This is a genomic window from Streptomyces abyssomicinicus, from assembly GCF_008974245.1.
GTDB lineage: Bacteria > Actinomycetota > Actinomycetes > Streptomycetales > Streptomycetaceae > Streptomyces > Streptomyces abyssomicinicus.
On the sequence record NZ_BBZI01000011.1, the window covers coordinates 197570 to 312912 of the forward strand.

General features: G+C 73.9%; 99 protein-coding genes, 2 tRNA genes and 3 pseudogenes (1 of these 104 cut by a window edge). 49 read left to right on the forward strand and 55 right to left on the reverse strand.

Annotated elements, in window-relative coordinates; translation table 11 throughout:
* The 3 genes and pseudogenes from GBN72_RS34320 to purU form a co-directional block, all read left to right on the forward strand.
* A pseudogene (locus GBN72_RS34320) lies at positions 1-316 on the forward strand (hypothetical protein); the annotation flags it as partial.
* Between the two features lie 142 nt (positions 317-458).
* Positions 459-905, forward strand: coding sequence for an SCO4402 family protein (locus tag GBN72_RS26195; RefSeq protein ID WP_151774582.1), 447 nt, complete (start codon positions 459-461; stop codon positions 903-905).
* A gap of 82 nt (positions 906-987) precedes the next feature.
* The gene (gene purU / locus GBN72_RS26200; protein WP_151774378.1) at positions 988-1863 is read left to right on the forward strand and encodes a formyltetrahydrofolate deformylase; all 876 of its coding nucleotides are present in this window, start codon (positions 988-990) and stop codon (positions 1861-1863) included.
* 12 nt (positions 1864-1875) lie between these two features.
* Here the strand turns inward: purU and GBN72_RS26205 are convergent, their stop codons facing one another.
* On the reverse strand, positions 1876-3216 hold the full coding sequence (locus GBN72_RS26205) for a zf-HC2 domain-containing protein (protein WP_151774379.1): 1341 nt from the start codon (positions 3214-3216) through the stop codon (positions 1876-1878).
* Positions 3217-3332: 116 nt separating this feature from the next.
* Positions 3333-3941, reverse strand: a pseudogene (locus GBN72_RS26210) (sigma-70 family RNA polymerase sigma factor); the annotation flags it as partial.
* Positions 3942-4298: 357 nt separating this feature from the next.
* Between GBN72_RS26210 and GBN72_RS26215 the strand changes: the two are divergent.
* Positions 4299-4673, forward strand: coding sequence for an STAS domain-containing protein (locus GBN72_RS26215; RefSeq protein ID WP_151774381.1), 375 nt, complete (start codon positions 4299-4301; stop codon positions 4671-4673).
* 436 nt (positions 4674-5109) lie between these two features.
* Positions 5110-5601, forward strand: coding sequence for an ATP-binding protein (locus tag GBN72_RS26220; RefSeq protein ID WP_151774583.1), 492 nt, complete (start codon positions 5110-5112; stop codon positions 5599-5601).
* 403 nt (positions 5602-6004) lie between these two features.
* On the opposite strand, the gene GBN72_RS26225 is transcribed toward GBN72_RS26220, so the two are convergent.
* Positions 6005-7048, reverse strand: a complete 1044-nt coding sequence (locus GBN72_RS26225) for a GlxA family transcriptional regulator (protein ID WP_151774382.1) — start codon at positions 7046-7048, stop codon at positions 6005-6007.
* Between the two features lie 88 nt (positions 7049-7136).
* Here GBN72_RS26225 and GBN72_RS26230 point away from each other — a divergent pair, with 88 nt between their 5' ends.
* Positions 7137-8486, forward strand: coding sequence for an MFS transporter (locus GBN72_RS26230; protein WP_439959812.1), 1350 nt, complete (start codon positions 7137-7139; stop codon positions 8484-8486).
* Between the two features lie 18 nt (positions 8487-8504).
* Here the strand turns inward: GBN72_RS26230 and GBN72_RS26235 are convergent, their stop codons facing one another.
* Positions 8505-9683 (reverse strand): flavin-containing monooxygenase, encoded by a 1179-nt coding sequence (locus GBN72_RS26235; protein WP_151774384.1) that lies wholly within the window; start codon positions 9681-9683, stop codon positions 8505-8507.
* A 250-nt stretch (positions 9684-9933) separates the two neighbouring features.
* A complete protein-coding gene (locus tag GBN72_RS26240; protein WP_151774385.1) occupies positions 9934-10584 on the reverse strand; it encodes a TetR family transcriptional regulator in 651 nt (216 codons plus the stop codon).
* A 121-nt stretch (positions 10585-10705) separates the two neighbouring features.
* On the opposite strand from GBN72_RS26240, the gene kbpA reads away from it, so the two are divergent.
* Entirely contained in the window at positions 10706-11428 is a 723-nt protein-coding gene (gene kbpA, locus GBN72_RS26245) for an AfsK-binding protein KbpA (protein ID WP_439959813.1), read from the forward strand.
* 240 nt (positions 11429-11668) lie between these two features.
* Positions 11669-14062, forward strand: a complete 2394-nt coding sequence (afsK, locus tag GBN72_RS26250) for a protein serine/threonine kinase AfsK (protein WP_151774386.1) — start codon at positions 11669-11671, stop codon at positions 14060-14062.
* A 387-nt stretch (positions 14063-14449) separates the two neighbouring features.
* On the opposite strand, the gene GBN72_RS26260 is transcribed toward afsK, so the two are convergent.
* Positions 14450-15037: a L,D-transpeptidase family protein gene (locus GBN72_RS26260; protein WP_151774387.1), complete on the reverse strand. Its 588-nt coding sequence runs from the start codon at positions 15035-15037 to the stop codon at positions 14450-14452.
* Between the two features lie 292 nt (positions 15038-15329).
* Positions 15330-17918 carry a bifunctional FO biosynthesis protein CofGH gene (locus tag GBN72_RS26265; protein ID WP_151774388.1) on the reverse strand — a complete coding sequence of 863 codons (2589 nt, stop codon included), beginning with the start codon at positions 17916-17918 and terminating at the stop codon, positions 15330-15332.
* Between the two features lie 151 nt (positions 17919-18069).
* Between GBN72_RS26265 and GBN72_RS26270 the strand changes: the two genes are divergently transcribed.
* On the forward strand, positions 18070-20121 hold the full coding sequence (locus GBN72_RS26270) for a laminin G domain-containing protein (RefSeq protein WP_151774389.1): 2052 nt from the start codon (positions 18070-18072) through the stop codon (positions 20119-20121).
* A 648-nt stretch (positions 20122-20769) separates the two neighbouring features.
* The gene (locus tag GBN72_RS26275) at positions 20770-21882 is read left to right on the forward strand and encodes an ADP-ribosylglycohydrolase family protein (RefSeq protein WP_164540905.1); all 1113 of its coding nucleotides are present in this window, start codon (positions 20770-20772) and stop codon (positions 21880-21882) included.
* A 205-nt stretch (positions 21883-22087) separates the two neighbouring features.
* Here GBN72_RS26275 and GBN72_RS26280 read toward each other — a convergent pair whose 3' ends face one another.
* The 3 genes from GBN72_RS26280 to GBN72_RS26290 all read right to left on the reverse strand — a co-directional run bounded on the left by GBN72_RS26280 (position 22088) and on the right by GBN72_RS26290 (position 24599).
* A complete protein-coding gene (locus tag GBN72_RS26280; RefSeq protein ID WP_151774391.1) occupies positions 22088-22297 on the reverse strand; it encodes a DUF397 domain-containing protein in 210 nt (69 codons plus the stop codon).
* Positions 22298-22615: 318 nt separating this feature from the next.
* Positions 22616-23470, reverse strand: coding sequence for a helix-turn-helix domain-containing protein (locus tag GBN72_RS26285; protein ID WP_151774392.1), 855 nt, complete (start codon positions 23468-23470; stop codon positions 22616-22618).
* 364 nt (positions 23471-23834) lie between these two features.
* A complete protein-coding gene (locus GBN72_RS26290; protein WP_151774393.1) occupies positions 23835-24599 on the reverse strand; it encodes a GOLPH3/VPS74 family protein in 765 nt (254 codons plus the stop codon).
* 213 nt (positions 24600-24812) lie between these two features.
* Between GBN72_RS26290 and GBN72_RS26295 the strand changes: the two genes are divergently transcribed.
* Both GBN72_RS26295 and GBN72_RS26300 read left to right on the forward strand, forming a co-directional pair.
* Positions 24813-28058 (forward strand): serine hydrolase, encoded by a 3246-nt coding sequence (locus GBN72_RS26295; protein WP_151774394.1) that lies wholly within the window; start codon positions 24813-24815, stop codon positions 28056-28058.
* 161 nt (positions 28059-28219) lie between these two features.
* A complete protein-coding gene (locus GBN72_RS26300) occupies positions 28220-30145 on the forward strand; it encodes a DUF8823 domain-containing protein (protein ID WP_439959814.1) in 1926 nt (641 codons plus the stop codon).
* Between the two features lie 112 nt (positions 30146-30257).
* On the opposite strand, the gene GBN72_RS26305 is transcribed toward GBN72_RS26300, so the two are convergent.
* Positions 30258-31133 carry a MerR family transcriptional regulator gene (locus GBN72_RS26305; RefSeq protein ID WP_174887206.1) on the reverse strand — a complete coding sequence of 292 codons (876 nt, stop codon included), beginning with the start codon at positions 31131-31133 and terminating at the stop codon, positions 30258-30260.
* Positions 31134-31305: 172 nt separating this feature from the next.
* A complete protein-coding gene (locus GBN72_RS26310; RefSeq protein WP_151774396.1) occupies positions 31306-31827 on the reverse strand; it encodes a glutathione peroxidase in 522 nt (173 codons plus the stop codon).
* A 149-nt stretch (positions 31828-31976) separates the two neighbouring features.
* Between GBN72_RS26310 and GBN72_RS26315 the strand changes: the two genes are divergently transcribed.
* Positions 31977-32570 (forward strand): dihydrofolate reductase family protein, encoded by a 594-nt coding sequence (locus tag GBN72_RS26315; protein ID WP_151774397.1) that lies wholly within the window; start codon positions 31977-31979, stop codon positions 32568-32570.
* 51 nt (positions 32571-32621) lie between these two features.
* On the opposite strand, the gene GBN72_RS26320 is transcribed toward GBN72_RS26315, so the two are convergent.
* Entirely contained in the window at positions 32622-32918 is a 297-nt protein-coding gene (locus tag GBN72_RS26320) for a hypothetical protein (RefSeq protein ID WP_151774398.1), read from the reverse strand.
* 136 nt (positions 32919-33054) lie between these two features.
* Here GBN72_RS26320 and GBN72_RS35575 point away from each other — a divergent pair, with 136 nt between their 5' ends.
* Together GBN72_RS35575 and GBN72_RS26330 are read left to right on the forward strand one after the other, a co-directional pair.
* Positions 33055-33915, forward strand: a complete 861-nt coding sequence (locus tag GBN72_RS35575; protein ID WP_246212918.1) for a helix-turn-helix domain-containing protein — start codon at positions 33055-33057, stop codon at positions 33913-33915.
* Positions 33916-34010: 95 nt separating this feature from the next.
* Entirely contained in the window at positions 34011-34454 is a 444-nt protein-coding gene (locus GBN72_RS26330; RefSeq protein ID WP_151774399.1) for a hypothetical protein, read from the forward strand.
* Positions 34455-34527: 73 nt separating this feature from the next.
* Here the strand turns inward: GBN72_RS26330 and GBN72_RS26335 are convergent, their stop codons facing one another.
* From GBN72_RS26335 to GBN72_RS26350, 4 genes are all read right to left on the reverse strand, one after another.
* The gene (locus tag GBN72_RS26335) at positions 34528-34851 is read right to left on the reverse strand and encodes a hypothetical protein (RefSeq protein WP_151774400.1); all 324 of its coding nucleotides are present in this window, start codon (positions 34849-34851) and stop codon (positions 34528-34530) included.
* A 118-nt stretch (positions 34852-34969) separates the two neighbouring features.
* Positions 34970-35740, reverse strand: coding sequence for a DUF1206 domain-containing protein (locus GBN72_RS26340; protein ID WP_151774401.1), 771 nt, complete (start codon positions 35738-35740; stop codon positions 34970-34972).
* Positions 35741-35919: 179 nt separating this feature from the next.
* Positions 35920-37620, reverse strand: a complete 1701-nt coding sequence (locus GBN72_RS26345; protein WP_246212919.1) for a metallophosphoesterase family protein — start codon at positions 37618-37620, stop codon at positions 35920-35922.
* A gap of 184 nt (positions 37621-37804) precedes the next feature.
* Complete coding sequence (locus tag GBN72_RS26350; protein WP_151774402.1) at positions 37805-38191, reverse strand: cupin domain-containing protein; 387 nt, start codon at positions 38189-38191, stop codon at positions 37805-37807.
* A 209-nt stretch (positions 38192-38400) separates the two neighbouring features.
* On the opposite strand from GBN72_RS26350, the gene GBN72_RS26355 reads away from it, so the two are divergent.
* Positions 38401-39567 carry an MFS transporter gene (locus GBN72_RS26355; protein WP_246212920.1) on the forward strand — a complete coding sequence of 389 codons (1167 nt, stop codon included), beginning with the start codon at positions 38401-38403 and terminating at the stop codon, positions 39565-39567.
* 160 nt (positions 39568-39727) lie between these two features.
* Here the strand turns inward: GBN72_RS26355 and GBN72_RS26360 are convergent, their stop codons facing one another.
* Positions 39728-40669: a DMT family transporter gene (locus GBN72_RS26360; protein WP_439959815.1), complete on the reverse strand. Its 942-nt coding sequence runs from the start codon at positions 40667-40669 to the stop codon at positions 39728-39730.
* 237 nt (positions 40670-40906) lie between these two features.
* On the reverse strand, positions 40907-41518 hold the full coding sequence (locus GBN72_RS26365) for a TetR/AcrR family transcriptional regulator (protein ID WP_151774405.1): 612 nt from the start codon (positions 41516-41518) through the stop codon (positions 40907-40909).
* Positions 41519-41625: 107 nt separating this feature from the next.
* On the opposite strand from GBN72_RS26365, the gene GBN72_RS26370 reads away from it, so the two are divergent.
* Positions 41626-42621 carry a GNAT family N-acetyltransferase gene (locus tag GBN72_RS26370; protein WP_151774406.1) on the forward strand — a complete coding sequence of 332 codons (996 nt, stop codon included), beginning with the start codon at positions 41626-41628 and terminating at the stop codon, positions 42619-42621.
* Between the two features lie 53 nt (positions 42622-42674).
* On the opposite strand, the gene GBN72_RS26375 is transcribed toward GBN72_RS26370, so the two are convergent.
* Complete coding sequence (locus GBN72_RS26375) at positions 42675-43130, reverse strand: Lrp/AsnC family transcriptional regulator (RefSeq protein WP_246212921.1); 456 nt, start codon at positions 43128-43130, stop codon at positions 42675-42677.
* Positions 43131-43254: 124 nt separating this feature from the next.
* Between GBN72_RS26375 and GBN72_RS26380 the strand changes: the two genes are divergently transcribed.
* Both GBN72_RS26380 and GBN72_RS26385 read left to right on the forward strand, forming a co-directional pair.
* Positions 43255-44283 carry an alcohol dehydrogenase catalytic domain-containing protein gene (locus tag GBN72_RS26380; protein ID WP_151774408.1) on the forward strand — a complete coding sequence of 343 codons (1029 nt, stop codon included), beginning with the start codon at positions 43255-43257 and terminating at the stop codon, positions 44281-44283.
* Between the two features lie 267 nt (positions 44284-44550).
* Positions 44551-45111 (forward strand): GNAT family N-acetyltransferase, encoded by a 561-nt coding sequence (locus GBN72_RS26385; protein WP_151774409.1) that lies wholly within the window; start codon positions 44551-44553, stop codon positions 45109-45111.
* A gap of 360 nt (positions 45112-45471) precedes the next feature.
* Here the strand turns inward: GBN72_RS26385 and GBN72_RS26390 are convergent.
* Positions 45472-45663 (reverse strand): annotated as a pseudogene (locus GBN72_RS26390) (transposase); the annotation flags it as partial.
* Between the two features lie 91 nt (positions 45664-45754).
* Between GBN72_RS26390 and GBN72_RS26395 the strand changes: the two are divergent.
* Both GBN72_RS26395 and GBN72_RS26400 read left to right on the forward strand, forming a co-directional pair.
* The gene (locus GBN72_RS26395; RefSeq protein ID WP_246212946.1) at positions 45755-46105 is read left to right on the forward strand and encodes a type II toxin-antitoxin system RelE/ParE family toxin; all 351 of its coding nucleotides are present in this window, start codon (positions 45755-45757) and stop codon (positions 46103-46105) included.
* Positions 46105-46428, forward strand: coding sequence for a helix-turn-helix domain-containing protein (locus tag GBN72_RS26400; protein WP_151774410.1), 324 nt, complete (start codon positions 46105-46107; stop codon positions 46426-46428). Before GBN72_RS26395 ends, GBN72_RS26400 begins: the two co-directional genes overlap by 1 nt.
* 74 nt (positions 46429-46502) lie before the next feature.
* On the opposite strand, the gene GBN72_RS26405 is transcribed toward GBN72_RS26400, so the two are convergent.
* Positions 46503-46575, reverse strand: a tRNA-Arg gene (locus GBN72_RS26405).
* A 188-nt stretch (positions 46576-46763) separates the two neighbouring features.
* Here GBN72_RS26405 and GBN72_RS26410 point away from each other — a divergent pair.
* Entirely contained in the window at positions 46764-46991 is a 228-nt protein-coding gene (locus GBN72_RS26410) for a hypothetical protein (protein ID WP_174887208.1), read from the forward strand.
* 17 nt (positions 46992-47008) lie between these two features.
* Here the strand turns inward: GBN72_RS26410 and GBN72_RS26415 are convergent, their stop codons facing one another.
* The 7 genes from GBN72_RS26415 to GBN72_RS26445 all read right to left on the reverse strand — a co-directional run bounded on the left by GBN72_RS26415 (position 47009) and on the right by GBN72_RS26445 (position 55543).
* The gene (locus GBN72_RS26415) at positions 47009-47671 is read right to left on the reverse strand and encodes an ABC transporter ATP-binding protein (protein ID WP_151774589.1); all 663 of its coding nucleotides are present in this window, start codon (positions 47669-47671) and stop codon (positions 47009-47011) included.
* A gap of 70 nt (positions 47672-47741) precedes the next feature.
* Positions 47742-49172, reverse strand: a complete 1431-nt coding sequence (locus tag GBN72_RS26420) for an ABC transporter ATP-binding protein (protein ID WP_439959816.1) — start codon at positions 49170-49172, stop codon at positions 47742-47744.
* Positions 49124-49999 carry an ABC transporter permease gene (locus GBN72_RS26425; protein WP_164540909.1) on the reverse strand — a complete coding sequence of 292 codons (876 nt, stop codon included), beginning with the start codon at positions 49997-49999 and terminating at the stop codon, positions 49124-49126. The genes GBN72_RS26420 and GBN72_RS26425 overlap by 49 nt, the downstream gene beginning before the upstream one ends.
* A gap of 37 nt (positions 50000-50036) precedes the next feature.
* A complete protein-coding gene (locus GBN72_RS26430) occupies positions 50037-51005 on the reverse strand; it encodes an ABC transporter permease (RefSeq protein WP_151774590.1) in 969 nt (322 codons plus the stop codon).
* A gap of 71 nt (positions 51006-51076) precedes the next feature.
* Positions 51077-52678, reverse strand: coding sequence for an ABC transporter substrate-binding protein (locus tag GBN72_RS26435; protein ID WP_151774413.1), 1602 nt, complete (start codon positions 52676-52678; stop codon positions 51077-51079).
* Between the two features lie 217 nt (positions 52679-52895).
* Positions 52896-54209: a M6 family metalloprotease domain-containing protein gene (locus tag GBN72_RS26440; protein WP_151774414.1), complete on the reverse strand. Its 1314-nt coding sequence runs from the start codon at positions 54207-54209 to the stop codon at positions 52896-52898.
* A gap of 332 nt (positions 54210-54541) precedes the next feature.
* Entirely contained in the window at positions 54542-55543 is a 1002-nt protein-coding gene (locus GBN72_RS26445; protein ID WP_151774415.1) for a sigma-70 family RNA polymerase sigma factor, read from the reverse strand.
* 243 nt (positions 55544-55786) lie between these two features.
* Here GBN72_RS26445 and GBN72_RS26450 point away from each other — a divergent pair, with 243 nt between their 5' ends.
* On the forward strand, positions 55787-56296 hold the full coding sequence (locus GBN72_RS26450) for a GNAT family N-acetyltransferase (protein ID WP_246212924.1): 510 nt from the start codon (positions 55787-55789) through the stop codon (positions 56294-56296).
* Positions 56297-56397: 101 nt separating this feature from the next.
* Here GBN72_RS26450 and GBN72_RS26455 read toward each other — a convergent pair whose 3' ends face one another.
* Together GBN72_RS26455 and GBN72_RS26460 are read right to left on the reverse strand one after the other, a co-directional pair.
* Positions 56398-57159, reverse strand: coding sequence for a dioxygenase family protein (locus tag GBN72_RS26455; protein ID WP_151774592.1), 762 nt, complete (start codon positions 57157-57159; stop codon positions 56398-56400).
* Positions 57160-57287: 128 nt separating this feature from the next.
* Positions 57288-58010 (reverse strand): DUF6227 family protein, encoded by a 723-nt coding sequence (locus GBN72_RS26460; protein WP_151774416.1) that lies wholly within the window; start codon positions 58008-58010, stop codon positions 57288-57290.
* Between the two features lie 163 nt (positions 58011-58173).
* Here GBN72_RS26460 and GBN72_RS26465 point away from each other — a divergent pair, with 163 nt between their 5' ends.
* Positions 58174-58440 (forward strand): hypothetical protein, encoded by a 267-nt coding sequence (locus GBN72_RS26465; protein ID WP_151774417.1) that lies wholly within the window; start codon positions 58174-58176, stop codon positions 58438-58440.
* Between the two features lie 20 nt (positions 58441-58460).
* Here the strand turns inward: GBN72_RS26465 and GBN72_RS26470 are convergent, their stop codons facing one another.
* From GBN72_RS26470 to GBN72_RS26485, 4 genes are all read right to left on the reverse strand, one after another.
* The gene (locus GBN72_RS26470) at positions 58461-59165 is read right to left on the reverse strand and encodes a hypothetical protein (protein ID WP_246212926.1); all 705 of its coding nucleotides are present in this window, start codon (positions 59163-59165) and stop codon (positions 58461-58463) included.
* 119 nt (positions 59166-59284) lie between these two features.
* Positions 59285-60127, reverse strand: coding sequence for an S-methyl-5'-thioadenosine phosphorylase (locus GBN72_RS26475; RefSeq protein ID WP_151774418.1), 843 nt, complete (start codon positions 60125-60127; stop codon positions 59285-59287).
* A gap of 365 nt (positions 60128-60492) precedes the next feature.
* A complete protein-coding gene (locus GBN72_RS26480; RefSeq protein WP_151774419.1) occupies positions 60493-60837 on the reverse strand; it encodes an FmdB family zinc ribbon protein in 345 nt (114 codons plus the stop codon).
* A gap of 118 nt (positions 60838-60955) precedes the next feature.
* A complete protein-coding gene (locus GBN72_RS26485) occupies positions 60956-62455 on the reverse strand; it encodes a potassium/proton antiporter (RefSeq protein ID WP_246212947.1) in 1500 nt (499 codons plus the stop codon).
* A 436-nt stretch (positions 62456-62891) separates the two neighbouring features.
* On the opposite strand from GBN72_RS26485, the gene GBN72_RS26490 reads away from it, so the two are divergent.
* A complete protein-coding gene (locus GBN72_RS26490; RefSeq protein ID WP_151774421.1) occupies positions 62892-65651 on the forward strand; it encodes a penicillin acylase family protein in 2760 nt (919 codons plus the stop codon).
* A 150-nt stretch (positions 65652-65801) separates the two neighbouring features.
* On the opposite strand, the gene GBN72_RS26500 is transcribed toward GBN72_RS26490, so the two are convergent.
* Positions 65802-66344, reverse strand: a complete 543-nt coding sequence (locus tag GBN72_RS26500; RefSeq protein ID WP_439959817.1) for a 5-formyltetrahydrofolate cyclo-ligase — start codon at positions 66342-66344, stop codon at positions 65802-65804.
* A 182-nt stretch (positions 66345-66526) separates the two neighbouring features.
* On the opposite strand from GBN72_RS26500, the gene galU reads away from it, so the two are divergent.
* The 7 genes from galU to GBN72_RS26535 all read left to right on the forward strand — a co-directional run bounded on the left by galU (position 66527) and on the right by GBN72_RS26535 (position 72369).
* Entirely contained in the window at positions 66527-67429 is a 903-nt protein-coding gene (galU, locus tag GBN72_RS26505) for a UTP--glucose-1-phosphate uridylyltransferase GalU (RefSeq protein WP_151774424.1), read from the forward strand.
* A gap of 5 nt (positions 67430-67434) precedes the next feature.
* The gene (locus GBN72_RS26510) at positions 67435-68892 is read left to right on the forward strand and encodes a molybdopterin molybdotransferase MoeA (RefSeq protein ID WP_151774425.1); all 1458 of its coding nucleotides are present in this window, start codon (positions 67435-67437) and stop codon (positions 68890-68892) included.
* An 85-nt stretch (positions 68893-68977) separates the two neighbouring features.
* Positions 68978-69457, forward strand: a complete 480-nt coding sequence (gene moaC / locus GBN72_RS26515) for a cyclic pyranopterin monophosphate synthase MoaC (RefSeq protein ID WP_151774426.1) — start codon at positions 68978-68980, stop codon at positions 69455-69457.
* Positions 69454-70002 carry a MogA/MoaB family molybdenum cofactor biosynthesis protein gene (locus GBN72_RS26520; RefSeq protein WP_151774427.1) on the forward strand — a complete coding sequence of 183 codons (549 nt, stop codon included), beginning with the start codon at positions 69454-69456 and terminating at the stop codon, positions 70000-70002. Before moaC ends, GBN72_RS26520 begins: the two co-directional genes overlap by 4 nt.
* Positions 70003-70010: 8 nt before the next feature.
* On the forward strand, positions 70011-70619 hold the full coding sequence (locus GBN72_RS26525) for a GNAT family N-acetyltransferase (protein WP_151774594.1): 609 nt from the start codon (positions 70011-70013) through the stop codon (positions 70617-70619).
* 209 nt (positions 70620-70828) lie between these two features.
* Positions 70829-72214: a divisome protein SepX/GlpR gene (gene sepX, locus GBN72_RS26530; protein WP_151774428.1), complete on the forward strand. Its 1386-nt coding sequence runs from the start codon at positions 70829-70831 to the stop codon at positions 72212-72214.
* Between the two features lie 81 nt (positions 72215-72295).
* Positions 72296-72369: transfer RNA gene (locus GBN72_RS26535), tRNA-Ala, on the forward strand.
* Between the two features lie 158 nt (positions 72370-72527).
* Here GBN72_RS26535 and GBN72_RS26540 read toward each other — a convergent pair.
* The 3 genes from GBN72_RS26540 to GBN72_RS26550 all read right to left on the reverse strand — a co-directional run bounded on the left by GBN72_RS26540 (position 72528) and on the right by GBN72_RS26550 (position 76254).
* Positions 72528-74048, reverse strand: coding sequence for an FG-GAP-like repeat-containing protein (locus tag GBN72_RS26540; protein ID WP_151774429.1), 1521 nt, complete (start codon positions 74046-74048; stop codon positions 72528-72530).
* Between the two features lie 47 nt (positions 74049-74095).
* Entirely contained in the window at positions 74096-75532 is a 1437-nt protein-coding gene (locus GBN72_RS26545) for an FG-GAP-like repeat-containing protein (protein ID WP_151774430.1), read from the reverse strand.
* Between the two features lie 245 nt (positions 75533-75777).
* Positions 75778-76254, reverse strand: coding sequence for a GNAT family N-acetyltransferase (locus GBN72_RS26550; protein WP_151774431.1), 477 nt, complete (start codon positions 76252-76254; stop codon positions 75778-75780).
* A 75-nt stretch (positions 76255-76329) separates the two neighbouring features.
* On the opposite strand from GBN72_RS26550, the gene GBN72_RS26555 reads away from it, so the two are divergent.
* Complete coding sequence (locus GBN72_RS26555) at positions 76330-77133, forward strand: exodeoxyribonuclease III (RefSeq protein WP_164540888.1); 804 nt, start codon at positions 76330-76332, stop codon at positions 77131-77133.
* A 99-nt stretch (positions 77134-77232) separates the two neighbouring features.
* Here GBN72_RS26555 and GBN72_RS26560 read toward each other — a convergent pair whose 3' ends face one another.
* The 4 genes from GBN72_RS26560 to GBN72_RS26575 all read right to left on the reverse strand — a co-directional run bounded on the left by GBN72_RS26560 (position 77233) and on the right by GBN72_RS26575 (position 80933).
* Positions 77233-77424 carry a hypothetical protein gene (locus GBN72_RS26560; RefSeq protein ID WP_151774433.1) on the reverse strand — a complete coding sequence of 64 codons (192 nt, stop codon included), beginning with the start codon at positions 77422-77424 and terminating at the stop codon, positions 77233-77235.
* A 103-nt stretch (positions 77425-77527) separates the two neighbouring features.
* Entirely contained in the window at positions 77528-78415 is an 888-nt protein-coding gene (locus GBN72_RS26565; protein WP_151774434.1) for an SDR family oxidoreductase, read from the reverse strand.
* Positions 78412-79392 (reverse strand): alpha/beta fold hydrolase, encoded by a 981-nt coding sequence (locus GBN72_RS26570; protein ID WP_246212928.1) that lies wholly within the window; start codon positions 79390-79392, stop codon positions 78412-78414. Before GBN72_RS26570 ends, GBN72_RS26565 begins: the two co-directional genes overlap by 4 nt.
* On the reverse strand, positions 79389-80933 hold the full coding sequence (locus GBN72_RS26575) for a flavin-containing monooxygenase (RefSeq protein ID WP_151774435.1): 1545 nt from the start codon (positions 80931-80933) through the stop codon (positions 79389-79391). Before GBN72_RS26575 ends, GBN72_RS26570 begins: the two co-directional genes overlap by 4 nt.
* Positions 80934-81112: 179 nt before the next feature.
* Here GBN72_RS26575 and GBN72_RS26580 point away from each other — a divergent pair, with 179 nt between their 5' ends.
* Positions 81113-81772: a MerR family transcriptional regulator gene (locus GBN72_RS26580; protein WP_151774596.1), complete on the forward strand. Its 660-nt coding sequence runs from the start codon at positions 81113-81115 to the stop codon at positions 81770-81772.
* Positions 81773-82569: 797 nt separating this feature from the next.
* On the opposite strand, the gene GBN72_RS26585 is transcribed toward GBN72_RS26580, so the two are convergent.
* On the reverse strand, positions 82570-85917 hold the full coding sequence (locus tag GBN72_RS26585; protein WP_151774436.1) for a S41 family peptidase: 3348 nt from the start codon (positions 85915-85917) through the stop codon (positions 82570-82572).
* A gap of 200 nt (positions 85918-86117) precedes the next feature.
* On the opposite strand from GBN72_RS26585, the gene GBN72_RS26590 reads away from it, so the two are divergent.
* Both GBN72_RS26590 and GBN72_RS26595 read left to right on the forward strand, forming a co-directional pair.
* Positions 86118-86657, forward strand: a complete 540-nt coding sequence (locus tag GBN72_RS26590; RefSeq protein WP_151774437.1) for a YbaK/EbsC family protein — start codon at positions 86118-86120, stop codon at positions 86655-86657.
* A complete protein-coding gene (locus GBN72_RS26595; RefSeq protein ID WP_151774438.1) occupies positions 86654-87511 on the forward strand; it encodes an EamA family transporter in 858 nt (285 codons plus the stop codon). Before GBN72_RS26590 ends, GBN72_RS26595 begins: the two co-directional genes overlap by 4 nt.
* A gap of 122 nt (positions 87512-87633) precedes the next feature.
* Here the strand turns inward: GBN72_RS26595 and GBN72_RS26605 are convergent, their stop codons facing one another.
* On the reverse strand, positions 87634-88047 hold the full coding sequence (locus GBN72_RS26605) for an SsgA family sporulation/cell division regulator (protein WP_151774439.1): 414 nt from the start codon (positions 88045-88047) through the stop codon (positions 87634-87636).
* A gap of 90 nt (positions 88048-88137) precedes the next feature.
* Here GBN72_RS26605 and GBN72_RS26610 point away from each other — a divergent pair, with 90 nt between their 5' ends.
* The 4 genes from GBN72_RS26610 (at position 88138) to GBN72_RS26625 (ending at position 92098) form a co-directional block, all read left to right on the forward strand.
* On the forward strand, positions 88138-89262 hold the full coding sequence (locus GBN72_RS26610) for an energy-coupling factor ABC transporter permease (protein ID WP_151774440.1): 1125 nt from the start codon (positions 88138-88140) through the stop codon (positions 89260-89262).
* 5 nt (positions 89263-89267) lie between these two features.
* Positions 89268-90029, forward strand: coding sequence for a cobalt ECF transporter T component CbiQ (gene cbiQ / locus GBN72_RS26615; RefSeq protein WP_151774441.1), 762 nt, complete (start codon positions 89268-89270; stop codon positions 90027-90029).
* A gap of 40 nt (positions 90030-90069) precedes the next feature.
* A complete protein-coding gene (locus GBN72_RS26620; protein ID WP_151774597.1) occupies positions 90070-90801 on the forward strand; it encodes an energy-coupling factor ABC transporter ATP-binding protein in 732 nt (243 codons plus the stop codon).
* A 124-nt stretch (positions 90802-90925) separates the two neighbouring features.
* Positions 90926-92098, forward strand: a complete 1173-nt coding sequence (locus GBN72_RS26625; RefSeq protein ID WP_151774598.1) for a serine hydrolase domain-containing protein — start codon at positions 90926-90928, stop codon at positions 92096-92098.
* Positions 92099-92146: 48 nt separating this feature from the next.
* Here the strand turns inward: GBN72_RS26625 and GBN72_RS26630 are convergent, their stop codons facing one another.
* From GBN72_RS26630 to GBN72_RS26650, 5 genes are all read right to left on the reverse strand, one after another.
* Positions 92147-92647, reverse strand: a complete 501-nt coding sequence (locus tag GBN72_RS26630) for a GNAT family N-acetyltransferase (protein ID WP_151774442.1) — start codon at positions 92645-92647, stop codon at positions 92147-92149.
* 183 nt (positions 92648-92830) lie between these two features.
* Positions 92831-94567: a penicillin-binding transpeptidase domain-containing protein gene (locus GBN72_RS26635; protein WP_151774443.1), complete on the reverse strand. Its 1737-nt coding sequence runs from the start codon at positions 94565-94567 to the stop codon at positions 92831-92833.
* Positions 94568-94786: 219 nt separating this feature from the next.
* On the reverse strand, positions 94787-96406 hold the full coding sequence (locus GBN72_RS26640) for a penicillin-binding transpeptidase domain-containing protein (protein ID WP_151774444.1): 1620 nt from the start codon (positions 96404-96406) through the stop codon (positions 94787-94789).
* A gap of 262 nt (positions 96407-96668) precedes the next feature.
* The gene (locus tag GBN72_RS26645; RefSeq protein ID WP_151774445.1) at positions 96669-97553 is read right to left on the reverse strand and encodes a TatD family hydrolase; all 885 of its coding nucleotides are present in this window, start codon (positions 97551-97553) and stop codon (positions 96669-96671) included.
* Between the two features lie 51 nt (positions 97554-97604).
* Positions 97605-97913 carry a hypothetical protein gene (locus GBN72_RS26650; protein WP_151774446.1) on the reverse strand — a complete coding sequence of 103 codons (309 nt, stop codon included), beginning with the start codon at positions 97911-97913 and terminating at the stop codon, positions 97605-97607.
* Between the two features lie 172 nt (positions 97914-98085).
* Between GBN72_RS26650 and GBN72_RS26655 the strand changes: the two genes are divergently transcribed.
* Complete coding sequence (locus tag GBN72_RS26655) at positions 98086-98694, forward strand: Uma2 family endonuclease (protein ID WP_151774447.1); 609 nt, start codon at positions 98086-98088, stop codon at positions 98692-98694.
* Here the strand turns inward: GBN72_RS26655 and GBN72_RS26660 are convergent.
* The 3 genes from GBN72_RS26660 to GBN72_RS26670 form a co-directional block, all read right to left on the reverse strand.
* Positions 98691-99593 (reverse strand): 4-(cytidine 5'-diphospho)-2-C-methyl-D-erythritol kinase, encoded by a 903-nt coding sequence (locus tag GBN72_RS26660; protein ID WP_151774448.1) that lies wholly within the window; start codon positions 99591-99593, stop codon positions 98691-98693. The two genes, GBN72_RS26655 and GBN72_RS26660, sit on opposite strands and share 4 nt — an antisense overlap.
* Positions 99590-100495 (reverse strand): 16S rRNA (adenine(1518)-N(6)/adenine(1519)-N(6))-dimethyltransferase RsmA, encoded by a 906-nt coding sequence (rsmA, locus tag GBN72_RS26665; RefSeq protein WP_151774449.1) that lies wholly within the window; start codon positions 100493-100495, stop codon positions 99590-99592. Before rsmA ends, GBN72_RS26660 begins: the two co-directional genes overlap by 4 nt.
* A gap of 171 nt (positions 100496-100666) precedes the next feature.
* On the reverse strand, positions 100667-102373 hold the full coding sequence (locus GBN72_RS26670; RefSeq protein ID WP_151774450.1) for a dolichyl-phosphate-mannose--protein mannosyltransferase: 1707 nt from the start codon (positions 102371-102373) through the stop codon (positions 100667-100669).
* Between the two features lie 93 nt (positions 102374-102466).
* Between GBN72_RS26670 and rsmI the strand changes: the two genes are divergently transcribed.
* From rsmI to GBN72_RS26695, 5 genes are all read left to right on the forward strand, one after another.
* Complete coding sequence (rsmI, locus tag GBN72_RS26675; RefSeq protein ID WP_151774451.1) at positions 102467-103363, forward strand: 16S rRNA (cytidine(1402)-2'-O)-methyltransferase; 897 nt, start codon at positions 102467-102469, stop codon at positions 103361-103363.
* Between the two features lie 461 nt (positions 103364-103824).
* Positions 103825-105630 carry an ABC-F family ATP-binding cassette domain-containing protein gene (locus GBN72_RS26680; RefSeq protein ID WP_151774452.1) on the forward strand — a complete coding sequence of 602 codons (1806 nt, stop codon included), beginning with the start codon at positions 103825-103827 and terminating at the stop codon, positions 105628-105630.
* A 209-nt stretch (positions 105631-105839) separates the two neighbouring features.
* Positions 105840-107765 (forward strand): outer membrane protein assembly factor BamB family protein, encoded by a 1926-nt coding sequence (locus GBN72_RS26685; protein ID WP_151774453.1) that lies wholly within the window; start codon positions 105840-105842, stop codon positions 107763-107765.
* A gap of 132 nt (positions 107766-107897) precedes the next feature.
* Positions 107898-109652: an outer membrane protein assembly factor BamB family protein gene (locus tag GBN72_RS26690; RefSeq protein WP_151774454.1), complete on the forward strand. Its 1755-nt coding sequence runs from the start codon at positions 107898-107900 to the stop codon at positions 109650-109652.
* A gap of 212 nt (positions 109653-109864) precedes the next feature.
* Positions 109865-110524 carry a response regulator transcription factor gene (locus tag GBN72_RS26695; protein WP_151774455.1) on the forward strand — a complete coding sequence of 220 codons (660 nt, stop codon included), beginning with the start codon at positions 109865-109867 and terminating at the stop codon, positions 110522-110524.
* A gap of 76 nt (positions 110525-110600) precedes the next feature.
* Here GBN72_RS26695 and GBN72_RS26700 read toward each other — a convergent pair whose 3' ends face one another.
* Both GBN72_RS26700 and GBN72_RS26705 read right to left on the reverse strand, forming a co-directional pair.
* Complete coding sequence (locus GBN72_RS26700) at positions 110601-110921, reverse strand: hypothetical protein (protein ID WP_151774456.1); 321 nt, start codon at positions 110919-110921, stop codon at positions 110601-110603.
* Positions 110922-110948: 27 nt separating this feature from the next.
* Entirely contained in the window at positions 110949-112625 is a 1677-nt protein-coding gene (locus tag GBN72_RS26705) for a sodium:solute symporter family protein (RefSeq protein ID WP_151774457.1), read from the reverse strand.
* Between the two features lie 232 nt (positions 112626-112857).
* Here GBN72_RS26705 and galT point away from each other — a divergent pair, with 232 nt between their 5' ends.
* From galT to galK, 3 genes are all read left to right on the forward strand, one after another.
* Entirely contained in the window at positions 112858-113916 is a 1059-nt protein-coding gene (gene galT, locus GBN72_RS26710) for a galactose-1-phosphate uridylyltransferase (protein ID WP_151774458.1), read from the forward strand.
* Complete coding sequence (galE, locus tag GBN72_RS26715; RefSeq protein WP_151774459.1) at positions 113913-114872, forward strand: UDP-glucose 4-epimerase GalE; 960 nt, start codon at positions 113913-113915, stop codon at positions 114870-114872. Before galT ends, galE begins: the two co-directional genes overlap by 4 nt.
* Positions 114873-114969: 97 nt before the next feature.
* On the forward strand, positions 114970-115343 hold the 5' portion of the coding sequence (galK, locus tag GBN72_RS26720; protein ID WP_151774460.1) for a galactokinase. The gene runs 805 nt beyond the window's last position; the window shows 374 of its 1179 coding nt (coding positions 1-374); the start codon lies at positions 114970-114972; its stop codon lies beyond the right edge, outside the window.

Consider the following 115343-nt stretch of genomic DNA (forward strand, 5'->3'; position numbering starts at 1 on the left):
GCGTGCCGACCTGGTCACCCGTCTCAACGAGCTGGAGGTCGACCAGCTCCCGCAGCACGCCGAGCTGACGGACGCGCTCACCAAGGCCTGGCAGGCGTCCAAGTCCGCCGACGAGCACTACGCGGCCTGGGCCGACCAGGTCGCCGCCGACCGGGGCAAGCTCTGCAAGCGCGGCCAGGCCCGGCACACCGCGGAGACCCGCGCGGCCACCGAGCAGAGCGGGACCGCCACCACGGAGAAGCAGAAGGCGTCCGGGCTGTGGAACCCGATCGCCAAGGAGTGGAAGCTCACCGAGCGGCCGCCACTGCAGCTCTGACCTGCGGTTTCTCCTCCGAGCGGTCGGTGTCCGGGCCCCGCCCCCCGGTGCCCGGGGCGTCCGTCGCCGGCCGCGGAACGTACGATCGGGTGTCGTGCAAACTTCGGTGAACCCTTCCCGCCACGGGCGTCGCTCCTCCACCATGGGCGTCATGCCCCTCAACGACATGCCGTGGTGGCGCTGGCGCGGGAACGTCCGCTCGGCGCTGCACATGCTCTCCGACCCCGGCTTCCAGCAGAACGTCTGGCTGGCGGGTGTCGACGGGTACGGCGACGTCACGGACGCCGTGTACCGCCTGGTCGAGGACACCTGGCTGGACAACTGGTCGGCGGAGAAGTACGTCGGCACGATCTTCCGGGACTCGCAGGAGGCGGCGCTGGTCGACACGGCCGTGCTGCGGGTGCTGCGGATCATGCACCAGGTGGGGCCGGACGCGCCGGTGTCGGCGTACATGGCCCACGCCGGGTGGCCGGAGGCGGTCCGGGCGGCGCGGGACGCGCATGTGCGGATGGCCGTCGGTGACGGCGACGACCCCGACACCCCGCCGCAGTCCCTCGAAGTCCTCCGCATCCTCACCCGCGTGGCCTGACACCCCCTCGCGGGGGTGGCGGTGCCGTCCCGGATGCGGACACGCCCGCGACGGGGGTGGGGGATGTGCGACCCTGGCGGTCATGAGCGAACAGTCCACCGCCGCCCCCGTCGAGCAGTACGTCCTCACCCTCGCCTGCCCGGACAAGCAGGGCATCGTCCACGCCGTGTCGAGCTACCTCTTCATGACCGGCTGCAACATCGAGGACAGCCAGCAGTTCGGCGACCACGACACGGGACTGTTCTTCATGCGGGTCCACTTCTCGGCCCCCGCCCCGGTCAGCCTGGAGAAGCTGCGTGCCAGCTTCGCCGCGATCGGCGACTCGTTCCACATGGAATGGCAGATCGGCCTGGCCGGCGAGAAGATGCGCGTGCTGCTGATGGTGAGCCGCTTCGGCCACTGCCTCAACGACCTGCTCTTCCGCGCGTCCACCGGCGCGCTGCCGGTGGAGATCGTCGCCGTGGTGTCCAACCACACCGACTTCGCCGAGCTGGTGGGCTCGTACAACGTGCCGTTCCACCATGTGCCGGTGACCCGTGACACCAAGCAGGAGGCGGAGGCCCGGCTGCTGGAGATCGTCCGGGAGACGGGCGCGGAACTGGTCGTGCTCGCCCGCTACATGCAGGTCATCTCCGACGACCTGTGCAAGCAGCTCAGCGGGCGGATCATCAATATCCACCACTCCTTCCTGCCGAGCTTCAAGGGCGCCAAGCCGTACCACCAGGCCCACACCCGCGGCGTGAAGCTGATCGGCGCCACCGCGCACTACGTGACCGCGGACCTCGACGAGGGCCCGATCATCGAGCAGGAGGTCGAGCGCGTCGGCCACGAGCTGACCCCCGGGCAGCTGGTCGCGGTCGGCCGGGACGTCGAGTGCCAGGCGCTGGCCCGTGCGGTGAAGTGGCACGCCGAGCGGCGGGTCCTGCTGAACGGCCACCGCACGGTGGTCTTCTCCTGAACGCGGCCGCCGCTACAGCCGGCTGAGGGACGCGGCCGCGAAGAGGACGTCCGCGACGGCGGCGGCCTTGTCGCCGGTCTGGCCCGCCGCCGCGTCCCGGGGACGGATGTGCCCGGCCACCAGCTGCGCGAACTCCTCGTCGTCCAGCACCACCTGACCCACCACGTGGTTCTCGGAGGGCAGCGCGGCGGGGGAGTCCAGCGGGATCAGCCAGTCGCCGCCGCCCCGCCCCTCGATCTCCAGCAGCAGGCTGCGTCCGGGACGGCCCGCCGGGACCAGATGGCGTGCGCCCGGACCCGGTGCGGCGAGCCCCGCCCGGCGGCGGGCGGCGATCGCCTCGGGCAGCCGACGGGCGGCCAGGTCGATCATGGCGTGCAGATGGCGCGGCGCGGGCGGCCGGTACGGGTAGTTGACCGCGTCCGCGATGTCACCGCCGTGCACCCAGCAGGCGAAGGCCCGCTCCAGCATGGCGTCCCGCAGCGGGATCTCGCACGGCCCGTAGACGACCGGGAGTCCGCCCGTGGTGCCGGTGAACGAGGCGGTCCGGACCAGGCCGTGGCTCTGCTCCCGCCAGGGCGCGCGGACCTCGCGGGTGGGCGGACGGTTGAGTGCGGCCCAGTACGCGCGGGTGCGCGCGGTCGGCGTGCCGTGGCCCCTGATCGGTGCGGCGCCGCCGATGCCGGTGGGCAGGGACAGCGGGTCGGGGAGGCCCAGCGCGACCGCGACCAGGCCGTCCACCGCGAACAGGTGGGCGAGGACCTTGGCGACGGTGGCCCGGTGCTGGCGCTCCTCGTCCTCCTCGATCCAGCGGAGCCGGACCGGGGCGTGCCACTCGGCCTCGTCGATGTCCTGGAGCAGCGCGTCGAGCCGGGCGGTCTCCGCGTCGTAGGGCATGGCCCACTCCGGGACCGGGATGCGCGGCGGACGCCGGTCGAGGCAGCCGTCCAGCACCCGGGTGCGCAGCATCGGGTCGAGGTCCAGGCTCTCCGGCCGCTGGAGGAGGTGCACCGCCTCACGCAGCGAGCGGGCCTCGTCGGCGCAGCGGCGGCAGCCGGGCAGGTGGGCGTCGACCGCGGCCGCCTCGGCGGGCGTGCAGACGGAGAGGGCCCATGCCCCCAGCAGGGACTTCAGGGCGCGGTGCGTGGCGGGCGCGGACGGGGCGTCGTCCCCCGCGCCCGGCGTCCGGGTGTCCCGTGCCGACGCGGCGGGCTCCGGCCGGTCACCGGGCCCGGACCAGCGGCCGGCGTGGGACCGGTTGGGGCGGGCGTGGCCGGCGGGCCGGTGCCCGGGGCCGTCTCCCGGCCGGGCGTCCTCGGGGAAGTCCTCGGCGGGCGTCTGCGGGGGCCGGTTCACGCGGCGCCTCCCGGATCCGGCGGCGGGACCGGCGTGTACTCCGGCAGGTGAGGGGGCGCGGCCTCCGCCGCGGAGACCCGCCCGGAGCCCGGTGCGGCCTCCGGCGCGGACCTCGGCCCGGAGTCCGGTGGGGACGCGGGCGTGGTCAGGGGTGTGGAGACCGTGCGGGCGGTGGCGAGCAGCTGCAGCCCCAGGCGGATCCGGCGGCGGGCCTCCTCCTCGGTGACCCCGAGGTCGGCGGCGACGCGCCGGTAGTCCCGGCGGTGGTGGTAGGCCAGGTCGAGCGCGGCCCGCAGCGGGGCGGGCATGGAGGTCACGATGTAGTCGGCGCGGGCGGCGACGGCGGCCTCCCGGACCCTCGCCTCCAGTTCCTCGACGGCCTCGAGGGCCCCGGGATCCTCCGGGTCGGCGCCCCGGCGCCGCAGTTCCGCCGTCCCGGCCGCGTGCAGGCGTCGCACCGCGATGGTGCGGGTCAGCTCGGAGAGCCAGGTCCGCAGCGGGCCCTTCCGGTGGTCGTAGCCGGAGGGGTTCTCCCAGACGTGGCCGAAGACCTCGCGGGTCACCGCGTCGGCGGCCCGCTCGTCCTCCAGGACCCGGTTGGCCAGGCCGTGGACGAGTGAGGCGTACCGGTCGTAGAGCTCGCCGAGGGCCGCGGCCTCCCCGCGTTCCAGCCGCTGCTGCGTCTTCCGGTCCGCGCGGACCGGTCCGTCCGTGGCGACCGCCACAGTCCCTCCTCCTGCCGCCCCCGTGCCCCGTTCGGTCGCGTCCCGCTCGCCGCGGAACCCCTCCCCGCCGAATGTAGTCGGCACCCCGTGCCGCGCACGGCTCTTTACGGCAAACCCACGCCACGGGAGCGGTCCCACGTGGTAAGGGTCGCGCGGCCGGTGCTTCGGGGCGGGTGGTATCCGCCTTGTCCCCCGACAATGAACCCAACTGACCGATGTGTGAGAATTTTCGATCGAATGAGCCTGGATGTGGCCGGTCGATGTCTGGTTTTCCTTATCGGGCCCTGTGTTTCATGGAGGCGGGGTGGGGGCAGGGGCGCTGCCACGAGACCGCCTCCGGCGAGTTAGGGGCATGATGTGGCGTTCACGGTGACCGGCACCGGGCACGGCGAGTGGGTGGTGCTCCGGGTGTGCGGCGAGATGGACCTGATGACCTCGCCGGAACTGCGCCGACGGGTGCACGACGCGGTGGCGGCCGGTCATCGCAGCGTGGTCGTCGACCTCTCGGGCGTCTTCTTCTGCGATTCCAGCGGCGTGGGCGTGCTGATCGCCGCCCGGCGGCTGCTGCGGTCCTGCGGCGGCCGGCTGCGGCTGGTGCTCCCGGCCGCGGGCGCGGAGGACGGGTCGCACGTCAACCGGGTGCTGGGCGCGCTCGGGGTGCGGCGGCTCTTCGAGGTCTTCCCGGACGCCGAGGCGGCGCTGGACGACGACGTCCGCCCGATGTCGGCGTAGCGCGCGGCGGCGGCGGAGCGGCTGGGGTGCAACACGCCGGATGTGCGGAGCAGTTGACGGCCGCCCCGCGGTGGGTGTTCACCCTTGCGTGGTCACGAGGCGCACGTCACGCACCGTGGCCGTGCGGCGGTCACGGAGAGTTGACGCGAGGGCGCCGGTGACCGGATCCGCCGCCCGCCCGGAGCCCGGTCGCCCTCGGGTACCTTGGGTGAAATGCGAGAGATGCCAGGGCCCAACGGCCCTAGCGCGAGGACGCCTCGCACGGCGGGAGTCGTCGCACAGTATGCCGCACGGGTACTCCTTCGCGCTGGAATATGCCCGAAGCGCTTGTTGGGGTGACTCAGTGTCAACCATGCTGTGCAACAAGGGAGTCACAGTCCGTGACTCCGTGTCGTGTCCGCCGGTTCGGATGGTGTGAGCGGTGCAGGTGCTTCAAGTGCAGTTGGAGATCCGGCCCGACCCCGCGGAAGTGGGGAGGGCCCGGAGATGGGCCCGGTCGCGGCTCGCGGGGTCCGGGATGGACGCGGACGAGTCGCTGGCCGAGACGGTGATCCTGCTCGTGTCCGAGCTGGTGACCAACGCGGTGGTGCACACGGGCTGTCCCGCGGTGCTGCGGCTGGTGCTGCCGGCCGAGGACGCGGGCGGGGCCCCGGCGGGCGTGATGCCGCCGGTGAGGCTGGAGGTCGCCGACGCGGACTGCCGGGCGCCGGTGCCGCGGTGTTCGGACGAGGACGAGACGGGCGGCCGCGGTCTGGCCCTGGTGGACGGCCTCGCCGACCGGTGGGGCTGGACGCGGGAGGGCGCCGGCAAGCGGATCTGGTGCGAGCTGGACCGGGGGGCGCAGGTCGCCGGGGGCGGGGCGACGGCCGCCGTCGCGTACGGCACGGGGATCGCCGCGTGCGGGGGGCTGGCCTACGAGGCCGTCTGAGCTCCCCGCCGCCCTCGCCGCCACCCTCGTCGGCGCGTGACCCGGCCGCCCGGGGCCGCCGTGCGTGATGCCGTGCCTCCGGCGGTTCGCGCCGCCGCCCTCGCGCGTGGTCGCGCTGCCGTGTGACCGCGCTGCCCCCGGGCCGTCGCCCGCGGTGCCGTTCGCGCCGTGTGGTCGCGTGGCCGTCCGTGCCGCCGTGTATGCCGCCGTGCGCGCCGCCGAGTGTGATGACGTCGTCCGGTGCGGTGCGGTGCGGTGCGGTGCGGTGCGGTGCCGTTCGTGCCGTCGTGCGCGCCCCCGCGAAAGACGCCCTCCCCGTCGCCGCCCGCGCCAGGCCGTCCGCCGGGTGCCGCGGGGTCGGTCGCCGAAGTTGTCCACAGGGTGTGGATGAAGGTCGGCGGGGTCAGCGCGTCTCGTGGAAGGTGCGGCGGTAGACCGTGGGGGAGACGCCCAGGACGGCCCGTACATGCTGCCGCATGGACTGCACGCTGCCGAATCCCGCGTCGCGGGCGATCCGCTCCACCGACAGGCCGGTGGTCTCCAGCAGGTGCCGCGCCCGCTCCACCCGCTGCCGGGTGAGCCACTCCCCGGGGCTCAGGCCGGTCTCCTCGCGGAACCGCCGGGTGAAGGTCCGCACCGACAGCGCCTCCTGCCGCGCCAGTTCGCGCAGCAGGAGCGGTTCGTGGAGCCGCTCCAGCGCCCAGGCCCGGGCCCGCGCCGTGCCGGCCGCCCTCGGTTCCGGCACCGGCCGCCGCACGTACTGGGCCTGTCCGCCGTCCCGGTGCGGCGGCACCACGGTGACCCGTGCCACCTCCGCGGCCACGGCCGCCCCGTGGTCGCGCCGCACCAGGTGCAGGCAGAGGTCGAGCCCGGCCGCCACCCCCGCGGAGGTCAGCACGTCGCCGTCGTCGACGAAGAGCACGTCGGGGTCGACCCGCACCTTGGGGAAGAGCCGCTGGAAGTGCTCGGCGTGCGCCCAGTGGGTGGTGGCCGGACGTCCGTCGAGGACCCCCGCCGCGCCCAGCACGTAGCCGCCGGTGCAGATCGACACCAGCCGGGTCCCGGGCCGGATCACGGCGAACGCCGCCGCCAGTTCCTCCGTCAGCACGCCCTGCTCGTGGACCACGCCCCGCTCGTGCGCCGCCGGCACCACCACGGTGTCCGCCCGGGCCAGCGCCTCGGGGCCGTGCTCCACCCGGACCGCGAAGTCCGCGTCGGTCCGGACCTCGCCAGGCGGGCCCGCCGAGCAGGTCGTCACCTCGTAGAGGAACCGCCCGTCCGCGCCGCGCGCCCGGCCGAAGATCCGGTGCGGTATGCCCAGTTCGAAGGGGATCAGTCCGTCCATGACCAGCACCGCCACCTGGTGCGGCCGGTCGGTCCGGTCCGTCCGGTCCGTCCGCCGGTCCAGGTCCGCCTGTTCCGCCCCGCCCGCGCCCTCTGCCGTCATGCCCGGATCGTAGCCGTGGCCCGATCCTGTCGAACAGTGTCCCTCGGGCCACTCGTTCGCATCGTGCCGGAGGACGGATGCTGTGGCGGTGACACAGACGGACTCCGCCTCGCCCGCCCTCGCCCCCACCGCCCCGCCCGGGCCCGCGCCCGGGTCCGGCCATCGGCCCGGACCGCGCCCGCGGGGCACGTGGCGCATGCCGCACCGCGCCTGGCTGGTGGTGGCCGTCGCCTTCGTGACGATCATCGGCGCCGCGGCCTTCCGCACCCTGCCCGGCCTGGTGACCGACCCGCTGGGCGACGACTTCGGCTGGTCGCGCGGCACCATCGGCGCGGCCGTCTCCGTCAATCTGGTGCTGAACGGTCTGATCGCCCCGTTCTCCGCCGCGCTGATGGACCGTTTCGGCATCCGCCGGGTGGTGACCGGCGCCCTCACCCTGATCGCCGTGGGCGTCGGCGCCGCCGTCCTCATGCGCGAGGCGTGGCAGCTCCTGCTGCTGTGGGGCGTGTTCGTGGGCCTGGGCACCGGCGCGCTGGCCACCGGGTTCGCCGCCACCGTCACCAACCGGTGGTTCGCCGAGCGCCGCGGCCTGGTCTCCGGCGTCCTCACCGCCGCGGGCGCCTCGGGGCAGCTGGTCTTCCTGCCGCTGCTGTCGTGGCTGGTCGTCGCCCACGGCTGGCGTCCGGCCGCCGTCACGGTGGCGCTGGCCGCGCTCGCCGTGGTGCCGTTCGCGTGGCTGCTGATGCGCGACCACCCGTCCGACGTGGGCCTCCCCCTCTACGGAGCCAAGGAGGTGACCCCGCCGCCGGCCCCGATCCCGGGGGTGGCCCGGCGCGCGCTGACCGTGCTGGCCCGCGCGGTGCGCAGCGGCACGTTCTGGCTGCTGGCCGGCTCCTTCGCCATCTGCGGGGCCTCCACCAACGGACTGGTGCAGACCCACTTCGTGCCCGCCGCGCACGACCACCGCATGCCGGTCACCGTCGCCGCCTCGCTGCTCGCGGTCATCGGCGTCTTCGACGTGGTCGGCACGATCGCCTCCGGCTGGCTCACCGACCGCTTCGACTCCCGGCGGCTGCTCGCCGTGTACTACGCGCTGCGGGGCCTGTCGCTGCTCTTCCTGCCGATGCTGCTGGCGCCGGCGGTCCATCCCCCGATGCTCTTCTTCATCGTCTTCTACGGGCTGGACTGGGTGGCGACCGTGCCGCCGACGATCGCCCTGTGCCGGGAGCACTTCGGCGAGGACGGGCCGATCGTCTTCGGCTGGGTCCTCGCCTCCCACCAGGCGGGCGCGGCCGCCGTCGCCTTCCTGGGCGGCCTGGCCCGGGACGTCTTCGGCACCTACGACGTCGTCTGGTACGCCTCCGGTGCCCTGTGCGCGGGAGCGGCCCTGATGGTCCTGGTGATCCGCCGCCGCCCGACGCCGCTCGCGGTGGTCTAGGGAGCGCCGCGGGCGCTGTCAGCCCGCCGCGCGGGCGATCGCCTTCGCCAGCCGCTCGGCGTCCCGGGCCAGTTCGCGCAGGGTGCCGCTGATGGGGGTGGTGAAGCCGGTGAAGAAGAGGCCGGGGGCGTCCTGCGGCGCGCGTGGGCCGTGGACGGTGGGCAGGCCCCGGTCGTCGAGGACGCCGAGGTGGCCCACCAGGCCCTCCAGGCCGCGGACGTAGCCGGTGGCCGCGACGACCGCATCGGGGGTGATCCGGGAGCCGTCGGCCAGCAGGACCTCCGCGCCGTCGAAGCCGTCCACCGCGGCGACCACCTCCACCCGGCCCCGGCGCACCGCGTCGATCAGGCCGACGTCCTGCACCGGGATCGCGCCCTCGCGCACCCGCGAGTACAGACCGGTGTCCGGCCTCGGCAGCCCCTGCGCCGACAGGTCGGGCACGCTGATCCTGGCCATGGTGCGGGCCAGCCGGTCGACCAGCCGCACCGGCAGCCGGCGGACCAGGATCGCGGTGTTCTGCGCCGGCCACCCCGCGGTGGAGCGGCGCACGATGTGCGGCACCGTCCGCACCGCCAGCCGGACCCGCGCCGCTCCGCGCTCCACCAGGTCGACGGCGAGTTCCGCCCCGGTGTTGCCGACGCCGACGACCAGCACGTCACGTCCGGCGAAGGCGGTGCCGGAGCGGTAGGCGGAGGCGTGCAGGAACTCGCCCGTGAAGCCGTCGAGGCCGGGCCAGCCGGGCGTGCGCGGGGTGTGGTTGTAGCCGGTGGCCACCACGACGGCGCTGCCGGTGAGCCGCCGCCCTCCGGTCGCGTGCAGCACCCAGGCGCCGTCGGCCCCGTCACCGGCCCGCTCCAGCCGGGAGACCTCGACGCCGGTGACGACCTCCAGCCCGTGGTGCTCCGCGTACCTCTCCAGGTAGCGCACCATGTCGTCGCGGGCCGGCCACCGGCCGAAGGAACGCGGCATCGGCAGCCCGGGCAGCGAGGACCGCCTGCGGGTGGTGTGCAGGTGCAGCCGGTCGTAGTGGCGGCGCCAGGAGTCGCCCACCCGGGACGACTTCTCCAGCACGACGGCGCGGATCCCCCGCGCCCGCAGTGCCTGCGCCGCGGCCAGTCCTCCGGGCCCGCCGCCGACGACGTACACGGGGTGCCGGGCGTGGGACGGGGAGTCCTGAGGAATGTGCTTTTCGAGCATGATGCCGAGATTTTATTCGGGAAATCACTTGATGGGTCTCGGTCAAGACCGGAATTGATTCCGAATCGGTCACGCTCAGGGGTGAATTGTGGACGGGCGGAGTCTCACGCGAGGCGCGGGTGGTGGAAATCGGCCGGAACGCGGCACCGGCCGCGCGGCGGTCCGGATGACAGGACGCGGGCCCGCGGGGAAACCCGCCGTGATCCCGCGGGGAAACCCGGGGAAGCCCGGGGAAAGGGGTGCCGGCGGGTTACCTGGTCGGCCTCTTTCCGGTGACGCCGAGGTGGACGAGATGGGCCAGGCTCGGGCGCAGCTCGGCGGCCTTGTAGCCCCAGCCCGTGTGGCCGCCCTTCTGGTGCGAGGCGGCCGCGGAGAGCATGGCGACCAGCGAGGCGGCGGTGGCGGCCGGGCTCACGTCCTGGTCGACCTTGCCCTTGGAGCGCAGCCCGCCGATGGCCTCCGTCAACCCCTTGTGGACGGTGCCCAGGATGCGCAGCCGGAGCTTGGCGAACCGTTTGTCCCCTTCCGCGGCGGCCAGGTCGACGACCCGCAGGATCGCGTCGTTGGCCCGCCAGAAGTCCATGAACCCGTCGACCAGTTCCTGCGCCGTCTGCCATCCCGCCCGGCCCGTCCAGGACCGGCCCTCCAGCAGGCCGCCCAGCCCCGCGCCGCCCGCCGCCAGGTCCTCGGCGATCTCCAGGACGGCGCTCTCGACGTCCGGGAAGTACTGGTAGAAGGTCGCCGGGGATGTGCCGGCCCTACGGGCGACGTCGATCACCTTCACGTCGCGGTAAGGGGCGGAACCGAGCATTTCTCCGAGGCAGTCCAGCAGCTTCTGCCGCGTCGCCTGCCCTCGCCGACCAGCCACGCGGCCGTCGACCGTGCGTACGTGTCCTGTCATGTCGTCAGCTTATCGACGGGGGATTCGCGCGCTATTCGGCAGACTGCAAATGGGGTGCGGGTGCACTGCGTGACCGTTCCCGTGCCGCTAACTTGGCGCTATGGCCGAAAATGGGGCATCCGTGAATACGGAGGGCGGCGAAGCCGCCGAGGGCGTTCCCTGCTGGGTGGACGCCTCGCTTCCCGACGTGGAGGCGGGCAAGCGTTTCTACGGGGAACTGTTCGGGTGGAGTTTCGACGCGGTGGGGCCGCGAGGGGTGGCGGGGGGACCTCGCGGCGCGGCGTGGGCGCACCGCGAGGGCGACCCGGTGGCCGCCCTGCTGCCCAAACGGGACGGGCGGATGCCGACGGTGTGGACGGTGTACCTGGCCACCCGGGACGCGACGGTGCTGACCCGGCGGATCCCCGAGGAGGGCGGACAGGTGATCGCCGCGCCGACGCCGCTGGGCGGGCTCGGGCGGCAGGCGCTGGCGGTGGGGCCGGAGGGCGCGGTGTTCGGCCTGTGGGAGCCGGCCCTGCACGGCGGTTTCGGAGAGCGGCGCCCGGCCAGCGGCGGCTTCGCCCGTGCGGTCCTCCACACCCGGGACCCGGAGGCCGCCCGGCCGTTCTGGGACGGGCTGTTCGGCGGGCCCCGGATCGCGATCGCCCCCCTGGCGGGCGTTTTTCCGGAAGTCATGCCGTCGCACTTCCTGGTGCATTTCTCGGTTAGTGACCTGGAGAGCGCGCTCGGCGCCGTGTACCGCCTGGGCGGCCGGGTGCAGGCGCAGCCGTTCCAGACCGACCGGGGCCCGGTCGCGGTGGTGACGGACAACCAGAACGCGTCGTTCGCCCTGCTGGAGAGCTGACGGGCCGCCGCGGGGACGGGGCGGCCGGGGCGCGGAGCGGCCTGCCGGGGTCTGGACCCGGGCCGCCGCGCGCGGTACCCAGGGTGCGGGCGGCGTCCGGTTCGCCCCCGGGTTCGCGCGGCACCGCTCGGGCAGGGAAGAATCGGGGTGCGTGCCGCCACGGCGGTGCGGTGGTGAGACGCTGCACGGGGTCGCGTACACACGAAGGCGACGCGGCTCTCACGGGGAGGTGGCAGGCAAGTGGTGGATCAGCTGACACAGACCGATCCGCGCCGGATCGGTCCGTTCGAGGTGCTCGGACGGCTGGGAGCCGGAGGCATGGGCCTGGTCTATCTCGCGCGCTCGGCCTCCGGGCGGCGGCGGGTGGCGATCAAGACCGTGCGGACGGAGCTCGCCGAGGACCAGCTGTTCCGCGTCCGCTTCACGCGTGAGGTGGAGGCGGCCCGCGCCGTCTCCGGCTTCTACACGGCCGCCGTGGTCGACGCCGACCCGCGGGCCGCGGTGCCCTGGCTGGCGACCGCCTACGTGCCCGCGCCGTCGCTCGAGGAGATAGTGAACGAGTGCGGCCCGCTGCCCGTGCAGGCGGTCCGCTGGCTGGCCGCGGGCGTCGCCGAGGCGCTGCAGTCGATCCACGGCGCGGGCCTGGTGCACCGCGACCTCAAGCCGTCCAACGTCCTGGTGGTCGAGGACGGCCCGCGGGTGATCGACTTCGGCATCGCCTCCGGTGTCTCCTCGACCCGGCTGACCATGACCAACGTCGCGGTCGGCACGCCCGCCTACATGTCCCCGGAGCAGGCCAAGGACTCCCGCAGCGTCACCGGGGCCAGCGACGTCTTCTCACTGGGCTCCACCCTGGTCTTCGCGGCCACCGGGCACCCGCCGTTCCACGGCGCCAACCCGGTGGAGACGGTCTTCATGCTGCTGCGTGAGGAACCGGACCTGGAGGGGCTGCCGGACGAGCTGCGGCCGCTGATCGACGCCTGCATGAAGATGGACGCCTCGGCCCGCCCCAGCCCGGCGGATCTCCAGGCCCAGCTCGCCCCGCACCTGTTCGGCGCGGGCTCCGACGACAGCGGCACCGCCTCGGCGTGGCTGCCGGAGCGGGCCGTCCACCTCATCGAGCAGCGCCGCAACGGCGGCCGCACCATCATGGGCCCCGCCCCGGTGCCGCCGCGTCCGCCGCACGACCCGCCCCCGCCCCCACCCCCGCCTCCGGTGCCGCCGCAGCACGACCCCGGACCGGGCCACGGCGGGCTCGCCCCGCACCCCTCGCTGCCCTCCGCGCCGCCCGACCCCGCACCGGTGCTGCTGCCGGGCGCCCGGGTGCCGATCGGGCCCGGCCCGCGCGTCGCCGAGGTGCGCTCCGCGGCCGCCGCGCGCCCGCCGCTGGCGGAGTCGGGGCTCGCGGCCTCCTGGGCGCGGCCCCAGCACGGCGCCGCGCCGGTGCCGCAGCAGCAGGCCGGGCAGCCGGGGCCGGCCGGCGAGGAGCAGCCGGACGGCCGGGGCGGCTGGCGGCCGTGGCGCTTCCGGATGTCCAACGACGTCTGGGGAACTCCCGAGGTCGCCGACGACCTGGTCTACGTCACCTCCTTCGAGGTGCACGCGCTGGACGTGCAGACCGGCCGGCGCCGCTTCAAGACCCGTGACGTCGCCTGGTCGATGAAGGTCTCCGACCGGCGGATCCACGCGTCGGACGGACCCACCCTGTTCGCGCTCGACGCCCGCGACGGCTCCGACCTGTGGCGGCTGTCCGCCGACGCCTGGGTGTACTCGCTCCAGGCCGACCGCGGCCACGTGCTCACCGGCACGCGCGGCGGCGGGGTACAGGCGTGGGAGGCGTCCACCGGCCGTCGGCTGTGGCAACTGAGCGGCGCGCAGACCGATTTCGAGACCCCGGAGGCCGGACCGGCGCTTTACGACGGCACCGCGTTCGTCTGGCAGGACGCCCGGCTGCGGGCGCTGGACGTGCGCACGGGCGAGGAGCGGTGGTCGTACCCGATCGGCGACGCGGCCTCCTGCGGGGGCGTCCCGGTGCGGCTGAGCCACGCCTCCGACGGGTGCGTGTATGTGTCCGCCGGCACGCGCGTGCTGGCGATCAATGTGGCGAGCGGCCATGTGCACTGGCACTTCGAGGCGCCGGCGGTCTTCCTGAGCCCGCCCGCGTACGTGCCGGGGGCCGCCGTCACGGGCGGCGGCGTGTACCTCGCCGACTACCTCGGCACGGTGTACGCGCTCGACGCGGCGGACGGCCGGGACCGGTGGCGGATCGCCACGGAGGCGCGGTCCTCCGTCGAACCGGTGCTGGTCGCGGCGGGACACATCCACGTCGCCAGCGGCAAGGGGCTGTACACGCTGGACGCGGTCACCGGCACGCCCAAGTGGCGGTTCCAGGCGGGCGGCGACATCGTGGGCGCGCCGGCGGTGGCCGAGGGGCGGATCCACTTCGGCTCCACCGACCACCTGCTCTACACGCTCAAGGCCGACGACGGCCGGCTGCGGTGGAAGCTGGCCACGGGTGGGGAGATCACCGGGTCGCCGGTGGTGCGGGGCGGGGTGGTGTACGCGTGCAGCAAGGACCGCTGCGTGTACGCCCTCGACGCGGAGAAGGGCACCGGCACCGCCCGCCCCGCCTGAGCGGCCCACAGCCCCCGTGGGGCCCCGCCCACGGCCCCCGTGGGGCCGCCCGCCGCCGCGCGGTCGGCCCAGCGCTGCCGTTCCCGCGGGCGGCGGGGCCGGCCAGGGGCGATGGGGCTGGGCGGGCGTAGGACAGGCCCCCTGTGGCGCGCATCACGGCACCCTCGTGTCACGCACGGGCGCGCGCGGCTTCCACGATCGGGCGGCGCGACGACGTGCGGGTGACGCCGGTGGACGCGCAGGACCGGTTCGCCGGGCGGCCGCGGCCGCACATGACGGCGACCGGGCAGCAGCCCACCCGAGCCGGGCATCCCGGACCTTGTCACGCGGTGACGGCGCGGCCCGCCGCGGGGCCGGGGGCCCGGGAGCGGCCGGCCCGGGGTGGGGTCAGGGGACGACGACGACCGGGGTGCCGGTGGAGGCGAACTCCCACAGGGCCGTGCCGTCCTCGACCGGCATGCGGACGCCCGCCGTCTGCTTGCCGCCGGCCGGCGCGGGGGACGCCCCGTCCTCCGCGTGGGAGAAGGCGAAGTTCACCCCGCCGGAGAAGGCGAAGTACACGACGTGCTCGATCGCCACCCCGTCGGACCCGGTGGTCGCCGCGGTCCGGGTGCCCGCCTCGTACTCACCCGGCTCCGGGTCCATCGTGCCGGGCCACACCGTGAAGCTGCGCAGCGCCTTGTCGCCGGCGTCGACCAGCCACACCCGGTCCGCCTCCAGCGCGTACACGAGCCGCCGGCCCGTGCCGGAGTCCCGCGGCACCGATGCCGCCGAGGGAGCGTCCTCGCCCTCCGCCGGGAGGGACTTCCGCGGCCGCGGCGCGTCCGAGGCGGAGGCCGCCGGGCGGTCGTCCAGGGCGGCGGGCCTGGGCCCCGAGCCGGCCTGCACGGCCAGCCCGATGACCACCACGATCGCCGCGCTGGTCAGCCCGGTCACCCAGGCCCAGGTGGGAAGCCCTCGAGCAGCCACGTGCACGCATCTCCTCAGCGACAGGCCCTGCGGGTGCGGGCCGCGGCGGGAACAGAGTCGGATCATCCTACGGTGACCCGCCCGCCCCCTGACCAGGGGCCCGACCCGGCCGGCCCGTCCCCTGCCCCTTCCCCGCTCGACGGGCCCACCGCCCCGCGGCCGGGACGCGGTGGCGGGACCGTGCGGCCGGGGCCGCGTGGCCGGGACCGTGCGGCGGCACCGTGCGGCCGGGACCGTGTGGCCGCGGCCGCACCGCCGCGGCCGTACCGCCGCGCCCGCCGCTTCGCGGGGCCCCGGGTCAGTCGAGGACCGGCAGCAGTTCCGGCAGATGCCCGTCCGAGGCGGCCGCCGCCCGCTGCCGCTCCTCGGGGACCTCCCCGTAGAGCGTGTTGCGCGGCCGGGAGGGCCGCCCCGCCGCGTCGGCGATCGCCACCAGGTCCGCGACCGACCGGTAGGAGCCGTAGGAGGAGCCCGCCATCCGGGAGATGGTCTCCTCCATCAGCGTCCCGCCCAGGTCGTTGGCGCCCGACCGCAGCATCTCCGCCGCGCCCTCCGTGCCCAGCTTCACCCAGCTGGTCTGGATGTTGGGGATGTACGGGTGCAGGAGCAGCCGCGCCATCGCCGTCACCGCCCGGTTGTCCCGCACCGTCGGGCCCGGCCGCGCGATGCCCGCGAGGTACACCGGCGCGTTGGTGTGCACGAACGGCAGCGTCACGAACTCCGTGAACCCGCCGGTGCGCCGCTGGATGCCGGCCAGCGTCCGCAGGTGCCCCAGCCAGTGGCGCGGCTGGTCGACGTGGCCGTACATCATCGTGGACGACGACCGGATGCCCAGCTCGTGCGCCGTGCTGATCACCTCGACCCAGGTGGCCGTGGGCAGCTTGCCCTTGGTCAGCACCCACCGCACCTCGTCGTCGAGGATCTCGGCGGCCGTCCCGGGGATCGTGTCGAGGCCCGCCTCCTTGGCGGCGGTCAGCCACTCCCGGATCGACATCCCGGTCCGGGTCGCGCCGTTGACGACCTCCATCGGCGAGAAGGCGTGCACGTGCATGCCGGGCACCCGTTCCTTCACCGCCCGCGCGATGTCGAAGTAGGCGGTGCCCGGCAGGTCGGGGTGGATGCCGCCCTGCATGCAGACCTCCACCGCGCCGACGTCCCACGCCTGCTGGGCCCGGTCGGCGACCTGCTCCAGCGACAGCGTGTACGCGTCCGCGTCGGTGCGGCGCTGCGCGAACGCGCAGAAACGGCAGCCGGTGTAGCAGACGTTGGTGAAGTTGATGTTCCGCGTGACGATGTAGGTCACGTCGTCCCCGACCGCCGACCTGCGGACGTCGTCGGCGATCCGGCAGAGCGCGTCCAGCGCCGCGCCGTCGGCGTGGAAGAGGGCGAGCGCCTCCTCGTCCGTCAGCCGCGTGGGGTCGTCCGCCGCCGTGCGCAGCGCGGCCCGCACGTCACCGTCGATCCGCTCCGGGACCATGCCGGGCGCGGCGGCCTCCCGCAGCGACTCCCAGTCGCCGTAGACCTCGTCGAAGTCGTCCCGCCGGTCGCCCGTGCGGCCCTCGGAGTCGATGGTCCGGTGCAGGTCCGTCCGGCCCGACGGGGTGAACGCCTCGTCCGGCTCCTGCCAGGGACGCCCCTCGACCACCGCGTCCGGCACCGCCAGCCCGGTCTCCGGATCGGCCAGCGCCCGCACGTGCGGCACCACCCGCGGGTCCAGCCACGGCTCGCCACGGCGCACGAACTCCGGGTACACGCACAGCCGTTCACGCAGCTCGAAACCGGCCGCCGCGGACCGCCCGGCCAGCTCGTCGATCTGCGGCCAGGGGCGCTCGGGGTTGACGTGGTCGATGGTGACCGGCGAGACGCCGCCCCAGTCGTCGATGCCGGCCCGGATCAGCCGCTCGTACTCGGCGTCCACCAGGTTCGGCGGGGCCTGGACGCAGGCCGTCGGGCCCATGACCACCCGCGCCACCGCCACCGCCGCGACCAGCTCGTCCAGCTCCGCGTCCGGCATCCCCCGCATCGCCGTGTCCGGCTTGGCGCGGAAGTTCTGGATGATCAGCTCCTGCACCGAGTGGTACGCCCGCGCCACCTTCCGCAGCGCGAACAGCGACTCGGCGCGCTCCTCGTAGGTCTCGCCGATGCCGATCAGGATGCCGCTGGTGAACGGCACCGAGGAGCGGCCCGCGTCCTCCAGCACCCGCAGCCGCACGGCCGGTTCCTTGTCGGGGGAGCCGTGGTGCGGCCCGCCCGGCTCGGACCACAGCCGGGTCGCCGTCGTCTCCAGCATCATGCCCATCGACGGGGCGACCGGCTTGAGCCGCTGGAAGTCCGTCCAGCTCAGCACCCCCGGGTTGAGGTGCGGCAGCAGACCCGTCTCCTCCAGGATCCGGATCGAGATCGCCCGGACGTAGGCGATGGTGTCGTCGTACCCGTGCGCGTCCAGCCACTCCCGGGCCTCGGGCCAGCGGTCCTCCGGCTTGTCGCCGAGGGTGATCAGGGCCTCCTTACAGCCCATCGCCGCGCCGCGCCGGGCGACGTCCAGCACCTCGTCGGGCGACATGAACATCCCGTGGCCGGCCCTGCGCAGCTTGCCGGGCACGGTGACGAAGGTGCAGTAGTGGCACTTGTCCCGGCACAGCCGGGTGAGCGGGATGAACACGCTCCTGGAGTAGGTGATGACCCCGGGCCGTCCGGCCGCCTCCAGGCCCGCGTCCCGCACCCGGGAGGCGGTGGCGCACAGGTCGTCGAGGTCGGCCCCGCGCGCCTGCAGCAGCACCGCCGCCTCGGCGACGTCCAGCGTGACCCCGTCCCGGGCGCGCCTGAGGGCGCGGCGCATCGAGTTCTCGGTGGGGCGGCCCGTTCCGGAGCTGGCGGAAGTCGTCATCCCCCGAGCATACGAGCGGGACGAGCTGGGCAAACAAGGGCGTCCCACTCGGCGGTGGGGGCAGGCGGCGCGGAAATTCGCTCTCCGGCTGTCGGCGTCCCCTGCTAGGTTCGCGGCCACTTTGCTGAGTACACGTCAGAGGGGGCGGTTCGTGGACGGGAACGGTCGGCGCAGACGCGGAGTGGTCGCCTGGACGGCCGCCGCGCTGCTGGCGGTGACGCCGGGGGTGGCGGCCGCGGCGGAGAACACGCCGCCGGAGCGGCCGGGAGCGGCGGACCTGCTCACCGGTTCCGCGCCGTGCGCGGCCGGGGAGGACGCGCCGTACGTGAGGATGAGGCCCGGCCTCCAGCTGACCCTGCGCGACCCCGACCCGTACGACAGCGTGTCGGCGGAGATCGAGGTGTGGTGGACGGGGGAGGACGGGACCGGGGAACGTCACACCCTGACCACGACCGCGACGGCGACGGGCAGTCCGCTCACCCTGGCCCCGTCGTTCACCTACCCGTCGGCGACCCGCGTCTCCTGGCGGGCCCGCGCCACGGACCAGTACGGCGCCACCTCCCCGTGGAGCGACGAGAACGGCGGCCACGCCTGCGAGTTCGTCACGGACTTCGCCGAGCCGGAACCCGCGACGGTCGCCTCGGACGAGTACCCCGCGGTGGACCCCTCCGACCCCCAGGACGGCTGGCACGGCGGCGCCGGCCTCTACGGCGGCTTCACCTTCGGCTCGCCGTCCGAGGACGTCGTCCGGTACGCGTACTCCTTCACCGGCGGCCCGCAGCGGTGGGCCGAGCCCGAGGAGCCGGGCGGCCCCGTCGCAGTGCGGTACATGCCCGAGAAGGGCGGGGTGTTCACCCTGACCGTCCAGGCCTTCGACCGCGCGGGCAACGGGAGCCGGCCGACGCATCACCAGTTCCGCGTCGCGTCCGGCCGTGCGCCCGTCGCCCACTGGACGCTCGCCGGCTCCCCGGCGGCGCAGGCGGGGCCGGAGCTGCGCGCCGAGGACGGCGTCACCTTCCGGCCGCAGGCCCCGGCCGGTACCGGCCTCACCGGGAGCGCCCGGCTCAGCGGCTCCGGCAACGGCTACCTCACCCCCGACGGGCCGGTCGTGGACACGGAGAACACCTTCGCCGTCTCGCTCTGGGCCCGCCCCGAGGCCTCCGGCCGCGCGATGACCCTGGCGAGCCAGGACACCTCCGACGGCGCCTCCGCCTTCACGCTGGGCCTGCGCCCGGCCGCCGCGGGCGGGGACGGCGTCTGGTCGTTCACCTTCGGCGGCGCCACCGTCACCGGCGGGCGTGCGCGGAGCGGCGAGTGGTCGCATGTGCTGGGTCTCTTCGACACCGAGGACGACACGCTGCGTCTGTACGTCGACGGCGAGGAGGTCGGCGAGGAAGGCCGGGCGGTCCCGGTGGCCGCGCCCGGCGCGTTCCAGCTCGGCCGCTCCCGGGGGAACGGCGGGCAGCGCTGGCAGGGCGACCTCGCCGACGTCCGTGTCTGGGACCGCGTGGTGGCCCCGCCCGAAATCGCGGAACTCGCACGGCAGGACGCGCGGATCACCGGCGCCTGGCAGTTCGAGTCCGTCGAGGACGGAGTGAGCCCGGCGGTCCGGGGCGAGGTGCCCTTCGCCCTGGGCGGTGGCGCGGAGATCCGTGAGGACGCTGCCTGGGGGTCGCCGTACGGGCAGAACCTCCTGGCCCTGGACGGGGTGGACGGGTACGCGACCACCGCCGCCCCCGTGGTGGGGACCGGCGACAGCTTCACCGTCGCGGCCCTGGTCGACCTGACCGACTGGTCGGCCCTCGAGCGGCCCATGACCGCCTTCACGGTGGGCGGCGAGGAGGGCGAGACCCTGTCCGTCCGCCTCGAGCCCGCCACCGCCACCTGGCAGCTCGTGCGTGCCGGCGCCGACGGCGTCCGTGAGGTCCTCACCGAGCAGTACGCCTCCTCGTACTACGCGAACGAGCTGGTCCTCATCCACGACGCACGGGCGGACCGGATCCGGTTGTACGTGGACGGGCAGGCGGGGGAACCGGCCGAACTCGCCCCGCCGCGGGCGGTCGAGGGCACGCTGCACCTGGGGCGGGGCCGCACCGCCGGCGGATGGGGCGACCAGCTGGCCGGCACGGTGGACGAGGTCCGCGTGTGGCACGGCGTCCTGCCCGACGAAAAGATCCGGTCCTACCACTGGACAGCGCCCTGACCGAACCCCGGCCCCCGGCCCCCGGACACCGGAGGATGCCACCGGCGCCCGCCCCTCGCCCCGCGAGCGGCGGGCGCCGTGCTGTGCGCGTCGCGGGGGATCCCGTGGAAGCGCGGGCAGGACCCACCCCGGATCCCGGATCCCGGATGCCAGATCCGGGATCCCGGACCTCGGACCTCGGACCTCGGACCTCGGACCTCGGACCGTGGGCCTCGGGCCCCGGGACAGCGGAGGATGCCACCGGCGCCCGCCCTTCTCGCCCCGCGAGCGGCGGGCGCCGTCGGGTGCGTGCCGGGTGGGGCGGGTGCTGTGCGCGTCGCGGGGGATCCCGTGGAAGCGCGGGCAGGACCCACCCGGACCCCCGGAGCCCGGAGCCCGGACCTCGGACTCGGGCCGGGAGAGCGGAGGGTGCCGTCGGCGCCGGCCCCTCGTCCCGCGAGTGGCGGGTGCCGTCGGGTGCGTGCCGGGTGGGGCGGGTGCTGTGCGCGTCGCGGGGGGATCCCGTGGAAGCGCGGGCGCGCCGGGGACCGTACATACGCATCGGCCAGAATTGCCCGTTCCGCCCGGACCGCCGGACGACTAGCGTCGCCAGCGACCGGGCCCCGGGCCGACCGCGGGCGCGGGAGAACACAGGCGTGGGTGACGGCCGTGGGAGGTCGGGCGGTGGCTGGTGCGTGGGGCCGGGCCGAGTTGCAGGACTTCCGGAGCAGGGTGCGCGGCGTGGTGCTCGGGACCGCCGTGGGCGACGCGCTGGGCGCGCCGCTGGACGGGCAGACGGCCGAGGAGATCGCCGCCGCCCACGGCCCCGAGGGGCTGACCGCGCCGGTCCCCGCGTACGGGCGGCTCGGCGCCGTCACCGACGTGACCCAGCTGTCCCTGTTCACCGTGGACGGCCTGATCCGCGCCCAGGTGCGCCGCGACACCGGCGCCTGGCATCCCCCGAGCGACCTGCACCGCGCCTGGCGGCGCTGGACGGCCACCCAGCACGACTGGGGGCCCGACGAGCGCCGCAAGGACGACGGCTGGCTGGCCCGGGAGGAGTGGCTCTACGCCCGCCGCGCCCCGCACCGCCCCACGCTGCTGGCACTGCGCGGGACGACCATGGGCACGCCCGCCGACCCCCGGAACCCCGGGGAGCGCGGTCCGCACGCGGCGGCCCGCTCGGCGGCGTTCGGACTCCTGGTCGGCTGGGAGCCGCGGCTGGTGGCCCAACTGGCCGTGGAGTGCGCGACCCAGACCCACGGTCACCCCACCGCCTACCTGGCGGCCGGGGCGTACGCGGTCACCGTGCACGGCCTGGCCCGCGGGGAGGCGCTGCCACAGGCCGTGCGGACGGCGATCGGGGCGATCGCGCCCTGGCCGGGCCATCAGGAGGTCACCGGCGCCCTGGAGGCCGCCGAGGCCGCCGCGGAGCCCCCGGCCCCGCTGGAGGCCGACGCGGGCGCCGACGAGGTCCTGGCGGCGGCCGTGCGCTGCGCGCTGGGCGGCGAGGACACCCGGCACGCGCTCTGCCTCGCGGTGAACCTCGGCGGGCCGGCGAGCGTCACCGGGGCCCTGACCGGCGGGCTGCTGGGGGCGCTCCACGGGGAGACGGCCCTGCCGCCCGCGTGGCTGGCCGAACTCGAGGGCCGGCCCACCCTGGTGGTGCTGGCCGACGACTTCGCGGTCGAGATGACCCAGGGACCGGCCCTGCACGGCCCCTCCTACGCGTCCCCCGGCTGGCTGGCCCGCTACCCGCGCGGGCCCCGGGCCGAGGACTGAGAGCGCGGACTGAGAGCGGCGGCTGAGGGCGGCGGCTGAGGGCGCGGGCCACGGCCGGGAGACGCCGGGCGGGGCTGCCCGGCGGGACCCGGGCGCGGCCCGCCCGCACACGGGCGAGCCCCCTCGGCCAGGACGGCGAGCCGGACGAGAGGGCTGTACAGGTCGTGCCCTGGGCGCCGGTGGGAACCGGCCCCCGCGGCGGAGGTCAGACTCCGCCGAACTCCCCGCGGTTGACGCCGGAGACGAACGCGCTCCAGGAGTCGGCCGGGAAGGCGAGCGTCGGGCCGGCCGGCACCTTGGAGTCCCGCACGGCGAGCTCCTCGCGCACCGGCGACTTGACCTCCACGCACGCTCCGTTACCGGTCGAGTAGGACGACTTGGTCCACGCGGGGGTGGCGCCCTGACGAATAGCCATTTTTACTCCGAGTTAACTGAGAGTGACGATCGGGGTGATCCGAGCCAACCGCCTGTGACCGTTGGCGTGATCGACGCTACTCGCCGCCTCGTGCTTCGGAGGTATCCATTCACTCGTGAGGATGGGATGTCCCAATAGGCTCTACCGCAACAGGAGTTGTGCATGTACGGTTCGCCTTTTTGCCGGTGGCAAAGTCCAACGGCAACGGATCTAGGGGTACCGGGTCACTCAGCGTGACCGAATCGCGGGTGCGGCCGGGCGGTCACGCGACGGCGTTCCCGCGGTGGCCCCCACGCGACGACGTTCCCGCGACGGCGTTCACGCGTAGGACTTCGCGATGTCCTCGATGTATTGCCGGGACTGGTCCACGTTCAGGGCCTGGGCCCGCAGGTGCTCGTACATCACGCTGTACTTCTGCACGTCGTTCGGCTTCTCCAGGTACAGGTCGCTGGTGACGCCCTCGATGTAGACCACGCTGGAGTCCGACGCGTCGGGGAACTCCAGGATGGCGTACTGCCCGTTGAGCCCCGGGTGCGCGCCCAGGTCGAACGGGATCACCTGCACCGTCACGTGCGGCATCTGCGCCTGCTCGACCAGGTGCTCCAACTGCTCCCGCATCACGGCCCGGTTGCCCACGATCCGCTTCAGCGCGGCCTCGTCGAGCACCGTCCACAGGCGCAGCGGGTTCTCGGGGGCGTTGATCCGCTGCTGCCGGCGCAGCCGGACCTGCACCCGCTTCTCGATGTCGGCGGCCGCGGTCTCCGGCAGCGCGCCGGTGATGAGCGACTCCGCGTACTGCCGCGTCTGGAGCAGCCCCGGCACCACCTGCGGGTCGTAGACGCGCAGGCTGGCCGCGTCGGTCTCCAGGCCGATGTAGACGCTGTAGGGGATGTCGCCGAAGGAGTGCCACCAGCCCTGCTGGCGGGAGTCCTTGGCCATCTGCATCAGCGAATCGACGATCCGCTGGTCCTCCACCTCGTAGACTCCGCAGAGGTCGCGGACGTCGCGCTGGCTGATGGACCGGCGGCCGTTCTCCAGCCGGCTGATCTTCGACTGCGAGACCAGCAGCCGCTCCGCCACCTCCTCGGCGGTCATGCCCTTCTGCTCGCGGAGCCTGCGGAGCTCCTGACCCAGGCGGCGGCGCCTGACGGTGGGGTTGACACTGGACGCCACGGACGGCACCTCCGGCTGCGTACCTCAACTTTGCGTATCTGCTGTTCAGCAGACTGCCACCTGGGTGTGGGCCGCCGCTGGGAAACGGCGCACAATGCCCGCCCACGCGTGAGCCCCGGGTGCGCGGCGTCCGCCTCCGGGGGCGGACCGCGGGCGCGGCCTCACGCCTTCGGGTGGGACCTGCCTTCGCCCGTTGACGGTCTGCGCGTCCACGGTCCGCCGGAGGCCGTCGGGGCCCGCCAGGGCCGTCGGGCCCTCGGCGGCCCGGGAACGCGTCGAGCCCGGGCGGGACGACGGACCTCGTCGGTCCGTCGTCCCGCCCGGGCGGGTGACAGGGGCCCGGCTCAGGGCCGGGCGGCCCGGGTCAGCGTGCGACGGCCCGTGCCATGGGTCCCGGATGCGGCTGCGCCGCCACACCGTGGGTCGCCTGCTGCGGCGCCGTGGCCCGCCCGTGGGCCGGGACCGGGGTGCGGCCGCCTGGCGCCTGGGCCCGGCGTGGTTGCGCCGCCGCGCCGTTCTGGACGTCCATCACGGCGTGCGCCACGAGGCCGCCCATCGGGTCGTGTCTGATCAGGTCCCGCAGCCGGGAGCGGGCCGAGCGGCCCTCGTTCCCGGGGTACAGGTGCTTGCCGAGGCCGACCGCGTGGGCCAGCGCCGCGAGCGCGGCGGTCCTGGGGTCCGGTGGGACGCCCGTCTTGATCGCCGTGTCCAGCCGGGACCTGATCTCCCGGCTGATCGCCGTGTCCGTCGCCTGGTAGCGAGTCGTCGGCAGCACCCCGCACATCGGACCGGCGACGGCATGCACCATGCCGCACCGCTCCAGGTGAGCGAGGTACGTCTGGCGGAGCCCCAGCCGGGGTCCGCCGATCCAGTGGACCGCGCGTACCGGTGCGCCGCGTCTGCGCAGCAGCTCCAGTGCGTGGTCCAGAGTCGGATCTCCTGTCGGCCGTGGCATCACCACGGAGATACGATCCCCGTCCGGGGCTATCCGTCCGGCCATGGCCAGCTCGACGAGCTGTGCTCCGGCCAGACCCAGGTCGAGCGACTGAGGCTGTGCAGTGGTGCCCGTGGCCGGGTCCAATGCCAGCAGCAGAAGCTCCTCCGGAAGTGTTCTGCGGCTCTTGCCCATCCATGCCTCCCCGCGTGGATGTACGACAGGGTGACCCCTCTCACACTCATCTGTCGAGAGTGCGAGCCCGCTATCGGATGGAACCGGCAGGTATGTCGTTCTCGTCCCTGCGGGAGGGCCGGGAGCGGTGACGCGACACTTGAACGGTCCGGACGGTGGCCGCCGGCGTTGACGGTCGGCTGGTTGGGCAGGCGCACGGGGAGTGCGTGGCGTATGGAGGAGGCATTGGTGGCGGGCGAGTCCCCCGACAGGTCGAAGCAGCGAGAGTCCTCGGTGGATGTGACGCCGGGCACGGGGGATCCGGTTGCGGAGACCGCCGCGGTGTCGGCGGCCGCCGACCCGCGTGCCGCCTTCGCCCGCACCGCCGTGGCCGCGCCGCCGCGGGGTGCGGACGACGTGGATGCCGCGGACGGCGCGGACGGCGCCGATTCAGGGCCCGGTGTCCCGGAGCAGCCCGGTGAGGCCTCTGGCGCGGCCTCCACGGCCACGGAGGGCCCTTCGGGCACCGAGACCGCCCGAGAGGCCTTGGCGGACGCCGAGGGCGCCGGAGCGGCCTCCGAGGACGACGATGCCGAGCGTGACACCGTCGAGGACGCGGACGCCGCGGCCGGGGGTGCGCGCGCCGCCGGTGACCCGGACGACGACCCGTCGGCCGAGCGGAACGGCCCCGTCGCCGGCGAGCCGTCCGGTGACGCCGGGGACGGCTCCCGCCGCGCCGACAACGACGACGAGCCGGAGGCCGAGCGTGGGGTGCCCGCGTTCGGTGCGCCGGCGGGCGTGGACCCGGAGGGTCCGGCCGGAGGCGTGGAGGCCCGTGAGGGCGCCCCGGTGGGCGAGGGCGGCAGCGACGCCGCGCCGGACGCCGACGGGGACGCTCCGGCTGTGAGCCCGGGTGCCGAGGGCGACGGCGACGCCGACGGCGACGGCGACGAGTCGGTGGCCGAGCGGGGTGTGCCCGCGTACGGGGCGGCCGCGGGTGTGGACCCGGAAGGTCCCGCAGCGGACGTGGAGGCTGCCGGGGAGGCGTCGGACGTCCGTGAGGGCGCCCCGGTGGGCGAGGGCGGCAGCGACGCCGCGCCGGACGCCGACGGGGACGCTCCGGCCGACGACCTGCCCGTAGAGGGCGACCGTGACGACGAGGGCCGCGAGGCCGAGGGTCAGCCGCGGGCGGACGGCGACCGGGATGACGAGCCGGCCGGTGCCGACCGCGTGCCCGCGCCGGAGCCGTCCTCGGACGTGGACCAGGACGCTCCCGCGACCGCCGCGACCGCCACGGACGACCTGGACGCCGACGAGTCGACGGACGCCGCGCCCGCCACTGCCGCGCCCGCCGACGAGCCGGCCGATGCCGAGCCGGTCGATGCCGAACCGACGGACGTCGCGCCCGCTGACGCGTCGGCCGATGCGGTGTCCGCCGAGGAGTCGACCGACGCCGAGCCCGTCGACGCCACGCCCGCGGACGAGCCGGCCGATGCCGCGCCGGTCGACGAGCCGAGCGACGCCGTGCCCGCCGACGAGCCGACGGACATCGAGCCGTCCGACGCCGTGTCCGACGACGAGCCCAAGGGCGGCGCCCGGACGGACGGGCTCGAGGACGAGCCCAAGAACGCCGAGCTCGACGCCGAGCCCAAGGGCGGTGCACCCGAGGACGAGCGCGAGGGCGAGCCCAAGGGTGCCGAGCCCAAGGACGAGCCCAAGGGCGGTGCCCCCGACGCCGAGCGCAAGGGCGAGCCCAAGGACGTGCCCGAGGGCGGTGCACCCAAGGACGAGCCCAAGGGCGGCGCCCCCGAGGACGAGCCCGAGGTGGGCGAGCGCGGGGCCGGGGACGACGGGGCGAAGCGGCCGGGGTGGGCCGCGGGGCCGCTGCCGGCGGAGGAGCGGAGCGACACGACCCGCGTCCTCGGCAAGGTCGCGCCGCCGGCCGGCAAGCCCGTGGACCAGCCCACCACCGCGATCCGCCTCGGCGGCCGCCCCGGCGCCAAGCGCCCGGTGGACCAGCCGACCACGCAGCTGAAGGTCGGCTCCGCCCCGCAGCCGGCCACCCGGAAGCCGCCGGCGCCGCCCGCGCGTCCCGGAGGCCCCGCGGCGGGGGCCGCCCCCGCCGGGGCGTCGTCCACCGGAACCACCGCCATCCCCCAGGTGGGCCCCGAACGCACCACGCAGCAGCCGCTGCCGCCCAAGCCCCCGCTGGACCTGCTCGCCGAGCTGACCAACACCCCGCCGCCGCCGGACACCCTGCCGCGCCGGGTGGTGCGCCGCGTCAAGATCTGGACCCCGGTCGTGGTGCTGCTGGCGATCGTCCTCGCGATCGTCCAGATGGTCCGCCCGCTGCCCGAGCCGTCCCTGGTGCTGACCGCCACGGACACCCACCGCTTCGGCGGTGCCCCGGTCGCCCTCCCGTGGCCCGGTGAGGGCCAGGGCTGGATGGACGTCACCGGCATCGGCACCGTCGACCACTTCGGCGACCAGAAGCCCGTGCCGATCGCCTCGGTCACCAAGTCGATGACCGCGTACGTGATCATGAAGGAGAACCCGCTCAAGCCCGGTGAGGCGGGGCCCGACATCCCGGTCGACGCGCTCGCCGAGAAGGAGGGCGGCTACGACAAGACGGGTGACGAGTCGACGCTCAACAGCGTCAAGGAGGGCGACAAGCTCAGCCTCCGCGACGCGCTGTCCGCGGTGATGATCCCGTCCGCGAACAACATCGCGCGCCTGCTGGCCCGTTGGAACGCCGGCTCGGAGTCCGCGTTCGTCGAGAAGATGAACAGGACCGCCCAAGAGCTCGGCATGAAGAACACCACCTACACCGACCCCTCCGGCCTCAAGGCGTCGACCGTCTCCACGGCCGAGGACCAGGTGAAGCTGGGCGTCGAGATGATGAAGATGCCGGGCATGGTGGACATCACCGCGCAGGGCTCCTGGAAGGACCCGTACGGAAACCTGCACTACAACTACAACACCCTGGTCCCCTACGACGGCGCGATCGGCATCAAGACCGGCTCGACCACCAAGGCCGGCGGCAACCTGCTCTTCGCCGCCACCAAGGAGGTCGGCGGCGAGACGGTGACCCTGGTCGGCGCGGTCCTCGGCCAGCACAAGAGCCCCATCCTGGACACCGTGAACGCGGTCTCCAAGACGGCGATGCTGGCCACCCAGGAGGCACTGGCCGCGGACACCATCCTCAAGAAGGGCGACGTCGTCGGCCACGTCGACGACGGGCTCGGCGGACGGACCCCCGTGGTCGTCTCCGAGGACGTCACGGCGGTCGGGTGGGCCGGGCACGAGGTCAAGCTGACCTTCGAGCCCGCGGAGAACCTGCCGCACGTCGCCTCCGCCGGGACCGAGGTCGGAACGCTGACCGTCGGCGACGCCGCGGGCGGAGCCGTCAAGGTGCCGGTGCAGTTGCAGGGCGACCTGGCCGAGCCGGGCGTCGGAGCCAAGCTGACCCGCATCGTCTGAGCGGCGCGGGCCCGCCCCGCGGAGTCCGCTCCCCTCACGCGCCCTGCCGCGGACCGCCGACCAGGCGTTCCGCGGCAGGGCGCCGTGCTAGCGTCGCCGGTCGGTCCGGCGGCGGAACCGCCGACGGAGAACCGGCGGACGTGACAAGGGAGTTCGTCCAGGTGAGCACAGCGGAAAGGCCGCAGCCGGCGCGCACGCCACCGCGCACGCCACCGGGGGCGGCCCCGGCCGAGGCGCCCCGGGCCCGGGTGCCCGCCCCGGCCGGACGGCCCACCGCGGGCACCGCCGGCACCGCCGGCACCGCCGGCATCCCCGGTGACCTGCCGCGCCCCCGACGCCCTCTGTCGCCCCCCGGAACCGGGACGCCGTCCGCCGCCGCCCCCGGTCGTGCCGTCCGCGTCCTCCGCCACCCGGCGACCGCCGTCACCGCCCTCGCCGGAGCCCTGCACATACTCTGGTTCTTCGCGTTCGCGAACAGTGGTGGCGACCTCGCCGCCCAGGACGCCTGGGCCGAGTTCGTCGGCCGCAACCCCGGCTCGGCCTACAACATGGCCTGGTACGGCGGCATGCACCCGGTCTCCTACAGCGTGGTCTCGCCCTACCTGATGCACGTCCTCGGGGTACGGACCACGATGATGCTCTCCGGCACCCTCTCCGCCGGGCTGCTCACCCTGATCCTCTGTCACGCCCGCACCGGCCCCGCCCCGCGGCCCATGCCGGGTCTCCGCCACGTGTGGCCGGCCGCACTCGCCGGGGTGTTCGGACTGTTCTGCAACGCCGTCTCCGGCCGGGTCACCTTCGGCCTGGGTGTGCTCTTCGCGCTCGCGACGATCGCGGCCGTCTTCTGCATGCCGATCCCGTGGCACCGGCGGCGCTGGGTCAAGGCGTGGTGCGCCGCCCCGCTGGCCGCGCTCGCCACCATGGCGTCGCCGGTGGCCGGGCTGTTCCTCGGCCTGGTGGCCGTCGCGCTCTTCCTCCAGCACCGCCGCCCCGGCGCATGGGCGCTGGGTCTCGGACCGGCCCTGGTGGTGGCGGTGTCCGCCTGGCTGTTCCCGTTCTCCGGCACCCAGCCGATGGGCGTCACCACCACGCTCGGGCCACTGGCCGTGGCCCTCCTGATGTGGGCGGTGGCACCGCCCGGGTGGCGCACCGTGCGGTTCACCTGCGTCGTCTACGCCGTCGCCGTGCTGCTGGTGTGGGCGGTCAGCTCGCAGATCGGCTCCAACATCACCCGCCTGCCCATGCTGTTCGGCGGGGCCGCCCTGCTGGCCGTGCTGCCGTTCACCGAGCCGCGCTCACGGCGGTGGTACGCGGTGCTGCTCTCGTTCACCGTCTTCGCCGGCTGGGTCGGCGTCAGCACCGTCAACGACGTGGTGAGCATGAAGCCCGACGCGATCTGGGCCCGCAACCTCGCCCCGCTGGTCGACCGGCTGAAGGAACCCGACACCGGCCGGGGCCGCGTGGAGGTGGTCCCCGCCAGCTCGCACGCGGAGTCCTCGGCGCTGGTGCCGTACGTCAACCTGGCCCGCGGCTGGAACCGCCAGGCGGACCGGGAGCGCAACCCGCTCTTCTACGACGGCTCGCTCGACGCCGGCAGCTACCGCGAATGGCTGCGCCGCTGGGCCGTCCACCACGTCGTCCTGCCGCTCCACGGCTCACCCGACGGCGAGGGAGGCCGCCGGGAACGGGAACTGATCGAGGGCGGGCTGCCCTACCTGAAGGAGGTGTGGGCCGACGACAACTGGCGGATGTACGCCGTCGCCGACCCCGCCCCGCTGGCCGACCCGCCGGCGCGGGTCGTCCGGGCCGACGAGGAGGGCATCGTCCTCCACGTGCCGCGCCCCGGCCGGTACACCGTGCGCGTGGCCCACTCGCCGTGGCTGGGCCTCTTCGACGCCGACGGGGAGGCCGTCCCGCCGCCGGAGCCGGGCGGGCCGAACGTGCACGGCTGCGTGGCCGAGGGCGAGGAGGACGCCTGGGGCGTCGCCTGGACCGTCCTGGACGCCCCCGCCCCCGGCACCTACCGCCTCGCGGCCCACTACCGGATACCGCGCGGCACGCCCTGCCCCGAACCGGAAAGCCCCTGACCCCCGCCCGCCGAGGCCCCGGCACGGAGCCGTGGCCCGGGCGGGCCGGGACCTCGTCAGGAACTAAGGCCGGGACCTCATCGGGGACTCAGGCCGGGACCTCGTCGGGGACTCAGGCCGGGACCTCGTCGGGGACCTCGACCGGGTAGGCCACGTCGCAGACCGGATCCGTGGGCCCCGCCGACGACCAGTCCGCGAAGTACACCTCACGGCACGGAGCCGCGATCCGCAGCCCCTGGCCGGCGACCCACCGCTCCACCGCCTCGAAGGCGTTGAGGATCATCGGCTGGCTCACCTCCGCCTTGGTGATGCGGGTGAAGGCCAGCCGCCGTGCGGGTTCCTCCCGCACGGTCACGGCCCTGTTCTGCCGCGCCGCCCACTCCCGCGCCGCGTCGGCGTCCCGCACCGGCACGCACACCTCGGCGGGGCCGTCGCTCTCCTGCGACACCTCGGAGTGGTAGGCCACGAACGGCGCCGCGGCGACGCCGCCGCACTCCTCGGCCGCCACCGCGGTCAGTCGGTCCAGCGTGGTCCCGATCCAGGCCGGCAACTCGCCGACCAGGATGTGCCGCTGCAGGGTGAGCACCGTGCATCCGGGCACGTCCACCGTCTCCGTCGAGTACCGCTCGCTCATCAGGGAACTCCTTCCGTCAAGTCGCGCACGGAGGAAGTCCACGAGCGCCCGCTGCCCGGCGAGCCGCGCCTCGACGTCCGCCCAGTAGGCGGCCACCCGCTCGGCCGCGGCCGGGCCGTCGTGACCCATCAGCGCCACCACGTCCGCGACCTCCGCCAGCGGCATGTCGAGATGCCGCAGGTGCACGATGGTCCGGGCCCGCTCCACCTGCTCGCGCCGGTAGTAGCGGTACCCGGTCGCCGGGTCGACGTACGCCGGGGGCAGCAGCCCCAGCCGGCCGTACAGCCGCAACGCCTTCGCCGACAGCCGCACCCTCGCGGCGAACGCGCCGATGCTGATCAGCTCGTCGCTCATGTTCGTGGCCTCCTCCGTCACCGGACCTCCGGCCCGGTGACGTGGAGACTGCGGCTTGCCCCAAGGGCAAGGTCAACCATGCCCTCGAGGCCCATCGGCCCATGCCCTCGCGGCACATCGGCCCGCCGGCCCGTCAGTCGCCGGTTCGCCGGCTCTCACCGGCTTCACCGGCTCAGTGGCCGAGCACCTTCTCGATCGCGGCCACGACCTCGTCCGACTCCGGCTCCGTCTGCGGCGCGAACCGGGCCACCACGTGCCCGTCCCGGTCCACCAGGAACTTCTCGAAGTTCCACCGGACGTCCCCGGCGTGGCCCTCGGCGTCGGCGAAGCCCGTCAACCGCTGGTAGAGCGGGTGCCGGCCCTCCCCGTTCACCTCCACCTTCTCGGTCATCGGGAAGGTCACGCCGTACGTCGCCGAGCAGAACTCCGCGATCTCCTCGGCCGACCCGGGCTCCTGCCCCATGAACTGGTTGCACGGCACGCCCAGCACGCTGAACCCGCGCTCCGCGTACCGCTCCTGGAGCTTCTCCAGCCCGTTGTACTGCGGCGTCAGCCCGCACCGGGAGGCCACGTTCACGATCAGCAGGGCCGTCTTCCCGGCGTACTGCCCCAGCTCCGCGGAGCCGCCGCGCAGGGCCTCGATCTCGACGTCGAACACCGGACCCGCGTCCCTCGAACTCTCAGCATTGGTCATGCCCGGAGCCTAACCGGCCCGCCGTGCGTACCCGATCAGCGCCGAACCGATGACTTTCCGGCTCGTCACCGGTCTCCTGTCCGTGCGGTCCCGTACCGTGCGGCCCGTCGCACCGACGCGGAGAATCAAGGCCAGGGGAGCGAATCCACATGCGTGTCGTGATCACCGAGTTCATCAGCCTCGACGGCGTCACCCAGGCGCCCGGCGGTCCCGAGGAGGACACCGACGGCGGCTTCGCCCACGGCGGCTGGAGCGCCCCCCACTTCGACGACGAGGTGGTCGGCGGCGCCTTCGACGCGGCGCTCAACGGCGCCGACGCCCTCCTCTTCGGCCGCCGCACCTGGCAGGTCATGGCCGGTGCCTGGCCGGAGCGGGCGGGTGACCCGTTCGCCGACCGGATGAACGCCATCCGCAAGTTCGTCGTCACCGACAGCCTCGGCGACGCCGACCTGACCTGGCACAACACCGTCCGCCTGCCCGGCGCGGAGTTCCCCGCGCGGATCCGCGCGCTGCGCGAGGAGGAGGGCCGCGACATCGTCGTGATGGGCAGTGCCTCGGTCGCCCGCGCCCTGCTGAGCGCCGGGCTGGTCGACGAACTGCGGCTGACGCAGATGCCGGTGCTCCTCGGTGGGGGCAAGTCCGTCTTTCCCGCCGACGGAGGCCTCACCACCTTCCGGCTCGCCTCCGTCACCACCAGCCCCAAGGGCGTCAACGCCCTCGTCTACCAGCGGGCGGACGCCTGAACCGCCGTGCGGACTCCCCGGAACCGGCACCCCTCCGGCTGCGCACCGGGTCTAGAGCCCACGCAGCATCTGGTGCAGGGTCCCGGCGGACCAGCAGCACACACCGCCGTCGTCCTCGAAGTGGCCGGTGTACCAGTCCTCGCCGCCGACGCCCTTCACCACGGCAAGACCACCCAGCCGGATGACGACTTCGGGCGTGACCGGCCGGTCCTCACCGTCCGGCGGCCACGCCACCCGGGTCACCGCCCGGACGTTGTCGACCACGACGGCGTCCGGGACCCCGGACAGCTCCCGCACCCGCTCGATCGTCCACCCGGCCGGAAGCCGCCCCACACCCGCGCTCGTCATCCCGTCATGCTCGCAGCGGGACGGACGAACGGACGGCCGGGGTGGGCGGTGGCTACCCTGGGCCGCGCGTGCCGGTGGGACACAGGGTGGGGAGACCGGGTGACGACACCGGGTGGGGACACAAGGGGAGGCGCTCATGCCGGACACCGGGCAACCGATCGGACGGACGGCCGGCCGCCCCGGCAACGGGCCGGCCGAGGCGGGGGAGGCCCTGCGGGCCGCCGACCGGGCGTACCTGACCGCCCTCGACCGGCCCCCGCACCCCCGCTGGTGGATCCCGCTCGCCGCCACCACCCACGGCGCCGCCCTGACGCTGGCGACGAGCCCCCTGCTCCACACCACCGACAGCCATCTCACGCGCCGCGCGCTCCAGTTGGGCGTCGTGGCGTTGATCGCCGTCCTCCCCGCCCTCCACCTCGCCCGCGTTCTCCGCAGCCGGGTCCGCTCCCGGCCGCCCCACGCCACCACCGGTCGGCGGGTGCTCCGCGAGGGCGCTCCGGTGGCCGCGTACGTCCTGGGCGGCCTCTCGTTCGTCCCGCTCGGCCGGATCGGCGGCGCGATCACCCTGGGGGTGCTCGCCGGGGCCGCGGTCTGGTGGCGGGAGAGCCGCAGGGCCGCTCCGCCCGCCACCACGCCGTCACCCGGGCCGGCGGCACCGGGACGCACACCGGCGCCCCGCCGGGTGCCGGCTCCCGTTCCGGACGAGGTCCTCGCCGACCCGACCCGCCTGGCGACGGCGGCGTTCCTCACCGGCTGCTTCGACGCCGACCTGACGGCGGTCCGCGACCACTGCCGGGTCACCGACGAGGAGGCCGCCGCCGCCACGACCGCCCTGCGGGACGCCGGCCATCTCACCGTCCGCACCTCAGGGCCCCGCACCTGGCTCTCCCTGACCCCCGCCGGCCACAGCGCCCTGGTCGGCCACCTCACCGCCCTCCGGGCCATCGCCGACGGCGCGGCGCCGACGGGCCCGGTGAGCGACGGCCGGGCCGTCTGACGTCCGGGGACCGCGCCGCCGCGTCCGACGTACTCAGCCCGATCTGAGTACGCGCGCTCTGCGGCCGGACCAGGGCGGTTCGTGACGATGAGGCCATGAATTCGACGCCTCCGACGCCTCCGACGATCCCTGCCCCGCGACCTCGCAGGAGCGTCCTCCCCCACCTGCTGTCCGTCCTCGTCCTCTCCGCGGTGGCCGCGGCCGCCTGGGCCGGGTGGCTGGGCTGGGACCAGGAGCGCGACGTCCAGCCCGACGGCTCCACGACCGGCCCGTACGAGGCGTGGCAGGTGATCGGCCTGGTCCTGACCCTCCTCGCCGCCGTCGTCCTGACCGCGCTGCGCCGCTACTACGTCGGCGCGGTCCTCGGCACGGCCATCGGCCTGGCCGGCGCCGCCTGGTACGACTGGTCGGACGACGCCAGCGGTCTGTTCGCCGTCGGCGTCTTCATGATCACGGTCACCACCCTCGGCGCCACCGCCCTGGTCTGCTTCGCCACGGACGCCTGGAGGCGCAGGAACGCCCGCCGCACCGGGGCATGACCGGGCCGCGGGACCCGGAAGCCCCGCCGCGTTCAGCCGGTGGGCGGCTCCGGGGCCCCGGACGGTGTCACGGTCACGCCCCGGTCCGCCGCGGCCGACGCGCCGCCCGGGACGCCTGCCGGGCCAGGGTCCCGGCCCGCCCCGCCCGCTCCCTGCACCACACCGTCGTCGCGCGGTACGTGGCGGCGGCCTGCCCGGGAGGGCTGTGGTGGGGCAGCAGCCGCTGCGGGTCCACCGCCACCGCGCGGGCCGCGAGCTGCTCCCACAGCCGCGCCGCGGTGGACACGGGCAGGGGCCCGAACCGCGTGAGCAGGACGGCGCTCACACCGATGCCGAGCCCCAGACCCACATAACGTCGCACGGGGCGGCCGTGCCGCTGATCGAGGTTTGTCGCCATGACCGCAAGCTACGGCCGGGCGGCGGCACCGGACATGAGTCCTCGTACTCAACCGCCGTGAGCAGCCGCTCCGTCGCGGGCGGCGGCCAGGGGGCCACCCGGCGGGCGGCCCGCGAGGTCACGTCCTGCGGTAGCGCGCGCTGGCGAACGAGAAGCCGCTGAAGGCCACCAGCCCCACGGCGATCACCACCAGCAGCCACGGACCGGCCGCGGTCTGGGTGAAGGCGCGCAGCGTGTCGTCCATCCCCTTCGCCTCGTCCGGGTCGAACCGGACCGCGGCGACCAGGGCGAACACGCCCACCGCGCCGAACAGGACACCGCGCGCGACGCCGCCGAAGACGCCGAGGACGTCGACCACCTGGCGGACACGTCGGCTCATCCGGCCCATCTTGAGGTGCTTGTGGAACGTCCGCCGCACCGCGCGGACCAGGATCCACCCACCCGCGACGACCACACCGACCGCCGCGGCGCCGACCAGCCAGCGACCGCCCGGCATCTCCAGCGCCCGCGCGGTGAAGTCCTTGGACTGCTCGTCGGAGGAACCGCCGCCGCCCGAGCCGGCGGCGAAGGCCAGCACGGAGTAGGCGACGAAGCCGTAGAAGACGGCACGGCAGCCGGAGAACAGCCGCTTGTGCGTCTTGTGCCCGTCCGGCCCCGAGGCGCCGAACGCCGCCTCCGACAGCCGCCACACCGCCATGCCGGCGGTGGCGATGCCCAGCGCCCACAGCAGCACCGAGCCGAACGGCTTCTCGGCTATCTCCGCGAGCGCGCCGGAGCGGTCCGCCTGCTCACCGTCGCCCGGGTGGAAGGCCACCCGCAGCGCGATGACCCCGATGAGCAGGTAGAGCACCCCGCGCGCCGCGAAGCCGGCCCGGGCCGCACGGTCCATCGCGGAACTGTTGGCGGCGCGCCGCGCGGTGGTCCGGGGGAGCCACGTCGTCGATTGACCTGTCATGCGGCCCGGTTGCCCGCTGCCCGGTCACGGAAACGGAGGGTGAATCGGCCACCCCGGCGCTCACCGCACCGCGCGGCCGTCCTGCCCGGGGGCCCGCGGGGGCGCGGGGGCGCTCAGTGACAGCTGAACGACTTGGCGGTGAGGCTCGTACTCAGCGTGCAGACCTGACCGCGCACCGCACCGTCCGTCCTGTGGAAGGTCAGGTCCCAGGTCCCGTTGTCGTGCCGCAACTGCCCGTACCCGGCGACCCCGTCGAGTCCCGCCGGAGGGTTCGAGGGGTTCTCCACCTGGGTGACCGACCGGTGGACCGGCTGCGGCGGGGTGCCGACGGGCTGCCCCGTGACGTTGTCGTCGACCGGCCCCCGGTCCAGCGGCGAGCCCGAGGAGCCCACCGTCAGCTGGGGCGGACGGACGGTGGCGAAATCGAGCATCTGGTAGAGGTGGACGTGCCCCGACAGCACCAGGCGCACGTTGTCCGCCAGCCGCTGCTGGGCGGTGCCCGCGACCGCCGCGTCGAGGACATGCGTCAGCCAGGTCACCGCGCCGGGGGCCTGCCCGGCGGACTTCGCCATCCACACCGGCTTGTGGGTGAGCACGAAGAAGTCCTCGGACGGACGCTGCCCCGCGGCCCGGTTCACGGCCTGGAACTGCGGGACGAAGGTGTTCACCTGCGCCGTGCTCCCGGTGTCGCCCGGATCGGCGGACGAGGAGTCCACGGAGACGAGGTTCAGCAGGCCGGCCCGGATCGTGGCGGGCGGCGGGAAACGGCTGCACGTTCCGTTGCCCCGCAGTTCGTCGGCGAGGTAGCGGAACCACGCGTCACCGGCGCCGCCGGCCTGTCCAGTGCAGTCCTCGTGGTTGCCCCGGGCCAGCACGACGGGCGCCGCGGCCAGCAGCGCCTCCGCGGGCCTGAAGAAGTCGGCAACCACACAGGCCCAGCTCGCCGCCTGGGCGCGCAGCGTGCACCCGGGGTTCCTGGCCTTGTCGTCCGCCCTGCCCGGGTCGTTGCGGTAGAGGTAGTCCCCGGTGTGGATCACGAGGTCGGGCGCGCCACGGGCGATGCTGTTCGCGATCGGGGTGAAGGGCCAGGCGGTCGCGCAGGACTGCGCCGCCTCCGCCGGGTTCACCGGCAGCTCGCAGCCGGTGTCGCCGATGACGTTGACCGTGCGGGGACGGGTGGTCGCGGTCCACCTCGGCAGCGGCAGGTGACCGCCCGCGGGGTGGAGCGTCGCCGCCCGCACCGTCGTCGGGACGAGCTGCGCGCCGGTCGCCCCGAGCGGCACCGGCGTCTGTGCCCCCGACTCGCAGACCGTGGTGGGGAAGTGCCCGCCCGTGGGGGTGCTCACCCGCTGGAGAGGGACGGTCACCTGTGTCCCCAGGGTGTAGCGCACGGTGGGACAGGTCAGGCTCGCGTCGGTGGACACGTAACGGATCTGTGTGCCGTGGCTGGTCAGCTGGGTCCACGCCCACGCCTCGCCACCGGTGCCCGCTCCGGGGGGCGGGGCCGTCGGACCCGGCGTGTGCGGTGGCGTGTGGGGCGGCCGCGGGTGCTGCGGCGGCTTGTGGTGGTGGGGCGGCTTGTGGTGGTGCGGCGGTTCGTTGTGGTGCGGTGGCTTGTGGTGGTGGGGTGGTTCGTGGCGCTGCGGCGGCTTGTGGTGCTGCGGTGGCCGGGGATGGGGCGCGTGCCCGGGTGGCGCGGTCGGCCTGGGGGGCGGCGTCCCCACGCCGGCGGGCACCCGGGCGGGGGTCGCCGTGGCCGAGACGGCCGCGGCCAGGACACCCGCCACGGCGAAGGCGACGATCCGGTGCATCATGTGCCGGCTCCTCGTTCAGGAATGCCCTGGGAAGCGACATCCCGTCGCCGAGGGCCACACCGGGAATCGTCACCGACGCCTTCGGCGCGCGCACCAGCACGAGGACGAACGGGCTAGGCCGGCGGCGGCCGAGGGACGACGCGGTGCCGGCCGCGGATGTCATGTGCGCACGTCGGCGCTCACGTCAGCGGACGCGACCTCCGGACGCTCCTTCCTTCTCCTTCGCGTAGTCCTTCGCCATCTCACCGGCGAAGTCGTACACCACACACGGTTCGTCGCCGACGGTCCACGCGTCGTGCCCGGGGGAGCACACGAAGACCTCCCCGGCGCCGACCTCGGTCTCGCTTCCGTCGTCCATGCGGATGTGCATGCGCCCCTGCGTCACCACCCCGTTGTGGTGGAACTGGCAGCTCTCGGTACCGGCGGTCGGCGCGATGTCCTGGGACCACCGCCAGCCGGGCTCGAAGGTCGCCGTCGCGAAGTCCAGCCCCGTGAGGTGGACCGATTCGAGGTGACCGTGCGGGAAATCGCGCTGTTCATCGGGCTTACTGGGAGTCCTGACCTCCAGCATGGTGATGCCTCCTTACTGAGCCACACTTCCATTGTGTAACCCCTCACACGCTGGGCGAGGCCCACGGCCGTCCCCGGCGGCTCCCGGGAGGCTAGGGTCGGCTTTCGGCCATGGCGAGGAAGGCCGAAGGAGCGAGGCCGCGGTGCGAAGGCGGCGCGGTGCGAGGGGTATCTGTGAACGTCGGTGTGCAACGCGGTGCGATCGCCGCCGTGCAGGTACTCGGCCTCGCCGTGTGGTTCTCCATGTCGGCGGTGGTCCCCAGCCTGCGGAACGACTGGGGGCTCACGGCCGGCGGCGCGGTGTGGCTGACGGCGTCCGTGCAGATCGGTTTCGTCGCCGGGGCCGTGATCTCGACCTCCCTCAACCTTCCGGATCGCGTCGCGCCCCATCGTCTGCTCGCCGCCGGCGCAGCGGCGGCCGCCGTCTGCACCGTCGCGCTGGCCCTCTTCGCCGACCGGTCGGCCGTCGCCGTCCCGCTGCGCTTCCTGACCGGCATGTTCCTGGCCGCCGTCTATCCCACCGGCATGAAGCTCATGGCCTCCTGGTCCGGCAGCGCCGGGCGGGGCCGGACCATGGGCGTCCTCATCGCCGCCCTCACCCTCGGCTCCACGCTCCCCCACCTCATCGCCGGGCTGGGATCACTGCCCTGGCGCGGCGTCCTGCTCACGGCGGCGGCGTCCGGACTCGTGGGCTCCGCCATAGCCCTGGCGCTCGTGCGGCCCGGCCCCCACGCGGCGTCGGCCCCACCCGCCCGCAATCCCCGGTACGCGCTGACCATGTTCACCGAACGCGGGCCGCGCCTGGCCAATCTCGGCTATTTCGGGCACATGTGGGAGCTCTACGCCCTGTGGACCTGGATCCCGACGTTCCTGCTGGCGGCCCCCGCCGCGCGCGACCTCCCGGGTTCGGTGGAGATCACGGTGTTCCTCTCCATGGGGATCGGCGGGGCGGTCGGCTGCCTGCTCGGCGGGTGGGGCGCGGACCGCTACGGCCGCTCTCCCGCCGCCGTGACCGCGCTGCTCCTCAGCGGCCTGTGCTGCCTGCTCTCCCCGCTGCTCCTCGACGCCCCACCGGCGGTCCTGTTCGTCTTCTGCACGATCTGGGGCGCCGCCGTGATCGCGGACTCCGGGGTGTTCTCCACCTCGCTGAGCGAGGTCGCCGACCAGCGCTACATGGGCACGGCGCTCACCGGTCAGACCGCGATCGGCTTCGCCCTCACCGTGGTGACCATCCAGTTCACGCCCCTGCTCGCCGAGGCCGTCGGCTGGCGCTACGCCTTCCTCCTCCTCGCCCCCGGCCCGCTGGCCGGCGCCCTCGCCATGCGCGCCTTCGGCCGAGGGGCCGCGTCCGCCCCCGCCGCGCGGGGCTCTGCCTGAGCGCCGCCGGCCGCAGCGGGAACCACCGATCCGGCCACCGCCGCTTCCCGTCTCCGTCGTCAGGGCACGGAGATGATCCGTCGGATCCGGGGCGGAACGCGCACGTTCCTGCTCCTCCGGGACCGGCGCATCTCGATCCGGAACTCCGTACGCGGCGGCGTCAGTCCTTGGCTCGCACGGCCGGACGCGACGTGCGCGGACCCCGGTCAGCGCCTCCTGTGCCGGCCGTCCGTCGTGCGGCCGCCCGGCCGGCCCCCTCGGCGGCGGCGAGGAACACCACGGCGAACAGCAGCAGAGCCGTGCCGGTGAGGACGATCGCGTTGAGCCGCTCGCCGAGGACGAGCACGCCGATGACCGCCGCGGTGAGCGGCTCCACCAGGGCCACGACGGAAGCTGTGGTCGCCTTGACGGCGCCGAGGCCGGTGAAGAACAACGTGTACGCCAGCGCCGTCGGCACCGCCCCCAGGTAGAGGACCAGGCCCAGCGTCCACGCCGTACGCTCCGCGTCGGGCAGCAGGCCCTCCATCAGAGCGGCCGGCAGGAGACAGACCATGCCGACCGCGAAGCCGGTCACCGTGGACCCGAACGCGCCACCGGCGTTCTCCCGGCCGGAGAGGCGGCCCAGCAGCGTCACCCCCGCGTAGCCGGCGGCGGAGAGCAGCGCGTATCCGATGCCCAGCAAGGGAGCGGGGCCGGTGCTCCCGTCCGCACCGCCCGTCAGCAGCACCAGGCCGGCGACGCCGCTCGCCACCGCGGCGGTTCCGGCGGCGCCGGTGCGCTCGCCCAGAGTGAGCCTGGCGCCCACGGCGACCAGCGCCGGCCCCGCACCCAGGGTCACCACCGTGGCCACGGTCAGCCCGGCCTGCTGCACCGAGGCGAAGTAGGCCGTCTGGTACACCGCCAGTCCGAAGCCCGTGATCAGGGCCCGCCGGGGGTTGGCCGCGAACGCCGCGCGCAGCGACAGCGCCGTCTCCGGCCGCCGGGATCGCCAGGTGCGTCGGCCCAGGTGAGCCGCCAGGAGCAGGCCGAGTCCCACCAGGAACCGCCAGAACGACACCGCGACGGGGCCGATCCCGCCGGCGTCGTACAGTTCGGCGGCCACGGCACCGCCCGTGCCCCATGCCGCGGCCGCGATAGCGACGTGGAGAACACCCTGCCGAACGGGCAGGGCGGAAGGGGACTGCACCTGAGGTCTCCTTGATCGATTGCCATCACGTCGTGTTCGTGTCCGTGGGCAATCCGCGCGGCCACCCCCGTGTCCCAGGGGTGGCTCGGCACGACCGCCCCCTCTGGGCGGCGGGTGGCGGGGGCGTCAGGAGCAGCCGCATGGCATCAACCCCTATCCAGCGACGGGCTCGGACCCGGCGAGCCTGGCAACGAAGTCGTCGACCATGGCGATCTGCACGTCCTCGGCGAAACGTCCGGGGTCGAAGAGGGCTTGGACGACGAGTCCGTGGACGAAGGCGACGGCGGAGGCGGCCAGTTGGCCTGTGTCGGCGCTCGCGGGGATCTCCTTGAGGTCGCATGCCGTCTCGAAATGACGACGGAAGGTGTCGCGCAACCTCGTGTAGCGATCGCCTTGTTGGGAGGACAGGGTCTCGTCGGCTAGGGACAGGTCCCAGGAGCTGACCCAGATGCGGTTACGGGCGGTGTCGGCCGGAGTGAGCGGCAGGATGTCGATCAGCGCGGCCCGTACGGCGGACAGGCCACCGGCGGGAGGAGTCCGGCGCGGGCGTCCCGCCGTGTCATGTTCCAGCAGGTCCAGCGCGTGCGTGACAAGAGCGCGCTTGCTCGGGAAGTAGTGCGTCAACATGCCCGTGGAGACACCCATCTCGGCGGCGACCGCGCGCAGTGTCAGGCCCCCGAAACCCTTGGCGGCGAGAACGCGCCACACCGCCTCGGACACGTCCTTGCGGCGGGCTTCGTGATCTCCGGGTGCGGGTGGCGGCATCCGGCTACCCTACATACCAAACGCTTGTTACGCACGCTCCACGCCTCATGCCCGCCGGCAGTTACCTGTCGGCGTTTCCGCCCGGCCCGACCCGGAAGGCAATGCCCATGTTCACCATCGCGCTCGACGACCACGCGCGACTTCGTCCTCTGGAGCCCTGGCAGGCGCCGGAGTTCCTGGCGCACATCGACCGGGCCCGCCCCCTGGTCGACCCGTGGATCCCCTGGGCGTCGCTCACCACCGACTTGGCCTCGGCCAGGTCGACCCTCCAGCGCTACGCCGACCTCTCGTCCTCCGACAGCGGCCGGATATACGGAATCTGGCTGGACGGCGTGCTCGTGGGCGGCGTCATGTTCACCCGCTTCGACGCCTCCTCGGGAGTGTGCGAGATCGGCTGCTGGCTGGAGGAGGCCGGGCAGGGACGAGGACTGGTGACCCGCGCCTGCCGGACACTGATCGACTGGGCCTTCACCGAGCGCGGGATGAGCAGGGTCGAGTGGTGGGTCGCCTCCGGCAACACCCGCAGCATCGCGGCCGCGCGCCGCCTGGGGATGACCCGGGACGGCGTGCTCCGGCAGCGCTATCCGCACCGCGGGGTGCGGCACGACAGCGAGGTGTGGTCGGTCCTGGCGCAGGAGTGGCCGCCGGCAGAGGCTCGGTCCGCGTCCGAGCCCACACACGCGTCCGGCGACCAGGCGGAAATCGACCGGCTGATGGGCCTGTTCATGGACTCCTTCACCAACACCGGCGGAAGGCGCCCCGATCTGGAGATCATCCGCGAACTCTTCGTCCCGGAGGGGCGGATCATCTCGAACACCGGGGACGACCCCGTGATCATGGACCTGGACGCGTTCGTCGAGCCGCGCCAGAAGATGCTCACCGACGGAACGCTGACGGAGTTCTCCGAGTGGGAGGTCCACCGGCGGACCGAGATCTTCGGCTCGGTCGCCCACCGGTTCACCGAGTACCGCAAGTCCGGTGTCCGGGACGGAGCGCACTTCGAGGGACACGGCCACAAGACCACCCAGTTCCTTCGGACCCCGGCAGGCTGGAGGATGTCCTCCATGGCCTGGGAGGACGAACCGGACCGACTCCCGGAGTGACGGGCGCCCGGATCCGCCGCTCACGGCCACGTCCTGCCGAGCGCCCCGTTCTGTCAGTCCTCACACAGGAGCCATGCGGCGATGTCCACGTCACGCGGATGCACGGGCTCCGACAGCACCACGCCGGTGGTGGTGTCGCCCATCTCCGAGAGTTGCTCGATGACCTGCTCGAGGTGCTGTGCGTCCCGGACCGCGATCGTCAGCTCGTAGCAGTTCTCGCCGGTGACGTGGACGCACGACAGGACGTGGCCCATGGCGAGCAGCCGGTCGCGCAGGATCTGTGGCTTCCGGGCGGATCGCAGCCGCGGGCTCAGCGAGACGTGAGCCCTCAGGCCCAGCCCCAGCCGGTCGAGATCCAGGTGGACGCCGTAGCCCTTGATCACACCGGAGTCCTCCAGGCGCCGCACCCGCTCGGCGACGGCGGGCCGACTGAGGGACACCCTGCGGCCCAACTCGGCAAGGCTGATGCGGGCGTTGCGGGAGAGCTCACGGATGATCGCGAGATCCACTGCATCTGTTCCCGACGTTTGGGAAACGGACAAGCCGAAACACCTTCTGTTCGACGGAAAGAGCGCGGGCACCGCGTCGGAACGCCATGGCCGGACGGGCGGCGGCAGCCTACCGTGTTCGCCCATGAGAGCCACCGTGCTGGAAGGGGTCGGACAGGTCCGTCTCGTCGACGTTCCCGACCCGGTGATCGAGCAACCGAGTGACGCGCTGGTGAGGGTTTCCCTCGCCGCCGTGTGCGGATCCGACCTGTGGCCGTTCCGAGGCCAGGAGTCGTTCACGCCAGGCGACCGCATGGGCCACGAGTGGATCGGAGTCGTCGAGGAGGTCGGCGCGGGTGTCACCCGTCTCCGGGCGGGCGACCTCGTCCTCGCTCCCTTCGCGTTCGCGGACGGCACCTGCCGACCGTGCCGCGACGGGTTGTTCACCTCCTGTCCCAACGGCGGCTTCTGGGGCGGCCGCCATGACGGCGGCCAGGCCGAGGCCGTACGTGTGCCGTTCGCCGAGAGCACGCTCGTCCCGGTGCGCGCGGAAGCGGATGCCGAGCTCCTGCGTCGCCTGCTTCCGCTGACGGACGTCATGGCGACCGGAGCCCACGCCGTCGTCCTGGCCGGTGTCCGGCCGGGTTCCACCGTGGTCGTCCTGGGGGACGGTGCCGTCGGGCTGTGCGCGGTGCTCGCCGCCCGCCGCGCCCGGGCCGGACGGATCATCCTCGTCGGCCGCCACCCCGACCGCCGGGACCTGGCCAAGCGCATGGGGGCAACCGACGTCCTGGCTGCGGACGACTCCGCGACCGTCGCCCTGGTCCGGGACGAGACGGAAGGCGGTGCCGGCGGCGTCGCCGAGTGCGCGGGCACCCAGTCCGCCCTCGACCTCGCGATCGACCTGGTCCGGCCCGGCGGCACCATCGGTTCCGTCGGGGTCCCCAACGGCGTGGACAGCGTCGACCTCTACCGTCTGTTCCGCCACAACATCGCCCTGCGGGCCGGGGTGACTCCCGCCCGCCGCTACCTGGAACCCCTGCTCGCGGAGGTCCTCGCGGGTCAGCTCGACCCCTCACCGGTACTGTCGACCGAGCTGCCCCTGGACGACGTCGCAGCCGCCTACCAGGCCATGAACGCGCGCCAAGCCACCAAGATCGCCATCCGGCCGTGAACGCACCGGGCACAACCCGGCGGGTGGGTATCCGTCGTCTCGTGGCCGATGGGCGACCGGCACCGTGGAGGCCGAGGTCCTTCCGCGACACGGCGACGAGCAGCCTGGCCGCCCAGGCGGAGCAGGCCGTCGCGGGTCCCTGCGATCCCACCTCCGCGAACCGGGCCCGGCGCATACCGCCCTCGCGGTCCGGGACCTGCTCGAGGAGATCGAAGCCTTGGCTGTGGCAGGCTGCCCCGCGCTGCCTCACGGATAGAGTCCGGTGCCATGTACCCGATGGACCGCACGGGCTCGCGCCTCGCGTTGCGTGAGCTCACCATCGACGACACGGACGCCGTGTACGCCATCTACGGCAGCCCCAAGGCCACGGAGCACCTGTCGTTCGAGCCGCGCAGCCGCGCGCAGGTCGCCGAGATCGTCGCGAGGTCCGTCGCCTCCGCCGAGGCGGCCCCGCGAACGGAGTACTCGCTCGCGGTTGTGGAACGCGACACCGGCCGGTTGACCGGGTTCGGCCGCCTCGCCCTGGACCCGCACCAACAGCGCGGAGCAACCTTCGGCTTCGCCCTCAACCCCGACGCCTGGGGTGTCGGCCACGGCCTCGAAACCGTGCGACTCCTCCTCGGCCTCGGCTTCGAGGACCTCGGCCTCCACCGCATCTGGGGTGGACGTTCGCCTCTCAACGAGGCGTCGGCCAGAACGATGGCGGCCGCGGGCATGGTCGAGGAAGGCGTCATCCGCGAGCACATCCACAAGGCCGGCCGATGGCGAGACTCCGTCGTCCACGCCATCCTCGACCGTGAGTGGGCGGCCCTCGTCAGCGGCTCCTAGAGCGCACGAGGAACAGCAGGATGGAGACGGTCACTGGGCCGGGGGGCGGCTCGTCTCTGAACCGAGGAGTCGGTCGGTGGCCTGCTGGCCCTGTTGCACGGCTTGGCCGACCGCGCTGATCACGTCAGCGACTTCGGCAGGGCTGCCGCCCGGGTTCACGGCGCGGGCGACTTGGGCGAGGTTGTTGCGGTGTGCCGCAAGCGCGGAAGCCCTCCCGTCCGGTGGACGGAAGGGCTCCTGACCTGGTGTTTCTCTGTGCCCCGGCAGGATTCGAACCTGCGACACCCGCTTCAGGAGTTTCCCTCGGTCTCGTCCCGTAAATGATCTCGGGTATGGCGGGTTGCCTGCCGTACCGCTCGGTCAGCCGGCAAGGACGAGGTTGTGGAGGCGGGCGATGCCGAGCATGGCGTGCCGCACGCCGTCGCCTTTGAGACGGCAGTCGCGGAGGATCTTCCAAGTCTTCATGCGGGCGAAAGCGTGCTCAATGCGGGCGCGGACTTTCCGGTGGGAAGCGTTATGTTTTTCCTTCCAGTCCGGCAGTTGAGTCTGGCCGGTGGGCGAGGTGTTGGCCGCGTTGTCCGTGGCGACTTGCCCCATGCATTTCGAGGTATATACCGTTGAGTGCATGACGGAGCGGTAGGAGATCGAGATCGAACCCGAGGTCCGGGATTGGCTGGAGCTGCTTCCGTTCCGCCTGTACCGGAGGGTCGAGGACAAGACCGACCGTTTGCTGGATGAGCCGACGACACTCGGTGAGCCCTACTCCCGGTACCTGGGCGGCAAGCTTCGTGAGCTGCGCTTCGAACTCGACGGTGAGGCCGTGCGCATCCCGTACTGGCTCGCTCCTGGGCAGCGGATCGTTCTGCTGACGGTCTTCCGCAAGACGAGGATGCGTGAGGTGGCGGAAGTCGAGCGGGCACACCAGGCCCAGAAGGTCTGTGAGGCCGAGCACGGGCATGCCCAGCACGCCTACGAGCGCCGAAAGGAGAGCTGATGAACCACAGCACATGGAGAACGCGCCGGGCCCGGCAGCTTGCGGGTGAGGCGGTGGAGTACGACCTGGAGTACGTCGACGCGCGGCTGGCCGGCGATCTCGGGCAGGCGGTCTACGACCGGCGGATCGAACTCGGTTTTTCCCAGACCGAGTTGGCTGAGCGAGCCGGGATGACTCAGCCCCAGGTCTCCCGGATGGAGGGTGGCGACACCGTCCCGACCCTCCCACTGCTGAGGCGCTTGGCCAAGGCCCTGGACGGCACGCTGAACCTGGCCATAAACGAAGGCGACTCCAGCGTCACCTTCACACCGCACGCCGCCTGAGTGTCTCTGGCCTGGTTGGTGGCCATGAATGCCGAAAGGGCGCCCACAAAGATTTGTGGGCGCCCTTCTTGTTGTGCCCCCGGCAGGATTCGAACCTGCGACACCCGCTTTAGGAGAGCGGTGCTCTATCCCCTGAGCTACGAAGGCGGGAGGCCTGGCCGGACGGCTTGGCCACCGCGGTCAGTGTAGCGGGTGAGGGCTGATCCGTAACCGGAGTAGTGGCGGGGTCGCGAAGCGCCGCGACCGCGCTGGTCTGCGGCGGGGCGCGGACGGGGTGCTGCGGGGAGGGAAGCGGCCGGCCGGGGGCCGGTGGGGGCGGCGTTAGGCTCCGCGCCATGGATGACAGCGTGGAGTGCGGGCAGTGCGGCGCGGTGGGGCTGGAGCCGGGGTTCGTGGAGGACTCGGGCGAGGGCTCACGGGGGTTCGCGCGGTGGATCGCCGGGCCGTTGGAGCGGGGGGTCTTCGGGGGCGCCAAGCGACTGGGGAGGACCCGGTGGGAGATCGAGGCCTACCGGTGCCCCCAGTGCGGGCATCTGGAGTTGTTCGCCAGGCGGGAGATGTAGGGCCGCGTCGAGCGGGATCACGCCGCCGCGGTCACCGCCTGCCAGGGGAGGACGCGGTCGCACCAGCGGTCGAGCAGGACCGCGTCGTGGCCGACCGCGAGGAGGGCGGCTCCGGTCTCGGCACGGTAGGACTCGACGGCGGCGACCAGGGCCGCGGTGGTGGAGGCGTCGAGCATGGCGGTCATCTCGTCGCAGACCAGGACGCGGGGACGCAGGCACAGGGCGCGGGCCAGGCAGGCGCGCTGGAGTTGGCCGTCGCTGACCTCGTGGGGGCGACGGGTGAGGAGGTCGGGGGTGAGGCCGACCAGGGGGGTGAGTTCGGCGAGGCGGGCGGGGGCCTCGGGGCGGCGGCCGGTGGCGCGCAGCGGTTCGGTGATCAGGGCGGCGAGGGTCAGACGGGGGTCGGCGGCCAGGCGGGGCTGCTGGAGGACGACGCCGAAGGCGGTGCGCTGCGCGCGGGGGGCGCGGTGACGCCAGCGCGTCACCGGGGTGCCGTCGAGGAGGAGCCGGCCGGCCGACGGGCGGTGGAGCAGGGCGGCGACGCGAGCCAGGGTGGACTTGCCGCAGCCGCTGGGGCCGAGCAGCCCGACGGCCTCGCCCGCGGCGAGGGTGAGGGAGGCGTCGCGGACGACGGGACGGTGCCGTTCGTATCCCGCGGTGATGCCACGGAGTTCCAGCACGGTGGCGGTGGCCGGGTCCGTCTCGTGGGCCTCTGCGGAGGCGGAGGCGGAGGCGGTGGGGGCGGGGGAGTTATGCATGGGTCGGCTCCGCGGGCTTGGAGGGCTCCGGGCGGGCGGGGACGCCGGGGTCGGGACCGGGGCCGGTCTGAGGAGTGTCGTGGCCTTCGTCGCCTTGGCTGCCTTCGCCGCCTCCCTCGCCTTCGCCTTCGCCCCCGCCTTCGTCGGCGGCCCGGTCGGTTCGGGCGGCCGGGGCTGCCGACTCCTCGGGCTGCTCCACGGGATGGTGGCAGGCCACGAGGGTGGGATCGGCGGGCGGCTCCGGACGCGTGGTCGCCTTCGGCGGGACGGCCATCACCGCGGGAACGGTCCCGCAGGCATCCGTGGCACGTCCGCAGCGAGGAGCGAACGCGCACCCGGGCGGCAGGTCGCTGAGTTCCGGCGGGAGGCCGGGGATGGGGGTGAAGGCGCGGTCGGGGAGGGCGTCGAGGAGGCCACGGCTGTAGGGGTGGCGGGGGCCACGGGCGCCGAAGAAGTCGGCGGCGTCGCAGATCTCGACGATGCGGCCCGCGTACATCACGGCGACCCGGTCGGCGACGCGTGACGCCGCCGCGAGGTCGTGGGTGATCATCAGCATGCCGCGCCGCCCCGAGCCGTCGGCCGGTTCGGCGTCGACGTGGCGGCGGAGTTCGTCCACGGTGCGGTCGACGAGGTCGCGGTCGAGGCCGGTGGTGGGCTCGTCGGCGAGCAGCAGGGGGGCGTCCCCGGCCAGGGCGAGCGCGGTGGCGGCGCGCTGGGCGAGGCCGCCGGAGAGTTCGTGCGGGTAGCGGTCCAGGTGGGAGGCGGGGAAGGCGGCCCGCTCGGCGGCGTCGGCGGCGGCCGAGCGCAGGGCCGCGCGTCCGCGCCGCAGGCCCCGTGCCTCCTGGGACCTCTGGGACCCCTGGGACCCCTGGGGTCCCTGGGGAAGGTGCCGACGACGCGGTCCCCGCAGCTCGGCGACGGTCTCCTCCAGTTGGGAGCGGACCGTGCGCACCGGGGTGAGGTGCGCGGCGGGACTCTGCGGCACGAGTCCGACCAGGCGGCCCCGGACCCGGCGGGCCAGGGTGCGTTCGTCGGCGGCGAGCAGGTCGAGGCCGGGGAGGTCGTGGGCGGGAGAGCCGTGGCCGGGGAGGGCATGGCCGGGAGAGCCGTGGCCGGGGAGGGCATGGCCGGGAGTGCCGAGGCCCGGGGCCCCCGCGCCGTCGAGGACCGCGCTGCCCGCGGTCTGCGCGTTGCCCGGCAGGAGCCCGAGCAGGGCGGAGGCCAGCACCGACTTGCCGCAGCCGCTCTCGCCCACCAGGACGAGGCATTCCCCGGCCCGGACGTAGAACGAGGCGTCGGTGACGGCGGAGACGATCCGGCCGCGCGGCAGCAGGAACCGCACGTGGAGTCCCCGGACGGAGAGGAGGACGTCGCTCACAGCATCAGCTCCGATCGGCGGCGCGGGTCGATCCGGTCCCGCCAAGCGCCGGCCAGGCCGGCCACGGCGAGGGTGGGGACGATCAGGAACAGGCCCGGGAAGAGCGTCGGCCACCACTGCCCGGCGAGCAGCGAGCCGCGGGCGCCCTCGATGAGGTTGCCGAGGCTCGCCATGTGGGCGGGCAGGCCGAGGCCCAGGAAGGAGAGGGCGGACTCGTGCCACATGGCGTGCGGCACGGAGAGCACGGCGGCCAGACCTGCCTGCGGGAGCACGGCGGGCACCAGGTGCCGGACCGCGATCCGCCACCGGGAGGCACCGCCGGAGATCGCCGCGTCGACGAACGGGCGGCCGCGCAGCGACAGCACCTCGGCACGCACGATGCGGGCCGTGGACAGCCAGTGGGTGGCGGCCACGGACAGCAGCACGGGCCACACGCCGGGCCGGAAGAGGGCGACGACGAAGACGCCGAGCAGCAGGTGCGGCACCGAGGCCAGGGCGTCGACGACCCGCATGGCGACCCGGTCCACCCAGCCGCCGAGCGCACCCGCCAGCGCACCCACGGCGGTGCCCACGACGGCGGCGACCAGCGCGGCGGCCACGCCGACGAAGAGCGAGACCCGCAGCCCGTAGACGCACCGCAGCAGCAGGTCGCGGCCCACGTCGTCGGTGCCGAACGGGTGCGACCACGAGGGCTGCCGCAGCTTGGCCGCCAGGTCCACGGCCTGCTGGTCGAGCTGGACCAGCGGCGGGACCAGCAGCACGGCGAGGACGACGGCGGCGGTCAGGACGGCGGAGGTACGCACCCGCAGGGTCCGCCACGACCGCTGCCGGGGGCCGTGCGACCGCCAGGCGACCGGCAGCGGCGCGAGCACGTCCGGACGCCCCCCGGTCGCGGACGTCTCCGGGCGCTCACATGTCACGGAAGTCCACCCTTGGATCGAACAGGCCGTACAGCAGGTCGGCGAGGAGGTTGCCGAGGAGGACGGCGACGGTGGCGAAGGCGGTCAGCGCGGCCAGCAGCTGGAAGTCCACGGCGGTGGCGGCGCGCACGGTGGCGTCGGCGATGCCCGGCCAGCTGAAGACGGTCTCCACCAGCAGCGCCCCGGTGATCAGTTCGGGCACCCGGGAGCCGATCAGGGTGAGCACCGGCAGCAGCCCGGACCGCAGGGCGTGCCGCACCAGGACGGTCCGCTCGGCGAGGCCGCGGGCGCGGGCGCCGCGCACCGGGTCCTCGGCGAGCGCGTCGACGACGCCCTGCCGGACGTAGAGCACGAACCAGGGCAGCTGGGAGACGGCCAGCACCCCGGCGGGCAGCACCAGATGCTCGGCCACATCGCCGAAGGAGACGTACGACGACCCGCTGTCGGTGAGCCCGCCCGCCGGCAGCACGTCGAGGCGCAGGGCGAAGAACCACACGGCGAGCAGCGCCAGCCAGAAGACCGGGGCGGCGGAGAGGGTGTACGCCGTCCCGGTGACCGTCCGGTCGAGCAGGCCGCCGGGGCGGCGTGCGGCGAGCACGCCGAGCAGCGTGCCCACCGCCACCGCCACCGCGAACGCCACCGCGCACAGCAGGGCCGACCAGACGGCGCGCTCGGCGATCACCTCGAGGACCGGCTGCCGCAGCACCGTGGAGTCGCCGAGGTCGCCGCGGAGGGCGGCGGTCAGCCAGTCCCACCAGCGCACCGCGAACGGCTCGCCCACGCCGAGGTTGGCGGCGAGCCGGTCCAGGGTCTCCTGGTCGGCGGTGAGCGCCGCGTCGCCCGCGTAGCCGCGCACCGGGTCGAACGGTGAGGCGGCGGCCAGCGCGAAGACGCCGAGGGTGACGGTCAGCAGCAGTGGCACGCCGGTGAGGATGCGGCGGACCGTCAGCCGGGCCATGCCGCCCCAGGGCAGGCGCCGCCGGGCGGTCGCCGCACCGGCGTCCACCGCCGCGGTGCTCGCCGCCGCGCTCATCGCCGCGGCTGCCAGTCCTCGAGGTTCCACCACGGGCCGGCCGCGAAGCCGTGCTCGTGCGGCTCGACCTGGGTGGTCAGGCCGTCGGAACCGGCGGTCTTCCAGCGGTCGGCGAGGACGTACAGGTGGTCCAGGTGGGTGAGGAAGGTGTAGCCGGGGTTCTCGGCGAGTTCCTGCTGGAGCGTGTCGTACGCGGCCCGGCGCTCCGCCGCGTCACGGGTGCGGCGGGCGTCGTCCAGGGCCTTGTCGACGGCCGGGTTGTCGTAGTGCGGCATGTTGTTGAAGCCGTCGCCGGCCTCGGAGGAGTGCAGCAGCGGGTAGAGGCCGAAATCGGGGTCGCCGACGTCGCCGAATCCGGCGAGCACGGCGTCCTTCGCCATCCGCGGCTCGATGACGTCCCAGGTGCCGGACTCGACCTTCACCTCGACGCCGATCTTCTTGGCGTCACCGGCGTAGGCCAGGGCCAGGTCCTGGCGGACCTTGTCGCCGGCCGGGTAGTAGAGGGTGAACGCGGCGCGGCGGCCGTCCTTGGTGAGGACGCCGTCGGCGCCCTTCTCCCATCCGGCCCGGTCGAGGATCCGGCGCGCGGCCGCGGGGTCGTGGGCGCGTTCGGTGCCCTTGGCGAACCAGTCGTCGTCGACCGGCAGCGGGCCGTAGGCGGGGCGGCCGGCGCCGTCGAGGACCTTCTCCACCATCGTGTCGCGGTCCACCGCCAGGTCCAGGGCGCGGCGGACGTCGACGTCGCCGGTCACCGGGTCGCCGGTGGGCAGGCTGACGGCGCGGTAGTCGTACGAGGTGGCCCGGTAGGTCGTCAGGTCCGCCTCGTCCTCGAAGGTGGCGGCCAGGTTGGGCGGCAGGATCGCGCCGTCCAGGTCGCCGGAGCGCAGCCGGGTGGCGCGCACGTCGTCGTCGGGGACGATCGCCATGGTCACGTTCTTCACGGCCGGTTCGCCGCCCCAGTAGTGGGGGTTGGCCTTGAAGACCAGCTTCTCGCCCTTCCGCCAGTCGGCCAGCACGTAGGGGCCGGTGCCGACCGGGGAGGTGTTGAACGCGCCGGTGTTGGGGTCCTGCTCGCCGGCGACGTGCTGCGGGACGATCGGCAGCACGGTGCGGGCGGCGAAGGGGGCGAAGGGGTAGGCGAGGGTGAAGACCACCTGGTCGCTCCCCTCGGCGCGCACCCGCTCGACGGCGGCGAGTTCGCTGCGGTTGGGGTTGTTGGTCTTCTCGTCGAGGACGGTCTCGTAGGTGAAGACCACGTCGGCCGGGGTGAGCGGCTCGCCGTCGCTGAAGGTGACGCCGTCGCGGAGGGTGAAGGTGTAGGTGAGGCCGTCCTTCGACACCTCGGGCAGGTCCTCGGCGAGGGCGGGTTCGAGGTTCAGGTCCGCGTCGCGGGTGAGGAGGCCGTCGAAGAGCTTGGAGTTGCCGTCCTTGCCGTAGCCGAGGAGCGGGCTGAGGGTGTCCGGCTCGGTGGCCACGCCCAGCACGACGGAGTCGGCCGGCGCGGCGCCCCGGGTGTCGTCCGCGCCGGGGGCGGAGCACGCGGTCGCGGTGAGGGCCGCCGCGGTGAGGGCGACGGTCTGACGTATGGCCCGGGGCATGGGAGGAGTGCCTTCCGTGGGTAACCCTTGATCCTTGATCCTTGCGAGGATCATGCTATTGCATGCTGGTCGCAATAAGGAGAGCGCCTCCGCGCCTTCAGGCCTCCCGGCGGGTGGCGAGGCCTCCGGGTGGCGAGGCCACGGACGGCGAGGCCCCCGGGCGGCGAGGTCTCCGGGTGGGGGCGGGGAACGCGCGGGCGGCGGAAAGCTTCGTGCCTCAGTCGCGGGTGACGCGGAGGCGGTAGGTCTCGCCGGGGCCCTTGCCGAGGACGCGGACCTGGATGCCGTGCTCACGGTCGGCGAAGGTGTCGCCCGGGGTCAGGGTGGCGTCGGAGAGTTCGGCGTGGACGTTGGGGGAGTGGGTGCAGCCGCCGCTGTCGCGCCGGTGGTCGTGGACGGTGACGGGGCCCTGTCCGGTCTCGACGCCCGCCTCCACCCGGTAGACCAGGACGCCCGGGCGGCACACCAGCTCGTCGTTGCCCTCCTGGGTGCGGACCTCGACGGCGTAGGAGGTGTCCTCGTCCAGCGGCACCACCACCAGCTTGGGGCCGCCCGGGCGGGCCAGCGGCGTCAGCACGTGGTCGCTGGCGGAGCCGGCCCGCGCGGCGCAGGCGATCTGGCCGGAATCGAGCCAGCCCAGCTTCCACTTGTGCCAGCCGAGGAGATCGTTGTTGACCCCCCAGTCCTCGCTCATGATGTCCCAGTGGCCGGCCGCCCCGCCGCCGTCCTGGGTGTAGAGGTCGGGCAGCCCGAAGACGTGCGCGTTCTCGTGGGGCAGGACCCGGTAGCCGGTCCGGTCGTAGGTGCCGGAGCCGTCGTCCTGGCGCGAGTAGACGAACGAGGTGTGCGAGACGGGCACCCCGTCGGCGACCGGGGCGTCGGAGTTGGCGGCGAAGGTCACGGACAGCACGGTGTCCAGTGCGGACGGGCCGGCGTTCGGGGTGATCAGGACGTTCAGCAGGTCGTACTGACGGAAGTCGACCTCCGGGTCGGCCTCCTCGACGATGTCCTCGACCAGCCCCCGGTACGCCGGGTCGAACGGCGCGCCGCGTTCTATCCCGTACTCCGCGAATTCCTTCGGCATCCGCAGCCACCGCTTCACCGGGGCGTCGGCCCGGTAGTCGAGCCGGCCGTAGGAGCTGGTGCGGAACCAGTCCTGGGTCTGGGGGAAGAACTCCCCGTACCGGTCCATCGGGTCGCCCTCGCCGCGGGCGTCGGGAAAGTCGACCATCAGGGTCAGGGCCCGGACGGCGCCGGTGGCGGCGGAGTAGCCGGAGGGGGTGGGCACGCCCTCCGACATCTGGGCGTCCAGCCCGCCACTGATCATGCACGGGGCCAGCCCCACGGCGGCCCTGGCCGGGGGGACGGGACCCGCCGCGGTGGGATCCTCCGCCTGCTCGTTCACGGCGGACGTGCACACGGCCAGACTCAGCGCGCACAGGGCGGTCAGCGAGGCGATACGCCGGGACCGGGTCAGGCCTCCTGCCCGGTCCCCCGGTATGGAGCGGCGGTACGCACTGCGGTGCAGCATGCTCGGCCTCCCACTCCACACGGCCGGTCCGGCGACCGGCCGCACCCTTCCGATCACCCTGGGCCTCGGTGGGGGCCGTCGCCCGCTGGGGGAGGCCGGCCGGGGGATTTCACGGAGAAGAGGTTTGGGGAGGCGAGGAGGCGCCGCGCGCACGAAAAAGGGCCGGGCCCGGACGTCCAGGGGGGAGAGGACGCCGGGGCCCGGCTGGCGGGACCCGATGCCGGGGGGAGTGCATCGGGGCCCGGTTCTGGAGGGCGGCCCGAAGGGCCGGCCCAGTTGTTGTGCCCGGCCTGCGGCGGGCTACGCCGCCCGGCAGGGGGCGTTTTCCGCCGTTACGCCGCGGCGTCGAAGCCGGTGTCGCGCGCCAGCTTCTTCAGCTCCAGCAGAGCGTGCTTCTCGATCTGCCGGATCCGCTCGCGGGTCAGGCCGTGTTCCTTGCCCACCTCCGTCAGCGTACGCTCCCGGCCGTCCTCGATGCCGTAACGCATCTTGATGATCGAGGCGGTGCGCTGGTCAAGGTGGTTGATCAGCTCGTCGAGCTCCTCACTGCGCAGCAGGGTGAGCACCGACTGCTCCGGCGACACCGCGGAGGTGTCCTCGAGGAGGTCGCCGAACTGGGTCTCCCCCTCGTCGTCCACCGACATGTTCAGCGAGACCGGGTCACGGGCCCAGTCCAGCACGTCGACGATACGCTCCGGGGTCGCGCCCAGCTCCTGCGCTATCTCCGCGGGCTCCGGGTCGCGGCCGTTCTCGCGGTTGAACTCGCGCTGCACACGGCGGATCCGGCCCAGCTCCTCCACCAGGTGGACGGGGAGCCGGATGGTGCGCGACTGGTCGGCTATCGAGCGGGTGATGGCCTGACGGATCCACCACGTGGCGTACGTGGAGAACTTGAAGCCCTTGCGGTAGTCGAACTTCTCCACCGCGCGGACCAAGCCGGCGTTCCCCTCCTGGATCAGGTCGAGCAGCGGCAGACCGCTGCGCGGATAGCGGCGGGCGACCGCCACCACCAGACGCAGGTTGGACCTGATGAAGACGTCCTTGGCCCGCTCACCCGCTTCGATCAGGGCCTCGAACTCCTCGCGGGTGGCGTCCGCCTTGGTCTCCGCCTCGCCGTCGAGGATCTGCTGGGCGTAGACGCCCGCCTCGATCGTCTCGGACAGCTCGACCTCCTTCGCGGCGTCGAGCAGCGGCGTACGCGCGATCTCGTCCAGGTACATGCCGACCAGGTCGCGGTCCGCGATCTCGCCGCCATGGGCGCGAACGCTGCGTGCCGCGTCGGACGTCCCGCCGGAGGTGGCGGACTTGCGACGGGCGACGGCACGGGTTGCCATGCGTGTGCTCCCTAACGATCGTGGGCGGGCGGTTTCGTACTCGGACGCCGGCCTCCCGGGCGGCCGTGGGCCACCCCCGGCGGGCTCGGCGTGACACTGAAGCGTGTTGGCCTCACTGTCACCGGGTGCCCGGCATCCGTGGGATACAACGACCGGAATCGGGACAGAATTCCCGCCGCACCCGTCCCGTTCGCTCCGGATGCGTTACCCTGCCCGCCCACACGGGGGACACGGAGGAGCACAGTGGGTCAGGAAGTGCAGGTCAGGCCCGGTACCGAGGAGGACCTCACGGGTCTCACGGACATCTACAACCACTACGTGTGTGAGACGCCTTACACCTTCGACACGTTGCCTTTCCCCCCGGGGGAAAGACGCGCCTGGCTCGCCGGGTATTCCGCGCGGGGCCCGCACCGGTTGCTGGTGGCCGAGGATGCCGGCACGGGAACCCTGCTGGGATACGCCACCTCCGGCCGGTTCCGGCCCAAGCCCGCCTACCTCAGTTCGGTGGAGTGCACCGTGTACCTCGCGCCGGGCGCCACGGGGCGCGGAGTGGGCGGGCGGCTGTACCGGGCGCTGTTCGACGCGCTGGCGGACGAGGACGTCCACCGGGCCTACGCGGCGATCGTCCCGCCCAACGAGCCCTCCGAGCGGCTGCACCGGCGGTTCGGCTTCGAGCAGGTCGGGCTGTTCCGCGAGGTCGGGTGGAAGTTCGGCCGGTACTGGGACGTGGCCTGGTTCGAGAAGAGGCTCTGACGGGCCTCGCTCGTGCCCCACGCCTCGCAGGACCCCTGCTGTACGGGCGGCATGGGCGGCTCGGGCGGCACGGGCGCGCGAAAGCCACGCCAAGGACCGGCTCAGCCGAACTGCACGGAGCGCTTGGCCAGGCCCATCCAGAAGCCCTCGATGGCGGAACGCTGGGCGTCCAGGTCGCCGGTGGCCTCGGCGGCGCCCATGGTGACGAAGAGCGGGGCGAAGTGCTCCGTGCGCGGATGGGCGAGCTGCCCGGCGGGAGCCGCGTGGGCGAAGTCCAGCAGCGCGTCGACGTCACCGGCGTCCAGGGCGCGGCGGCCCCAGTCGTCGAACTCGGTGGACCAGGCCGGGACGCCCGTGTGGCGCAGCGCGGCCAGGTTGTGGGTGAAGAACCCGGAGCCGAGGATCAGCACGCCCTCGTCCCGCAGCGGGGCCAGGCGCCGGCCGATCTCCATCAGCCGCTGCGGATCCAGGGTGGGCATGGAGACCTGGAGCACCGGTATGTCCGCCTCCGGGTACATCTCGGCCAGCGGCACGTACGCTCCGTGGTCCAGGCCCCGGTCGGGTACGTCCTGCACCGGGGTGCCGGGGGCGCGGAGCAGCTTGCGCACCGACTCGGCCAGCTCGGGGGCGCCGGGCGCTTCGTAGCGGACCTGGTAGTAGTGCTCGGGGAAGCCCCAGAAGTCGTACACCAGCGGCACGGTGGTGGTCGCGGCGAGCGCCAGCGGGGCCTCCTCCCAGTGGGCGGAGACGACCAGGACGGCCTTCGGCCGGGGCAGAGAGGCCGACCAGGCGGCCAGCTCGCCGGGCCAGACCGGGTCGTCGGCCAGCGGCGGCGCGCCGTGGCTCAGGTAGAGCGCGGGCATCCGGCCGCCGGTGCGGTCGTCGGCTGTGGTGGTCATGGCGGCGGCTCCTCATCGCTTGAAAGCGCAACCGCAAACCTAACCCGGCTTTGTTAAGGATTCAATCAATGTCCCTCGAGCGGCCGGCGGCCCTACGCGCGCCGTTCCATCGCCGCCCGGGCCGCCGCCTCCGTGACGTAGACCTCGCACATGTGGCGCCCGTCCGGTGTCGCCGTGTGCTCGACCTCCCACAGGGAGGCCCGGCGCCCGTGCGGCAGCAGGAAGACGTGCTCGTAGAGCGAGAGGCACAGCCCGGTGCCGGTCCGGCACGGAGGGCCGAACGCCTGGGTGATCTCGTGCGCGTAGGCGGTCCGCAGCACCGCCGTGTCCTGAGGCCCCGGCCGGTCGAGGTTCTCCGCCCGGCGCAGCAGGCGCCGGAGGTGGTCCGCCGAGTCGGCCGGCGCGTACGGCGGGCCGGCGGTCACCATCGGGGGCAGCCGGACCGGAGGCAGCCGCAGGGTGTCCACCGGCTCCAGGCCGGGCTCGTCCGCCGGGAGGGGCAGCCGGGCCGTGGCCGCGGAAAGCTCCGCCTCGTCGGCGTAGACCTCGTGCCGCGCCAGGCCGCCCGGTGCCGTGTTGTGGACCAGCTCCCACAGCGTCAGCACGGAGCCGTCGGTGAGCAGCCAGGTGTGCCGGTAGGTCTCCCGGTGGCGGCCGGCGCTGTGATGCGCGGAATGCAGCGAGCCGTCGTACGCCAGCGCGGAGTCCAGCCGGGTCAGGACCTCGTCGGGCAGTTCGAAGGAGTTCAGGGCGCGGCCGAGGAGCCGGTCCAGGTGCTCCTCCGGATGCGCCGCCGTCTCGTACGGAACGCTCAAGGGTGCTCCCAGCGTCGCTGCTTGTCACCTTGTGGGTGCATACCGTAGCCCCTCGGTCGGACATCATGTCCGGGAACCGAGAAAACGTACGGTTGTTGAGACGCCTATGTGGTGTCGAGGGTTGCCTGCCGACGGGGGCGTACGCCGGTCGTAGGCTTGACGGATGTCCTCCTCCCACGACGACGCCGCCCGCGACGACCGAGACGACCGCGACGGCACCCCCTCTTCCTCCGCCTCCCCCGCGGCCCCTTCGGCGGGTGCCGCCGGGCCCGGGCCGCGTGTTCCCAAGGCCGCGCTGGTCTTCGACGACCCGCTGGACCAGCAGTCCTCGGACGACACCGACCGCGGCTGGGGCGACGGGCCGCGCGGCGGGGACGCCGCCGCCGACCTCCGCCGCTTCCTCGACGAGAAGCCGCCGCACCACCTCTGACCCGCTCACGGCTGACCCGCTCACGGCCGGCTCCGGAACGCCACCGCGAGCCGTTCCTCCGGCGCCGTGCCCAGCAGCCGGACGGCGGTCCGGCGCGGTACGGCGAGCACGACGAGCGCGCCACGCGCCGCGTCCTCGCCCGGCCCGGCCGCCGTCCGGGCGACACGGGCCTCCCGCGCCACCACCCGCGCGCGGCCTCCGGGCCCGGCGGCGACCACATCGACCAGGTCGCCCGCCCGCAGCAGCCCGGCGACGGCCGGATCCGCCAGCCGCACCGGCGCCTGCACGCGTGGTTCCGGCGGCGGTGGAACACCACCCGGCCGCCCCGCCGGCGCGCCGCCGCCGGATCCGGCCGGCGCGCCCCGAGCCACCGCCGACGCCGCCCGGGACGACGGAGCCGACGGCCCCGGCGCCAGCGCGGCCACCGCCGCCGCGGCCAGCACCGCGGCGAGCGCCCGGGGCCAGGCCCGGCCGGCCGGCCGCCCGGCGCGCAGGCGCCCGCCGGAGACCCGCAGCGGCGCGAACGCCGGCACCGCGCCCGGCGCGGGCACACCGCCGGGCCCGAGCCGCCGCAGGGAGGCCGGGGGCGGCAGGGCGGTGGACACCGTGGGAAAGGCGGGGGGAGGGACGGTGGAGGAGAGGGAGCGACGGGCGGCGGAAGGACGGACAGCGGCGGGCGCCTCGTTCACCGCGAGGGCCTCCACGAGGCCGAAGTTCGTGTTCATGGACCTACCTTGCGCCTCCCCGCCGATCCCCGCCGGAGCCTGTGGACGACCGGCGGACGGTCCTCGGACGGCCCGTGGACAACCCGACCGCACCGTTGTCCACAGGTCACCCGTGAGAGTTACGGCAGCGCGAAGCCCGGGTCCTGGCCGCCCAGCGCGTGGGCGCAGGCGCAGGTCCGCCGGTCGGCAGCAGGCAGCGCCGCCACCGCGTCGAAGAGGACGTCCCGCAGCCGGTCCACGTTGGCGCCGAAGACCCGGAGCACCTCCTCGTGGGAGACCCCCTCGCCGGTCTCCGCGCCCGCGTCGAGGTCGGTGACCAGGTTCAGCGACGTGTAGCAGAGCTCCAGTTCACGGGCGAGCGCCGCCTCCGGGTGCCCGGTCATGCCGACCACCGCCCAGCCCTGGGCGGCGTGCCAGCGGGACTCGGCGCGGGTGGAGAAGCGGGGCCCCTCGATCACGACCAGCGTGCCGCCGTCCACCGCCTCCCAGTCCCGGCCGCGCGCTGCCTTGAGGGCCACCGCCCGCCCGGCGGGGCAGTACGGGTCGGCCAGCGAGACGTGGACCACGTTGGCGACGGTGCCGTCGGGCAGGGGCAGGCCGTCGAAGTAGCTGTTGTGCCGCGCCTTGGTGCGGTCCACCAGCTGGTCGGGGACGAGCAGGGTGCCGGGACCGTGCTCGGGCCGCAGGCCGCCGACCGCGCAGGGTCCGAGGACCTGCCGGACGCCCACCGACCGCAGTGCCCAGAGGTTGGCCCGGTAGTTGATCCGGTGCGGTGGCAGATGGTGTCCGCGCCCGTGCCGTGGCAGGAACGCGACCCGGCGGCCCGCGACGTGGCCCACGAACAAGGAGTCGCTGGGCGGGCCGTAGGGGGTCTCGACGGGGACCTCGGTCACGTCGTCGAGGAACGAGTAGAAGCCTGACCCGCCGATCACGCCGATCTCGGCGCTCACCGTGTTGACCATGCCGGAACCATAGGGCCTCCGGCACGGCCCCGGACATGGCGCGGACCCGGCGACGCGGAGACGGCACCGCGGACCCCATGCGGATCCCGCGCCGTGGACCTCATGCGGACCCGGCTGCGCGGCTCTCAGCCGGACCCGGCTGCGCGCGGACCTCAGCCGGACCCGGGCGCGTGCGGACCTCAGCCGGACCCGGCTGCGTGGGGCTCTCAAGCAGACCCGGCTGCGCTGCTCTCAGCCGGACCCCGCTGCGCGCGGACCTCGCGCGGCCACGGGCGCGTGCGGGGCGCGGAGCCGCCGTGGCACGCCGAAGGCCCCGCCGTGCCCTCCGTGGACGGAGGACGCGCGGGGCCTGCGAAGCGGGTGGGTCAGGCGGCCGAGCTGCTGCTCGACGAGGCCGCCGACGTCGAGGCGGCCGGCGCCGCGGTCGCCGAGGAGGACGAACCGGAGCCCGACGACGACGAGCCCGAGGACGGCGCGGACGACGAGGACGTCGACGAACCGGACTTCGCCGCGGGCGTGCTGCTCGACGACGAGCCGCGGCTGTCGTTGCGGTAGAAGCCGGAGCCCTTGAAGACGATGCCGACGGCCGAGAACACCTTCTTCAGGCGGCCCTGGCAGTTGGGGCACTCGGTCAGGGCGTCGTCGGTGAACTTCTGCACCGCCTCGAGGCCCTCGCCGCACGCGGTGCACTGGTACTGGTAGGTCGGCACTGTCTTCCTCCTGGCACTCTGACTCGATGAGTGCTAACGACGATCCATCTTGACGCATTCCTGGCCGACAGTCCACTGCCGTACCCCCTCCGGTGACCCATGCCACTGGCACCGGACGTCAGCGGGCCGCCCCGGAGGTGCCCAGCCAGCCGGCCAGCTTGCCGCCCCGGGCCACCGCACGAAGCCGGCGCTCGGTGGCGTCCTGCACCTGGTCGGTGGCGACCACCAGCAGCTCGTCGCCCCGCTGGAGCACGGTCGACGGCGCCGGCACGAACGAGGCGTCGTTCCTGACCACCAGGGTCACCGAGGAGCCCTCCGGCAGCCGCAGCTCGCCCACCTCGACGCCGTGCATCCGGGAGTCCCTGTCCACGGTCAGCGACAGCAGGTGCCCGCGCAGCCGCTCCAGTGGCGCCGACTCGATGCCCAGGTCAGCCGCCTCGTTGTCGTCGCCCAGGCGCAGCTTCCGGGCCAGCCAGGGCAGCGTCGGCCCCTGGATCAGCGTGTAGACCACGACCAGCACGAAGACGATGTTGAAGATGCGGCGGCTGCCCTCCACCCCGCTCACCATCGGAATGGTCGCCAGGATGATCGGCACCGCGCCGCGCAGACCGGCCCACGACATCAGGGTCTGCTGCCGCCAGGGCGTCCGGAACGGTGTCAGGCAGGCGAAGACGCTCAGCGGCCGCGCCACCATCGTCAGGACCAGGCCGATCACCAGCGCGGGAAGGATGTCGTCGCCCAGCTCACGCGGGTTGACCAGCAGGCCGAGCAGCACGAACATGCCGATCTGCGCGATCCAGCCGAGCCCGTCCGCGAACCCGCGGGTGGCCGGATGGTGCGGCAGCCGGGCGTTGCCCAGCACCATGGAGGCCAGGTAGACGGCGAGGAAGCCGCTGCCGTGCGCGATCGCGCCGGCCGCGTAGGCCGTCACCGCCATCGCCATCACGGCGATCGGGTAGAGGCCGGAGGCGGGCAGCGCCACCCGGCGCAGACCCCAGGCGCCCAGCCAGCCGACCGCGAGGCCCACCGCCGCGCCGATCGCCAGCTCCATCGCCATCTCGGCGAGCAGCAGGTACCAGTGCTCGACCGGGCCGGCCGTGGAGAAGGAGACGACCAGGATGACCACCGGGGCGTCGTTGAAGCCCGACTCGGCCTCCAGCGTGCCGGTGATGCGTGACGGCAGGGGGATCCGGCGCAGCACCGAGAAGACCGCCGCCGCGTCGGTGGAGGAGACCACCGCGCCCACGATCAGCGCCTGCCGCCACTCCAGCCCGGCCAGGTAGTGCGCGCCGGCGGCGGTCACCGCGACGCTCACCGCGACACCGGCCGAGGCCAGCACGGAGGCGGACGGCAGCACCGGCTTGATCTGGCTCCACTTGGTGCCGAGTCCGCCCTCGGCGAGGATCACGACCAGGGCGGCGTAGCCGATGACCTGGGTCAGCGCGGCGTTGTCGAACTCGATGCCCGCGATCCCGTCGGAGCCCAGCGCGATGCCGATCCCGAGATAGATCAGGAGGCTGGGCAGTCCGCTGCGCGAGGACACCCGCACGGCGGCCACCGCCACCAGGAGGACGAGCGAGGCGCCGAGCAGAAGCTGGTTGAGGTGGTCGACAGTCAGTGGCGGCCTTCCCTTCCTCCGAAGTGCTGCGGACGAGGTGCTGCGGACGAGGTGCTGCGGACAAGCTCCTGCGGACAAGCTGCTGGGAACGAGATGCTGCGGACGAAGTGCCGCGAACGGGTCCCGCGAACGCATCGCTGAGAACGAGGTGCCGCGAACGGGCGAGTCTTCGTCAAGTCTTTCGTTACCTTACCTAACTCTTGACGCTTTCTTGACGCGGTTCTTGTACTTCGGAACGCTCCGGCGGTTCCGGCCGGGCGCCGCACCGGGACGAAGCGGACACCTGCTCGCCTGATGCCACGGCTTCACAGACGCCGCGTCAAGCCGCCGCGCCCCGTACGCCTATCGTTGCTCCAGCGCGACGACGGGCTACGCCGCCGCGCCAGAACTGACCACCGCCCGCCCCGCCGCTCGCGTGAGGACAGCAAGGACAGCGATGCCCCCCAACACCACCGCCTCTTCCGGTCAGCAGCCCGGCAAGTCCGGCAGGAAGAAGGGGCGCAAAGCCCGACTCCTGGTCCTCCTCGTCGTCCTGGCGCTCATAGGCGGCCTGGTCTACGGCGGGTTCTGGACGGTCAGCACCGTCCGTGCCTCGTTTCCGCAGACCAGTGGGTCGCTGACCCTCAAGGGCCTGTCCGGCCCGGTGGAGGTCCGGCGCGACGGCCAGGGCGTGCCCCACGTCTACGCCGACTCCGAGGAAGACCTGTTCATGGCGCAGGGCTTCGTCCAGGCGCAGGACCGGTTCTACGAGATGGACGTCCGCCGCCACCTGACCGCGGGCCGGCTCTCGGAGATGTTCGGCGAGAGCCAGGTCTCGACCGACGAGTTCCTGCGCACCCTCGGCTGGCGCCGGGTCGCGCAGCAGGAGTACGACAAGAAGCTGTCGGACTCGACCAAGAAGTACCTCCAGGCGTACACCAAGGGCGTCAACGCCTACCTGGACGGCAAGGAGGCCGACGAGCTCTCCCTCGAGTACGCGGCGCTGGCGCTCACCGGCGACTACGAGCCCGAGGCGTGGACCCCGGTGGACTCGGTGGCCTGGCTGAAGGCGATGGCCTGGGACCTGCGCGGCAACATGCAGGACGAGATCGACCGCTCGCTGATGACCAGCCGGCTGGACGCCGACCAGATCGCCGACCTGTACCCCGGCTACCCGTTCGCGCGGAACAAGCCGATCGTCCAGGAGGGCGCCTACTCCGAGCTCACCGGCACCTGGGACCAGAAGGCGACGGCGGCCCCGCAGGGGCAGGGCGGCACCGCCGCCGGCCTGGCGGGCGTCCCGGCCGGGGACGCGGCGGGGCTGCAGAGCCAGCTCGCCGGGCTCTACGGCGCGCTCGACGACCTGCCCACCGCGGTCGGCGTCAACGGCAACGGCATCGGCTCCAACTCCTGGGTGATCGCCGGCACGCACACGGTGAGCGGCGCCCCGCTGCTGGCCAACGACCCGCACCTGTCGCCCGCGCTGCCCTCGGTCTGGTACCAGATGGGCCTGCACTGCCGCACCGTCTCCGACACGTGCCGCTACGACGTCTCCGGCTACACCTTCTCCGGCATGCCCGGCGTGGTCATCGGCCACAACCAGACCATCGCCTGGGGCTTCACCAACTCGGGTGTGGACGTCGTCGACCTCTACCTGCAGAAGGTCACCCCGGAGGGTTACCAGTACGACGGGAAGACGGTCCCCTTCGCCACCCGCGAGGAGACCATCAAGGTCGCCGGCGGGCAGAGCAAGAAGATCGTCGTACGGGAGACCAACAACGGCCCGCTGCTCTCCGACCGCGACGGCGAGCTGGTCCAGGTCGGCAAGAAGGCGGGCGTCGACGCCGCGGCCCCGGACCGGGGCGACGGCTACGGCGTCTCGCTGCGCTGGACCGCGCTCGACCCCGGCACCAGCATGGACGCCGTCTTCGCGATGAACACGGCGCAGAACTGGAAGGAGTTCCGGGCGGCCGCCGAGCTGTTCGAGGTGCCCTCCCAGAACCTCGTCTACGCCGACAAGAAGAACATCGGCTACCAGCTGCCGGGCCGCATCCCCATCCGCGCCGAGGGCCACGACGGCTCGCTGCCGGCGCCCGGCTGGGACTCCGCCTCCCGCTGGACCGGCTGGATCGACCAGGACGAGCTGCCCTACGAGTACAACCCGAAGCGCGGCTACATCGTCACCGCCAACCAGGCCGTCGTCGACGAGAAGGAGTACCCCTACCTGCTCACCGGCGACTGGTCCTACGGCGCGCGCAGCCAGCGGATCAACGACCTGGTCAAGGCGAAGATCGACGGCGGCGGGAAGATCTCGACCGAGGACATGCGCGAGATGCAGACGGACAGCAGCAGCGAGATCGCCAAGCTGCTGGTGCCCGAGCTGCTGAAGATCGACCCCGAGGACGAGGACGTCCGCGACGCGCAGGAGCTGCTGGAGCACTGGGACCGCACCCAGACCCCGGACTCCGCGGCGGCCGCCTACTTCAACGCGGTGTGGCGCAACCTGCTGAGGCTGGCGTTCGGCAACAAGCTGCCGAAGGAGCTGAGGGTCGAGGGCCAGTGCCTGTGGGTCGAACCGGTGAACACCACCGGGCCGGCCGACGAGGCCGACAAGGTCCGCGAGTGCGGTCAGCGCAGCGCCACGCAGGCGCAGCCGGACGGCGGCGACCGGTGGTTCGAGGTCGTGCGCAAGCTGATGGAGGAGCCGGACAGCGAGTGGTGGACCACCGGCGAGACGGCCAGCGGCCGGCCGGAGGCCACCAACCGGGACGAGCTGCTCCGGCGCGCGATGATCGACGCGCGCTGGGAGCTGACGGCGAAGCTCGGCAAGAACATGGACACCTGGAGCTGGGGCCGGCTGCACACGCTGTACCTGAAGAACCAGACCATGGGCACGGCCGGTCCGGGCTTCCTCCAGCACATGCTCAACCGCGGGCCCTGGGAGCTGGGCGGCGGCGAGTCCACGGTCAACGCGACCGGGTGGAACGCGGCCGGTGGGTACGGGGTGGTCTGGGTGCCGTCCATGCGGATGGTCGTGAACCTGGGCGACCTCGACAAGTCGAAGTGGATCAACCTCACGGGCGCCTCCGGGCACGCGTACAGCTCGCACTACGTGGACCAGACGGACGCGTGGGCGAAGGGTGAGCTGTACGAGTGGCCGTCCTCCGCGGCCGCCGTGAAGAAGGCCACGCAGGAGACGCTCACGCTGAACCCGTAGCGGTCCGCGAGCCCGTAGCGGTCCGCGAGCCCGTAGCGGTCCGCGAGCCCGTAACGGTCCGCGAACCGAAGCGGTCCGCGCACATCGCCCCCGCGGGGCGGGTCCCTCCTCACCAGGGGGGACCCGCCCCGTCGCCGTTTCCGGGCGGGGTCAGCCGAAGGGGTGGATGCCCGAAGGGGTCGCCGCCGCGGTGACCGGGCGGTCGTGGGGCTCGGTGGGGACCGTGTCGCGCAGTTCGGCGTCGTACAGCAGGACGACCAGCGCCGGCGCCGCGCCCGCCGCGGCGAGGCGGGCGAGGACCCGGTCGTAGGACCCGCCGCCCCGCCCCAGCCGCATCCCGCGCCGGTCCACCGCGAGCCCGGGGAGGAGGACGACGTCGGCGGCGAGGACCGCGTCGACCCCCGCCCGCGCGCCCCCCGGCTCCAGCAGCGTCATCCGCCCCGCCCCCAGCGGGACCTCCACCAGCGAGTGGGCGCCCTCGTAGACGCCCCAGTCGAGGTCGTCGTCCTCCCGCAGCACCGGCAGCAGGACCCGCACCCCCCGGGCGCGCAGCGCGTCCAGCAGCGCCCGGGTGCCCGGCTCGGACCCCACCGAGACGTACGCCGCGACGACCTTCGCGTCCGCCATCCGCGGCAGCTCCAGCGCCCGCGCGGCGAGGGCCCGTTCCGACGCCCGCCGCTCGTCGTCCGTCAACCTTCTCCTCGCCCGGAGGATCTCCGCGCGCAACGTTCGCTTGGCAAGGTCGTCAGCCACTGTTTCTTCCCACCGCTCCTCGGCCGCACGAACGGTCCGGTTTTCCGCCCGAATGCAGCCATATGACGTGGAATCGAATGGAACTACCGATTCCGTACAACCCAATGGATATGGTTGCGAACATGATGAAGGCACATCCTCGGATCAGTAAGGCTGTCATCCCGGCGGCCGGTCTCGGCACGCGGTTCCTTCCCGCCACCAAGGCGACCCCCAAGGAGATGCTCCCGGTCGTGGACAAGCCGGCGATCCAGTACGTCGTCGAGGAGGCCGTCCAGGCCTGCCTGCGGGACGTGCTGATGGTCACCGGCCGCAACAAGCGCCCCCTCGAGGACCACTTCGACCGCAACTACGAGCTGGAGAACGCCCTCGAGCGCAAGGGCGACAACGACCGACTGGCCCGCGTCCAGGAGCCCACCGACCTCGCCACCATCCACTACGTCCGACAGGGCGACCCCAGAGGCCTCGGACACGCCGTGCTCTGCGCCGCCCCGCACGTCGGTGACGAGCCCTTCGCCGTCCTGCTCGGCGACGACCTCATCGATCCGCGCGACCCGCTGCTCGCCCGCATGATCGACGTGCAGGCCGAATACGGCGGCAGCGTCGTCGCGCTGATGGAGGTGGACCCCGCCCAGATCCACCTCTACGGCTGTGCCGCCGTCGACGTCACCAAGGACGCCGACGTGGTCCGGGTGACCGGCCTGGTGGAGAAGCCGGAGCCCTCCGACGCGCCGTCCGCCTACGCCGTCATCGGCCGCTACGTGCTCGACCCCGGCATCTTCGAGGTGCTGCGGCACACCCCGCCCGGGCGCGGCGGCGAGATCCAGCTGACCGACGCGCTCCAGCGCCTGGCGGCCGACGAGAACACCGCCGGCCCGGTTCACGGCGTCGTCTTCAAGGGGCGCCGCTACGACACCGGGGACCGAGGTGACTATCTGCGTGCGATTGTCCGACTGGCATGCGAACGTGAGGACCTGGGACCGGACTTCCGGTCGTGGCTCCGCCGATTCGTAGCCGAGGAGATGTAACGGACTTGAGCACCACCGCGCCCCGCAGCACCGCGAGCCAGGAGGACCACGCGCCGGAGGACCGCGCGCACGAGGACCGCGCGCCGGAGGACCGTCTGTGGACGGTGGAGGAGCACCTCGAGGACATCCTCTCCACCGTCCGCCCCCTCGAGCCGATCGAGCTGCAGCTGCTCGACGCCCAGGGCTGCGTCCTGGTCGAGGACGTGACGGTCCCGGTCTCCCTGCCGCCCTTCGACAACAGCTCGATGGACGGCTACGCGGTACGTGTCGCGGACGTCACCGGCGCGAGCGAGCAGTACCCCGCCGTCCTCGACGTGGTCGGGGACGTGGCGGCCGGCCAGGAGCCCGGCCTGAGGGTGGGGCCCGGGCAGGCCGCCCGCATCATGACCGGCGCGCCGCTGCCGCCCGGCGCCGAGACCGTCGTCCCCGTCGAGTGGACCGACGGGGGTCTCGGGGCCGGGCCGGCCACCGGCATGCGGGCCCGCAGCCAGGCCCCCGAGGGAGCCTCCGGACAGGTCCGCGTCTTCCGGCCCGCCGAGGCCGGCGCGCACGTCCGCCGGGCCGGCAGCGACATGAAGGCCGGCGACCGCGCCCTCACCGCGGGGACCGTCCTCGGCCCCGCCCAGCTCTCGCTGCTCGCCTCGGTGGGCCGGGCGACCGCCCGGGTGCGGCCGCGCCCCCGGGTGGTGGTCCTCTCCACCGGCAGCGAACTCGTGCCGCCGGGGGAGCCGTTGAAGCCCGGGCAGATCCACGACTCCAACAGCTTCGCGCTCACCGCCGCCGCCCGCGACGCCGGTGCCATCGCCTACCGGGTGGGCGCCGTCGCCGACGACGCGGAGACCCTGCGCACCAGCGTCGACGACCAACTGGTCCGCGCCGACCTGCTGGTGACCAGCGGGGGCGTCAGCGTGGGCGCGTACGACGTGGTCAAGGAGGCGCTGAGCAGCCCCGCGCCGGTGGGCCCCGTCACGGGCGACGACGGCCGGGACGAGAACGGCGCCGACGGCGACGGCGGCAGCAGCAGCGGCGACGGAGAGGGGGCGGTCGCCGCCGGGGTCGATTTCCGCCGGGTCGCCATGCAGCCCGGCAAACCGCAGGGCTTCGGGCTGATCGGCCCGGACCACACGCCGGTGCTGACGCTGCCGGGCAACCCGGTCTCGTCGTTCGTCTCCTTCGAGATCTTCGTCCGCCCGGTGATCCGCGCCCTCATGGGGCTGCCCGAGGACCGGCTGCACCGGCCGCGCGCCCGCGCGGTGCTGACGGCGGACCAGGCGCTCGCCTCGCCCCCGGGCCGCCGCCAGTTCCTGCGGGGCCGGGCCGAGGACGGGCGGGTCACCCCGGTGGGCGGCCCCGGTTCCCACCTGATCGGCGCGCTGGCGCAGGCGAACGCGCTGATCGTGGTCCCCGAGGACGTCACCTCCGTGGAGCCCGGCACCGATGTCGAGGTGGTCCTGCTCGGCTGACGGGCGGATCCTGGCGGTACCGTGTCGCGCATCGCCGTCCACGGAGCACGGCGTGACAGCCTGAACGACTAAGGACGCCTTCCGCATGGGTACGCAGGATCGACTGACCCACATCGACGAGGCGGGCGCCGCCCGCATGGTCGACGTCTCCGGGAAGGACGTGACCGCCCGCACCGCCAGGGCGAGCGGCCGTGTCCTGGTCCACCCGCGCGTGGTGGAACTGCTGCGTGGCGAGGGCGTGCCCAAGGGCGACGCCCTCGCCACGGCACGGATCGCCGGGATCATGGGCGCGAAGAAGACGCCCGAACTGATCCCGCTCTGCCATCCGCTGGCCCTCTCCGGGGTGAAGCTCGACCTCGCCGTCGCCGACGACGCCGTGGAGATCACCGCCACCGTGCGGACCACGGACCGCACCGGGGTGGAGATGGAGGCGCTCACCGCGGTGACCGTCGCCGCGCTCACCGTGGTCGACATGGTGAAGGCGGTCGACAAGGGTGCCGTCATCACCGACGTCCGGGTGGAGGAGAAGACCGGGGGCAAGTCCGGCGACTGGAGCCGGGCGTGAGCGGCGGCCGGCCCTACCGGGGGCTGGTAGTCACCGCCTCCAACCGTGCCGCGGCCGGGGTCTACGAGGACCGCGGCGGCCCGCTGCTGGCGGCGGGACTGGAGCGGCTGGGCTTCACCGTGGACGGACCCGTGGTGGTCCCCGACGGCGACCCGGTGGAGGCCGCGCTGCGGGACGCCGTGGCGGCCGGCTACGACGTGGTCCTCACCACCGGCGGTACCGGAATCTCGCCCACCGACCGCACCCCGGAGGCCACCCGCAAAGTCGTCGGCCACGAGGTCCCCGGCATCCCCGAGGCGATCCGCGCCCACGGACGCGGGAAGGTGCCCACCGCGGCGCTCTCCCGGGGCATCGCGGGCGTCGCCGGGTCCACGCTGATCGTCAACCTCCCCGGCTCCACCGGAGGGGTGAAGGACGGTCTCGCCGTCCTGGAGACCCTGCTGACGCACGCCGTGGACCAGCTCCGCGGCGGCGACCACGCGACGCCGGGAGATCCGTCCGGAGGGCCGTCGTCCCCGGCGCCGTCGTCCGGGGGTGCGAGCTGAACGGCCTGATCTGGCCGGTGGAACTGGCGCACGGGGACGTCCGGCTGCGGCCGATGCGGATGCGCGACCAGGCGGCCTGGCGCGAGGTGAACCGGCGCAACCGCGACTGGCTGCGCCGGTGGGAGGCCACCATCCCGCCCCCGCTGCCGGGCGGCCCCGTCACCCACCGGCCCACCTACCGCCAGATGGTCCGTCACCTGCGGTCCGAGGCGCGGGCCGGGCGGATGATGCCCTGGGTCGTCGAGTACCGGGGGCGGCTGGCCGGGCAGATCACGGTCGGCAGCATCACCTGGGGCTCCATGTGCTCCGGCAACATCGGTTACTGGGTGGACGAGGCGGTGGCCGGCCGCGGGGTGATGCCGACGGCGGTCGCGCTCGCCGTGGAGCACAGCTTCCGGGCCGTGGGACTTCACCGCCTGGAGGTCTGCATTCGCCCGGAGAACGGGCCGAGCCGGCGCGTGGTGGAGAAACTCGGATTCCGCGAGGAAGGGATGCGGCCCCGCTATCTCCACATCGACGGCGACTGGCGCGACCACCTGGTCTACGCGCTGACCGCGGAAGAGGTCCCGGAAGGGATGATGACCCGTCTGTCCAGGCTGAGCGGCCGGAGGTCGTGAGCACGCCGCCCGAGGTGACGCTTTCCCCAGTAATTGAATAAGTGTTCGAATTCCCTGTCCGTGCTGATCACGTTTGGGTGCAGGAATTCACGCTTCCGGCGGGCTGTGATCACATCGGTCGCGTAAAAGGCTCGAAATATCAGCCAGATCGTGCGACACACCGCGCGAATAGGCAGATGGCCTCACCCAAACCGCTCTACCGTGTGACTGTGAGCAGCAGCGGCCTCATCTACGCAGTCATTGTCGGGGCCTGGGCCGCCTACTTGGTGCCGATGTGGCTCCGTAGGCAGGACGAGCTGAACGAGGCCCGTCCGACGGAACGCTTCAGCACCGCCATCCGGCTGCTGTCCGGAAGGGCGGGGATGGAGCGCCGTTACGCCAAGGACCTCGCGCGCTCCGCCGACGAGGCGGAGCCCGCGGCCGACAGGGTGGACCCGGACGCCGTGACCGACTCGGTCGACGTCCGGGCCTTCGCCGTACCCCCGGACGATCCGCGCCCGGCCCCGCCGGAACGCCGTCGCGGTGAGGGGCCCGGGCCCCGGCGCGGGGCGGAGGGGCCGCCCGCGCGGCGTCCCGCTCCCGCCGGAGCGGCCGGAGGGTCCCCGGCCGGCGCCCCGGGGGAGCAGCCGCACCCCGGCCGCGCGGAGCGGCTGGCCCGGGCGGCCGCGGAACGGGACGCGGAGGCGGCGCGGGCGAAGGTCGCGCGGACCAAGGTGCTCGCGCGCAGACGCCGCACCACCACCCTGCTCTTCCTGGTCTTCACCGTCGGCGCGGTCGCCGCGGCGGTCGGCGGCGTCGCGTTCCTCTGGGCGCCGGCGCTGCCGGCCGTGCTGCTCAGCGTCTACATCGCCTACCTGCGGACCCAGGAACGCCGCCGCTTCGCCTACCGCATGGACCGCGGCCAGGCCGAGGAGGCGGCGCGCCGGGTGCGGGAGCGGGGCCGCGAGCGGGAGCGGGACCGGGGCCGGGAGCGCGGCGGCCGGCGCCGTCCCCGCCCCTCGGCGGATCCGGTCACCGACGGCCGGACGGAGCGGCTCGGGCGCGGGCCCGAGGCGGGCGTCGAGCGGCCCGCCGGGCGTCCGCGCGAGGCGTCGCCGGCCCTCGAGGAGCACGACCCGGGTCCGGCCACCCTCTCCTCCCTCGCCGCCGACCGGCTGGCGCTGATCGAGCAGACCGACCACGCCGAGTGGGTCGACCAGCAGCGTGAGCCGGAGCGCGGCGCGGGCCAGGCCGACGGCTGGGAACCGGTGCCGGTGCCGCTGCCGACCTACGTCACCGCCCCGGTGGCCCCCCGCGCCACCTCCGACCTCGACCTCACCGACGACGCGTGGAGCTCCGCCCGCGCCGCCGTCGCCCCGGACGCCCACGAGCGGTCCGACGCGGCCGCCCGGACCGACGGGTCCGCGGGGGCGGCGGGGTCGGCAGGGGCCGCGGGGGCCGACGCGTCCGGGGCTGCCGAGGAGCCGCCGGCCCGTCCGGAAGGCCGTCGCCAGGCCCCGCCGGGCGCACGCCGCGGCCGGGGCCGCGGGCGGACGCCGCTCTTCGACCAGTACGCGGAGGCGGACCGCGACCGGCCGAGGGCGGCCAACGAGTAGACCGGCGTCCGGCCTGCGGGGATCGCACGGAACGGATTTCCAAGCACCCGGATGGGGATGCTAGAGTTTCTCTCGTTGCAAGGGCCTGTGGCGCAGTCCGGTAGCGCACCTCGTTCGCATCGAGGGGGCCAGGGGTTCGAATCCCCTCAGGTCCACTGCACAAGGAAGATCCCGCCGATCTCACGATCGGCGGGATCTTCGTCGTTTCCGGTGTCTGTCCGGCTGCGCCTGGTATCGCTGTACCGGCGCAGCCGGAGCCGGGCGGCCCGCGGGGGGCCCGGGTGCCGCCCGGCTCCGTGGCCTACGTGGCGCGTCAGATGGTGGAGCGGGCGCCGGGCAGGTACTCGCCGAACCGGAACTCGGTGTACCGGCGGGTGAGGCCGACCCCGTTGCCGCTGATCGTCGACGAGCCGACGGCGAGAGGGCCGGACGCCGAGCCCTTCGCGGTCCACACCACGCCGTACGCGTTCTCGGCGGGGGCGCCCACGACCGTCTCCGCCCGGCCGTCCTTGTTCAGGTCGGTCAGGTGGACGGACTGTCCGAACATGTCGCCCGCCTCGCCGGTGCCGGGCACGCCGCTCGTGTCCTGGGTGAAGGACTTCGCCCCGGTCGCGGTCAGTCCGGTCGCCGACCCGCGCAGCAGGGTGGTGGAGCCCGCGTAGGAGAGGGAGCCGAGGGCCTCGCCCGGGGTGCCGACCAGGACGTCGGCGTACGTGTCGCCGTCGACGTCGCCGACGCCGATCGAGGAGCCGAACAGGTCGCCGTCCTCGGCGGCGCCCGGGACCCCGGCGGTGTCCTGGTGGAAGACCTGGGGCTTCTGGTCGGGGGCGATGCCCTGCGGACCGCCGTAGAGGACCTGGATCTCGCCGCCGCGGTGGGCGGGGGTGTCCCCGAGGGTCAGCGAGGCGTCGTAGGGGATGCCGGTGACCAGGTCGCCGTACCCGTCGCCGTTCACGTCGCCGATCCGGCCGGAGAGGCCGTCGGCGAAGGGCAGTTCGGTGTAGGAGCCGTGGCGGTTCTCCAGGTGGACGGGTCCGCTCACGTCTCCGTCGGTCGGGCCCGGCAGCCAGAAGCGTTCGGCCTTCCCGTCGCCGTTCACGTCGCCCATGACGACGCCCCGGTTGGTCCCGAGGTGGTTCACGAACGCCCGGGACGCCGGGGTCCCGGAGCGGGTGAAGGGGCCGGTGTAGGTGGTGGCGCCGCAGTGGCCGGTGACGCCGAGGTCGGGGGCGCCGTCACCGGTGACGTCTCCCACCGCGAGGCCGGCGGCGAAGTAGCAGCCCTCGTCCAGACCGGTCGGGGTCGGGACGGTCGCGCCGCCCTTGAGGCCCGAGGACCCGCCCCAGACGATGGTGAGCGATCCGGTGCCCCACATGGTGCCTGCCGACTCGCTCGGGGTGCCGACGAGCAGGTCGGCGTAGCCGTCGCGGTCGAGGTCGGCGGAGGTGACGGCCGAGCCGAAGTAGTCCCACTGCTCCGGCGTGCCCGGTATGCCGGTCGTGGCCTGCGTGATGACGACGCGCCGGGACGCGGAGACGCCGCTCGCGGAGCCGTAGAACACCACGACCGCGCCCGCCGCGTCGACGGTGCCGCTGGCGGCGCCGGGCGCGCCGACGGCCAGGTCGCGGTAGCCGTCGCCGTTGAAGTCGTCCTGCACGGCGGCGGTGTTGGCCCCGCGGTAGGGGGAGGCGGCCGCGGCCGGCGAGGCGGGGAGGACGACGGCCGGTGTGAGGGCCGCGCAGAGCGCGGCCGCGGCGGCGACGGCCGTGCGCGACGTCCGGCCGGTCCTTCGGCCGGGGGCGGGCGAGGGGTGGACGGGGCGGTGGGCCTGCATGGCTGCTCCTGGGGCGGGGGACGTCGGGGCGGGACGGCGCAGGAGGGTCACCGGCCGGTCACCACGTTCGCGAAGCGGGCGGCGCCGGCCTGACCGAGCCCCACCGCCCCGGGAGTGAGGGAGAGGGCGCCGGTCGCGGTGACCGAGGCGGCCGAGCCGCGCAGCACCCACAGGCCGCCCGTCCGGCCGTTCTCGCCCGGCGCTCCGACCAGCAGGTCCGCGTGGCCGTCCTTGTCGATGTCGCTGAGCTGGACGGCCGTGCCGAAGGCGTCGCCCTGTTCGGCGCTGCCCGGCACGCCGGCGGTGCTCTGGAGCCAGCTGCGGGCGTGGGCGGTGTCCAGGCCGTCGGCGCTCCCGCGGACGACGGTGACGGCGCCGGCCGCGGCGTTCTCTCCGGGCGTGCCGATCACCAGGTCCGCGCGGCCGTCCTTGTCGGTGTCGCCGACGGCGACCGAGGCGCCGAAGCGGTCGCCCTGCTCGCCCGCGCCCGGCATGCCGGCGGTGTCCTGGGTGAGGGTCAGGACGGAGCTGGGTGTGCCGTCGTACCCGGCGTCGAAGTAGACGGTGACCTGGCCGCCGAGCGCGGTCCCGGGGCTCTGCGAGGGGTCCTCGGGGTTGCCGACGACGAGGTCGGGGGAGCCGTTGCCGTTCAGGTCGCCGACGGCGGAGCTGGTGCCCGCGGGCAGGGTGGCGTGCAGCGACCCGCCGGGGGAGACGAGCCGGGTGCGGGGGTCGTCGCCGTACCCGTCGTGGCCCCAGCCGCCGTCCCCGTCGCCGCGGCCGTGGACGAGGAGACGGTCGTCGCCGGTGCCGGGCAGGTCCACGGAGGTGAGGGCGGCGATGCCGTGGCCGGGATTGAAGTCGAGGCCGGTGCCGCTGGTGCCGGACGACTCGGACAGGTCGGCCGGTGCGAACAGGACCTGCGCGTCGTTGGCGCCGACCGCGATCGACAGCTTGCCGCCGTTGACGGGGTTGAGGGAGTCGTAGGTGCCCACCGCCACGGTCCGGCCGAACGCGTCGTGCTCGGACCGCCAGGGGTCCTTGACCGTCTTGCCCTTCACCGGGCCGGACGCCGAGCCCCAGACGACGGTGACCGACCCGCCGCCCACGTCCCCGGCGACCTCCTCGTCGGGGGAGCCGACGACCAGGTCGCCGTACCCGTCGGCGTTCAGGTCGTGGACGGCCACGGCGGCGCCGAAGCGGTCCCCGGCCTCGGCGGCGCCGGGGATGCCGGGGGAGTCCTGCGTCAGCACGGTGCGCCGCTTCGCGTCGACGCCCTGGGCGCCCCCGTACAGGATGACCACCGCACCGGCCTTGGCGCGGCCCGAGACGGTGGCGTCCGGCGCGGAGACGACCAGGTCCCGGTAACCGTCCTTGTCGATGTCGCCCGGGACGCCGGCGGCCGCCTGGGCGCCTGTCGCGGCGAGCGGGGTGAGGCCACAGGCCAGCACCGTGGCGGACATCAGCAAGAGGCGTTTGCGCATGAGGACTCCTCCAGGAGCACGCGTCGTGCGGGTGTGCCGGGTGAAGGGCGGCCCGTCGGTTCGTGTTCGCCGGGACGCTGATTCGCCGGGAGTTGCTTCTGTGCGCCTTCACCAAGCGGTGCCACAGAAGACACCCGAGGTGACTGGAGGGTTGTACGGACGCGGGAACACGCGGCGGCCTTCGCCCGGGGCTCCGGCCCGCCGCCGGGGTCAGGGCCGGAGCGGGACCGGCGCCGGCGGAGAGGTCACAGCGGCTTGGCCATGCAGATGCTGGAGTCGTAGGTGCGGTAGTAACCGAACTTCTCGCAGCGCTCGTACCCGGAGGAGCCGTAGAGGGTGACCGCCTCCGGCTGCTGGTCACCGGTCTCCAGGACCATCCGGACCCGCCCGGCCGCCCGCGCGTCCTCCTCCAGCATGCCGAGGATGCGCCGCGCCAGCCCCAGCCCGCGGCACTGCTCGACGACGAACATCCGCTTCAGCTCGGCGTCACCGTCCCGGTTGCCCTCGCCGTTCTCGTCCTGGGTGCGCCAGCCCCCGGTGGCGACGGGGCGGTCGTGCTCGTCGTAGGCGATCAGGAACAGCCCGTGCGGCGGGCGGAAGTCGTCGGGGTGCAGGACGGTGGCGTCACCGCCGTCTCCGTAACGGCGCTGGTACTCGGCCTGGACCTCGTCGTTCAGCTTCACTGCGTCGGGGTGGTCGAAGGGGACGGTGCGGATGTTCATGGCGGGGATCGTACGTCTCCACGAAGAAGGGAACAGACGGGCGGGTCCCGTCCAGTGTGCCGGTATTGTTCTCCGGTGCTCACCGTGACCTCCGTCAATGTCAATGGACTCCGTGCCGCCGCGAAGAAGGGCTTCGTCGAGTGGCTGGCGGAGACCTCCGCCGACGTGCTGTGCCTCCAGGAGGTGCGGGCCGAGCCCGGGCAGCTGCCGCGGGCCGCCGGGGCGCCGGAGGGGTGGCACGTCACCCACGCGCCCGCCGCCGCCAAGGGCAGGGCCGGGGTCTCGCTGTACACCCGCCGGCAGCCGGACGCGGTGCGGACCGGCTTCGGGTCGCAGGAGTTCGACGGCAGCGGGCGGTACCTGGAGGCCGACCTGCCGGGCGTCACCGTCGCCAGCCTCTACCTGCCCTCCGGGGAGGTGGGGACCGAGCGGCAGGACGAGAAGTACCGGTTCATGGACGAGTTCCTGCCGTACCTCACGTCCCTGCGTGAGCGGGCCGCCGCCGACGGCCGTGAGGTGCTGGTCTGCGGGGACTGGAACATCGCCCACGCGGAGGCGGACCTCAGGAACTGGCGGGCCAACCGCAAGAACTCCGGCTTCCTCCCGGAGGAGCGCGCGTGGCTGTCCCGCGTCCTGTCCCCGGGCGACGGCGGCTACGTGGACGTGGTCCGCGCCCTGCACCCGGACACGGAGGGGCCCTACTCCTGGTGGTCCTACCGGGGCCGGGCCTTCGACAACGACTCCGGATGGCGCATCGACCTCCACGCGGCGACCGAGGGCCTCGCGGACCGGGCGGTCAAGGGCTTCGTCGAGCGGGCCGCCACCCATACCGAGCGGTGGTCCGACCACGCGCCGGTGACCGTGGTCTACGACCTGTAGGCGGCTGTCGGCGGCTGCCGGCGGGCATGCGAAGGGCGCCCCCCGAAGGGGGCGCCCCGGTGCAGGATCAGGCCGCGCGCGTGTGCCGGAGGACCTGCGTCAGATCGTGTCGTCGTCGTAGATGTCGTCCTGCGACGACGGCGAGCGACGCGAGCGGTCGTCCTCGTGCTGCGGCGAGCGGTCACGGGACGGGGGGCGCTCGCCCGCGTCGTCCCTGCGCTGACCGGCGCGCTGGTTCGCCTCCTGCTGGAGACGCTCGGCCTTGTCCTGGAACTGGTCCTTGATGCCCATGCTGTTCACTCCCAAGAGTGGTGAGGGGTTCGGGGCTCGACCAGCGTGACACGGGCGCGCACGCTACGCATTTCGATCATCACGGACCGTCGCCACGCCCTCGTCACGCGCTGTGCCGGGACGTCCGTTCCTGCTCGTCGGCGGCGCCTCCGGCGCCCACCAGACCGGGCCGCACCTCGCCCAGGCGGTCGTCGAAGCGACGCACCTCCCGCGGGCCGATCGTGCCGATCAGCATCGGCAGTGCGCCGCGCACCGACTGCATGCCGCGCAGCCACCACTGGCCGTAGATGTGCGCGGAGCGCCGCTCGATGCCGTCCACCAGCCGGTCCACGGCGGGGCCGAGCGGATAGGTCTTGTTGGTCGGCCAGGGCAGCCGCTTGCGCAGTTCCCGCATCACGTCGTCCTGGTCGGCGCCGCGCACCATGTCGGTGTCGGTCCACGACAGGTAGCCGACGCCCACGTCGACGCCCCGGTGGCCGACCTCGCCGCGCAGGCAGTGCGCGTACGCCTCGACGCCGGACTTGGAGGCGCAGTAGGCCGACATCATCGGGGCGGGGGTGAGCGCGGCCAGCGAGGCGATCTGCAGCAGGTAGCCGCGGGTCTCCAGCAGCGCGGGCAGGAACGCCCGCCCGGTGACCGCCGAGCCGATCAGGTTGACCTCGATGACCCGGCGCCAGGCGTCCGCGTCGGAACCGGCCACCGGGCCGCCGGTGGCGACGCCCGCGTTGGCGATCACGATGTCGATCCGCCCGAACCGCTCCTTGACCTCGGCGGCCACCTGGTCCATGGCGTTCTGGTCGGTGACGTCCGCGTGCCACCAGTCGCTCTCGGCGTACAGGCGGGACGAGACCTCCTTGAGCCGCTCCGGCTCCAGACCCACCAGCGCGATCTTCACGCCGCGCACCGACAGCTTGCGGGCCAGCAGTTCGCCGACGCCCCGCGCGGCACCGGTGACGACGGCGACCCGCCCTTCCAGGTTGACCTTGCTCATGCGGCGTTCTCCTTGGTCATGCCGGGCTCGCCGGGCTTCTCGTTCTTCCCGCCGGCCGTGGTGCCGGGGGTGAGGTGGGCGGCGGCGAGGGACGTGATGCGGTCGGTGACCACGTCCGGCGCCTCCACGGGGGTCATGTGGCCGATGCCGGGCAGTTCGGTCAGGCCCAGGCAGTCGGGCAGTTCCCCGGCGAGGTTACGGGCGTGCACCGGCGGCGTCAGCCGGTCCGCGGTGCCCACGATCACCTCGGTGGGGACGTCCAACCGCCGCACGCCCTCGCTCAGTTCGAGCGACGAGAGGACGTGGGACCAGGCCCGGCGCGTCCTGGTGGGGCAGGCGTGGATCACCCGCGCGCAGGCCTCCACCATCTGCGGTGTCGAACCCGGGCCCATGGTGCCGTACTTGACGGCCTTGCGGCTGATCCCGCTCGGGCGGCCGCCGATCGGCAGCGGGGAGCTGAGGATCTGCCCGGTGATCCAGGTGCGGACCGCGCCGCGCCCGATCGGCAGCACCGTGGACTCCGGCACCAGGGTGTGGGCGCCGGTGGAGCAGAGCAGGGCGGCCGCGGCGTGCTCGCGGAAGCCGGGGCGGCCGGCCGCCGCCATGATCGTCATGCCGCCCATGGAGTGGCCGGCGATCACCGCCTTCTCGCCGGGGGCGAGGGTGGCGGCGAGCACCGCCTCCAGGTCGTCGGCGAGCTTCCCGGTGCCGACCGGAGCGTGCAGCGGGCTGCCGCCGTGACCGCGCTGGTCGTAGGCGATGACGCGGAACCGGTCCGACAGGGCGCGTATCTGCGCCGCCCAGAAGGCGACGGAGCAGGTCCAGCCGTGCGCCAGCACCACGGCGGGCGCGTCCTGCGGGCCGTGCACCTCGACGGAGATCCCGGCACCGTCCGCGGAGACGGCGGTCAGCTCGCGGGAGGGCGGGGGCGGCTGGTAGCGGCCCAGCGTCCTGATGTGGTCCAGGGGGTTGCTCACGCGGCGGCCTCCACGGGGGCGGTTCCGGCTCCGGCGGCGCCGTCGGCGGGGGCGGGGGCGGGTTCGGGGCGGACGACGCCGTACTCCAGCAGGTCGACCCGGCGGGTGGCCTTGCGGAACTCGGCGGTGGTGCCGGGCCAGACGGTGGTGTTGCGGCCGCTCGCGTCCAGGTACCAGCTGGTGCAGCCGCCGGTGTTCCACACGGTGCGACGCATCCGCTCCTGCACCCGTGCGGTCCAGGCCTCCTGCGCCTCGGGCCGCACGTCCAGCGCGGCGCGGCCGCCGAGGGTGTCCAACTGCCGCAGGTAGTCGGCGAGATAATTCAGCTGGGACTCGATCATCAGGATCATCGAGGAGTTGCCGAGACCGGTGTTGGGGCCGATGACCAGCAGGAAGTTGGGGAAGCCGGCCGTGGTGGTGCCGCGCAGGCCCGCCATGCCGTCCTTCCAGGTCTCCGCCAGGGTCCGCCCGTCGGTGCCCACCGCCCGCTCGGCGATCGGCATGTCGGTGACGTGGAAGCCGGTGCCGAAGATGATCGCGTCGACCTCGGTCCCGGTGCCGTCGGCGGCCACCACGGTGGAGCCCTTGATCTCGGCCAGGCCGCTCGCCACCACGTCCACATTCGGCTGCGCGAGGGCCGGGTAGTAGGCGTTGGAGAGCAGGATGCGCTTGCAGCCGATCCGGTAGTCGGGGGTCAGCTTGCGGCGCAGCTCCGGGTCCTTGATCGCCTTGGCCATGTTGGCCTTGGCGAGCTTCTCGACGACGCCGAGCATGTCGGGGTGCTTGGTGAACGCCTGCACCTGGAGCTCGCGGATGCCCCACAGGACGCCGCGGCGGAGCTTGGTGGTGAGCGGGACGGCGCGGTGGATGCCGCGTTCCAGGCCGCCGATCGGGCGGTCCGCGCGGGGCATCACCCACGGGGGCGTGCGCTGGAGGACGGTCAGCCGGCCGGCCTTCGGCTGGATCGCGGGCACGATCTGGATGGCCGAGGCGCCGGTGCCGACCATGGCGACGCGCTTGCCGGTGAGGTCGTAGTCGTGGTCCCAGCGCGCGGAGTGGAAGATCTTGCCGGGGAACGAGTCGATCCCGGGGACGTCCGGCAGCTTGGGGTCGGAGAGCGGGCCGGTCGCGTTGACCACCACGTCCGCGGTGAGGGTCGCGCCGTCCTTGGTCTCGATCACCCAGTGCAGTTCCCGCTTGTCCCAGGTCATGCGCTCGACCTCGGAGTCGAAGCGGATGTGGGGGCGCAGGCCGAAGGTGTCGGCGACCTTCTCCAGGTAGGCGTGGATGTGCTGCTGCCCGGAGAAGGCGCGCGGCCAGTCCGGGTTGGGGGCGAATGAGAACGAGTACAGGTGCGACGGCACGTCGCACGCGCACCCGGGGTAGCTGTTGTCGCGCCAGGTGCCACCGATGGCGGAGGCGCGTTCCAGGACGACGAAGTCGGTGACGCCCTCGCGGCGTAGCCGCACCGCGGCGCCCAGGCCACCGAATCCGGCGCCGATCACCGCCACCCGTACATGCTCGTGCTCGTAGTCGGCCATCCCGCCGCCTCCTGCGCTCTGTCTGGCTGAGTGTTGCCTGGGTCCGACGAACCTTGCCAGTATTCACTGGCAATGTTCGGAGCGTAGGGCAGGTGTGTACCGATGGGTAGGGGTCGCGCGGAGGAAAGTTACCGACGGTACGGCCTAGGGTGATCGGCGTGACGGACGAGGCGGCGACGGTGGCACACGACGACGACGGCGACGGCAGGCGGCGGGAGTACCGCGCGGAGGAACTGGCGCGGCTGGCCGGCATCACCACGCGCACCCTCCGCTTCTACCGGGAGCGCAGGCTGCTGGCGCCGCCGCGGCGGGAGGGCCGGATCGCCTGGTACGACGACCGGCACCTGGCCCGGCTGCGGACCATCGCGGCGCTGCTGGAGCGGGGCCACACACTGACCGGCATCGCCGAGCTGGCCGAGGCGTTCGAGCACGGGCGGGGGGTGGGGGAGCTCCTGGGGGTCGCCCCCACCGAGGAGACCCCGGTGCGGCTCACCCCGGAGGAGCTGGCGGAACGGTTCGCCGGCGAGGTGTCGCCGGAGAACCTGGTCGCGGCGATGGAGCTCGGCTATGTCGCCGTGGACGGCGAGGAGTTCGTGCACATCAGCCGGAACCTGCTGGACGCGTCGTCGGCCCTGGTGCGGGCGGGCATCCCGCTGGGGGCGGTGCTGGAGGCGGGGCGGCGGGTGCGGGAGCACGCCGACGCGGTCGCGGACCTCTTCGCGGAACTGGTCGGCGCGCACGCCCCGGCGGAGGACGCGCACCGTCTGCGCCCGCTGGCGCGGAGCGTGGTCCAGGCGGAACTCTCCCTCGCCCTGGACCGGCGCCTCCGCAAGCCGTAGCCCACCCTGCCACCACCCGGGCCGCAGTGTCGCCGCGCCGGCCGCCGCCCGGGCTGCCCGGGCCGCCGGGCCGCCGCCCGGGGCCGCCGCGCCGGCCGCAGTGCCGCCGCCTTGGCCCGCCGCGCAGGTGCCCCGGCCGCCGAGTGGCCGCCCCGGCCCGCCCCGGGCGCCTCGCCGCTGTCTTGGCCCGCTGTGCCGCTGCTCCGGGTTGCCTCGCCGTCGCCTTGGCCTGCCGCGCAGTTGCCCCGGCCAACCCGGGCTGCTGTGCCGCCGCTCCGGTCGCCGAGTCGCCGCCTCGGCCCGCCCCGGGCGCCTCGCCGCTGTCCTGGCCCGCCGTGCCGCTGCCCCGGGCTGCCTCGCCGTCGCCTTGGCCTGCCGCGCAGTTGCCCCGGCCAACCCGGGTCGCTGTGCCGCCGCTCCGGTCGCCGTGCCGTTGGTGCGGCTGCGCCTGATGCCCTGGCCGCGGCGTCGTAGTCGGTCCGGATGCATGCCTCGGGTGGGGAAGGCGCAGTGTCGGGCCTGCCGGTGCGGAGTGTGGTGCGGCGGAGTCGGTCTCCCGCCCCCGACCGAGGTTGCGTGAGGCGTGGCATGGCCGTCAGCGGTGCGGAGCCCGTCGCCGCGGTCGGCGCGCCGTCGCCCCGGCCGGCCGGTGTGACGGTCCCGGGCGGGAGGATGCGGCGGGACCGCGGCCCCGGTCCGCAGGGCCGGGGCCGGGCTGGTCCCCGCCGGTGTGCCTGGTCGCCGTGCCGTCGCTCCGGGCGGGCCCGAGGCCCGGGCGGCGACCCGCCGCGGGTGGGTCAGTTCCGGGGCGGCAGTGGCGGGCGGGTGCGGTCCGGGACGGTGTCGCGGTCCGGGGGTTCGGCGGCGGGCCGCTCGGAGAGGAGGTCGAGGGCGATGCGGACGGCCTCCTCCAGGCCGGTGAGGCGGCCCTCGGCCCAGTCGAGCGGGGTGCGCAGGGCCTCGACGTCCGGTTCGACGCCGTGGTTCTCGACCGACCACCCGTACGCGTCGAACCACGCCGCGTTCATCGGGACGGTGATGACCGTGCCGTCGCCGAGCCGGTGGCGGCCGGTCATGCCGACCACGCCGCCCCAGGTCCGCTGGCCGACCACCGGGCCGAGCTCCAGCAGCTTGAACGCCGCCGTGATCATGTCGCCGTCGGAGGACGTCGCCTCGTCGGCGACCGCGACCACCGGCCCGCGCGGGGCGTTGGAGGCGTAGGACACCGGCTCGGCGTGCCGGGTGACGTCCCAGCCGAGGATGGTCCGTGTCAGCTGCTCGACCACCAGCTCGCTGATGTGCCCGCCCGCGTTGCCGCGCACGTCGACGATCAGGGCGGGGCGGGAGACCTCCATGCGGACGTCCCGGCTGAACTGCGCCCAGCCGGAGCCGCCCATGTCGGGGATGTGCAGGTAGCCGCACCGGCCCTCGCTCAGCTCCCGCACGATCTCCCGCCGTTCGGCGACCCAGGTCTGGTAGCGCAGCGGCCGCTCGTCGGTCAGCGGCAGCACCGCCACCCGGCGGGTGGGGCCGCCGCCGGGGGCCGCGAACGTCAGCTCCACGGTGGTGTCGCCGGTGCCGGCGAGCAGCGGGAAGGGGCCGGCGGTGACCTCGACCGGGCGGCCGTTCACGTGGGTGAGCACCGCGCCCTCGCGGATGCCGGTGCCGGCCAGCGGGGAGCGGGCGCGCGAGTCGGAGGAGTCGCCCGGCAGGATCCGCTTGACCTGCCAGCCCGCCGGCGTGCGCACGAGGTCCGCGCCGAGCAGGCCCTGCCGCCGCTGGTAGTGCGGCGGGCCCTCGTTGCGGCGGGCCGGGGTGACGTAGGCGTGCGAGGTGCCCAGCTCGCCCAGGACCTCGCGCAGCAGGTCGGCGAACTCGTCGGGCGTGCTGACCCGTTCGACCAGGGGCCGGTACTGGGCGAGGACCGCGTCCCAGTCGATGCCGCACATGCCCGGGTCCCAGAAGTAGGCCCGGGTGAGCCGCCCGGCCTCCTCGAACGCCTGCCGCCACTCGGCGCCCGGGTCGACCCGGTGCAGGATCCGCCGGGCGTCGATCCACACCGTGGTGTCGGCGTCGCCGAGTTCGGTGGCCGGCATGGCGCGCAGCTCGCCGTCCTGGACGACCACCAGCCGGGTGCCGTCTCCGCTGACGCCGAACCATTCCAGGTGGTGGACGAGTTCGGTGCGCCGGGCCTTGGCGATGTGGAAGTGCTCCAGGGAGGGCCGGTCGCTGGGGTCGTCCGGGTTGGCGAAGGTCTCGCCGAGCGCGCCGGAGATGGGCCAGCGCAGCCAGACGAGGCCGCCGCCCGCCACCGGGGTGAGGGAGGAGTACTTGGAGGCGGCCACCGGGAACGGCGTGACCCGGCTCTCCAGGCCCTCCGTCTCGATGGAGACCACGCCCGGCTCGTCCGTCCCCTCCAGCTCCAGTCCGCCCGCCGCCGGGCGGCCCTCGGGGGACAGGGCGAACGGCGACGGCGTGGCGGAGGAGAGCGGCACCAGGTAGGGGCGGGAGCCCAGCGGGAAGGAGAGGTCGCCGGTGTGCACGTCGTACACCGGGTCGAAGCCGCGCCAGGAGAGGAAGGCCAGGTAGCGGCCGTCGCTGGTGAAGACGGGGCTCTCGTCCTCGAAGCGGCCGTCGGTGACGTCGACGACCGTGCCGTCCTTGATCCGGGCCAGCCTGATCCGGCGCAGGGTCCGCCCGACGGTCGGGTGCGACCAGGTGAGCCAGGCGCCGTCGGGCGAGAAGGCGAGGTCGCGGACCGGGCCGTTGTCGGAGCGGACCAGTTCGGTGACCGAGCCGTACGCCTCGGTGTCGGAGCCGGCGTCGTCGGAGACGGTGATCAGCATCAGGCGGCCGTCGTGGGAGGCGACCGCGAGGCGGTTGCCCTCCGGGTCGGCCGCCATCTCCAGCACGCGGCCCAGCCGCCCGGAGGCGAGCCGGTGCGGGGCCCGGTCGCCGGTGGCGCGCGGCAGGTAGGCGATCTCGACGGCGTCCTCGCCCTCGGCGTCGGTCACGTAGGCGATCCGGCCGCTGCCGCCCAGCGTCTCCGGCAGGCGCACCCGCACTCCCGGCATGTCGGTCAGGGTCCGCGCCGGGCCGTCGCGGTGGGTGAGCCAGTACAGGCTGCCCCGGACCACGACCGCGCTGGCCCGCCCGGTCTCGTCCACCGCGATCCCGCCGACGTGCTGCGCGGCGGGTACCTGGTGGCGGCGGCGGCCGGCGCGCGGGCCGCCGGTGCGGACGTCCAGCCGTCGGGGCTCGGAGTCCGCCGTGAGGTCGTCGAGCATCCACAGGTCGCCGCCGCACTGGTAGACCACCCGGGTGCCGTCGCCGGCGGCGTTGCGGGCGTAGAACTCGGCGTGGTCGGTGTGGCGGCGAAGGTCCGTGCCGTCCAGGGCGCAGGAGTAGAGGTTGCCGACGCCCTCGTGGTCGGAGAGGAAGGCGATCCGGTCGCCGATGAACTGCGGGCAGTCCAGGTGTCCGCCGATGTCGGCGAGGAGCCGCCGCCCGTCCAGCCAGAGGCGGCCGGTGGCGCCGCCGCGGTAGCGCTTCCAGGAGGCCGGCTCGTGCGGGGGCGTGCCGGTGAGCAGCAGGGTGCGCCACTCGCCGTCGCTCTCGGTATCACCGTCGGCGTCGCGAACCGCGTCGGCCCCTGCCGCGTCCGCCGCGGCGGACTCCGTCCCGGTCACCGCGGGGCCGGTGGTGAGGTCGATGTCGGAGACCGGCCCCCACCGCAGGGGTGAGCCGGGGCCGCCGTCCAGGGGGACCGCGTAGGAGAAGGTGATCGGGAACGGCCGGCCGTGGGAGGAGACGGCGAGGATGTCGCTGCGGCCGCCGAGTTCCGGGTCGGGCGGTGTCCAGCCGCAGACCCGGGCGTCCGGGCCGCCCCAGTAGGTCAGCCGGGTCGCCTTGCCGCCCTCCACCGGCATCACGTGCACCTCGGGCACCAGGGTGTGCCAGGAGGTGTACGCGATCAGCGTGCCGTCCGGCGAGAAGCGGGGGTGGCCGGTCTTGGTGCGGTCCGAGGTGAGCCGCCACGCCCGGCCGCACTCGCCGCCCTTGTCCAAGGGCGCCAGCCAGAGATCGTCCTCGGCCACGAAGCACAGCAGGTCGCCGCGGATGTGGGGCAGGCGCAAAAAGGTCACCCCACCATGCTTCGGCGGCCTGGGCGGCCGGGCAACTCGGGCGGCGGCCGCGCCGGGGCCGGTCGGGGCCGAATGGAGCGCTTCGGGTCCGCGCCGGGGGCGGATCCGCCCGCCCGGTGCCCGCATGGTGGTTGCCCGGTGCCCGCCCGGTGGGTGGAACGGGGTCGCACCGGGGAGGGGGAGATCACTAGCGTGCGGTCATGACCATCGAGAACCAGGCGCATGACCTGAGCGGGGACGCCGGAGCGGACGCCGCCCACCCCCGCTTCGCCGCCGCCCTGCGGGAGCGGGGGCTGGAGCACCTGCTGGCGGGTGTCCGCCGGTACCCGGACGCCGTGCGGACCGCCGCCGAGGCCGCCGCGGCGGTCGGCTGCGACCTCTCACAGATCTGCAAGTCCCTGATCTTCGCGGTGGGCGACGAGCCGGTACTGGTCCTGATGGACGGCGCCGGGCGGGTCGACCTGGAGGCGGTGCGGCGGGAGCTGGACGCGGAACAGGTCGCCCGGGCCACGGCGGCGACGGTCCGGGAGGCCACGGGTTACGCCATCGGGGGCGTGCCCCCGTTCGGGCACCGCACCCGCACCCGGGTCCTCGCCGACCGCTCGCTGCTCGCCCACGAGGTGCTGTGGGCGGCGGCGGGGACACCGCACTCGGTGTTCCCCGTCGCCCCGGGCGAGCTGGTCGCGCTGGCCGACGCCGTGGTCGTCGACGTCCGGGAGACCGCCGAGCGGACGGTATGACGCCGCTGGTCGTGGCGGCGGTGGGGCTGGCCGCGGTCACGCACGCCGCCTGGAACGCCCTGGCGCACCGGATCGCCGACAAGCTGGTCGGATTCACGCTGATCGCCGGGGGCGGGGCGCTGATCGGCGTCGTCGCGATGCCGTTGGTGCCGGTTCCGGCGGCGGGGGCGTGGCCGTACCTGCTGGGCTCGGCGGTGCTGCACGTCCTCTACTACCTGCTGCTGATGCGGTCGTTCCGGCTGGGTGACTTCGGGCAGGCCTATCCGATCGCCCGGGGCACCGCGCCGCTGGTGGTGACCGTGCTGGCGGCCGTCCTCGCCCACGAGGTGCCGGGCGGGTGGGCGATGGCCGGGGTGGTCGTGTCCTGCCTGGGCCTGTCCGGCGTGGCCCTGTGGGGCCTGCGGGGGCGGCGGCCGGACCCGGCGGCGATCGGGGCCGCCCTCGCGACCGGGCTCGCCATCGCCGCGTACACCGTGGTCGACGGGCTCGGGGTGCGGGCCGCGGGGCCGGCGGCCGGGGCGGCCGCGGGCTACACGGCGTACCTCATGGCCCTGGGCGGGCTGGGCGTCCCGCTGTACGCGCTCTCCCGGCTGCGGGGCGGCGCCGTCGCCGCCCTGCGGCCGCACGCGGCGCTGGGGCTGCTGGGCGCGGGGCTGTCGGTGACGGCGTACGGGCTGGTGCTGTGGGCGCAGACGCGGGCGCCGATGGCGCCGGTCGCGGCGCTGCGGGAGTCCTCGATCATCGTGGGGGCGGCCATCGGGGCGGTCCTGTTCAAGGAGCGGTTCGGGCTGCCGCGGGTGGTGGGGGCCGTGCTGGTGGTGCTGGGCCTGGGCCTGATGCTCCGCGCGGGCTGAGCGGCCACCGCGGGCGGTACCTCGGTGCCCGGGGGCGACCCGGGGGGCGACCCGGGGGGCGACCCGGGCGCCGCGGGCGGTCCCGGCGCGGCGCCGTGAGGGCGTGTGCCGTGAAGGGCCCGTCAGGGGTGCGGGGCGGGGGTCAGGGGTGGGGCGGAGGCGGTGGGCGCGCCGGTCGGGGCGGGGGTCGGGGCGCCGGTGACCGCGGCGTGGATGCGGCCGAGGAAGCGGAGCAGGACGGTGGTGTCGAACTGGGCGACCACCACGCCCCGCTCACCCGGCAGCTCCACCACCGTGCCGGCCCGCCCGCAGGGCCACACCCGCACCCCGCCCGCCTCGGCGCCCCGCGCGGGGCTGCACACGCCCCGCTCCAGCAGCGCCCGGTCCACCCGCCACTCGTGCGGCGTCGGCGCCGCCAGGCGGATCGTCACCTCCGACGCCCCGCTCTCGTGCCGCAGCAGCACCGGGACCCGGCCCCGGTCCTCCTGCGACGCGGTCAGGACGTGCGCTCGTGTGTACTGCTCGATCGCGGACACGCACACAATGTGCCAGTTTTCGCCGGTTTCCGCTCTCCGGCGTAGTACTCGTTCTTGCAAGGATGTTGCAACAAGCGGCACCATCGAACAGTGCATGTACCCGATGGCTTCCTCGACGCCCCCACATCCGTCGCGACCGGTGTGATAGCTGCCGGCGCCGTCGCCCTGTCGTTGCGCGGCGCCCGCCGCGAACTGGCGGGCTCCGCCGCCGCGGGCCCCACGGCCGGTGCCGCCGGACCGGGCGCCGAGCGGACCGCGCCGCTCGCCGGTCTGACCGCCGCGTTCATCTTCGCCGTGCAGATGCTGAACTTCCCGGTGGCCGCCGGGACCAGCGGGCATCTGCTGGGCGGCGCGCTGGCCGCGATCCTGGTCGGCCCCTTCACCGGGGTCCTCTGCGTCTCCGTGGTGCTGCTGCTCCAGGCGATCATGTTCGCCGACGGAGGCCTCACCGCGCTCGGCACCAACATCACCTGCATGGCGCTGGTCACCGTCGTGGTGGCCCACCTGGTCTTCCGGACGCTGCTGCGGGTGCTGCCCGCCGGCCGGTCCACCGTCACCGCCTCCGCCTTCGTCGCCGCGCTGATCTCGGTGCCGGCGTCCGCGCTGTTCTTCACCCTGCTCTACGCCGTCGGCGGCACCACCGACGTGCCGATCGGCTCGGTGGCGGCCGCCATGGGCGGCGTGCACATCCTGATCGGCATCGGCGAGGGCGTCATCACCGCCCTGACCGTGGGCGCCGTGATCGCCGTCCGGCCCGACCTGGTGCACGGCGCCCGCGGGCTGGCCCGCCCGCTGAAGCTCAAGGTCGGCGGCGAGCTGGTCGACGCGCCCGCCGCCCCGGCCGCCGCCGGGCCCGCGCCGCGCTCCTCGCGGGCCGTGTGGTTCGCGGGTCTGGCCGCCTCCCTGGTGCTGGCAGGGTTCGTCAGCTTCTACGCCTCGGCCTCCCCGGACGGCCTGGAGAAGGTGGCCGTCGACCACGGCATCGACCGGGGCGCCGAGGAGCACGCCGTCGCCGACGGCCCGCTGGCCGACTACGGGGTCAGCGGGGTGGACGACGAGCGGCTGTCGGTCGGCCTGGCCGGAGTGATCGGCGTGGGCGTCACGGCCGCCGTGGGCACCGGCGTCTTCCTGGTGGTGCGCCGCCGTGAGTCGGCGCGGTCCGCGCAGGACGAGGCCGCGGCCCGCGAGAGCACCGCCGGTCACGGGAAGTCCTGACCGCCGTGGGCTCCGGGCACGCGCACCGGCTCCACCTGCACGGGCACTCGCCGGTGCACCGGCTGCCCGCGCACACCAAGCTCGTCGCCGTCCTGGCCTTCGTGGTCGTCGTGGTCTCCACGCCCCGTGAGGCGGTCTGGGCGTTCGCCGGGTACGCGCTGCTGCTGGCGGCGGTGGCCCGGGCGGCGCGGGTGCCCGCCGGGTTCGCGCTGCGGCGGATGGCCGTCGAGGTGCCGTTCGTCGCGTTCGCCCTGCTGCTGCCGTTCGTGGCGCAGGGCGGGCGGACCGAGGTGCTGGGCATGCAGCTCAGCGTCTCCGGGCTGTGGGGCGCGTGGAACATCCTGGCCAAGGGGACCCTGGGCGTCGGCGCCTCCGTCCTGCTGGCCGCCACCACCGAACTGCGCGACCTGCTGCTCGGGCTCCAGCGGCTGCGGATGCCTCCGATGCTGGTGCAGATCGCCTCGTTCATGCTCCGCTACGGCGACGTCATCGCCGACGAGCTGGCCCGGATGCGGATCGCCCGCGAGTCGCGCGGCTTCCGTGCCCGCGGCCCGCGGGCCTGGGGCGTGCTGGCCCGGACGGCCGGCGCGCTGTTCATCCGCACCTACGAGCGCGGCGAGCGGGTCCACCTGGCCATGGTGAGCCGGGGCTACACCGGCGCCATGCCGGTGCTGGACGGGCGGGCGGCGACGCGGGCGCAGTGGTCGGCCGCGCTGGCCCTGCCCGTGACGGCCCTCGCGGTCTGCCTGCCCGCCTGGACTCTGTGACGATGGACCCGTGACGACCGACCCCCTGACGACGAACCCCGTGCCGTACTCCCTGGAGGTCTCCGGCCTCGCCTTCGCCTACCCCGACGGCCACCAGGCCCTCTTCGGGGTGGACTTCGCCCTGGAACGGGGCGAGCGCGTCGCACTGCTCGGACCCAACGGCGCGGGGAAGACCACCCTGGTCCTGCACCTCAACGGCATCCTCACGGCCGGCGCCGGCAGCGTGCGGGTGGCCGGGCTGCCCGTGGACCGGGCCCACATGGCCGAGGTCAGGCAGCGGGTCGGCATCGTCTTCCAGGACCCCGACGACCAGCTCTTCATGCCCACCGTCCGCGAGGACGTCGCCTTCGGCCCGGCCAACGCCGGTCTGCGCGGGGCCGAGCTGGAGGCCCGGGTGACCCGGGCGCTGGAACGGGTGGGCATGGCCGAGCACGCCGACCGCCCGCCCCACCATCTGTCGTTCGGACAGCGCCGCCGGGTGGCGGTGGCCACCGTGCTGGCGATGGAGCCGGAGATCCTCGTCCTCGACGAGCCGTCCTCCAACCTGGACCCCGCCTCCCGGCGGGAGCTCGCCGAGATCCTGACCTCGCTGGACGTCACCGTCCTGATGGTCACCCACGACCTGCCCTACGCGCTGGAGCTCTGCCCGCGCTCGCTGGTCCTGTCCGGCGGCACGATCGTCGCGGACGGCCCGACGCCGAAGCTGCTGGCCGACGAGACGCTGCTGCACGCCCACCGGCTGGAGCTGCCGTTCGGCTTCTCCCCGCGCTGAGCGGTCCCCGCCCGTACTGTGACCGCCGCCACCCCGCGGCGCGGAATCGGGGACCCGGGCCGCTTGTTGCGCCGGTTGGCACGACGGACGTGCGAAGAGCCCGATCGAGGAAACGGTGGACCAGGTGGACGTCGACGGCACGGTGACCGACCGGTTCGCCCCCGTCCGGGAGGCCTTCGAGCGCAACTTCACGCGCCTCGGCGAACGCGGCGCGGCGGTCGCCGTCCACCTGCACGGCCGGAAGGTCGTGGACCTGTGGGGCGGCGCCCGGGACGTCGACGGGGACCGGCCCTGGGAGCAGGGCACGGCACAGGTCGTGCGGTCGGCCACCAAGGGCGTGGCGGCGGCCGTGGTGCTGCTGCTCCACCAGCGGGGACTGCTGGACCTGGACGCGCCGGTGGCGGAGCACTGGCCCGCCTTCAAGGCGGCCGGCAAGGAGCGGGTGACCGTCCGGCACCTGCTGGCGCACCGGGCCGGACTGCCCGCCGTGGACCGGCCGCTGACCCCCGCCGAGATGCTCGACCCCGAACGCACCGCTGCGGCGACGGCCGCACAGGCGCCGGCCTGGGAGCCGGGCACCGACCACGGCTACCACGCGCAGACCTTCGGCTGGCTGCTCGGCGAGCTGGTGCGGCGGGTGACCGGGGTGTCGCTGGGCACCTGGCTGGCGAACGAGGTCACCGGACCGGCCGGCATCGACCTGTGGATCGGACTCCCGGCCGCCGAGGCCGCACGCGCCGGGCGCTGCGGACCGCTGCCGGCACCGGACGGCGCCGGCGCGCCGGGTCTGAGGGCACGCCCCAAGCGGGCCGTCGCCGAGGCCCAAGCGGACCCGCGCTCGCTCACCCGGCGGGCGTTCGGCGCGGTCTCACCGGCCCCCGACGAGAACGACCCCGCCTACCGCGCGGCCGAACTGCCCGCCTCGAACGGCGTCGCCACGGCCGCGGGGCTGTCCCGCTTCTACGCGGCCCTGACCGGCGAACTCGACGGCCGGCGGCCGCTGTTCACCCCGTCGACCCTGGAACTGGCCCGTACCGTGCACTCGGTGGGCCCGGACCGCGTCCTGGTGGTCAACACCCGCTTCGGCGCGGGGTACATGCTGCACGGCCCCGCCTCCCCGCTGCTCGCCCCGGGCTCCTTCGGCCACCCCGGCCGCGGCGGCGCGCTGGGGTTCGCCGACCCGGAGAGCGGCGTCGCCTTCGGCTACGTGACCAACGGCTTCCTGACGTCGGTCACCGCGGACCCCCGCGCCCAGGCCCTGGTCCGGGCGGTGCGGGAGTCCCTGACGGCGGCCTGAACCGCGACCCGCGCGGGGGCGCTCGCCGCACCGCCCGCGCGGGGGCACTCACAGCGCCAGGTGCATCACGTGCACGCCGACCAGCCCGTGCCGGGGGTGCCGGAACCCCTCCGGAACGGTCCCCACGATCCGGAACCCCAGGGACTCGTACAGCTTCACCGCGCGGACGTTGGTCTCCACCACCGCGTTGAACTGGATCGCCCGGAACCCGGACTCCCGCGCCCAGTCGATCACGTACGAGCAGAGCTCCCGGCCCACGCCGCGGCCGGAGTGGTCCGGGTCGACCATGAAGCTGGCGCTCGCCATGTGGCGCGCGTTGCCGGTACGGGACATGTTGCAGTTCATCTTGGCGCTGCCGACGATCCCGCCGCCGCCCTCGTCGTCCACCGCGACCACGGTCCGGTCCGGCGCGGGCAGCAGCCACCAGCCGCGGCCCTCCTCCTCACCGAGGTCCAGCGGGTAGGGGTAGGTCTCGCCGGCCGCCACGATCCGCCGGAAGAACGGCCAGACGGCGGGCCAGTCGGCCTCGGTTGCCTCACGGATCAGCATCCCGGGATGCTCCCACGCCACCCGGTCCGCACCGCAACGGCTTTTCGCACCGGGCGGCGCGGCCCCGCGCCGGCGGGGCTCGGCGGCCGCGAGCCGACGGGGCTCGGCAGCCCCTGGCCGCGAGCCGGCGAGGGCTCCGCAGCCCTGAGCCGGCGGGGCCAGGCAGCCCCGAGCCGGCGCGGTTCAGCCCGTCGCGCGCAGGAGGGCGGCGACGATCGGCCCCGCGTGCTCGCCGCCGTGGCCGCTCTCGCGGACCACCGCGGAGGCGGCGAAGTCCCCCCGGTAAGCGGTGAACCAGCCGTTGGGCTTGGACTGGCCCTCCACCTCCGCGGTGCCGGTCTTGGCGCCGTAGGACGGGCCGAGTCCGGCCATAGGCTCCGCCGCGGTGCCCGCCTGCGCGGTGTAGCGCATCAGCTCCCGCAGCTGCCCCAGCGCGGCGGAGGTCATGCCGCGCGATGCCTGGGCCAGCGCGCGCCCGTCCACGGTGGGCGGCACCAGGTACGGCTGGTGGAAGGACCCGGCGGCGACGGTCGCGGAGACCGAGGCCATGTTGAGCGGGTTCATCCGCACGCCGCCCTGGCCTATCAGCGAGGCCGCCATCGGGGCGTCCGACTGCACCGGGACGGCCCCGTCGAAGGTGGAGACGCCCACCGACCAGTTGTTCAGGCCCAGGCCGAAGACCTGCTGGGCCTCCTTGGTGAGATCGTCGTCGGATAGCTTCTCCGCCTGGCTGATGAAGGCGGTGTTGCAGGACCGGGCGAAGCTCGCCTTGAAGGAGGCGTCCTTCATCGCGAACTTGTCGTCGTTCTGGAACTTCCACCCGCCGTACGAGGAGTACTTGGGGCAGGGGTGCTCGCGGTCGTTGGCGGCCAGGCCCTTCTCCAGCAGCATCGCGGAGGAGATCACCTTCATGGTGGAGCCGGGGGCCAGGGAGCCCCGGAGGGCGGTGTCGACCTCGGGGTCGGAGTTGGCGGTGGCGAGTATCTCGCCGGTGGAGGCGCGCATCAGCACCACCGAGGAACGCGGCTTGGCGGCCACCTTCTCCTCGGCCAGCTTCTGCAGGCCGGGGTGGAGCGTGGTCCTCACCTCCCCGGGGGTGGCCTCGGCGAGCAGCAGCAGCTCCCGCCCCTCGGCCTCCTCCCCGTCCGCCTTGCCCGCCTCGTCCTTCTTCTCCTTCGGCGGCTTGTCGCCGTTCTTCCCGCTGCCCTCCGCGGCCTGGAGGCTGTCGGCGGGGACCGCGCGCAGGGCGACGGCCGGGGTGCCGCCGGACTTCTCGCCGTACTTCTCCGCGAGGCTCTCCAGGACCGGGCCGAGGGAGGGGTAGGCGGCGGTGGTCAGTTCCCCGCCGTCGCGGTCCAGCGCCGTGACCGGCGCGCTTCCCGCCTCGCCGGTGACCAGGCGTTCGTCGTCCTTCAGCTCCGGGTGGAGGACCGAGGGGCGCCACCGGACGACCGGCTCGCCGTCGGTCTCGCGGCGCACCACGGTGAGCCGGCCGTCGTAGGCCAGCGGCTCGCTCAGCTTCTCGTGGGTGACGGTGGCCCGCACCGCGAACTCCAGCGCGTCCCCCTTCGGCCGGCCGGCGGTGAAGGAGGCGGCGGTGATGCCCGCCTCGCCGGTCCAGCCGGTCAGGTGGACGCGGGCCGCCTCCGGGTCGGAGGTGGCCCGGGCGGCGGTGGCGACGTCGCCCTTCTGCCAGGCGGCGAGGAAGGTCTCGGCGGCGGCCGACACGTCGGCGGCGGTCAGCGGGGCGTTGCGCCGCTCCTCGGTGGACTGCGTGGAGCCGGCCGCGGAGGCGCCGTCGCCGAACACCACGTAGCCGCCGGTGCCCAGGCCGGCCACCGCGGCGGCGACCAGCAGGCCGGTCAGGGCGGGACGGCGTCCCAGGCCCCGGCGCTCGGGGACACGCCTTCTCTTGCCCACGGTCTGTTCCTCCGGAGATGGATCGCTGTCCTGGCCGGAGGAGCCGGCCGGAGCGCTGGGGTGCGTGCGGTACGCGCAGTGCGGTGCTCATGCTCTCAGCGCGGACGGACATCAGGGGAGGGGGACGGCGGATTGCCCACCCGTGATGTCCCGGGCCCATCGGGGGCGGGCACGTCGACGCAGGTCAGACGGGTTCGCAGGGCAGGGGAGTGACGGTCGTCACCCGCCCGCCCGCAGCACCGCGGCCACGATGGGGCCGGCCGCCTCACCGCCCCGCCCGCCCTGCTGGGCGACCGCCGCGGCGGCGACGTCACCGCGGTATCCGGTGAACCAGCTGTTGGGCAGTTCCTGCCCGTCGACCTCGGCGGAGCCGGTCTTGGCGCCGATGTCCGGGCCGAGACCGCGCATCGCGTCCCGTCCCGACCCCTGGGTGGCGGTCAGGTGCATCATCCGGCGCAGCTGCGCGGCGACGTCCGGGGCGAGGCCGCGGGCGGTGGCGAGCCGCCGGTCGTCGAGCTCGGGCGACACCAGGTAGGGCTGCTTGAACGCGCCGGTCTTCGCGGTGGCCGTGACCGAGGCGACGTCGAGCGGGCTCAGCTGCACCTGGCCCTGGCCGATCGCGTTGGCCGCGCGGTCCGGGCCGCCGGAGGGCGGGACGCTGCCGTCGAAGGAGACGATGCCCGTCTTCCAGTCGTCGCGGCCGAGCCCGAACCGCTCCTGCGAGACCCTGGTCAGGGTGTCGTCCTCCACCTCGTCGATCAGCTTGATGAAGGCGGTGTTGCAGGACCGGGCGAAGCTGTCGGCCAGGGTGGCGTTCTCGTTCGGCGCGAGCCCGGTGACGTTCCGGAAGGTCTGGCCCTGCCACATCGCGTCCGCGGTGCAGGGCGCCGGGCCGCCCGCATGGGTGACGCCCTCCTCGATCAGCATGGCCGCGGTGACGATCTTCATCGTGGAACCGGGCGCGAGCCGGCCCTGGAACGCCGCGTTGAAGCCGTCCGAGCGGTGGTTGGCCACCGCGAGCACCTCTCCGGTGCTGGGCTTCAGCGCGACCACCGAGGACTCCGGGTACTCCTTCACCGCCTGCTCGGCGGCCTTCTGGGCGGCGGCGGAGATCGTGGTGCGGACCGTGCCCGCCTTGCCCTCGGCGAGGGTCAGCAGGGGGGTGTCCGGTGCGTTCTGCCCGGCGTGCCGGATCACCAGCTCCACCGACGGGCTGCCGCCCGCCGAGCTGCCGTAACGTTCCCTCAGCTCGTCGGCGACCGGCCCCAGCGACGGGTACTTCTTCGCGGTCAGTACTTTCCCGTCACGGTCCAGCACCTCGATCGCGGGCAGGTCCGAGGGCCCGGTGACCAGCGTGTCGCCCTCCTCCAGCTCCGGGTGCACGACCGTCGGCGCCCAGTCGACGAGGGGCTTCCCGGTGGTGCGGCCGCGCACCACGGTCAGCTCGGTGTCGTAGGCGAGCGGCTCGCTCCTCCCGTCCAGGCTCACGGTCGCCCGCACCGAGTACGGGACGGTGGTGCCCTTCGCCTTCTTCGGGGTGATCCGCACGTCGCCCACCGAGGCCTGCTCGGACAGCCCGTTCAGCAGGGCGCCCGCCGCCGCCTCGTCGTTGGTGGCAGCGGCGGCGGCGTACCCGTCGGCCTTCTCCCACGCGTCGAAGAAGGCCGACGACGCCTCCCGGACGTCGTCGGCGTCCAGCGGATCGTCCGGGTCGGCCGCGGCGAGGGCGATCCCGTCGCCCCCGAGGGCCGACATCACGTTGTACGTCCCGTACCCCGCCACGCCCAGCAGCACGGCGCACGCCGTGGACACCACGGCGACCTTCGCTCCCTTGCGCACCAGCGCTCCCCTCCCCAGGTGTGTGACCGATGGCACGGAGGAGGACGACGGGACGCGGTGAAACGGTTTCGCGACGGCCCCGGGACGGCTCCGCGACGGCTGAAACGGCACTGTGACGGTTCGGCGAGGCTGAAACGGCACTGTGACGGCGTCGGGCCGGCCCCGGGCCCGGCGTTGGGACCGGCGGGCCTTGGGGCGGCCTTGGAACGGCCCCGGGCCCGGCCCTCGGACCGCCCTGGACGGCCCGCCCGCGGCGGTCTCCCTACGGAGCCCGGTAGCCGAAGGCCCGCGCGGTGTTGGCGGCGATCGCCTCGCACAGCGCCTCCTCCGGCATCCCGCGCACCTCGGCCATCGCCCGGACGGTGACCGGGATCAGGTACGGCGCGTTGGGCCGGCCCCGCCACGGCGACGGCGTGAGGAACGGCGCGTCGGTCTCCACCAGCAGCAGCTCCGCCGGGGCCACCGCCACCGCGTCCCGCAGGTTCTGGGCGTTCTTGAAGGTGACGTTGCCGGCGAACGACATGTAGTAGCCCTCGCGCGCGCAGATCTCCGCCATCTCCGCGTCGCCGGAGTAGCAGTGGAAGACGGTGCGCTCCGGGGCGCCCTCCTCCTTCAGCACCCGCAGCACGTCCGCGTGGGCGTCCCGGTCGTGGATGACCAGCGCCTTGCCGTGCCGCTTGGCGATCTCGACGTGGGCGCGGAACGACCGCTCCTGCGCCGCGCGGCCCTCGTCACCGGTGCGGAAGAAGTCCAGCCCGGTCTCGCCGACCGCCTTCACCTGCTCCAGCGCGGCCAGCGCGTCGATCCCGGCGAGCTGCTCGTCCAGCGCCGCCTCCCCGCCCGCCTCGCGCGCGCCCTGCCGCGACCAGCCGTCCGGGTCGCCCAGCACGACGCGAGGCGCCTCGTTCGGGTGCAGCGCGACGGCGGCGTGGACGTCCGCGTGCGCCGCGGCCGTCTCGGCGGCCCAGCGTGAACCCTTCAGGTCGCAGCCGACCTGGACCAGCGTGTTCACGCCCACCGCGGCCGCCGCCGCGAGGGCCTCCTCGACGGTGCCGGACTGCATGTCCAGGTGGGTGTGCGAGTCGGCGACCGCCACCCTCAGCGGCTCGGGCGGCGGAGGGGCTTCGGCGTGGTTCTTCGAAGGCATGCCACCGATCCTACGAACGCGGACGCGGACGCCGCTCCCGGGACCGCGGGCTCAGGACACCGGGCGGTTCCACCAGTGGCGGCCGTGGGGCGGCGCCTGGTGCGAGCCCTGCAGCAGCTCCTCGAAGACGTGCACCCGCCCCGGCTGCATGATCCGCACGACGTGACTGCCGCAGTTCACGCAGGTCGGCCGGGAGAGGGGTGAGGGAACGGTCTCGCCGTCGGCGCGGTAGGTCACCGTCTCGGAGCCGTCGGCGCGGATGTGGTGGTGGATCTCGTAGTCCTGCTCCCAGCCGTACCCGCAGCGCATGCAGGCGAAGGAGTACGCCTCCTGGGCGCGGTACGGATGCTGCGTGGTCATGCCCGCTCCTTCCGACGCGACGGCATGTCCTTCCTTCCAGGCTATGTCCACCGGTGAGGACGCGCTTCGCGGCGCCGGGAGAGCGACACCACGCGACGGGTCATCACTCGTTGTGATGACCCGATCTCCGTCCGCCGGATACGGTGGGACACCTGGTCGCAGGATGCCGTCCATGGGAGGAACCATGACCGCCGCCAAGCCCATGGAGCAGCAGACTCACTGGCCGGTGCCGCCGCAGGACGGCTACACCGTGGACGACCTGTTCACGCTGCCGGATCTCCCGCCGCACACCGAGCTGATCGACGGGAGTCTGGTCTTCGTGAGTCCGCAACGACGCTTCCACGGCAACGTGGTCGACCTGTTGGTCCAAGGGCTGCGCAGCAGCTTGCCCGCCGAGCTCCGGGTGAGCCGGGAGATGACGATCGTCCTCGACCGGCGTAACGGACCGGAGCCGGACGTGAGCGTGGTCCGCGCCGAGGCGATCACCGGGCCGGATCAGACGCATTACGAGGCAGCCGACGTCCTGCTGGCCGTCGAGGTCGTTACCCCGGACTCCGAGTCCAGGGACCGGACGACCAAGCCGTACAAGTACGCCGCCGCCGGCATCCCGCACTTCTGGCGGGTCGAGCGGAACGGCGAGACGGCGCACCCGGTGGTGCACACCTACGCGCTGGACCCGCTCACCCGGACCTACGTGCACACCGGAATGCACCGCGACCAGCTGAAGGTGCACGAGCCCTACGACATCACCGTCGACCTGACCGCGGTCGACAACCTCTAGAGGACCGTCGCCCCCGGCGCGGGCCCCGTGGCCAGGCGGACGTCGCGGCAGGTGCCCGACGCGGTGAGGGCGTCGGCGATCCGGGCGGCGGACGCGGCGTCACGGGCCAGGTAGGCCGTGGTGGGGCCGGAGCCGGAGACCAGGGCCGCCACCGCACCCGCGGCGCGGCCCGCCTCGAGGGTGCGGGCCAGCTCGGGGAAGAGGGAGAGCGCCGCCGGCTGGAGGTCGTTGGCGACCGCCTCGGCCAGCGCGTCCACGTCGCCCTTGGCCAGCGCCGCCAGCAGCGGCTCGCTCGCCACCGGCTCGGGGACCACGGCGTGCTCGGTGAGACGGTCGAACTCGCGGAACACGGCGGGCGTCGACAGGCCGCGGGTGGCCATCGCGAACACCCAGTGGAAGTCGCCGCCCACCTCCAGCGGCGTCAGCAGCTCACCGCGGCCGACACCCAGCGCCGCCCCGCCGACCAGGCTGAACGGCACGTCGCTGCCGAGCTCCGCGCAGATCTCCAGCAGCTCCTCGCGACAGGCGCCGGTGCCCCACAGCGCGTCGCAGGCGAGCAGCGCGCCCGCGCCGTCCGCGCTGCCGCCGGCCATACCCCCGGCCACCGGGATGTCCTTGTCGATGTGGAGGTGCACGGCGGCGTCCCGGCCGGTGCGCCCGTACCGCTCCGCCAGGGCGAGGGCCGCGCGGGCCGCCAGGTTGGTGGCGTCCAGCGGCACCTGGTCCGCGTCGGGGCCCGAGCAGGTGACCCGTAGCTCCTCGGCCGGGGTGACCGTCACCCGGTCGTACAGCCCGACGGCGAGGAAGACGTTGGCCAGCGGGTGGAACCCGTCCGGACGCGCGGCGCCCACCGCGAGCTGCACGTTGACCTTCGCGGGGACGCGGACGGTGACGCTCACGCCGGGGAGTCCTTCCGCTCGGCGGTGCCGTGCTGCCCGGCGCCGCGGTTCTCGGCGATGCGGGCGAACTCGTGCACGGTGAGGGCCTCGCCGCGGGCCTGCGGCGACACCCCGGCGGCGACCAGCGCGGCCTCCGCGGCGGCGGCCGACCCGGCCCACCCGGCCAGCGCCGCCCGCAGCGTCTTGCGGCGCTGCGCGAACGCGGCGTCGACCACCGCGAACACCTCCTGCCGGGAGGCGGAGGTCGCGATCGGCTCGGTGCGGCGGACCAGCGAGACCAGGCCGCTGTCCACGTTGGGGGCGGGCCAGAACACGTTCCGCCCGATCGCCCCGGCGCGCTTGACCTCGGCGTACCAGTTGGCCTTCACCGACGGCACGCCGTACACCTTGTTGCCCGGCCCCGCGGCCAGCCGGTCGGCGACCTCGGCCTGCACCATCACCAGCGTGCGCTCGATGCTGGGGAACCTCTCCAGCATGTGCAGCAGCACCGGCACCGCCACGTTGTACGGCAGGTTCGCCACCAGCGCCGTCGGGGCCGGACCGGGCAGCTCCGTCACCTGCATCGCGTCGGAGTGGACCAGCGCGAACCGCTCGGCGCGCTCCGGCATCCGGGCGGAGATCGTCGCGGGCAGCGCGGCCGCCAGCACGTCGTCGATCTCCACGGCGGTGACCCGGTCGGCGACCTCCAGCAGGGCCAGCGTCAGCGAACCCAGACCCGGGCCCACCTCGACCACGGTGTCCTCGGGGCGGACCTCGGCGGTGCGGACGATACGGCGCACCGTGTTGGCGTCGATCACGAAGTTCTGGCCGCGCTGCTTGGTGGGGCGGACCCCGAGGGCGGCGGCGAGTTCGCGTACGTCTGCGGGACCGAGAAGGGCGTCGGCGGGGGTGGGGCTGCTCACGGCACCAGCGTACGTTGCCGCGACCGCCCCTCCGCCCGCCGTCGTCGGACCCCGGCCGTCACGGGCACCGCGGTGACGCGCCGGGGGTCACACCCCGGCCGTCACACCCCGGCCGTCACACCCCGGCCGTCACACCCCGGCCGTCACACCCCGGCCGTCACACCCCGGCCGTCACACCCACGTGTCCAGCCACATCCGGGTCTGCCACTCCTCCAGCGGGATCGGCTCCCCGGCGAGGATCGGCCAGAAGTGCGCGAAGTTCCACACCACCATCAGCACCAGCAGGCCCACCCCGGAGATCCCCGCCACCCGCCGCGTCTCGCCCGCGTCCGGCCGCCCCAACAGCGCCCCCGCCGTCATCGCCAGCGCCAGGCAGAGGAACGGCACGAAGGCCACCGCGTAGAACAGGAAGATCGTCCGCTCCTGGTACATGAACCACGGCAGGTACCCGGCCGCGATCCCGCACAGGATCCCCCCGGCCCGCCAGTCGCGGCGCAGCGCCCACCGCCACAGCACGTACAGCAGCGCGAAGCAGCCCGCCCACCACAGCATCGGGGTGCCGATGGCCAGCACCTCGCGGGCGCACTTGTCCACCACGTCCGAGGGACAGCCGTCCTGGCCCGGGCCGGGCGACTCGTAGAAGTAGGAGACCGGGCGGCCCATCACCAGCCACGACCACGGGTTCGACTCGTAGGTGTGCGGCGAGGTCAGGCCGACGTGGAAGCCCCACACCTGGCTCTCGTAGTGCCAGAGGCTGCGCAGCCACTCCGGCAGGAACGTCCAGCCCGCGTTCTGCCCCTCGGTGGCCGCCCAGTTGCGGTAGTAGCCGCCCGTGCCGTCGTCGGAGGAGAGGATCCAGCCGGTCCACGACGCCACATAGGTCACGACGGCGACCGGCACCGTCGCCACGAACGCCGGCACCACGTCCCGCCGCAGCACCGCCGTGTACGGGTTCCGCGCCCCCGCGGTACGCCGGGCGCCCACGTCCCACAGGACCGTCAGCAGACCGAACGCCGCCAGCACCACGAACCCGCTCCACTTGGTGCCGATGGCCAGGCCCAGCATCAGGCCGGCCGCCCACCGCCAGGGCCGCGCGCCCAGCCGCAGCGTCCGCGCGATCTCCGCGTCCGGCCGCACCCAGCCCCGGTCGTCCGCCGGCAGCGCGGCGGCCAGCCGGGCCCGCGCCCGGTCCCGGTCCACCACCAGGCAGCCGAACGCGGCCAGCACGAAGAACATCAGCACGCCGTCCAGCAGCGCGGTCCGGCTCATCACGAAGTGCAGTCCGTCGACCGCCAGCAGCAGACCGGCCAGGCACCCGAGGAACGTCGAGCGGAACATCCGGCGGCCGATCCGGCAGAGCATCAGCACCGACAGCGTGCCGAGCACCGCGACCATGAACCGCCAGCCGAACGGGTCGAAGCCGAACATCAGCTCGCCCAGCCCGATCACGTACTTGCCGACCGGCGGATGCACCACGTAGGCCGGGTCGACCGGCAGCGGGACGTCGCCGCCCTGCTCGATGATCAGCTTGTCGACGTCCTTGGGCCAGCTCAGCTCGAACCCGCGGTGGACGAGCGCCCACGCGTCCTTCGCGTAGTACGTCTCGTCGAACATCACCGCCCGGGGGCTCCCCAGGTCCCGGAACCGCAGCAGGCCGGCGAAGAGGGTGACCAGCAGCGGGCCCACCCAGCCGGTCCAGCGCGCGACGGTGTCGCCGGTCCCCGGCGGGATCCGCAGCGTCTCCCACAGGCGCGGGCCGGGCGACATGAACGGGGGCACCAGCCGGCTGCGGACGTCGCCGACGGGCGGGCCCGCGGCCTCGCCCTTGAGCGGCGGCCGGTCCTGCCGGAGGTCCGTGTCGGTCGGGGTACTGGTCACCGCGCCATCGTAGGGAACAGGGCGGTGCGTGGGGCAGGGTTGGCGGGCTGGGACGATGGAATGGTGACCGATACGCCTTCCGACACGCCCTCCGTGTCCGTTTCCCCCGGCTCCTCCCCCTCTTCCTCTCCCTCCTCCCCGGCGGGCGGGGTGCTCGTGCTCGCCGGCACGCCCATCGGGGACGTGGCGGACGCCCCGCCGCGCCTGGCCCAGGAACTCGCCACGGCGGATGTGGTCGCCGCCGAGGACACCCGCAGGCTGCGCCGCCTCACCCAGGCGCTCGGGGTGCGCACCGAGGGGCGGGTCGTCTCCTACTTCGAGGGCAACGAGACCGCCCGCACGCCCGAGCTGGTCGAGGCGCTGCGGGGCGGCGCGCGGGTGCTGCTGGTGACGGACGCGGGCATGCCGTCGGTCTCCGACCCCGGGTACCGGCTGGTCGCCGCCGCCGTGGAGCACGACATCAAGGTCACCGCCGTGCCGGGGCCGTCGGCGGTGCTGACCGCGCTGGCGCTCTCCGGGCTGCCGGTGGACCGGTTCTGCTTCGAGGGGTTCCTGCCGCGCAAGGCCGGCGAGCGGCTGGGACGGCTGCGGGAGGTCGCCGGGGAGCGGCGCACCCTCGTCTACTTCGAGGCACCGCACCGGCTGGACGACACGCTCGACGCGATGGCCGAGGTGTTCGGCGGCGACCGGCGGGCGGCGGTCTGCCGGGAGCTGACCAAGACCTACGAGGAGGTCCGGCGGGGACCGCTGGCGGAGCTGGCGGCGTGGGCGAAGGAGGGGGTGCGGGGCGAGATCACGGTGGTGGTCGAGGGCGCGCCCGAACCCGCGCCGGGCGACGTGGACGCCGACGAACTCGTCCGGCGCGTGCGGGTGCGGGAGGAGGCGGGGGAGCGGCGCAAGGAGGCCATCGCCGCGGTCGCCGCGGAGGCGGGACTCCCCAAGCGGGACGTCTTCGACGCGGTGGTCGCCGCGAAACACGCCCCCCGGTGATTCCGTGAGGCCCCTTTACGGGCCCTCGCCGCACGTGAGCCCCACCTTCGCCGGCCGCGGGCCGACGCGACGCGGGGGAACCGTCCCGTGCGCACGGCACCGCTGCACCGGGGCCAGGTGGGGCGAGCCGCTCGCCGCGGAGGGAGCCGGCCAGCGCCCGCCCTCCCCCAAGCTCTCGGCTTCGCTCGAGCAGGGGGGACCCCCATCGCCCCCTGGGCGGCCCAGCCGCCCGCAGAGGTGCAGGCAGGCCCGTTCACCCTGCGGGCAGTCGTGCCGCTGGGCGGCACGGGTGGGCGCAGGCGGTGCGTACGCACGGGACGGTTCGCCCGCGCGGCGTCAGCCCACCCGCGCCCGCGCACCCGCGCGTACGCACAGGCCCGGCGAAACCCCGCAGCGGCGGAGCGGGGCCCCCGCGCGGGCTAACCTGGACCGCTGAGCTCGTCCCCCTCGGTTGGAGAGAAATGGCCGTCAACCTGGTCAATGTCGAGAACGTCCACAAGGTGTACGGCACCCGTACCCTCCTGGACGGCATCTCCCTCGGCGTCTCCGAGGGCGACCGCATCGGCGTCGTCGGCCGCAACGGCGACGGCAAGACCACCCTGATCCGGATGCTCGCGCAGCTGGAGGAGCCGGACACCGGCCGCGTCACCCACGTGGGCGGCCTCCGTCTGGGCGTGCTGACGCAGCACGACTCCCTCGACCCGGAGGCCACCGTCCGGCACGAGGTGATCGGCGACCTCGCCGACCACGAGTGGGCCGGCGACGCCAAGATCCGCGACGTCCTCACCGGCCTCTTCGGCGGCCTGGACCTCCCCGGCTTCCCCAAGGGCCTGGACACCGTCATCGGCCCCCTCTCCGGAGGCGAGCGCCGCCGCATCGCGCTGGCCAAGCTGCTCATCGCCGAGCAGGACCTGATCGTCCTGGACGAGCCCACCAACCACCTCGACGTCGAGGGCATCGCCTGGCTCGCCGCCCACCTCGCCGCCCGCCGCTCCGCCCTCGTCTGCGTCACCCACGACCGCTGGTTCCTCGACCAGGTCTGCACCCGCATGTGGGACGTGCAGCGCGGCGACGTCCACGAGTACGAGGGCGGCTACTCCGACTACGTCTTCGCCCGCGCCGAACGCGAGCGGATCGCGCAGACCGAGGAGGTCAAGCGGCAGAACCTGGTCCGCAAGGAACTGGCCTGGCTGCGCCGCGGCGCCCCCGCCCGCACCTCCAAGCCCCGCTTCCGCGTCGAGGCCGCCAACGAGCTGATCGCCGACGTCCCGCCGCCGCGCGACAGCAGCGAGCTGATGAAGTTCGCCTCCTCCCGCCTCGGGAAGACGGTCTTCGACCTGGAGGACGTGACCGTCCAGGCAGGCCCCAAGACGCTGCTGGAGCACGTCACCTGGCAGCTCGGCCCCGGTGACCGCATCGGCCTGGTCGGCGTCAACGGCGCCGGCAAGACCTCGCTGCTGCGCGCCATGGCCGCCGCCGCCCGCAGCGAGGGCGAGGAGCAGCCCGCCGCCGGGCGGATCAAGGTGGGCCGGACGGTCAAGCTGGCCTACCTCTCGCAGGAGGTCGCCGAACTGGACCCGAACTGGCGGGTCCTGGAGGCGGTCCAGAAGGTGCGCGAGCGCGTGGACCTGGGCAAGGGGCGGGAGATGACCGCCGGCCAGCTCTGCGAGACGTTCGGCTTCACCAAGGAGAAGCAGTGGACGCCGGTCGGAGACCTCTCCGGCGGTGAGCGCCGCCGCCTCCAGCTGCTGCGGCTGCTGATGGACGAGCCCAACGTCCTCTTCCTCGACGAGCCCACCAACGACCTCGACATCGAGACCCTCACCCAGCTGGAGGACGTCCTCGACGGGTGGCCCGGCTCGATGATCGTGATCTCCCACGACCGGTTCTTCGTCGAGCGCACCACCGACCGGGTGTTCGCCCTGCTCGGCGACTCCACCCTGCGGATGCTGCCGCGGGGGATCGACGAGTACCTGGAGCGCCGCCGGAGGATGGAGGAGGCGGCCGCCGCCTCCGCCCCGGCGCCGGCGGCGAAGCCCGCCGCCGAGAAGAGCGCCGCCGACCAGCGCGCCGCCAAGAAGGAGCTCCAGAGGATCGAGCGGAGGCTCGACAAGATCTCCGAGCAGGAGGGCAAGCTGCACGCCCAGATCGCCGACAACGCCACGGACTTCGCGAAGGTGGCGGAACTCGACGCCAAGCTGCGCGAACTCGCGGGCGAGCGGGACGAGCTGGAGATGCAGTGGCTCGAGCTCGCCGAGGACGCCTGACCGTCCCCGGCGCCCTGACGGGACGTCACCGATAACAGCGACGTCACGGGCCGGTTCTCCCTTGGGAACAGGGGAGGAACCGGCCCGTCGCGTTCCGGCGCGGGTGATAGAAAAGGCCCCGGTATGACAACCGGTCCTTGAGTGCCGCTGAGGGGCCCAGGAAGCGGACAGGCGCGGGCGCGCCGGTCAGTGAAGAGGGGGAGACGCTGATGACTCAGCCGCCCGACCAGCCGTCCCGGCCGTCCGAGGACCCGCTGGGCAAGCCCGCGGACCCGCAGAACCCTCAGGTTGCCCCGCCGCCCGGCCACAGCGCGCCGCAGCAGCAGCCGCCGGCCCCGCCCGCGCAGCCGCCGGCCCCTCCCGCCCCGCCCGCGGGAGGCTTCGGCGCGCCCCAGCAGCCGCCCGGGGCGGGCTTCGGCGCGCCGCCGGCCGGCTACGGCCCCCCGCAGCCGGGTCAGCCGGGTCAGCCGGGGGCGTTCGGGCAGCCCGGCCAGCCGGGTCAGCCGGGTCCGCCGGGGCCGTACGGGCAGCCCGGTCCCTATGCCGCCGGTCCCTACGGGCAGCCGGGACAGCCGCAGGCCGGCCCCTACGCGCCGCAGCCCGGCTGGGGCCACCCCGGGCCGGAGGCCCCGGGTGGGTATCCGCAGGGCGCCCCCGGCCCTTACGCCGGCGTCCCGCAGCCGCCGGCCGCGACCGGTTCGCGCAACCCGTTCCGGACCCGGCCCGCCCTCGCGTTCGGAGCCGTCGCGGTGGCGGCCGCGCTGCTGATCGGCGGCGGTGCCTGGGCCCTGACCGGCTCCGACGACTCCCCCGAGGAGAAGGCCGGCCCGCAGCCCACCCAGGAGGCGTCCCCCGAGCCGTCCGTCAGCGTCGACCAGGGCGACGGCAACGGCGGAGGCGGCAAGGAGATCGACATCAACGGTGAGCGGGCCCCCGGTGAGGACCGCGTCGCCTGGTACAAGGGCGCACCCGACAGCCCCAAGGGCGGGGCCTCGGCGCCCGGCATGTGGGTGGTGGGCGACGTCGCCGTGAAGGCCGCGTACAAGCAGGTCTTCGGCTGGAAGGCCGCGAACGGCGACGAGGCGTGGAAGCCGGTCACCTTCCCCGCGGAGATCTGCGCGGTGACGCGGCGGACCACCGACGACGGCCGAATAGCCGTCGCCTACAAGAGCGGCACCAGCTCACGCGCCAAGTGCAACCGCGTCCAGGAACTCGACCTGCGCACCGGCGAGCGCGGCTGGGAGATCGAGATCGGCGAGGGCGGTCTCTTCGACGGCACCTCCGAGCTCTCCCTCAGCCTGGCCGGGGACAGCCTCGTCGTCGGCCGCTCCCAGTCCGCCGTCGGCTACGACATGAAGACCGGCAAGAAGCGGTACGACATCGTCAAGTACGGCGCCTCCTGCTTCCCGTCCGGATTCGCCGGCGACGCCCAGCGGCTGATCGTCGCCGCCTCCTGCGCCGCCGCCACCGACAAGGCGCACGACGAACTCCGCGAACTCGACCCCGCGACCGGCAAGGTGCGCTGGACGGTCCCGCTGAACAAGGGCTGGGAGGTCGAGAAGGTCTACAGCGTGACGCCGCTGGTGGTCCAGGGGGTCAACCGCGACAAGGAGCAGGGCGACATCTCCGTGTTCGACGCCGGCGGCAAGACCCGCTCCCAGGTCGGACTCGACGGCAAGACCGAGCTCGACTTCCGCTGCTCCGGCATGTCCATCCTCAACAAGGCGCTGGAGTCCTGCGACTTCGTCGTCGACGACAAGAACATGTACCTGGCCACCAAGGCCGTCACCGGTCCCAACGAGATCGTCGCGGTCGGCCTGGACACCGGCAAGGAGCAGTGGCGGGTGAAGTCCCCCGCCGACTCCTCGATGCATCCGCTGGCGGTGGAGAACGGCAGGCTCGTCGCCTACGTCGGGGCCACCTACGACCAGGGCGGCCAGGTGGTGGCCGTGCCGACGGCCGGCAGCCACGAGCCGCAGAAGCTGCTGCGGCACCCGGCGGCCGGGGCGCCGCTGGAGAACGGTTTCCTCGGGGGTGACGTCGCCTGGTCCGGCGGCCGCCTCTTCCTCTCCGTCGACCGGCTGACCGGCAGCGACGACCTCGAGGAGAAACTGATGATGGCCTTCGCCAAGTAGCCCGGCCCCGGGCCGGCCCCATGCCGGCCCGTGCAGCCCCGGCTGCCCGGGCAGCCCCGACCGACATCTCCCGCCGGCCGACACGTCCCGTCCCGGCCGATCCCCCCACCCGACCCGTTTCCGAGGTGCCCGATGACCCAGCCGCCCGAGCCCGGCCGGCCCCCGCAGGGGGACGGCGGCGCCCACGACCCCACCCAGGTCTCCTTCGGCAAGTCCCCGTCCCAGCCCCCGCCCCCGCCGCCCTACGGGGCGTCGCCCGGCACGCCCGCGCACGCCCAGCCGGCGGCGGGCTACGGATACCCGCAGACCCCGCAGACCCCTCCGACGCCCAACCCCTACCTGCAGCAGCAGCCCCCGCAGACGCAGCCCGCGGCACCGCAGTACGGCTACCCCGCGCAGCACGTGGCCCCGACCGTGCCGCAGCCCGCCGCCCAGCCCACGGCACAGCGCAGTGAGGCCGAGCGCAAGGCGCTGCGCGCCCAGGCGGCGATCGTGGTGTCCGCCGTGGTGGCCATCGCGCTGATCATCGGCGGCGGCGTCTGGTACTCGCAGGGCAAGGACGACACGGCCCCGACGGCCGGCGGCTCCACCGACGGCGGCGGCGACGCCAAGGGCACCGGAGGCGGCACGGAGAAGGCGCCGTCCGACCCCTCGGCGGCGTTGCTCTACCAGCTCGACGCGCCGAAGGTCGACAAGGGCCTTCAGGTCACCATCGAGGGCTCCTGGATCACCAAGGACGCCTTCGTCAAGAGCGGCGTCGCCGAGATCAACGCGTACGGCAAGGACGACGGCGCGAAGAAGTGGACGATCCCGCTGCCGGGTCCGGTCTGCTCCACCTCCCACCACACGACGGACGACGGAAAGACCGTCATCGTCCACGAGGCGGAGATGCCGACCGTCAAGACGCCCATGCACGGCTGCAGCGAGGTCACCGCGCTCGACCTCGCCACCGGCAAGAAGCTGTGGACGAAGAACGCCAAGAACGGCGACCGGGCCATCGGGTTCGACAACGTCACCCTCAGCGGCACCACCGTCGCCGCCGGATCCAGCTCCGGCGGGGCCGCCTGGGACCTGTCCAGCGGCGAGTCGCTGTGGCAGCCCAAGGTGGGTGACGAGTGCCAGGACTCCGGCTACGGCGGAGGCGAAGCCCTCGTCGCGGTCCGCCGCTGCGGCGCGTACGACGCCCGGCAGCTGCACATCCAGACCGTCGACCCCAGGAAGGGCACCGTGCTCTCCGAGTACAAGATGCCCGAGGGCGTCGAGTACGCGTCGGTGGTCTCCACCTCCCCGCTGGTGGTCGCGGCCGACGTCGGCGACACCGCCGGGGACGGCAGCGGCATCTCCGACTTCTTCTCCATCGACGCCGCCACCGGCAAGCTCCGCGCCAAGATCTCCGCCCCCGGCGACACCTACGCCGCCGACTGCGACGGCATCACCCGCGTCGAGAAGTGCTCGGGCCTGGCCGTCAGCGGCGACCGGCTCTTCCTGCCCACCGAGGAGCACGACACCGGCGGCGACGGCGGACGCAGCAACGAGGTCGTCGCCATCGACCTCGCCACCGGCAAGGCGACCGGTCAGAAGGCCGAGGCGGGCGAGAACGCGTCGCTGCACCCGCTGCGCGCCGACGGCGGCAACCTGATCGCCTACAAGCGGCCCCCGTACGACAAGGGCGGCCAGATCGTCAGCATCGACGGCGAAAGCTTCAAGGAGACGGTGCTCCTGCAGCTGCCGGCCGACCCGAAGACGCTGGAGGTCGAGTTCGAGTTCTCGCCGGAGTACGAGGAGTACCTGTACGCCGACGGCCGGCTCTTCATGAGCGAGGTGTACGCCAAGGACTCCGCCAGCTCGCAGACCATGCTGGCGGTCGCCTACGGCGCCAAGGGCTGACCGCCCGCACCGCCGAGGGCAGGGCCACGGGGCCCGTCCGGCAGCCGGCCGTTCGGTCCGGCCGCGCCGGGCGGGCCCCCGCCCGATTCGCCGATACGAGGCACATGTCGGCCGATGGGGGAGCGCGGCGTCGAACAAGCGTGTAGCTTCCCGGTCCATACAGGTCGCGAGTGCCGGGGGGCCTCGGACCGGGGGCAAGGGTGGGGGGTTCGATGGGAGTGCGGCTCATGGTGGTCGACGACCACCGACTGCACGCGGAGGCACTGGCCTCCGCCCTGAAACTGCGCGGGCACCGGGTGCTGGCCGCGGCCGCTCCCGCGGCCGGCGCCGCCGAGCTGGTGATCGGCCGGGCGCCGGAGGTGTGCCTGATGGGCACCGCCGAACCCGCCCGGCCGGGGGCGTTCGACCCGGTGGAGCGGATCAAACGGGAGCGGCCGCAGGTTGCGGTGGTGGTGCTGGGCCCGGTGCCCAGCCCCCGGGGCATCGCGGCGGCGTTCGCGGCCGGGGCGTCGGGCTACGTCCGCCACGACGAGCGGATCGAAGGTGTCGAGCGGGCCATCGTCAAGGCCCGGGCCGGTGAGGCGGCGGTCGCGCCGGGGCTGCTCCAGGGCGCCTTCCACGACCTGCTCCATCCGGTGGCGGAGCCCGACGACGAGGGGCGGCGGCTGCTGTCCGCGCTGACCCCGCGCGAGGCCGAGGTGCTGGTGCGGGTCGCGGAGGGCGAGGACACCCGGCTGATCGCCCAGGGCATGGGGATAGCGCCCAGCACGGCGCGCACCCACGTCCAGCGGGTGCTGATGAAGCTCGGCGTCGGATCCCGCCTGGAGGCGGCGGCGCTCGCCGCCCGCACCGGCCTGCTGGACCGGCCCTGACCGCGCCGTCCTCGTCGGCACGCGGGAGGGCCGGGCACCCCGCGGGGTGCCCGGCCCTCGTCGTCCGCGGCGGACCTCAGTGGTCGCCGCCCAGCTCCCGTTCCTCCATGCCCACCGGGGGCGGCGGCGGGGCGGCCGGGCGGAGCTTGAGCCAGACCAGGAAGAACAGGCCCAGCGCCAGCATGGCCAGCCCGGTCCACAGGTTGATGTTGACCCCCTCGGCCTTGTCGAGCGAGCCGTCGGACGGCGCGATCCCGCAGATCGTGACGATCACGCCGTACACGACGAACAGCAAGCCGATGATGCGGCGGATGTCGAAGAGGCGCGCGGCGCTGGCGGACTTGGTCTCCAGCTCGGTGACCGACCGCTGGACGTCCTTCTCGGAAAACTCGGACATGGTCTCTCCATTCTCCCGCGTGCGCTCTTAGAACGAGAACGGGATGTAGCAGGCGGCGGCCAGGATGATCGCTCCCCAGCCCAGGAGGGCGGGCCTGCGGTACCAGGCGTCGTCGCCCTCGGCGGCCGGCTCGGACATGCCGGGCGACTTGGTGCCGTAGACCAGGCCCTGCAGTTCCTCGATCGGCTTGGGCCGGGTGAAGAGCGAGACCGCGACCATCACCACCGCGCCGGCCACGAAGCCGACGATCGCCGAGACGAAGTTGGCGCCCTGGTCGGAGGGGATGTCGATGACGCCCTGCTTGTAGATGACGAAGTAGTTCACCATCGCCGAGACCGTGCCGGCGAGCAGACCCCAGAAGCCGGAGACCATGGACGCGCGCTTCCAGAACATGCCGATGATGAAGACCACGAACATCGGGACGTTGAAGAAGGAGAACAGCGTCTGCAGGTAGGACATGATGTTGGAGAAGGTCGACGCGAGGAACGCCGTGCCCATCGAGGCCAGCACGCCGAGCACGGTGATCAGCCGGCCGAACCGCAGGTAGTAGGCGTCCTCCTGGCCCCGCTTCACGTACTTCGCCCAGATGTCGGTGGTGAAGACCGTGTTGAAGGAGGAGACGTTGGCCGCCATGCCGGCCATGAACGCCGCGACCAGACCGGTGATCGCGATGCCGAGCACACCGTTGGGCAGCAGCTGGCCCATCAGGTAGGGGATCGCGTCGTTGTACTCCAGGCCGGAGGAGGCCTGGCCGATCTTGGGGACCAGCACGGCGGCGACCAGGCCGGGGATCATCACCAGGAAGACGATGAAGATCTTCGGGAACGCGGCGATCAGCGGGGTGCGCTGGGCGGCCGAGAGGTTCTTGGCGGACAGCGCGCGCTGGACCTCGGCGAAGTTGGTCGTCCAGTAGCCGAAGGAGAGCACGAAGCCGAGGCCCAGGACGATGGTCAGCCAGTTGGCGCCGAGCGGGTTGTCGCTGCCGATCCCGGTGCCGCCCCACGCGGTGACGAAGTCGCCGCCCTTCTGCGCGGTGAGCGAGTCGGTCAGGCCGTCCCAGCCGCCGACCCGCTTCAGGCCGAGGACCGTGATCGGGATCAGCGCCGCCAGGATGACGAAGAACTGCAGCACCTCGTTGTAGATCGCCGAGGAGAGACCGCCGATGGTGATGTAGGCGAGGACGAAGAAGCCCGCCACCACGATGGCCACCCACTCCGGCCAGCCGAGCAGCGCCTCGACCACGATCGCCAGCGAGTACAGGTTGACGCCGGCGATCAGGATGGCGGCGAAGGCGAAGAGCACCGAGGACAGCAGGTGCGCCGACTTGTCGAAGCGCAGCAGCAGGAACTCGGGCACCGACCGGACCTTGGAGCCGTAGTAGAACGGCATCATCACCAGGCCCAGGAAGACCATGGCCGGGATGGCGCCGATCCAGTACCAGTGCACCGTGTAGACGCCGTACTGGGCGCTGTTGGCGGCCATTCCGAGGACCTCGGTGGCGCCGAGGTTGGCGGAGATGAAGGCGAGACCCGTCACCCACGCGGGCAGCGACCGTCCCGAGAGGAAGAAGTCGAGGCTGGTCTTGACCGACTTGCGCGCCAGGAAGCCGACGCCCAGCACGAAGAGGAAGTAGATGGCCAGCAGCCCGTAGTCGAGCCAGTTGGCGGGGAGTCGCAGCTCAGCTGCCAGATGTGTGGGGGGCATAGGAACTCGCTTCGTCGCGCGTTACAGGGATCACGGCGGAATGTCTTACCTGAGCTGTCGAAGATTGAACACTCTTGGTGATTCTCGTCTTCGGATTGTGACATCCGTGGTCGGGTCGCGTTTTATTGTGGTCTGTTATGTTGACTTCTGTTCGAGGCATCGCGCATCCGGGCGGGACATCCGAGGGAGCCGGGCGGTGCGGCGGGAGGCGGTCCACGGTGAGGAAGACACGGTGAGGAAGACTTCGACCCGGCTTGCCGACGGGCGCGAGCTCATCTACTACGACCTGCGCGACACCCCGCGCGAAGCGGTCGACAGGCGACCCCTGGACGCCACCGTCACCAGCTCCGAGGTACGCCACGACGTCCTCCAGGGCGACGACATCGCCGTCGCCTCGCACCGGCAGGGCCGCACCTACCACCCGCCGGCCGACCAGTGCCCGCTCTGCCCCACCCACGGCGACCGGCTCAGTGAGATCCCCGACAGCACCTACGACGTGGTGGTCTTCGAGAACCGCTTCCCCTCCCTCGCCGGCGACTCCGGCCGCTGCGAGGTCGTCTGCTTCACCGAGGACCACGACGCCTCCTTCTCCTCGCTCACCGAGGAGCAGGCCAGGCTCGTCCTCGACGCCTGGACCGACCGGACCGCCGAACTCTCGCAACTCTCCTCCGTCGTCCAGGTCTTCCCCTTCGAGAACCGGGGCCAGGAAATCGGCGTGACCCTCGGTCACCCCCACGGGCAGATCTACGCCTACCCCTTCGTCACCCCCCGTACCGCACGGATGTTCCAGTCCCTGGCAGCGCGACGCGGCGAGGACCCCGAGGCCAATCTCTTCGACGAGATCGTCACGCGCGAGTCCACCGGCGAACGACTGGTCCTCGAGGGTGAACACTGGGTCGCCTTCGTCCCCTACGCCGCCCACTGGCCCTACGAGGTCCACCTCTACCCCCGCCGCCGCGTCCCCGACCTGACCGCCCTCGACGAGGCCCAGCGCGCCGAGTTCCCCCGCCTCTACCTCGAACTGCTGCGCCGCTTCGACCGCATCTTCGGCCCCGACGAGCCGCCCACCCCCTACATCGCCGCCTGGCACCAGGCGCCGTTCAGCGGATTGGACGCGTACGAAGGGGTGACGCGCGACGACTTCGCCCTCCACCTCGAGCTGTTCACCATCCGCAGGACCTCCGGCAAGCTCAAGTTCCTCGCCGGCTCGGAGTCCGGGATGGGAGTCTTCATCAACGACGTGCCGCCGGAGGCGGCGGCACGACGACTTCGGGAGGTGGCGAGCGCGTGAGCGCCAAGTACCTGGTCACCGGCGGCGCCGGCTACATCGGCAGCGTCGTCGCCCAGCACCTGCTGGAGGCCGGACACCAGGTCGTCGTCCTCGACGACCTGTCCACCGGCTTCCGCGAAGGCGTCCCCGAGGGCGCGGAATTCGTCCGGGCCGACCTGCGCGAGGCCGGCCGCCACCTCGACGCCTCCTTCGACGCCGTCCTCCACTTCGCCGCCTCCTCCCAGGTCGGCGAATCCGTCGTCAGGCCCGAGAAGTACTGGGAGAACAACGTCGGCGGCTCCCTCGCCCTGCTCACCGCCATGCGCGAGGCGGGCGTGCGCAAGCTGGTCTTCTCCTCCACCGCCGCCACCTACGGCGAACCGGAGACGGTCCCCATCCCCGAGACCGCCCGCACCGCACCCACCAACCCCTACGGCGCCACCAAACTCGCCGTCGACCACATGATCACCAGCGAGGCGAACGCCCACGGCCTCGCCGCCGTCAGCCTCCGCTACTTCAACGTCGCCGGCGCCTACGGGGACCGCGGCGAACGCCACGACCCCGAGTCGCACCTGATCCCGCTGATCCTCCAGGTCGCCCTCGGCCGCCGCGACCACATCTCCGTCTACGGCGACGACTACCCCACCCCCGACGGCACCTGCATCCGCGACTACATCCACGTCGCCGACCTCGCCGACGCCCACCTGCTCGCCCTGGACGCCGCCACCCCGGGCGAACACCTCATCTGCAACCTCGGCAACGGCAGCGGATTCTCCGTCCGCCAGGTCATCGACACCGTCCGCCAGGTCACCGGCCACCCGATCCCCGCCCAGGTCGCCGAGCGCCGCGGCGGCGACCCCGCCGTCCTGGTCGCCTCCGCCGCGACCGCCCGCGACCGGCTCGGCTGGAGTCCGCGCCGCGCCGACCTCACCACCATCGTCACCGACGCCTGGGACTTCGCCCGCCGCCGCGCGTGAGCACCCGGCGTCCGCCGTCTTCCCTCCGCCGTCTTCCCTCCGCTGTCTTCCCCCCGTCGTCCCCCTCGTACTCCGCCGCACGGAAGGGCCACCGAACATGACCGAGGCCGTCGAGGCCCCCGAGGCCGCCGCCGAGGCCGTCGCCCGCCGGTTCGCCGAGCTGTACGGCGCCGCACCGGCCGGCGTCTGGGCCGCCCCGGGCCGCGTCAACCTCATCGGTGAGCACACCGACTACAACGACGGCTTCGTCATGCCCTTCGCCCTGCCCCACGTCGCCGTCGCCGCGGTCTCACCACGCGAGGACGGCGTCCTGCGCCTCTCCTCCGCCGACGTCCCGGGCGGCGTCGTCGAGCGCCGGGTCGACGAACTCCTCCCCGGCTCCGACAAGCGGTGGACCGCCTACCCGGCGGGCGTCGTCTGGGCCCTGGACGACGCCGGCCACCGGGTCACCGGGGCCGACGTCCACCTCGC

Bases quoted from the DNA above. Each gene is read 5' to 3' on its own strand.
- GBN72_RS26195 (WP_151774582.1), top strand. From the start codon at position 459: ATGGGCGTCATGCCCCTCAACGACATGCCGTGGTGGCGCTGGCGCGGG.
- purU (WP_151774378.1), top strand. From the start codon at position 988: ATGAGCGAACAGTCCACCGCCGCCCCCGTCGAGCAGTACGTCCTCACC.
- GBN72_RS26225 (WP_151774382.1), bottom strand. From the start codon at position 7,048: ATGACGGCAGAGGGCGCGGGCGGGGCGGAACAGGCGGACCTGGACCGG.
- GBN72_RS26235 (WP_151774384.1), bottom strand. From the start codon at position 9,683: ATGCTCGAAAAGCACATTCCTCAGGACTCCCCGTCCCACGCCCGGCAC.
- GBN72_RS26240 (WP_151774385.1), bottom strand. From the start codon at position 10,584: ATGACAGGACACGTACGCACGGTCGACGGCCGCGTGGCTGGTCGGCGA.
- GBN72_RS26265 (WP_151774388.1), bottom strand. From the start codon at position 17,918: ATGACGACTTCCGCCAGCTCCGGAACGGGCCGCCCCACCGAGAACTCG.
- GBN72_RS26280 (WP_151774391.1), bottom strand. From the start codon at position 22,297: ATGGCTATTCGTCAGGGCGCCACCCCCGCGTGGACCAAGTCGTCCTAC.
- GBN72_RS26290 (WP_151774393.1), bottom strand. From the start codon at position 24,599: ATGGGCAAGAGCCGCAGAACACTTCCGGAGGAGCTTCTGCTGCTGGCA.
- GBN72_RS26295 (WP_151774394.1), top strand. From the start codon at position 24,813: ATGGAGGAGGCATTGGTGGCGGGCGAGTCCCCCGACAGGTCGAAGCAG.
- GBN72_RS26305 (WP_174887206.1), bottom strand. From the start codon at position 31,133: ATGAGCGACGAGCTGATCAGCATCGGCGCGTTCGCCGCGAGGGTGCGG.
- GBN72_RS26310 (WP_151774396.1), bottom strand. From the start codon at position 31,827: ATGACCAATGCTGAGAGTTCGAGGGACGCGGGTCCGGTGTTCGACGTC.
- GBN72_RS26315 (WP_151774397.1), top strand. From the start codon at position 31,977: ATGCGTGTCGTGATCACCGAGTTCATCAGCCTCGACGGCGTCACCCAG.
- GBN72_RS26320 (WP_151774398.1), bottom strand. From the start codon at position 32,918: ATGACGAGCGCGGGTGTGGGGCGGCTTCCGGCCGGGTGGACGATCGAG.
- GBN72_RS35575 (WP_246212918.1), top strand. From the start codon at position 33,055: ATGCCGGACACCGGGCAACCGATCGGACGGACGGCCGGCCGCCCCGGC.
- GBN72_RS26330 (WP_151774399.1), top strand. From the start codon at position 34,011: ATGAATTCGACGCCTCCGACGCCTCCGACGATCCCTGCCCCGCGACCT.
- GBN72_RS26335 (WP_151774400.1), bottom strand. From the start codon at position 34,851: ATGGCGACAAACCTCGATCAGCGGCACGGCCGCCCCGTGCGACGTTAT.
- GBN72_RS26340 (WP_151774401.1), bottom strand. From the start codon at position 35,740: ATGGACCGTGCGGCCCGGGCCGGCTTCGCGGCGCGCGGGGTGCTCTAC.
- GBN72_RS26345 (WP_246212919.1), bottom strand. From the start codon at position 37,620: ATGATGCACCGGATCGTCGCCTTCGCCGTGGCGGGTGTCCTGGCCGCG.
- GBN72_RS26350 (WP_151774402.1), bottom strand. From the start codon at position 38,191: ATGCTGGAGGTCAGGACTCCCAGTAAGCCCGATGAACAGCGCGATTTC.
- GBN72_RS26365 (WP_151774405.1), bottom strand. From the start codon at position 41,518: ATGCCGCCACCCGCACCCGGAGATCACGAAGCCCGCCGCAAGGACGTG.
- GBN72_RS26370 (WP_151774406.1), top strand. From the start codon at position 41,626: ATGTTCACCATCGCGCTCGACGACCACGCGCGACTTCGTCCTCTGGAG.
- GBN72_RS26380 (WP_151774408.1), top strand. From the start codon at position 43,255: ATGAGAGCCACCGTGCTGGAAGGGGTCGGACAGGTCCGTCTCGTCGAC.
- GBN72_RS26385 (WP_151774409.1), top strand. From the start codon at position 44,551: ATGTACCCGATGGACCGCACGGGCTCGCGCCTCGCGTTGCGTGAGCTC.
- GBN72_RS26400 (WP_151774410.1), top strand. From the start codon at position 46,105: ATGAACCACAGCACATGGAGAACGCGCCGGGCCCGGCAGCTTGCGGGT.
- GBN72_RS26410 (WP_174887208.1), top strand. From the start codon at position 46,764: ATGGATGACAGCGTGGAGTGCGGGCAGTGCGGCGCGGTGGGGCTGGAG.
- GBN72_RS26430 (WP_151774590.1), bottom strand. From the start codon at position 51,005: ATGGCCCGGCTGACGGTCCGCCGCATCCTCACCGGCGTGCCACTGCTG.
- GBN72_RS26435 (WP_151774413.1), bottom strand. From the start codon at position 52,678: ATGCCCCGGGCCATACGTCAGACCGTCGCCCTCACCGCGGCGGCCCTC.
- GBN72_RS26440 (WP_151774414.1), bottom strand. From the start codon at position 54,209: ATGCTGCACCGCAGTGCGTACCGCCGCTCCATACCGGGGGACCGGGCA.
- GBN72_RS26445 (WP_151774415.1), bottom strand. From the start codon at position 55,543: ATGGCAACCCGTGCCGTCGCCCGTCGCAAGTCCGCCACCTCCGGCGGG.
- GBN72_RS26455 (WP_151774592.1), bottom strand. From the start codon at position 57,159: ATGCCCGCGCTCTACCTGAGCCACGGCGCGCCGCCGCTGGCCGACGAC.
- GBN72_RS26465 (WP_151774417.1), top strand. From the start codon at position 58,174: ATGTCCTCCTCCCACGACGACGCCGCCCGCGACGACCGAGACGACCGC.
- GBN72_RS26470 (WP_246212926.1), bottom strand. From the start codon at position 59,165: ATGAACACGAACTTCGGCCTCGTGGAGGCCCTCGCGGTGAACGAGGCG.
- GBN72_RS26475 (WP_151774418.1), bottom strand. From the start codon at position 60,127: ATGGTCAACACGGTGAGCGCCGAGATCGGCGTGATCGGCGGGTCAGGC.
- GBN72_RS26490 (WP_151774421.1), top strand. From the start codon at position 62,892: ATGCCCCCCAACACCACCGCCTCTTCCGGTCAGCAGCCCGGCAAGTCC.
- galU (WP_151774424.1), top strand. From the start codon at position 66,527: ATGATGAAGGCACATCCTCGGATCAGTAAGGCTGTCATCCCGGCGGCC.
- moaC (WP_151774426.1), top strand. From the start codon at position 68,978: ATGGGTACGCAGGATCGACTGACCCACATCGACGAGGCGGGCGCCGCC.
- GBN72_RS26540 (WP_151774429.1), bottom strand. From the start codon at position 74,048: ATGCAGGCCCACCGCCCCGTCCACCCCTCGCCCGCCCCCGGCCGAAGG.
- GBN72_RS26545 (WP_151774430.1), bottom strand. From the start codon at position 75,532: ATGCGCAAACGCCTCTTGCTGATGTCCGCCACGGTGCTGGCCTGTGGC.
- GBN72_RS26550 (WP_151774431.1), bottom strand. From the start codon at position 76,254: ATGAACATCCGCACCGTCCCCTTCGACCACCCCGACGCAGTGAAGCTG.
- GBN72_RS26560 (WP_151774433.1), bottom strand. From the start codon at position 77,424: ATGGGCATCAAGGACCAGTTCCAGGACAAGGCCGAGCGTCTCCAGCAG.
- GBN72_RS26565 (WP_151774434.1), bottom strand. From the start codon at position 78,415: ATGAGCAAGGTCAACCTGGAAGGGCGGGTCGCCGTCGTCACCGGTGCC.
- GBN72_RS26575 (WP_151774435.1), bottom strand. From the start codon at position 80,933: ATGGCCGACTACGAGCACGAGCATGTACGGGTGGCGGTGATCGGCGCC.
- GBN72_RS26590 (WP_151774437.1), top strand. From the start codon at position 86,118: ATGACCATCGAGAACCAGGCGCATGACCTGAGCGGGGACGCCGGAGCG.
- GBN72_RS26595 (WP_151774438.1), top strand. From the start codon at position 86,654: ATGACGCCGCTGGTCGTGGCGGCGGTGGGGCTGGCCGCGGTCACGCAC.
- GBN72_RS26630 (WP_151774442.1), bottom strand. From the start codon at position 92,647: ATGCTGATCCGTGAGGCAACCGAGGCCGACTGGCCCGCCGTCTGGCCG.
- GBN72_RS26645 (WP_151774445.1), bottom strand. From the start codon at position 97,553: ATGCCTTCGAAGAACCACGCCGAAGCCCCTCCGCCGCCCGAGCCGCTG.
- GBN72_RS26650 (WP_151774446.1), bottom strand. From the start codon at position 97,913: ATGACCACGCAGCATCCGTACCGCGCCCAGGAGGCGTACTCCTTCGCC.
- GBN72_RS26655 (WP_151774447.1), top strand. From the start codon at position 98,086: ATGGGAGGAACCATGACCGCCGCCAAGCCCATGGAGCAGCAGACTCAC.
- GBN72_RS26680 (WP_151774452.1), top strand. From the start codon at position 103,825: ATGGCCGTCAACCTGGTCAATGTCGAGAACGTCCACAAGGTGTACGGC.
- GBN72_RS26685 (WP_151774453.1), top strand. From the start codon at position 105,840: ATGACTCAGCCGCCCGACCAGCCGTCCCGGCCGTCCGAGGACCCGCTG.
- GBN72_RS26690 (WP_151774454.1), top strand. From the start codon at position 107,898: ATGACCCAGCCGCCCGAGCCCGGCCGGCCCCCGCAGGGGGACGGCGGC.
- GBN72_RS26695 (WP_151774455.1), top strand. From the start codon at position 109,865: ATGGGAGTGCGGCTCATGGTGGTCGACGACCACCGACTGCACGCGGAG.
- GBN72_RS26700 (WP_151774456.1), bottom strand. From the start codon at position 110,921: ATGTCCGAGTTTTCCGAGAAGGACGTCCAGCGGTCGGTCACCGAGCTG.
- GBN72_RS26705 (WP_151774457.1), bottom strand. From the start codon at position 112,625: ATGCCCCCCACACATCTGGCAGCTGAGCTGCGACTCCCCGCCAACTGG.